General features: G+C 63.1%; 111 protein-coding genes, 1 tRNA gene and 1 pseudogene (1 of these 113 only partly in view). 43 read left to right on the top strand and 70 right to left on the bottom strand.

All coding sequences use genetic code 11. The features are described from left to right. The first annotated feature begins 422 nt into the window (after nucleotides 1-422). The gene (locus E5X88_RS12645; protein ID WP_292161635.1) at nucleotides 423-1,859 is read left to right on the top strand and encodes an MFS transporter; all 1,437 of its coding nucleotides are present in this window, start codon (nucleotides 423-425) and stop codon (nucleotides 1,857-1,859) included. 145 nt (nucleotides 1,860-2,004) lie between these two features. Here the strand turns inward: E5X88_RS12645 and E5X88_RS12650 are convergent, their stop codons facing one another. The 6 genes from E5X88_RS12650 to ubiE form a co-directional block, all read right to left on the bottom strand. Beyond that, complete coding sequence (locus tag E5X88_RS12650; RefSeq protein WP_292161636.1) at nucleotides 2,005-2,301, bottom strand: hypothetical protein; 297 nt, start codon at nucleotides 2,299-2,301, stop codon at nucleotides 2,005-2,007. Continuing rightward, nucleotides 2,294-2,830, bottom strand: coding sequence for a DUF6151 family protein (locus E5X88_RS12655; RefSeq protein ID WP_292161637.1), 537 nt, complete (start codon nucleotides 2,828-2,830; stop codon nucleotides 2,294-2,296). The genes E5X88_RS12650 and E5X88_RS12655 overlap by 8 nt, the downstream gene beginning before the upstream one ends. After that, nucleotides 2,814-3,461, bottom strand: coding sequence for a TetR/AcrR family transcriptional regulator (locus E5X88_RS12660; protein WP_292161638.1), 648 nt, complete (start codon nucleotides 3,459-3,461; stop codon nucleotides 2,814-2,816). The genes E5X88_RS12655 and E5X88_RS12660 overlap by 17 nt, the downstream gene beginning before the upstream one ends. A gap of 183 nt (nucleotides 3,462-3,644) precedes the next feature. Next, a complete protein-coding gene (gene coaBC / locus E5X88_RS12665; protein WP_292161639.1) occupies nucleotides 3,645-5,111 on the bottom strand; it encodes a bifunctional phosphopantothenoylcysteine decarboxylase/phosphopantothenate--cysteine ligase CoaBC in 1,467 nt (488 codons plus the stop codon). Between the two features lie 126 nt (nucleotides 5,112-5,237). Then, nucleotides 5,238-6,812, bottom strand: a complete 1,575-nt coding sequence (ubiB, locus tag E5X88_RS12670; protein WP_292161641.1) for a 2-polyprenylphenol 6-hydroxylase — start codon at nucleotides 6,810-6,812, stop codon at nucleotides 5,238-5,240. Between the two features lie 70 nt (nucleotides 6,813-6,882). Continuing rightward, a complete protein-coding gene (gene ubiE / locus E5X88_RS12675; protein ID WP_292161642.1) occupies nucleotides 6,883-7,659 on the bottom strand; it encodes a bifunctional demethylmenaquinone methyltransferase/2-methoxy-6-polyprenyl-1,4-benzoquinol methylase UbiE in 777 nt (258 codons plus the stop codon). A gap of 148 nt (nucleotides 7,660-7,807) precedes the next feature. Between ubiE and E5X88_RS12680 the strand changes: the two genes are divergently transcribed. The 3 genes from E5X88_RS12680 to E5X88_RS12690 all read left to right on the top strand — a co-directional run bounded on the left by E5X88_RS12680 (nucleotide 7,808) and on the right by E5X88_RS12690 (nucleotide 10,178). Continuing rightward, complete coding sequence (locus tag E5X88_RS12680; RefSeq protein WP_292161644.1) at nucleotides 7,808-8,782, top strand: adenosine deaminase; 975 nt, start codon at nucleotides 7,808-7,810, stop codon at nucleotides 8,780-8,782. 104 nt (nucleotides 8,783-8,886) lie between these two features. Next, nucleotides 8,887-9,516, top strand: coding sequence for a uracil phosphoribosyltransferase (gene upp / locus E5X88_RS12685; RefSeq protein WP_292161645.1), 630 nt, complete (start codon nucleotides 8,887-8,889; stop codon nucleotides 9,514-9,516). Between the two features lie 98 nt (nucleotides 9,517-9,614). Continuing rightward, nucleotides 9,615-10,178 (top strand): TIGR02281 family clan AA aspartic protease, encoded by a 564-nt coding sequence (locus tag E5X88_RS12690; RefSeq protein ID WP_292161647.1) that lies wholly within the window; start codon nucleotides 9,615-9,617, stop codon nucleotides 10,176-10,178. A 119-nt stretch (nucleotides 10,179-10,297) separates the two neighbouring features. On the opposite strand, the gene deoA is transcribed toward E5X88_RS12690, so the two are convergent. The 7 genes from deoA to E5X88_RS12725 are packed head-to-tail and all read right to left on the bottom strand — an operon-like array spanning nucleotide 10,298 to nucleotide 16,916. Then, nucleotides 10,298-11,617 carry a thymidine phosphorylase gene (deoA, locus tag E5X88_RS12695; protein WP_292161649.1) on the bottom strand — a complete coding sequence of 440 codons (1,320 nt, stop codon included), beginning with the start codon at nucleotides 11,615-11,617 and terminating at the stop codon, nucleotides 10,298-10,300. Next, nucleotides 11,617-12,435, bottom strand: coding sequence for a purine-nucleoside phosphorylase (locus tag E5X88_RS12700; RefSeq protein WP_292161651.1), 819 nt, complete (start codon nucleotides 12,433-12,435; stop codon nucleotides 11,617-11,619). The genes deoA and E5X88_RS12700 overlap by 1 nt, the downstream gene beginning before the upstream one ends. A 47-nt stretch (nucleotides 12,436-12,482) precedes the next feature. Next, the gene (cdd, locus tag E5X88_RS12705) at nucleotides 12,483-12,875 is read right to left on the bottom strand and encodes a cytidine deaminase (protein WP_292161652.1); all 393 of its coding nucleotides are present in this window, start codon (nucleotides 12,873-12,875) and stop codon (nucleotides 12,483-12,485) included. A gap of 55 nt (nucleotides 12,876-12,930) precedes the next feature. Then, nucleotides 12,931-13,902, bottom strand: a complete 972-nt coding sequence (locus E5X88_RS12710; protein WP_292161654.1) for an ABC transporter permease — start codon at nucleotides 13,900-13,902, stop codon at nucleotides 12,931-12,933. Nucleotide 13,903: 1 nt separating this feature from the next. Then, entirely contained in the window at nucleotides 13,904-15,043 is a 1,140-nt protein-coding gene (locus tag E5X88_RS12715; protein ID WP_292161655.1) for an ABC transporter permease, read from the bottom strand. Further along, on the bottom strand, nucleotides 15,040-16,572 hold the full coding sequence (locus tag E5X88_RS12720) for an ABC transporter ATP-binding protein (protein ID WP_292161656.1): 1,533 nt from the start codon (nucleotides 16,570-16,572) through the stop codon (nucleotides 15,040-15,042). The genes E5X88_RS12715 and E5X88_RS12720 overlap by 4 nt, the downstream gene beginning before the upstream one ends. A 44-nt stretch (nucleotides 16,573-16,616) precedes the next feature. Next, nucleotides 16,617-16,916: a hypothetical protein gene (locus tag E5X88_RS12725; protein WP_292161657.1), complete on the bottom strand. Its 300-nt coding sequence runs from the start codon at nucleotides 16,914-16,916 to the stop codon at nucleotides 16,617-16,619. On the opposite strand from E5X88_RS12725, the gene E5X88_RS12730 reads away from it, so the two are divergent. After that, nucleotides 16,909-17,118, top strand: coding sequence for a SlyX family protein (locus E5X88_RS12730; protein ID WP_292161659.1), 210 nt, complete (start codon nucleotides 16,909-16,911; stop codon nucleotides 17,116-17,118). The genes E5X88_RS12725 and E5X88_RS12730 overlap by 8 nt on opposite strands. A 70-nt stretch (nucleotides 17,119-17,188) precedes the next feature. Here the strand turns inward: E5X88_RS12730 and E5X88_RS12735 are convergent, their stop codons facing one another. The 3 genes from E5X88_RS12735 to E5X88_RS12745 all read right to left on the bottom strand — a co-directional run bounded on the left by E5X88_RS12735 (nucleotide 17,189) and on the right by E5X88_RS12745 (nucleotide 19,420). Beyond that, on the bottom strand, nucleotides 17,189-18,178 hold the full coding sequence (locus E5X88_RS12735; RefSeq protein ID WP_292161661.1) for a BMP family ABC transporter substrate-binding protein: 990 nt from the start codon (nucleotides 18,176-18,178) through the stop codon (nucleotides 17,189-17,191). 209 nt (nucleotides 18,179-18,387) lie between these two features. Next, a complete protein-coding gene (gene msrA, locus E5X88_RS12740; RefSeq protein ID WP_292161663.1) occupies nucleotides 18,388-19,053 on the bottom strand; it encodes a peptide-methionine (S)-S-oxide reductase MsrA in 666 nt (221 codons plus the stop codon). Nucleotides 19,054-19,096: 43 nt separating this feature from the next. Next, a complete protein-coding gene (locus tag E5X88_RS12745; protein WP_292161665.1) occupies nucleotides 19,097-19,420 on the bottom strand; it encodes a hypothetical protein in 324 nt (107 codons plus the stop codon). Between the two features lie 421 nt (nucleotides 19,421-19,841). Between E5X88_RS12745 and E5X88_RS12750 the strand changes: the two genes are divergently transcribed. Next, nucleotides 19,842-19,931, top strand: a tRNA-Ser gene (locus E5X88_RS12750). A 98-nt stretch (nucleotides 19,932-20,029) separates the two neighbouring features. Here E5X88_RS12750 and E5X88_RS12755 read toward each other — a convergent pair. Both E5X88_RS12755 and E5X88_RS12760 read right to left on the bottom strand, forming a co-directional pair. Then, on the bottom strand, nucleotides 20,030-21,802 hold the full coding sequence (locus tag E5X88_RS12755) for an SLC13 family permease (protein ID WP_292161866.1): 1,773 nt from the start codon (nucleotides 21,800-21,802) through the stop codon (nucleotides 20,030-20,032). 223 nt (nucleotides 21,803-22,025) lie between these two features. Beyond that, nucleotides 22,026-22,433, bottom strand: a complete 408-nt coding sequence (locus tag E5X88_RS12760; protein WP_292161667.1) for a hypothetical protein — start codon at nucleotides 22,431-22,433, stop codon at nucleotides 22,026-22,028. 776 nt (nucleotides 22,434-23,209) lie between these two features. Between E5X88_RS12760 and E5X88_RS12765 the strand changes: the two genes are divergently transcribed. Continuing rightward, on the top strand, nucleotides 23,210-23,917 hold the full coding sequence (locus E5X88_RS12765) for an outer membrane protein (RefSeq protein WP_292161669.1): 708 nt from the start codon (nucleotides 23,210-23,212) through the stop codon (nucleotides 23,915-23,917). Nucleotides 23,918-24,235: 318 nt separating this feature from the next. On the opposite strand, the gene E5X88_RS12770 is transcribed toward E5X88_RS12765, so the two are convergent. Continuing rightward, a complete protein-coding gene (locus E5X88_RS12770) occupies nucleotides 24,236-25,126 on the bottom strand; it encodes a LysR family transcriptional regulator (RefSeq protein WP_292161671.1) in 891 nt (296 codons plus the stop codon). 121 nt (nucleotides 25,127-25,247) lie between these two features. On the opposite strand from E5X88_RS12770, the gene E5X88_RS12775 reads away from it, so the two are divergent. The 3 genes from E5X88_RS12775 to E5X88_RS12785 are packed head-to-tail and all read left to right on the top strand — an operon-like array spanning nucleotide 25,248 to nucleotide 26,828. Then, a complete protein-coding gene (locus tag E5X88_RS12775) occupies nucleotides 25,248-25,973 on the top strand; it encodes an SDR family oxidoreductase (protein WP_292161672.1) in 726 nt (241 codons plus the stop codon). A gap of 10 nt (nucleotides 25,974-25,983) precedes the next feature. Beyond that, the gene (locus E5X88_RS12780; protein ID WP_292161674.1) at nucleotides 25,984-26,460 is read left to right on the top strand and encodes a carboxymuconolactone decarboxylase family protein; all 477 of its coding nucleotides are present in this window, start codon (nucleotides 25,984-25,986) and stop codon (nucleotides 26,458-26,460) included. An 11-nt stretch (nucleotides 26,461-26,471) separates the two neighbouring features. Then, nucleotides 26,472-26,828 carry an Atu4866 domain-containing protein gene (locus E5X88_RS12785; RefSeq protein WP_292161676.1) on the top strand — a complete coding sequence of 119 codons (357 nt, stop codon included), beginning with the start codon at nucleotides 26,472-26,474 and terminating at the stop codon, nucleotides 26,826-26,828. Between the two features lie 88 nt (nucleotides 26,829-26,916). Here the strand turns inward: E5X88_RS12785 and cml are convergent. After that, a pseudogene (cml, locus tag E5X88_RS12790) lies at nucleotides 26,917-28,121 on the bottom strand (CmlA/FloR family chloramphenicol efflux MFS transporter). 317 nt (nucleotides 28,122-28,438) lie between these two features. Between cml and E5X88_RS12795 the strand changes: the two are divergent. The 4 genes from E5X88_RS12795 (at nucleotide 28,439) to E5X88_RS12810 (ending at nucleotide 30,399) form a co-directional block, all read left to right on the top strand. Next, a complete protein-coding gene (locus E5X88_RS12795; protein WP_292161677.1) occupies nucleotides 28,439-29,200 on the top strand; it encodes an NYN domain-containing protein in 762 nt (253 codons plus the stop codon). Nucleotides 29,201-29,642: 442 nt separating this feature from the next. Beyond that, nucleotides 29,643-29,975, top strand: a complete 333-nt coding sequence (locus tag E5X88_RS12800; RefSeq protein ID WP_292161679.1) for a DUF982 domain-containing protein — start codon at nucleotides 29,643-29,645, stop codon at nucleotides 29,973-29,975. Between the two features lie 53 nt (nucleotides 29,976-30,028). Continuing rightward, nucleotides 30,029-30,217: a DUF3606 domain-containing protein gene (locus E5X88_RS12805; protein WP_292161681.1), complete on the top strand. Its 189-nt coding sequence runs from the start codon at nucleotides 30,029-30,031 to the stop codon at nucleotides 30,215-30,217. A 20-nt stretch (nucleotides 30,218-30,237) separates the two neighbouring features. Then, entirely contained in the window at nucleotides 30,238-30,399 is a 162-nt protein-coding gene (locus tag E5X88_RS12810; RefSeq protein WP_292161684.1) for a hypothetical protein, read from the top strand. Nucleotides 30,400-30,484: 85 nt separating this feature from the next. Here E5X88_RS12810 and E5X88_RS12815 read toward each other — a convergent pair whose 3' ends face one another. The 7 genes from E5X88_RS12815 to E5X88_RS12845 form a co-directional block, all read right to left on the bottom strand. Continuing rightward, on the bottom strand, nucleotides 30,485-30,940 hold the full coding sequence (locus E5X88_RS12815; protein WP_292161686.1) for a PTS sugar transporter subunit IIA: 456 nt from the start codon (nucleotides 30,938-30,940) through the stop codon (nucleotides 30,485-30,487). 109 nt (nucleotides 30,941-31,049) lie between these two features. Beyond that, nucleotides 31,050-31,739 (bottom strand): response regulator transcription factor, encoded by a 690-nt coding sequence (locus E5X88_RS12820; RefSeq protein ID WP_292161687.1) that lies wholly within the window; start codon nucleotides 31,737-31,739, stop codon nucleotides 31,050-31,052. Further along, the gene (locus tag E5X88_RS12825; RefSeq protein WP_292161689.1) at nucleotides 31,736-34,459 is read right to left on the bottom strand and encodes a sensor histidine kinase KdpD; all 2,724 of its coding nucleotides are present in this window, start codon (nucleotides 34,457-34,459) and stop codon (nucleotides 31,736-31,738) included. Before E5X88_RS12825 ends, E5X88_RS12820 begins: the two co-directional genes overlap by 4 nt. Nucleotides 34,460-34,541: 82 nt before the next feature. Further along, nucleotides 34,542-35,105 carry a potassium-transporting ATPase subunit C gene (locus E5X88_RS12830; protein WP_292161691.1) on the bottom strand — a complete coding sequence of 188 codons (564 nt, stop codon included), beginning with the start codon at nucleotides 35,103-35,105 and terminating at the stop codon, nucleotides 34,542-34,544. Nucleotides 35,106-35,124: 19 nt separating this feature from the next. After that, on the bottom strand, nucleotides 35,125-36,807 hold the full coding sequence (gene kdpA / locus E5X88_RS12835) for a potassium-transporting ATPase subunit KdpA (RefSeq protein WP_292161693.1): 1,683 nt from the start codon (nucleotides 36,805-36,807) through the stop codon (nucleotides 35,125-35,127). Nucleotides 36,808-36,928: 121 nt separating this feature from the next. Next, the gene (gene kdpB, locus E5X88_RS12840; protein ID WP_292161695.1) at nucleotides 36,929-39,043 is read right to left on the bottom strand and encodes a potassium-transporting ATPase subunit KdpB; all 2,115 of its coding nucleotides are present in this window, start codon (nucleotides 39,041-39,043) and stop codon (nucleotides 36,929-36,931) included. 146 nt (nucleotides 39,044-39,189) lie between these two features. After that, nucleotides 39,190-39,279 (bottom strand): K(+)-transporting ATPase subunit F, encoded by a 90-nt coding sequence (locus E5X88_RS12845; RefSeq protein ID WP_292161697.1) that lies wholly within the window; start codon nucleotides 39,277-39,279, stop codon nucleotides 39,190-39,192. Between the two features lie 421 nt (nucleotides 39,280-39,700). On the opposite strand from E5X88_RS12845, the gene E5X88_RS12850 reads away from it, so the two are divergent. After that, nucleotides 39,701-40,006, top strand: a complete 306-nt coding sequence (locus E5X88_RS12850) for a hypothetical protein (protein WP_292161699.1) — start codon at nucleotides 39,701-39,703, stop codon at nucleotides 40,004-40,006. A gap of 132 nt (nucleotides 40,007-40,138) precedes the next feature. Next, on the top strand, nucleotides 40,139-40,603 hold the full coding sequence (locus E5X88_RS12855; protein WP_292161701.1) for an NUDIX hydrolase: 465 nt from the start codon (nucleotides 40,139-40,141) through the stop codon (nucleotides 40,601-40,603). A gap of 18 nt (nucleotides 40,604-40,621) precedes the next feature. Here the strand turns inward: E5X88_RS12855 and E5X88_RS12860 are convergent, their stop codons facing one another. The 5 genes from E5X88_RS12860 to E5X88_RS12880 form a co-directional block, all read right to left on the bottom strand. Next, the gene (locus E5X88_RS12860; RefSeq protein WP_292161868.1) at nucleotides 40,622-41,473 is read right to left on the bottom strand and encodes a citryl-CoA lyase; all 852 of its coding nucleotides are present in this window, start codon (nucleotides 41,471-41,473) and stop codon (nucleotides 40,622-40,624) included. A gap of 14 nt (nucleotides 41,474-41,487) precedes the next feature. Then, on the bottom strand, nucleotides 41,488-42,672 hold the full coding sequence (locus E5X88_RS12865; protein ID WP_292161704.1) for a CoA transferase: 1,185 nt from the start codon (nucleotides 42,670-42,672) through the stop codon (nucleotides 41,488-41,490). A 15-nt stretch (nucleotides 42,673-42,687) separates the two neighbouring features. Then, nucleotides 42,688-44,211, bottom strand: a complete 1,524-nt coding sequence (locus E5X88_RS12870) for a tripartite tricarboxylate transporter permease (RefSeq protein WP_292161706.1) — start codon at nucleotides 44,209-44,211, stop codon at nucleotides 42,688-42,690. Between the two features lie 4 nt (nucleotides 44,212-44,215). Beyond that, on the bottom strand, nucleotides 44,216-44,752 hold the full coding sequence (locus E5X88_RS12875; protein WP_292161707.1) for a tripartite tricarboxylate transporter TctB family protein: 537 nt from the start codon (nucleotides 44,750-44,752) through the stop codon (nucleotides 44,216-44,218). A gap of 128 nt (nucleotides 44,753-44,880) precedes the next feature. Next, the gene (locus E5X88_RS12880) at nucleotides 44,881-45,858 is read right to left on the bottom strand and encodes a tripartite tricarboxylate transporter substrate-binding protein (RefSeq protein WP_292161708.1); all 978 of its coding nucleotides are present in this window, start codon (nucleotides 45,856-45,858) and stop codon (nucleotides 44,881-44,883) included. 206 nt (nucleotides 45,859-46,064) lie between these two features. Here E5X88_RS12880 and E5X88_RS12885 point away from each other — a divergent pair, with 206 nt between their 5' ends. Continuing rightward, entirely contained in the window at nucleotides 46,065-46,844 is a 780-nt protein-coding gene (locus E5X88_RS12885; protein ID WP_292161709.1) for an IclR family transcriptional regulator, read from the top strand. 30 nt (nucleotides 46,845-46,874) lie between these two features. Here the strand turns inward: E5X88_RS12885 and E5X88_RS12890 are convergent, their stop codons facing one another. Further along, nucleotides 46,875-47,414 (bottom strand): GNAT family N-acetyltransferase, encoded by a 540-nt coding sequence (locus E5X88_RS12890; RefSeq protein WP_292161711.1) that lies wholly within the window; start codon nucleotides 47,412-47,414, stop codon nucleotides 46,875-46,877. Nucleotides 47,415-47,663: 249 nt separating this feature from the next. Between E5X88_RS12890 and E5X88_RS12895 the strand changes: the two genes are divergently transcribed. Next, complete coding sequence (locus E5X88_RS12895) at nucleotides 47,664-48,119, top strand: DUF2214 family protein (protein WP_292161713.1); 456 nt, start codon at nucleotides 47,664-47,666, stop codon at nucleotides 48,117-48,119. On the opposite strand, the gene nth is transcribed toward E5X88_RS12895, so the two are convergent. Beyond that, the gene (gene nth, locus E5X88_RS12900; RefSeq protein ID WP_292161715.1) at nucleotides 48,113-48,916 is read right to left on the bottom strand and encodes an endonuclease III; all 804 of its coding nucleotides are present in this window, start codon (nucleotides 48,914-48,916) and stop codon (nucleotides 48,113-48,115) included. The genes E5X88_RS12895 and nth overlap by 7 nt on opposite strands. Nucleotides 48,917-48,938: 22 nt before the next feature. On the opposite strand from nth, the gene E5X88_RS12905 reads away from it, so the two are divergent. From E5X88_RS12905 to E5X88_RS12925, 5 genes are all read left to right on the top strand, one after another. Beyond that, entirely contained in the window at nucleotides 48,939-49,433 is a 495-nt protein-coding gene (locus E5X88_RS12905) for a DUF2244 domain-containing protein (protein ID WP_292161719.1), read from the top strand. A 220-nt stretch (nucleotides 49,434-49,653) separates the two neighbouring features. After that, on the top strand, nucleotides 49,654-50,532 hold the full coding sequence (locus E5X88_RS12910) for a methylated-DNA--[protein]-cysteine S-methyltransferase (RefSeq protein WP_292161721.1): 879 nt from the start codon (nucleotides 49,654-49,656) through the stop codon (nucleotides 50,530-50,532). A gap of 153 nt (nucleotides 50,533-50,685) precedes the next feature. Beyond that, nucleotides 50,686-51,594 carry a ribokinase gene (locus E5X88_RS12915; protein ID WP_292161722.1) on the top strand — a complete coding sequence of 303 codons (909 nt, stop codon included), beginning with the start codon at nucleotides 50,686-50,688 and terminating at the stop codon, nucleotides 51,592-51,594. A 9-nt stretch (nucleotides 51,595-51,603) separates the two neighbouring features. Then, nucleotides 51,604-53,052: an amidase gene (locus tag E5X88_RS12920; protein WP_292161723.1), complete on the top strand. Its 1,449-nt coding sequence runs from the start codon at nucleotides 51,604-51,606 to the stop codon at nucleotides 53,050-53,052. A gap of 127 nt (nucleotides 53,053-53,179) precedes the next feature. Continuing rightward, a complete protein-coding gene (locus E5X88_RS12925; RefSeq protein ID WP_145718394.1) occupies nucleotides 53,180-53,794 on the top strand; it encodes a LysE family translocator in 615 nt (204 codons plus the stop codon). Nucleotides 53,795-53,949: 155 nt separating this feature from the next. Here E5X88_RS12925 and E5X88_RS12930 read toward each other — a convergent pair whose 3' ends face one another. Beyond that, entirely contained in the window at nucleotides 53,950-54,891 is a 942-nt protein-coding gene (locus tag E5X88_RS12930; protein ID WP_292161726.1) for a nucleoside hydrolase, read from the bottom strand. 143 nt (nucleotides 54,892-55,034) lie between these two features. On the opposite strand from E5X88_RS12930, the gene E5X88_RS12935 reads away from it, so the two are divergent. After that, nucleotides 55,035-55,460 carry an Hsp20 family protein gene (locus E5X88_RS12935; RefSeq protein ID WP_145718386.1) on the top strand — a complete coding sequence of 142 codons (426 nt, stop codon included), beginning with the start codon at nucleotides 55,035-55,037 and terminating at the stop codon, nucleotides 55,458-55,460. A gap of 63 nt (nucleotides 55,461-55,523) precedes the next feature. Continuing rightward, complete coding sequence (locus E5X88_RS12940) at nucleotides 55,524-55,781, top strand: DUF1150 family protein (protein WP_126034689.1); 258 nt, start codon at nucleotides 55,524-55,526, stop codon at nucleotides 55,779-55,781. Between the two features lie 77 nt (nucleotides 55,782-55,858). On the opposite strand, the gene ptsN is transcribed toward E5X88_RS12940, so the two are convergent. From ptsN to lptC, 6 genes are all read right to left on the bottom strand, one after another. Continuing rightward, entirely contained in the window at nucleotides 55,859-56,323 is a 465-nt protein-coding gene (gene ptsN, locus E5X88_RS12945; RefSeq protein ID WP_095488401.1) for a PTS IIA-like nitrogen regulatory protein PtsN, read from the bottom strand. Between the two features lie 60 nt (nucleotides 56,324-56,383). Beyond that, on the bottom strand, nucleotides 56,384-56,968 hold the full coding sequence (raiA, locus tag E5X88_RS12950; RefSeq protein ID WP_292161730.1) for a ribosome-associated translation inhibitor RaiA: 585 nt from the start codon (nucleotides 56,966-56,968) through the stop codon (nucleotides 56,384-56,386). A gap of 267 nt (nucleotides 56,969-57,235) precedes the next feature. Then, entirely contained in the window at nucleotides 57,236-58,762 is a 1,527-nt protein-coding gene (gene rpoN / locus E5X88_RS12955) for an RNA polymerase factor sigma-54 (protein ID WP_292161732.1), read from the bottom strand. Between the two features lie 217 nt (nucleotides 58,763-58,979). Next, nucleotides 58,980-59,798 (bottom strand): LPS export ABC transporter ATP-binding protein, encoded by an 819-nt coding sequence (gene lptB, locus E5X88_RS12960; RefSeq protein ID WP_292161733.1) that lies wholly within the window; start codon nucleotides 59,796-59,798, stop codon nucleotides 58,980-58,982. Further along, complete coding sequence (locus E5X88_RS12965; protein WP_292161734.1) at nucleotides 59,798-60,397, bottom strand: LptA/OstA family protein; 600 nt, start codon at nucleotides 60,395-60,397, stop codon at nucleotides 59,798-59,800. The genes lptB and E5X88_RS12965 overlap by 1 nt, the downstream gene beginning before the upstream one ends. Beyond that, entirely contained in the window at nucleotides 60,384-61,097 is a 714-nt protein-coding gene (gene lptC / locus E5X88_RS12970; protein ID WP_292161736.1) for an LPS export ABC transporter periplasmic protein LptC, read from the bottom strand. The genes E5X88_RS12965 and lptC overlap by 14 nt, the downstream gene beginning before the upstream one ends. Nucleotides 61,098-61,416: 319 nt before the next feature. On the opposite strand from lptC, the gene sppA reads away from it, so the two are divergent. From sppA to E5X88_RS13020, 10 genes are all read left to right on the top strand, one after another. Continuing rightward, nucleotides 61,417-62,370 carry a signal peptide peptidase SppA gene (sppA, locus tag E5X88_RS12975; RefSeq protein WP_292161738.1) on the top strand — a complete coding sequence of 318 codons (954 nt, stop codon included), beginning with the start codon at nucleotides 61,417-61,419 and terminating at the stop codon, nucleotides 62,368-62,370. A gap of 70 nt (nucleotides 62,371-62,440) precedes the next feature. Beyond that, nucleotides 62,441-62,725 (top strand): integration host factor subunit beta, encoded by a 285-nt coding sequence (locus E5X88_RS12980; protein ID WP_006200394.1) that lies wholly within the window; start codon nucleotides 62,441-62,443, stop codon nucleotides 62,723-62,725. A 61-nt stretch (nucleotides 62,726-62,786) separates the two neighbouring features. Continuing rightward, nucleotides 62,787-63,119: a DUF1049 domain-containing protein gene (locus E5X88_RS12985; RefSeq protein ID WP_292161739.1), complete on the top strand. Its 333-nt coding sequence runs from the start codon at nucleotides 62,787-62,789 to the stop codon at nucleotides 63,117-63,119. 135 nt (nucleotides 63,120-63,254) lie between these two features. After that, the gene (locus E5X88_RS12990) at nucleotides 63,255-64,220 is read left to right on the top strand and encodes an ornithine cyclodeaminase family protein (RefSeq protein WP_292161740.1); all 966 of its coding nucleotides are present in this window, start codon (nucleotides 63,255-63,257) and stop codon (nucleotides 64,218-64,220) included. 150 nt (nucleotides 64,221-64,370) lie between these two features. Then, nucleotides 64,371-65,417, top strand: a complete 1,047-nt coding sequence (locus tag E5X88_RS12995; protein WP_292161742.1) for a class I SAM-dependent rRNA methyltransferase — start codon at nucleotides 64,371-64,373, stop codon at nucleotides 65,415-65,417. Then, nucleotides 65,418-66,275 (top strand): RNA methyltransferase, encoded by an 858-nt coding sequence (locus E5X88_RS13000; RefSeq protein WP_292161744.1) that lies wholly within the window; start codon nucleotides 65,418-65,420, stop codon nucleotides 66,273-66,275. 8 nt (nucleotides 66,276-66,283) lie between these two features. Next, complete coding sequence (lspA, locus tag E5X88_RS13005; protein WP_292161746.1) at nucleotides 66,284-66,784, top strand: signal peptidase II; 501 nt, start codon at nucleotides 66,284-66,286, stop codon at nucleotides 66,782-66,784. Nucleotides 66,785-66,835: 51 nt separating this feature from the next. Continuing rightward, nucleotides 66,836-67,825 (top strand): MDR family oxidoreductase, encoded by a 990-nt coding sequence (locus tag E5X88_RS13010; RefSeq protein WP_292161748.1) that lies wholly within the window; start codon nucleotides 66,836-66,838, stop codon nucleotides 67,823-67,825. A gap of 110 nt (nucleotides 67,826-67,935) precedes the next feature. Next, on the top strand, nucleotides 67,936-70,224 hold the full coding sequence (locus E5X88_RS13015) for a PAS domain-containing hybrid sensor histidine kinase/response regulator (protein WP_292161750.1): 2,289 nt from the start codon (nucleotides 67,936-67,938) through the stop codon (nucleotides 70,222-70,224). 172 nt (nucleotides 70,225-70,396) lie between these two features. Then, nucleotides 70,397-71,272, top strand: coding sequence for a GNAT family N-acetyltransferase (locus tag E5X88_RS13020; protein ID WP_292161871.1), 876 nt, complete (start codon nucleotides 70,397-70,399; stop codon nucleotides 71,270-71,272). Nucleotides 71,273-71,358: 86 nt separating this feature from the next. On the opposite strand, the gene grpE is transcribed toward E5X88_RS13020, so the two are convergent. After that, entirely contained in the window at nucleotides 71,359-71,994 is a 636-nt protein-coding gene (gene grpE / locus E5X88_RS13025) for a nucleotide exchange factor GrpE (protein ID WP_292161751.1), read from the bottom strand. 238 nt (nucleotides 71,995-72,232) lie between these two features. Here grpE and E5X88_RS13030 point away from each other — a divergent pair, with 238 nt between their 5' ends. Together E5X88_RS13030 and E5X88_RS13035 are read left to right on the top strand one after the other, a co-directional pair. After that, nucleotides 72,233-72,469: a hypothetical protein gene (locus tag E5X88_RS13030; protein WP_292161753.1), complete on the top strand. Its 237-nt coding sequence runs from the start codon at nucleotides 72,233-72,235 to the stop codon at nucleotides 72,467-72,469. A gap of 149 nt (nucleotides 72,470-72,618) precedes the next feature. Next, nucleotides 72,619-73,641 (top strand): fatty acid desaturase, encoded by a 1,023-nt coding sequence (locus E5X88_RS13035; RefSeq protein WP_292161756.1) that lies wholly within the window; start codon nucleotides 72,619-72,621, stop codon nucleotides 73,639-73,641. Nucleotides 73,642-73,687: 46 nt separating this feature from the next. Here E5X88_RS13035 and E5X88_RS13040 read toward each other — a convergent pair whose 3' ends face one another. From E5X88_RS13040 to cysG, 6 genes are all read right to left on the bottom strand, one after another. Further along, nucleotides 73,688-74,308 carry a DJ-1/PfpI family protein gene (locus E5X88_RS13040; RefSeq protein WP_292161757.1) on the bottom strand — a complete coding sequence of 207 codons (621 nt, stop codon included), beginning with the start codon at nucleotides 74,306-74,308 and terminating at the stop codon, nucleotides 73,688-73,690. A gap of 139 nt (nucleotides 74,309-74,447) precedes the next feature. After that, entirely contained in the window at nucleotides 74,448-74,984 is a 537-nt protein-coding gene (locus tag E5X88_RS13045; RefSeq protein ID WP_292161758.1) for a DUF934 domain-containing protein, read from the bottom strand. Between the two features lie 26 nt (nucleotides 74,985-75,010). Next, complete coding sequence (locus E5X88_RS13050) at nucleotides 75,011-75,775, bottom strand: phosphoadenylyl-sulfate reductase (protein ID WP_292161761.1); 765 nt, start codon at nucleotides 75,773-75,775, stop codon at nucleotides 75,011-75,013. Beyond that, nucleotides 75,750-77,420 (bottom strand): nitrite/sulfite reductase, encoded by a 1,671-nt coding sequence (locus E5X88_RS13055; protein ID WP_292161763.1) that lies wholly within the window; start codon nucleotides 77,418-77,420, stop codon nucleotides 75,750-75,752. The genes E5X88_RS13050 and E5X88_RS13055 overlap by 26 nt, the downstream gene beginning before the upstream one ends. A 47-nt stretch (nucleotides 77,421-77,467) precedes the next feature. Beyond that, nucleotides 77,468-77,773, bottom strand: a complete 306-nt coding sequence (locus tag E5X88_RS13060; protein ID WP_292161765.1) for a DUF2849 domain-containing protein — start codon at nucleotides 77,771-77,773, stop codon at nucleotides 77,468-77,470. Continuing rightward, nucleotides 77,770-79,221 (bottom strand): siroheme synthase CysG, encoded by a 1,452-nt coding sequence (cysG, locus tag E5X88_RS13065; protein ID WP_292161768.1) that lies wholly within the window; start codon nucleotides 79,219-79,221, stop codon nucleotides 77,770-77,772. Before cysG ends, E5X88_RS13060 begins: the two co-directional genes overlap by 4 nt. Before the next feature lie 441 nt (nucleotides 79,222-79,662). On the opposite strand from cysG, the gene E5X88_RS13070 reads away from it, so the two are divergent. Both E5X88_RS13070 and ybaL read left to right on the top strand, forming a co-directional pair. Continuing rightward, the gene (locus tag E5X88_RS13070) at nucleotides 79,663-80,112 is read left to right on the top strand and encodes a host attachment family protein (RefSeq protein WP_292161770.1); all 450 of its coding nucleotides are present in this window, start codon (nucleotides 79,663-79,665) and stop codon (nucleotides 80,110-80,112) included. A gap of 206 nt (nucleotides 80,113-80,318) precedes the next feature. Further along, nucleotides 80,319-82,097 carry a YbaL family putative K(+) efflux transporter gene (gene ybaL / locus E5X88_RS13075; protein WP_292161772.1) on the top strand — a complete coding sequence of 593 codons (1,779 nt, stop codon included), beginning with the start codon at nucleotides 80,319-80,321 and terminating at the stop codon, nucleotides 82,095-82,097. A gap of 15 nt (nucleotides 82,098-82,112) precedes the next feature. Here ybaL and E5X88_RS13080 read toward each other — a convergent pair whose 3' ends face one another. The 8 genes from E5X88_RS13080 to E5X88_RS13115 all read right to left on the bottom strand — a co-directional run bounded on the left by E5X88_RS13080 (nucleotide 82,113) and on the right by E5X88_RS13115 (nucleotide 89,257). Then, nucleotides 82,113-82,865 (bottom strand): SDR family oxidoreductase, encoded by a 753-nt coding sequence (locus E5X88_RS13080; RefSeq protein WP_292161774.1) that lies wholly within the window; start codon nucleotides 82,863-82,865, stop codon nucleotides 82,113-82,115. A gap of 53 nt (nucleotides 82,866-82,918) precedes the next feature. Next, entirely contained in the window at nucleotides 82,919-85,171 is a 2,253-nt protein-coding gene (locus E5X88_RS13085) for a transglycosylase domain-containing protein (RefSeq protein WP_292161776.1), read from the bottom strand. Nucleotides 85,172-85,230: 59 nt separating this feature from the next. After that, nucleotides 85,231-86,235, bottom strand: a complete 1,005-nt coding sequence (locus E5X88_RS13090; RefSeq protein WP_292161777.1) for a hypothetical protein — start codon at nucleotides 86,233-86,235, stop codon at nucleotides 85,231-85,233. A gap of 79 nt (nucleotides 86,236-86,314) precedes the next feature. After that, nucleotides 86,315-86,461, bottom strand: a complete 147-nt coding sequence (locus E5X88_RS13095; RefSeq protein WP_126034716.1) for a hypothetical protein — start codon at nucleotides 86,459-86,461, stop codon at nucleotides 86,315-86,317. 27 nt (nucleotides 86,462-86,488) lie between these two features. Further along, nucleotides 86,489-86,743, bottom strand: a complete 255-nt coding sequence (locus tag E5X88_RS13100) for a GlsB/YeaQ/YmgE family stress response membrane protein (protein ID WP_292161778.1) — start codon at nucleotides 86,741-86,743, stop codon at nucleotides 86,489-86,491. A 106-nt stretch (nucleotides 86,744-86,849) separates the two neighbouring features. Then, on the bottom strand, nucleotides 86,850-87,098 hold the full coding sequence (locus tag E5X88_RS13105; protein WP_292161780.1) for a hypothetical protein: 249 nt from the start codon (nucleotides 87,096-87,098) through the stop codon (nucleotides 86,850-86,852). Between the two features lie 51 nt (nucleotides 87,099-87,149). Next, nucleotides 87,150-87,770, bottom strand: a complete 621-nt coding sequence (locus tag E5X88_RS13110; RefSeq protein ID WP_292161781.1) for a ribonuclease D — start codon at nucleotides 87,768-87,770, stop codon at nucleotides 87,150-87,152. A 101-nt stretch (nucleotides 87,771-87,871) separates the two neighbouring features. Beyond that, on the bottom strand, nucleotides 87,872-89,257 hold the full coding sequence (locus E5X88_RS13115) for a M20/M25/M40 family metallo-hydrolase (RefSeq protein ID WP_292161782.1): 1,386 nt from the start codon (nucleotides 89,255-89,257) through the stop codon (nucleotides 87,872-87,874). Nucleotides 89,258-89,720: 463 nt separating this feature from the next. On the opposite strand from E5X88_RS13115, the gene polA reads away from it, so the two are divergent. Then, on the top strand, nucleotides 89,721-92,687 hold the full coding sequence (polA, locus tag E5X88_RS13120) for a DNA polymerase I (protein ID WP_292161783.1): 2,967 nt from the start codon (nucleotides 89,721-89,723) through the stop codon (nucleotides 92,685-92,687). Between the two features lie 108 nt (nucleotides 92,688-92,795). On the opposite strand, the gene E5X88_RS13125 is transcribed toward polA, so the two are convergent. The 8 genes from E5X88_RS13125 to E5X88_RS13160 form a co-directional block, all read right to left on the bottom strand. Beyond that, a complete protein-coding gene (locus E5X88_RS13125; RefSeq protein ID WP_292161784.1) occupies nucleotides 92,796-93,200 on the bottom strand; it encodes a Fur family transcriptional regulator in 405 nt (134 codons plus the stop codon). A gap of 169 nt (nucleotides 93,201-93,369) precedes the next feature. After that, the gene (gene mgrA / locus E5X88_RS13130; protein WP_292161785.1) at nucleotides 93,370-94,416 is read right to left on the bottom strand and encodes an L-glyceraldehyde 3-phosphate reductase; all 1,047 of its coding nucleotides are present in this window, start codon (nucleotides 94,414-94,416) and stop codon (nucleotides 93,370-93,372) included. Nucleotides 94,417-94,568: 152 nt separating this feature from the next. Next, nucleotides 94,569-95,711, bottom strand: a complete 1,143-nt coding sequence (locus E5X88_RS13135) for a Gfo/Idh/MocA family oxidoreductase (protein WP_292161786.1) — start codon at nucleotides 95,709-95,711, stop codon at nucleotides 94,569-94,571. A 12-nt stretch (nucleotides 95,712-95,723) separates the two neighbouring features. Beyond that, the gene (locus E5X88_RS13140) at nucleotides 95,724-96,470 is read right to left on the bottom strand and encodes a sugar phosphate isomerase/epimerase (protein ID WP_292161787.1); all 747 of its coding nucleotides are present in this window, start codon (nucleotides 96,468-96,470) and stop codon (nucleotides 95,724-95,726) included. A gap of 68 nt (nucleotides 96,471-96,538) precedes the next feature. Next, nucleotides 96,539-97,636, bottom strand: coding sequence for an ABC transporter ATP-binding protein (locus E5X88_RS13145; protein ID WP_292161797.1), 1,098 nt, complete (start codon nucleotides 97,634-97,636; stop codon nucleotides 96,539-96,541). Nucleotides 97,637-97,638: 2 nt separating this feature from the next. Beyond that, complete coding sequence (locus tag E5X88_RS13150; protein WP_292161799.1) at nucleotides 97,639-98,574, bottom strand: carbohydrate ABC transporter permease; 936 nt, start codon at nucleotides 98,572-98,574, stop codon at nucleotides 97,639-97,641. After that, nucleotides 98,567-99,460, bottom strand: coding sequence for a carbohydrate ABC transporter permease (locus tag E5X88_RS13155; protein WP_292161800.1), 894 nt, complete (start codon nucleotides 99,458-99,460; stop codon nucleotides 98,567-98,569). The genes E5X88_RS13150 and E5X88_RS13155 overlap by 8 nt, the downstream gene beginning before the upstream one ends. A gap of 103 nt (nucleotides 99,461-99,563) precedes the next feature. Continuing rightward, nucleotides 99,564-100,802, bottom strand: coding sequence for an ABC transporter substrate-binding protein (locus E5X88_RS13160; protein WP_292161802.1), 1,239 nt, complete (start codon nucleotides 100,800-100,802; stop codon nucleotides 99,564-99,566). 419 nt (nucleotides 100,803-101,221) lie between these two features. Here E5X88_RS13160 and E5X88_RS13165 point away from each other — a divergent pair, with 419 nt between their 5' ends. Further along, the gene (locus E5X88_RS13165) at nucleotides 101,222-102,277 is read left to right on the top strand and encodes a LacI family transcriptional regulator (RefSeq protein ID WP_292161803.1); all 1,056 of its coding nucleotides are present in this window, start codon (nucleotides 101,222-101,224) and stop codon (nucleotides 102,275-102,277) included. A 10-nt stretch (nucleotides 102,278-102,287) separates the two neighbouring features. Here E5X88_RS13165 and gndA read toward each other — a convergent pair whose 3' ends face one another. From gndA to E5X88_RS13195, 6 genes are all read right to left on the bottom strand, one after another. After that, complete coding sequence (gndA, locus tag E5X88_RS13170; RefSeq protein WP_292161805.1) at nucleotides 102,288-103,715, bottom strand: NADP-dependent phosphogluconate dehydrogenase; 1,428 nt, start codon at nucleotides 103,713-103,715, stop codon at nucleotides 102,288-102,290. A 155-nt stretch (nucleotides 103,716-103,870) separates the two neighbouring features. Then, complete coding sequence (locus tag E5X88_RS13175; RefSeq protein ID WP_292161807.1) at nucleotides 103,871-105,508, bottom strand: copper resistance CopC/CopD family protein; 1,638 nt, start codon at nucleotides 105,506-105,508, stop codon at nucleotides 103,871-103,873. Between the two features lie 55 nt (nucleotides 105,509-105,563). Beyond that, entirely contained in the window at nucleotides 105,564-106,079 is a 516-nt protein-coding gene (locus E5X88_RS13180) for a YcnI family protein (protein WP_292161810.1), read from the bottom strand. A gap of 40 nt (nucleotides 106,080-106,119) precedes the next feature. Next, nucleotides 106,120-106,659, bottom strand: coding sequence for a copper chaperone PCu(A)C (locus tag E5X88_RS13185; protein WP_292161813.1), 540 nt, complete (start codon nucleotides 106,657-106,659; stop codon nucleotides 106,120-106,122). Nucleotides 106,660-106,764: 105 nt separating this feature from the next. Beyond that, a complete protein-coding gene (locus E5X88_RS13190; protein ID WP_292161815.1) occupies nucleotides 106,765-107,121 on the bottom strand; it encodes a DUF2946 family protein in 357 nt (118 codons plus the stop codon). 243 nt (nucleotides 107,122-107,364) lie between these two features. After that, nucleotides 107,365-108,267 carry a GntR family transcriptional regulator gene (locus E5X88_RS13195; RefSeq protein WP_292161817.1) on the bottom strand — a complete coding sequence of 301 codons (903 nt, stop codon included), beginning with the start codon at nucleotides 108,265-108,267 and terminating at the stop codon, nucleotides 107,365-107,367. 270 nt (nucleotides 108,268-108,537) lie between these two features. On the opposite strand from E5X88_RS13195, the gene E5X88_RS13200 reads away from it, so the two are divergent. Next, on the top strand, nucleotides 108,538-110,043 hold the full coding sequence (locus E5X88_RS13200; protein WP_292161819.1) for a UxaA family hydrolase: 1,506 nt from the start codon (nucleotides 108,538-108,540) through the stop codon (nucleotides 110,041-110,043). Between the two features lie 62 nt (nucleotides 110,044-110,105). Then, nucleotides 110,106-110,825, top strand: partial view of an aldo/keto reductase gene (locus E5X88_RS13205; RefSeq protein WP_292161820.1) — the 5' portion only. It continues 279 nt past the right edge of the window; only the first 720 of its 999 coding nucleotides appear in the window; it begins with the start codon at nucleotides 110,106-110,108; its stop codon lies off the right edge, out of view.

The raw sequence follows: 110,825 nt of genomic DNA on the forward strand, positions 1-110,825 counted from the left end.
GCCGCAATGCCTAGCCTGCGCAAATCAGCAGCGCTCATTGTCGTGCTCCAGTGCGGCTGCAAGCAGGATAATATTTCCTATTGCTAATATATTAACCATATCTACGGAAGCTGGCAACAAGTATCTAGGACATACGCCGGTTGACGTGCCGCTAAATCGATTCAGTAAAGCGGCGCCAACATCGCCATCGGTGTCAGCCCGTTCCAGTTGCGCGGCACAGCGGATTGATAGTGGAGCCGGGATGCACGATCACCCTGGCTTCCCGCCTTGATCAGCATCCTCAGCGCACCCGAAAAAAAACCGCTTGAGCTCAACTGCGGTTGAGGTCTTACAAGCCGTTCCCGAAGCGCCGCGTGTCCATTTGGACGCGAAGAGCGTTACACCATTTTGAATCGGCGTATAAGAAAGTTCGGGAGGGCGGGGTGACCGAGACCAGCACAAACAAGGTCGACTGGCGGGCGCTGTGGGCGAGCGGCGATCTGGCGCGCTTCTGCTTCATCAGCCTTGGCATCCTGCTGCATGCCACCAACGAGACGATGGTGGCGACGGTGATGCCGGCCATGGTCGGCGAACTCGCCGGCGTGCAGTTGGTCGGCTGGTCGCTGGCGATCTACGAGCTCGGCGCCATCGTCGCCGGTGCCGCCGCCGGACGGCTGGTGAGTTATGTCGCGCTGCGCACCAACATGGTGGTGGCCGCCCTGCTCTACGCGGCCGGTGCCCTGGTCTGCGCCATCGCGCCCTCCATGCCGCTGTTCCTGGCCGGGCGCCTGATCGAGGGGCTTGGCGGCGGCGCGCTGGTCTCGCTGGCCTTCGTCTCGGTCGAGCGGCTGTTTCCACGCATCATCTGGCCGCAGCTGTTCGGCGTCATGTCGGCGATCTGGGGCGTTGCCGCCTTCAGCGGGCCGATTCTGGGTGCGTTGATGACCGAGCTGCTCTCCTGGCGCTGGGCTTTCGGCATCTTCACGCTCGGCGGCACGACCATGGCGCTGGCGAGCTTCATCGTGCTTAACACACCCGAGGCGACCGGGCCGCGCGCGATCGTTGGGGTGGCGCCGCCCTTCCCCTTTGCCGCGCTCGGCTGCCTTGCCGTCAGCGTCGTGCTGATCGCCACAGCCGGTGTCGACATTGCCCTGCTGCGCTCGTCCCTGCTGCTCACCCTCGGCCTGGCAGGCCTCGCGCTGTTCATCCGCATCGACGCGCTGAAGCCGGCCTCGCGACTGTTCCCGTCGCGGCTGTTCTCATGGCGTTCGCCGGTTGGCGCAGGCATGACCATGGTCGCCGCCTTTTCGGTGGCGACCTGTTCCTTCGCCGTCTACGGACCGCTGCTGCTGACCAGCCTGCACGGCATTCCGATCCTGACCACCGGCTATATCATCGCCGCCGAATCGATCGCCTGGTCGATCCTGTCGATCCTCGTCGCCAATGCCCCGCCGGAGCGCGAACGACTGATCATCACCGGCGGCGCGCTGATGATCGCGACGGGCATCGCCGGCTTCGCCTATGCGGTGCCGGCGGGTTCGATTCCGCTGATCCTGTTTTGCGCCTTGCTGCAAGGCGGCGGCTTCGGCATTGCCTGGCCCTTCGTCACGCGCGTGATCGTGGCATCGGCCAGGAACGACGAGCAGACGATCGCCTCCGCCGCCGTGCCGACGATGCAGCGCATCGGCTATGCGGTGGGTGCGGCACTGACCGGCATCGTCGCCAACGCCAGCGGTTTCTCCGAAGGCCTGAACCGTGAGGCCGCGGCAAATGTCGCTGCCTGGCTGTTCCTCGCCTTCGTGCCGCTCGGGATTGTCGGGTGCCTCGCCGCCCTCAGGATTTCGGGGCCGGCGGCCCGGCCACAGGAAGCACCGGGATAGGCGCCTAAAGCGCGTCGCATTTGAACGGATTCATGCGACGCGCTCTAAGCTCTTGTTTTGATGCCTGTCGTTATCGCAAAACCGCTGCACACTTTTGCGCGACATGCGTTAGGCGCCTTGAGATCAGGTCAGGCCGAGCCGATCATCAGTCTATCCTGTAGAGATGAACCGGCTTATGAGGCGCGCGTTTGATGACGCCTTTTGCCTCGAGGTCGAGCTGGACGGCTTTCAACCACCATCCAGCCGTCTTGCCTTGCGGAAAGAGGTCGTCGTCAAGCAGGGGCAGAAGCGCCTCTTTCGCGTCTGCGACTTTCAGTCCAGGCGACTCGCTCGGCAAGGCGGTCAGAAGCGCAGTGCGCATCGCCATGTATTTCGCGCGATCAACCCGTTCGGTCCGCCCGGGGATGTTGACGTTCTCGATTTCGATCTTGTCGTCAGGCATCGATCTTCCTCACCAATTCGACCTTCGGGTTCCGAAATCCCATGGCGGCCCACGCTCCCAGAAGCTTTGCATAGAAGGACACCGTATGGCTTTTCAGATTGGGAATGTCGTTCGGCAGGTTGGAAGCATCGGGCAGGTCGCCAGTCATCGTTCGCATTTCGGCTCTCGGCCGCGCCTCGTCCGGCCAGAGGTGCAGATAGATGCTCAGCCAGTGCGCGCCCTTCAGTTCCAGGAAAACCGGCGTATTGCAGCAGGTCGCGACGACACGGCGCGAACCCGCATCGGCCGACAGCCGGAACTCACTCAGATGCTTCGCGCCGGACAGGATCCGGACTCGATCCTTGCGATATTCTGCGCTAGGCGTTGCGCCATAGGATGTAAGGATGTTCCTTGCGCCGGGGAGCGTCGCAAGACGATCCGCGGCAGCCCTGCAGCTGTTGCATAGGCATTCGGACACGAGGATCGGTGCTCCCAGCACCTCGAAGCGTGTCCGTCCGCAGGCGCATCCGATCTCAGTGGCTCCACTCATCTGTGTCATCCTCCGCGACGTGAAACAGGTGCCGGATATACCGGTCGAGATGGTCGAGACTTTCTTGCGCAAGCGCGGGATCGTTCCCTGCCTTGGCGAGGATGAACCCGCCCTGGATGACGGCTTGCGTGTATCGTGCGAGGCTCTCGGCCGTCCAATCGTCCGTGATACCATGATCCCGCCGCGCGGCCTCGATGTCGGCCTCCAGCGTGGCCGTATGGCCGAAGATGCTGCGGCCACAGGCATCGCGAATGTCAGGGGCGCTTGCGTAGACCTCCTGCGCCATGGTTCCGACCAGACAGGTAAACTCGGCGAGGTCGCCCGCGATGATCGCCTTGCGGAAAGCGACATAGGCGAGAACGCGCTCCAGGGCATCGGCCGGATCGTGATACGGCGCGGCTGCAAAGAAACCGGACGTCGTCTCTGCCCAGAATTCGGCCGCCGCGATTCCCAGAGCATCCTTGCTGCCAAAGTTATGGAAGAACGCCCCTTTTGTGACAGCGGCCGTTCTGCAGAGGTCATCGACGGTGGTGGCGGCGAAGCCTTTTGCGCGGATGATATCCCGCGCCGCCTCGAGGAGCCTGATACGAGCGCTGCCGCGTTCGGGGGACTGTTTGGTTGGTCTGGGCATATCGGATACATACCATACAGTCGGTATATGTCAACGACCAGGCTTGCCGTGCTGCGCTACGGAACAGCTACACCGGCTCCACCTACGCTCAGCCTGATATCAGACGGGACGCAGCCATTCTCCGCATCGCGGCGAGAGCCCGGGGCTCGAAGCGGCCGTAACGCTTAACCGAATTGATGGGTCCTAGACGACGATCGTCTTCAGCCGCTCGGCAATCAAGGCGGCGAGCCGCGTCGCCACCTCGCCCTTGCTCATCTCGGGCCATTCGTCGATGCCGGCTTTCGAGACGATCCGCACCTTGTTGCGGTCGCCGCCCATCACGCCCGGAGATCCTGCGCCTTCGTGGGACACGTCATTGGCGACGATGAAGTCGGCGCCTTTCTTCCTGAGCTTGGCCTCGGCGTTCCTGACGAGATCCTGCGTCTCGGCGGCGAAGCCGACGACCAGGCTGGGCCGCTGCCTGTGATGACCGACACCGGCAAGAATATCGGGGTTTTCGACCATCTGCAGTGCCGGCGGCCCCTCGCCCGCCACCTTCTTGATCTTCTCCCCGGCCGAGGTCACGCTGCGCCAGTCAGCCACCGCCGCGACGAACACAGCCGCGTCAGCCGGCAGCAGCTGTTCGACCGCGTCCTTCATCTCATTCGCGGTTTCGACGTGGAGCGTGGTGACGCCCACCGGATCGGCAATGCCGACCGGACCGGAGACGAGGCGCACATCGGCGCCCAGCCTTGCCAGCGCCGCCGCGATGGCATGACCCTGCTTGCCGGACGAACGATTGGCGATGTAGCGCACCGGGTCGATCGGCTCATGCGTAGGTCCTGAGGTGACGATGATTTTTCTGCCTGCCAGTGGCTTCGGCCTGATATCGAGCAGCGCCTCGATCGCGGCGACGATCTCCAGCGGCTCGGCCATACGGCCCTCGCCCGCCTCGTTGCTCTCGGCCATCTCGCCCTTTGCCGGGCCGACGAATGCAATCCCGTCCTTCTGCAACGTCGCGCGGTTGCGCCGCGTCGCCGGATGCGACCACATTTTCGGGTTCATGGCGGGCGCCATCAAGACCGGCTTGTCGGTGGCGATGAGCACTGTGGAGCCGAGGTCGTTGGCATGGCCGTTGGCAAGCTTCGCCATCAGGTCGGCGGTGGCCGGCGCCACCACCACAAGATCGGCCTCGCGCGACAGCCTGATATGGCCGACATCGTGCTCGTCGTTGCGGTCGAACAGATCGGTGAAGACGCGGTCGGCGGACAACGCTCCGACCGACAGCGTAGTGACGAACTCCTGCGCGGCTGAGGTCATCACCACCCGCACCGCGGCGCCCCGCTCGCGCAGCCGACGGATCAGGTCCAGCGCCTTATAGGCGGCGATGCCGCCGCCGATGATCAGCAGGATGCGCTTGCCGGAGAGGCTGCCTCGCGGGGTCTGGTTGGATACCGCAGCAACTGGCGTGGCCGGACCGTGCGAGCCTGTCAATTCGCGGAGGGTTTTCTCGATCTGCTCGATGCGGCCGGCCGGACCGAGTTGTCCTTCGACCGCGGCCCGGATCATGATCCGCGCCTGTTCTTCCATCGACCGGTCATTCTCTGCCGCCAGCCGGCGCAGCAGGTCCTTGACCTCGTCATCGAGGTTGCGAATGGTGATGCTGGCCATATGATTGCACTTTTGCTAGCAACGTTGAATGCAATGATAGCAATGCTATCAATTCAGGGCAAGCCGCTAGCCATGATCCAGAATCGCGGTGGAGACGGGTTTTCAGAAAAGGCTATGGATCAGGCTCTAGAAAATCCGCCACGCAATGTAGACCAGCGTCAGCGCGATCACCCACAGCGCCAGCCGGCCGGATCTGCTATAGCGCGCCTCGGCCTTGCCGATGGCGCGCGCAGTCTTTTGGTCGAAGCGCAGGCCGTGCTCGGCCATCAAATCGATCTCGCACGACAGCCGCTCGGTGCGAGCGGCAAGGTCCGGCGCCTGGCGAGCCAGCGCCAGCAGCGCGTTGGCACCGTCGCGTGCGTCGGCCAGCAGAGCGCGCGGGCCGAGATTGCCCGATATCCAGCCGCCGACAACCGGTTCGGACGTCTTCCACATGTTGAAGGCCGGGTCGAGCGTGCGAGCAACACCCTCGACCACGACCATGGTCTTCTGCAGCAGCACCAGCTCGGATCGTGTCGCCATATCGAAGAGGTCGGTCACCTCGAACAGAAGCGTCAGCAGCTTGGCCATCGAAATGGTATCGGCCGGCTGGCCGTGGATCGGCTCGCCGATCGCCCGGATCGCCTGGGCGAAGGCCGCGACATTGTGCTGGCGCGGCACGTAGCCGGCCTCGAAATGCACTTCGGCGACGCGCAGATAGTCGCGGGTGATGAAGCCGTAGAGGATTTCGGCGAGGAACCGGCGCTCCTTCTTGCCGAGCCGCCCGGCAATGCCGAGATCGACGGCGACGATGGTGCCGTCGGCCTCGACGAACAGGTTTCCCGGATGCATGTCGGCGTGGAAGAAACCGTCGCGCAGCGTTTGGCGCAGGAACGACTGGATCAGATTGGCGGCGATCGCCTTCAGGTCGTGGCCCGCGGCAGCGAGGCCGGCAATGTCGTTCAACTTGATGCCGTCGACCCATTCCATGGTCAGCACGTCGCGGCCGGTGCGTTCCCAATCGACCGTCGGCACGCGAAAGCCGGGATCGTCCTTGGTGTTCTCGCCGAGCTCCGAAAGCGCTGCCGCCTCGAGCCTCAGATCCATTTCGATCTTGGTGGTCTGCGCCAGCGTCTCGGTCACTTCGACCGGCCGCAGCCGGCGCGACGACGGGATGTATTTCTCCTGGAGGCGGGCAGCGAGAAAATAGCTTTCGAGATCGCGAAAGAAACGGCGCCGCACGCCCGGCCGGATGACCTTCACCGCCACCCGCGAACCGACGCCGTTCTGCAGGGTTTCGGCGGTATGGACCTGCGCAATCGAGGCAGCGGCGACCGCTTCGCCGAAACTGGCGTAGAGCTCGCCGACCTTGCGCCCAAGCGAAGCCTCTATCGCCGCTATGGCCTCGGCCTGCGGAAATGTCTGCATCTTGTCCTGCAGCATGGCGAGGTCGAGCGCTATGTCGTTGCCGACGACATCGGGCCGCGTCGCCAGGAACTGGCCGAGCTTGACGTAGGATGGGCCGAGCCGGACGACCGCCTTGGCCAGCCGGTCGCCACGCTCATAGGCAAGCGCGCGGCGGCGGGTGAACAGCCGTGCCATCCGCCAGCCGAATTTCGGCAGGCCGGAGAGCTCGTCGCCCGGCAAGGCCGCCACGACGCCTTCGCGGACCAGCACCCAGCCGGCCCGTACGAGCCTGAAACCCGCGCCAAGCCTGCTCATGACTGCCCTTGCCCCGCCGATCTCCTAGACCGGCGAAGGGCACACCGAATATGAAAAATACGGGCCAGCCTCAAAGCTTCCAGCCCGAATGAAGCGCAGCGATGCCGCCGGAATAATTGCGGAAAGAGGCGCGGTCGAAGCCGGCCCGGGAAATCATCGCCGCAAAATTCTGCTGATTGGGGAATTTGCGGATCGATTCGACCAGATAGGAATAGGGCTCGTCGTCACCGGTGACCACCTTGCCGATCCTGGGGATGGCGTTGAACGACCACGCCTCATAGACCTTATCGAGCAGCGGCATGTCGACCTCGGAAAATTCGAGGCAGAGAAAGCGTCCGCCGGGCTTCAGCACGCGATAGGCTTCCGCAAGCGCCACATCGATGCGCGGCACATTGCGAATGCCGAAGGCGATCGTGTAGGCGTCGAATGTGGCGTCAGCGAAAGGCAGTTCCTCGGCATTGGCCTCGACGAAATCGGTATTTGCCGTCAGGCCCTTTTTCTCGGCCCGCTCGCGGCCGACGGCGAGCATAGAGCCGTTGATGTCGAGAACCGTGACATGGGCGTTCCTGCCGCTCGCCTCGACGATGCGAAAGGCGATGTCGCCGGTGCCGCCGGCAACGTCGAGAACGCTCCAGCCCGGTCGTTTCGGTGGATTGAGCCATGCTACCATCGCGTCCTTCCACAGCCGGTGCAGGCCGGCCGACATCAGGTCGTTCATCAGGTCGTAGCGGTTCGCCACCTTGTGGAAAACGTCGTTGACCAGGGACTGCTTCTCGCCCGCCCCCACACGCTTGAAACCATAGGAGGTCTCCATGCCGCCAACGGCCGTGGTTCTCTCAACCGACATTATTTTTGATCCGCCATAAAACCGGCGGGACCATAGCCGATCGATGGTGCGGACGCTATTGTTTAAGGCGCGGTGTTCGGCCGCGCTCCCGGGCCGTGGAAACATGCTTGTGGGTCCACGGCCCGGGCTGAACTGACGGGATGACTGCATGCCTTTGAAAGCGGAACTGCACTGCCATATCGAAGGGGCAGCGGCGCCCGAACTCGTCATCCGCCAGGCGCAGAAATATGGTAAGGACACTTCGCCCTACATTCAGAACGGCTCTTTCGTCTGGCACGATTTCACCTCCTTCCTTGCCGCCTATGACTTCTCCTCCGACCTGTTCCGCACCGAAGAGGATTATGCGCGGCTGGCCGACCATTACCTGACCAGCCTCGCCCGCGACGGCGCCATCTATTCCGAGATATTCACCTCGCCGGACCACGCCGGGAAGGCCGGCCTGTCGCCCAAGGCCTATACGGACGCGCTCGGCGAAGGCATTGCGCGCGCCAAGGCCAAGACCGGCATCGAAGGCCGCATGATCGTCACCGGCGTGCGCAACGCCGGCGTCGAATCGATCGAGCGGGCGGCACGCTTCGCGGCCCGCTGCGGACATCCGCTGGTCACCGGCTTCGGCGTCGCCGGCGACGAGCGGATAGGCGATCTGGAGGACTATGTCAGGGCCTTCGAAATCGCGCGCGAGGCCGGTCTCGGCATCACCGTCCATGCCGGCGAACTGATGGGCTGGGAGAGCGTCGCGGCCGCACTCGACCACATCCGCCCGTCCCGCATCGGCCATGGCGTGCGGGCCATCGAAAACCCCGACCTTGTCCGGCGCATCGCCGACGAAGGTGTCGTGCTCGAATGCTGCCCCGGCTCCAACATCGCGCTGAAGGTCTTCGACAGTTTCGCCGACCACCCTTTTCCGGCACTGCGGGCGGCGGGTTGCAAGGTGACGCTCAACTCCGACGATCCGCCCTATTTCTGGACGTCGCTGAAGCGCGAATACGACATCGCCGCCGAGCATTTCTCGATGAACGACAAGGCGCTCGCCGCCGTCACCAGAACCGCAATAGAGGCCGCCTTCGTCGACAAGAAGACCAGGACGGCGCTTCTCACCCGCCTCAACGGCACCACCCGCTAACGCTCTCCTCCTGCAAAAACTGTGGTCGGTGATCGCAAACAGTTCCTTGGCCGGCGCATTGCCGCTAGGGTTCGCCCAAGCAGCCGGAATTTCAGGAGAACACCATGAAGGGCGTCACAGTCGTCGACCACCCGCTTGTCCAGCACAAGCTGACCATCATGCGCAAGAAGGAAACCTCGACGGCCGGCTTCCGGCGGCTGCTGCGCGAGATCTCGCTGCTGCTCGGCTACGAGGTCACCCGCAACCTCGAACTGACGACGACCACGATCGAAACGCCGATCGAGACGATGGAAGCGCCGACGCTGGAGGGCAAGAAGCTGGTCTTCGCTTCGGTGCTGCGCGCCGGCAACGGCTTGCTCGAAGGCCTGCTCGATCTGGTGCCGGCGGCGCGCGTCGCCCATATCGGTCTTTACCGCGATCATGAGACGCTGGAAGCGGTCGAATATTTCTTCAAGGCGCCGAGCGATCTCGCCGACCGGCTGGTGATCGTCGTCGACCCGATGCTGGCGACCGCCAATTCGGCGATCGCGGCGATCGACAAGCTGAAAGGACGCGGCGCCACCAACATCCGCTTTCTCTGTCTCCTGGCGGCGCCCGAGGGCATCGAGCGCTTCACCGAGGCGCATCCCGATGTCCCGGTCTTCACCGCTTCCATCGACCGCCAGCTCAACGAGAAGGGCTACATCATGCCCGGCCTCGGCGACGCCGGCGACCGCATGTACGGCACCAAGTGATCGTTTACCGATCGTTTACGCAAATGCATGGTTTCGGCGCCGGTTAAAGCGGCAAACACCATGTCGCGATAAGCATGGGCCGTCACAAAGGCCGGTCCATGCTGCGCAAACTTCTCATCCTTGGCGTGCTCGCCGGAACGTCAGTGTCGTTCCCGATCCTCTATCAGTCGAACCCGCAGATGCTGGACGGTCTGCTGAAATCGGCGGTCGGAGACAGGCCGACTGTCGAAACGCAAACCGACCTGAACCTGGCCACGGTTCCCGAGAGACCGACGACGCCGCAGCCGCTCGGCCGCAAGGTCGTGGTCACGGCGGACGCGCGCGGGCATTTCACGTCGGCGTTCAAACTCAACGGCCGACAGGTCGACGGCATGATCGACACCGGCGCGACGCTGGTCGCCATCAACAGTTCGACGGCACGCAGGATCGGCATTTCACTGAACCCGTCGGACTTCCGCCACGAGGTCAACACCGCCAACGGCGCGATCGGGGCTGCCTTGGTGACGATCGACCGCCTGCAGATCGGCAAGATCACGGTCGACGGCGTCCAGGCGGTCGTGCTCGACGACAAGGCGCTACGCACCAACCTGATCGGCCTGAGTTTTCTCCAGCGGCTTGAGAAATATCAGGTCGAAAACGGCGCGCTGCTGCTCGTCCAGTAGACCATGATCCCGAACCGCAGGTCCGCGTCAGCGAAAAATGGAAACCGGTTTTTGCTTCGCTGACCTTCGGTTCGGAAAAGATCATGATCCAACAAGAAGGCACAGCCTTGCTGACTGGATCACCCGCGCGGCAGGATCCGCCGGATGACGGTCTTTTCGGCGGGCGGCTTCGAAGCGCCGACCGCATAGGCCGAAAGCACGGTGGCCGCGGCCGCCTCGGCATCCCCGGCATTGCGGGCATGGACCAGCGCCAGCGCCTCGCCGGCATGCACCTCCGCACCGACCGGCAATAGCCTGGTGATGCCGACCGCATGATCGATGCTGTCGTCCGGCCGTATGCGCCCGCCGCCAAGCCCGACCACCGCAAGCCCGATGTCGCGGGTCGCGATGCCGGTGACGAAGCCGTTTTCGGTCGCCTTGACCGCAAGCTCCGTCGCCGCCTTCGGCAGGTATTTTTCCGGCTTCTCGACGAAATCGGCCGGACCGCCAAGTGCCGCCACCATGCGCGCGAAGACGGCGGCGGCGCCGCCGCCGGCCAGGGTCTCGGCGGCGCGCCGCATGCCGTCCTGGTTGGACGAGACCAGCCCGGCCAACTGCAGCATGTCTGCGGCCAGCGCCAGCGTCACGTCCTCCAGCCGCCGGTCACGGAAGCGGCCGGTGAGGAAATCGACGGCATTGCGCACCTCGACCGCATTGCCGGCTGCCGACGCCAATGGTTCGTTCATGCCGGTGACCAGCGCCGAGGCCTTCAGGCCGGCACCGGTGGCGATTTCGACCAGGCTGTTCGCCAGAGCCGCTGCGTCGCGCGACTTCTCCATGAAGGCGCCGTTGCCGACCTTCACGTCGAGCACCAGCGACTGCAGGCCAGCGGCCAGTTTCTTCGACAGGATCGAGGCGGTGATCAGTGGCACCGATTCGACGGTTCCCGTCACGTCGCGGATCGCGTAGAGCCTGCGGTCGGCGGGCGCGAGATCGGCCGTCTGGCCGATGATGGCGCAGCCTGTTTCGAGCACCACCTTCCGGAACCGCGCAACGTCCGGCTGGCTGATGTAGCCGGGAATGGCATCCATCTTGTCCAGCGTGCCACCGGTATGGCCGAGGCCGCGACCGGAAATCATCGGCACATAGGCGCCGCAGGCGGCGACGATCGGTGCCACCATCAGCGAGGCATTGTCGCCGACGCCACCCGTCGAATGCTTGTCGGTGACCGGGCCCGGCAGGTCCGACCAGTCGAGCACGTCGCCGGAATCGCGCATGGCAAGCGTCAGCGCCACCGCCTCGTCGCGGCTCATGCCGTTGAAGAACACCGCCATGGCGAAGGCCCCGACCTGCCCGTCCGAGACGGTGCCTGCGGTCACGCCTTCGATGAAACTGGCGATCTCCTGCGCCGACAGCTTGTGGCCGTCGCGCTTGCTGCGGATGATTTCCTGGGGAAGCATCAGGCCGGGACCTTACTCTCCGGTAACCCGTCCTGGAACACACGCTGGAGAATGGTCGCCAGCCGCGCGCCGCCGACCGGCGCCATGTCCTTGGTCTCCTGGTGCGAAAGCTCCGCCCCGGTCATCCCGGCGGCTAGGTTGGTGATGACCGAACAGGCGGCGACGCGCAGACCGAGGAAACGGGCGAGGATGACCTCCGGCACGGTCGACATGCCGACGGCGTTGGCGCCCATGATGCGCGCCATGCGGATCTCGGCGGGCGTCTCGAAGCACGGCCCGGAGAACCACATATAGACGCCCTTGTGCAGCGCGGTAGCCGTCGCCTTGGCCGCCTTTTCGATCGACGAGCGGAGGCCGGCATCATAGGCCTCGGTCAGGCCGACGAAGCGGCGGTCGCTCGGCTCACCGATCAGCGGGTTGGAGCCCGAGAAATTGATGTGGTCGGTGATCAGCATCACCGAGCCCGGCCCCATCTCCGGATCGACCGAGCCGGCGGCATTGGTGAGGATCAGTTCCGAAATGCCGAGGCCGGCGAGCACCTCCAGCGCCGGCCGCATCGCGGCCGCGTTGCCGTGCTCGTAATAGTGGGCGCGGCCGGACAGCATCAGCACCGGCGTGCCGGCAAAACGTCCCGCCACCACCTCACCGGCATGGCCTGTGACGCCGCTTCTGGGAAAGCCCGGCAATTCGGCATAGGAAATGCGCACCGAATCCTCGACCTGGTCGACAAGCCCACCAAGGCCCGAACCCAGCACCAGCGCGGTGGCGGGCGCCAGCCCGTCCAGCCTTTCGACAAGATGGTCGAGCGCTTCCTTCATCTCAGCCAGCTCTTCATTTCAGCCAAATTTTCATTTCAACCAAATCTTCATTTCAAAGTGTCGCCCTGGAAGCCGTAGGGCAGCATATCGCCCATGGTCACGGTCTCGACCACACCGCCATTGTCGCACAGATAGACTTTGGTTTCCGGCCGGCAGAATTCGGCCAGCCGCTGCCGGCAGCCGCCGCAAGGCGAGCATTTCGCCATGCGCTTGGCGATCACGGCGATCTCCGTGATCCTGCCGCCGCCGCCCATGATGTAGTGGCCGAGCGCTGTGGTCTCGGCGCACCAGCCTTCCGGATAGGACGCGACCTCGACATTGGCGCCGGCAAAGACGCGGCCGTCCTCGGTGCGAAGTGCTGCCCCGACCGGGAATTTCGAATAGGGCGCATAGGCCTTGGCCATGGCGGCCTTGGCCGCTTCGAACAGATCATGAGCCATTTATTTTCCTTTCGCATGGTCCGGTCCGGAAACCGGCTGAGGTTCGGAGCCATGCTTAGCGCTCCTTCACATAAGGCACGCCGCCGGCACGCGGCGGGATCGCCTTGCCGATGAAGCCGGCGAGCAGGATAACGGTGAGGACATAGGGCAGCGCCTGCATGAATTGCACCGGCACCTTGCCGATCAGCGGCAGCGGCGTGCCTTGCAGGCGGATCGACAGCGCGTCGAGAAAGCCGAACAGCAGGCAGGCGAACATGGCGTTGACCGGTTTCCACTTGGCGAAGATCAGCGCGGCCAGTGCGATGTAGCCCTTGCCAGCGGTCATGTCCTTCACGAAGCCGCCGTTCTGCACCATCGACAGATAGGCGCCGGCAATGCCGGTGAGCACGCCGGTGCAGATCAGCGCCCGGTAGCGCAGCCAGGCGACCGAGATGCCGGCGGTGTCGACTGCGGCCGGGTTCTCGCCGACCGCGCGCAGGCGCAAACCGAAGCGGGTACGGAACAGCACCCACCAGGTGAACGGTACCGCGACGAACGCGAGATAGACCAGCACGGAATGGCCGGAGATCAGCTCCGAATATATCGGTCCGAGGATCGGCACGCCCCTGAGCGCGTCCGCACCGGGCCAGATGACCGCTCCGAACCGCTCGCCGCTGCCTAGCGCCGGGGTGCGTCCGCCTTGCTGGAACCAGGCCTGGCCGAGCATGATGGTCGACCCGGCGGCGATGAAATTGATCGCCACGCCGGAGACGATCTGGTTGCCGCGATGGGTGATCGAGGCAAAGCCGTGGATCAGCGCGAAGGCGACCGAGATGAGGATGGCCATGCCGAGGCCGAGATAGGCAGAATGGAAGACCGAGGCTGCGGCGGCACCAGCGAAGGCGCCGACCAGCATCTTGCCTTCGAGCCCGATGTCGAAGACGCCGGCCCGCTCCGAATAGAGACCGGCGAGGCAGGCGAGCAGAAGCGGCACCGACAGGCGGATGGTCGAGTCCAGAACCTGGACGATGGCGTTGAACAGATCCATCTCAGGCCCCCTTCCCCTTGACCGCTTCCATGCCGACCGTTCTCGGGCTGAGCGAGGCGAAGAGCGCCTGGACATAAGGCCGGAACATGTGCTCGAGCGCGCCGGCGAACAGGATGACCAGGCCCTGGATGATGACGATCATGTCGCGGCTGATCGCCGGCATCTCGAAGGCGAGCTCGGCGCCACCCTGGTAGAGCATGCCGAACAGGATTGCCGCCAGCACGATGCCGACCGGGTGCAGGCGCCCCATCAGCGCCACGGCGATACCGACGAAGCCGGCACCGGAGACGAAATCGAGCGCCACATTGTGCTGGTCGCCCATCGTCGGATTGAGCGCCATCATGCCGGCGAGCGCGCCCGAGATCATCATGGCCATGATGATGATGCGGGTTTCCGAAATGCCTGCATAGCGTGCCGCTTTCGGGCTGTGGCCGTAGGTGCGCATCTCGTAGCCGAACCTGGTGCGCCAGATCAGCACCCAGACCAGAAAGGCCATGGCCAGCGCCAGCAGGAAGGAGACGTTGAACGGCGCCGAGCGGATCTTGGCGCCGAACAGTTCGATGACCCAGTTGAGCTTCGGCAGTTGCGCGCCGTCGAGGAAGGTGCGCGTCTGCGGCGCCATGGAGCCGGCGGGCTTCAGCACGCCCACCAGCGCATAGACCATGACGCTGGCGGCGATGAAGTTGAACATGATGGTGGTGATGACGATGTGCGAACCGCGCTTGGCTTGCAGATAGGCAGGGATCAGCGCCCACAGCGCCCCCATCGCCGCGGCGGCGACGATCGCCAGCGGGAAGGTGAGCCACCATGGCAGCACACTGTCGAAGGCCAGGCAGACGATGCCGATGCCGAGACCGGCGATATAGCCTTGGCCCTCGCCACCGATGTTGAACAGGCCGCAATGCGCCGCAACCGCCACGGAAAGCCCGCTGAAGATGAAAGTGGTGGCGTAGAAAAGCGTGAACGCAATGCCTTGCCCACGGCCGAAGGCGCCCTCGACCAGGACGGCGGCGGCGCGCAATGGATTTTCTCCAACCAGAAGCACGACGAGGCCGGCGACGACGAAGGCAACGAACAGATTGATCACCGGGATCAGCCCATAATCGGCCCACGCCGGCAGCTTGGCGTAAGGAGTGCTCATTGCGCCGCCTCCTGGTGCTCGACGCCGGCCATCAGCAGGCCGAGCTCGCCTTCAGTCGCCTCCGGGCCGCGTTCGCCAACGATGCGGCCGGCAAACATCACCAGGATGCGGTCGGACAGCGAGCGTATCTCATCGAGCTCGACCGACACCACCAGCACCGCCTTGCCCTGGTCGCGCATGGCTATGAGGCGCTTGTGGATGAATTCGATGGCGCCGACATCGACGCCGCGCGTCGGCTGGCCGACGATCAGCACGCCCGGATCCTGTTCCATTTCCCGCGCCAGCACGATCTTCTGCTGGTTGCCGCCGGAGAAATTGGCGGTCTTGAGCCGGCAGTCCGCCGGGCGGATGTCGTATTTGGCTATTCTGTCCCTGGCGTCGTCGCGAATGGCATCGACGTTGAGGAACGGGCCTCTGAGATAGCGAGGGTGGTCGTGATAGCCGAGGATCGAATTCTCGTTCTCCTCGAAGGCCAGCACCAGGCCGACGTGATGGCGGTCCTCCGGCACATGGGCGAGACCGCGGTCGCGCAGCTCGCCGGGATCGGCCGCCCCGGTGAGGTCGATCGGCTTGCCGTCGAGCATGACGGAGCCCGAGACGGCGCGCCTGATGCCGGAAATCGCCTCGAGCATTTCAGATTGCCCATTGCCGGCGACGCCGGCGATGCCGACGATCTCGCCGGCGCGCACATCGAAGGAGATGTCGTCGACCACGGTGACGCCGCGAGAATCCTTCACCGTCAGGTTCTTGACCGCGAGCTTGACGCCGCCGGCTTCCGCTTCGCCCTTCTCGACCCTCAGAAGCACGCGCCGCCCGACCATCAGTTCGGCCAGCTCCCCGACCGTGGTCTTCTTGGTTTCGCGCGTCGCCACCATCGTGCCCTGGCGCATGACCGAGACCGTGTCGGTGATCGCCATGATCTCACGCAGCTTATGGGTGATCAGCACCACCGTCTTGCCCTGCTCCTTCAACTGCTTGAGGATGCGGAACAGGTGATCGGCCTCGGCAGGCGTCAGCACGCCCGTCGGCTCGTCGAGGATCAGGATCTCGGCGCCGCGATACAGCGCCTTGAGGATTTCGACACGCTGCTGCAGGCCGACCGGCAACTCCTCGATGATCGCATCGGGATCGACCTCCAGCCCGTATTCGCGCTCGAGCCGTTCCAGTTCGGATCGCGCCTTGGCGATGCTCTTCTTCAGCAATGCATCGCTTTCGGCGCCGAGAATGACGTTTTCCAGCACCGTGAAATTGTCGACCAGCATGAAATGCTGATGCACCATGCCGATGCCGAGCGCGATGGCGTCGTTTGGCGATTTGATCGACGCCGGCTGGCCGCCGACGTGGATTTCGCCGCTGTCGGCCTGATAGAAACCGTAGAGGATCGACATCAGCGTCGACTTGCCGGCACCGTTCTCGCCGACAATGCCGTGGATGGTGCCGCGCACGATCTCCAGATTGATATCTCGATTGGCGCGAACGGCGCCAAAACTCTTGTTGATGCCGATCAGCTCGATTGCGGCTTGCGCCATGCAGCCTGTCCCACTCTTATTTTTTTATCGCTTGGTCAAAACGCCTAGCATGACGCACCGCTTGTGCCAATTGGTCGGAGCAGCATCCACTCTCGACAAATCCCCGCGCGCTTGTCAATTTCGAACGTGGCCGCTGCCTTCACATTCGCTATCGCATCGGCCTGAAAACCGGATTCGATTTTGCTGCTGACCTTCGGTTCAGAAAGCACGATGCGAAGATTGTCGGTGCTTAAGCGCACTTTATGCGTCCAATTGGGCGCGCGTCGCTCTAATATGGCGAATCCCGAAATTCGCATCTCTTGGGAGTTGCGCAGCAGGAACCCGAGGTTTTTCACAATGACCATGCCCGCTGACCGGCTGACGACGCTGGAAATCCGCGCCGCCGAGCAGGAGAAGACCATCGAGGAACTGTCCGGCCAGATCGCCGAGCAGTGGAAGGTGATCGAGCGTATGCAGCGCAAGCTCGATGCGCTGACCGACCGGTTCCTGGCGCTGGAGGAACAGGCCGCACCCGACGTGCCGATAACCAAGCCGCCGCATTGGTGAGCCTACGGAGAAAGTCGAAGCCGCCGGATTTTCACCCGGCGGCTTCGATCGGATCCGCGATGTCGGTCGATCAATACGGGCAGGAATTGTCCGACATGTAGTCGTGCACCTTGACGGTACCGGCGATAATGTCGGCCTTGGCCTTTTCAACCGCCGCCTTCATTGCGTCGTCGACAAGGTCCTTGTTGTTGTCGTCCATGGCGTAATCGACGCCGCCTTCCTTAAGGCCGAGATCGTTGATGCCAGCGGTGAACTTGCCGTCCTTGGCGTCCATGAAGCTATTGTAGACGGCAACGTCGACACGCTTGACCATGGAGGTCAGCACCTTGCCTGGCTGCAGGCCGTTCTGGTTGGAATCGACGCCGATGCCGAGCTTGCCGGCATCCGCCGCTGCCTGCAGCACGCCGACACCGGTTCCGCCCGCCGCCGCGTATATCACGTCGGCGCCCTGGTCGATCTGCGTCTTGGCGATCTCGCCGCCCTTGGCCGGATCGTTCCAGGCTGCCGGCGTGTCGCCGGTCATGTTCTGGATGACGTCGGTCGCGCCGGCCGCCTTGGCGCCGCCGACATAGCCGCAGCCGAATCTGCGGATCAGCGGAATGTCCATGCCGCCGACGAAGCCGACCTTCTTGGACTTCGAGGCCATCGCCGCCATCACGCCGACAAGGTAGGACCCTTCCTGCTCCTTGTAGACGAGGGAGCGGACATTAGGCTTGTCGACGACCATGTCGATGATGGCGAATTGGGTTTCGGGAAACTCGACGGCGATCTTCTCCAGCGCGTCCGCCCAGGAAAAGCCCGCCATGACGATCGGGGTGCGGCCATCCTCGGCGAAACGGCGCAGCGCCTGCTCGCGCTGGGTCGCGTTACTGACCTCGAATTCCACATAGGCAATGCCGGTTTCGGTCTTGAATTTTTCGGCGCCATTGTAGGACGCCTCGTTGAACGACTTGTCGAACTTGCCGCCGAGGTCGTAGAGAAGCGCGGGCTGAATGTCCGCGGCGAAGGCCGGAAGAACCATTGCAGTTGCGGCCAGGAGGCCGAGAACGATACGTTTCATGTGATCCACACCCTGTCGGTTATTTTTTCCGTTACGCACCGCATGCCTGCCCGGTTCTCCGGCAGGCATGCGACATCAGACAGGAGTGTCTTCCTCCCGCTTCGGGCCAATCTGGCACGGCCCGAAACAAAATTCACGCGGAATTTTGACCTTTTGGAAAAGCGTGGCGCCGGGATGCGGCGCCACGACAAGCTCCCGTTGCCAAGGCCTCAAGCGGAGACGGCAGCAGGGATGGCGCAGGTGACGCCGGTGCCTTGCAGGCCGCAATAGCCGTAGGGATTCTTCGCCAGATATTGCTGGTGGTCTTCCTCGGCGAAGTAGAACTGCGGTGCCGGCGCGATCTCGGTGGTGATCTTGCCGCGGCCGGCGCCGCGCAACGAGGCCTCATAGGCGTCGCGCGAAGCGATCGCCGCCTGGTACTGTGCATCGCCAAACGTGTAGATCGTCGAGCGATAGGTGGTGCCGACATCGTTGCCCTGGCGCATGCCCTGCGTCGGGTCATGGCTTTCCCAGAACAGCTTCAGAAGCTCGCCATAGGAGACGATCTTCAGATCGTAGACGACGAGCACGACTTCGGCATGGCCGGTGAGACCGGTGCAGGTTTCCTGGTAGGTCGGATTGGGGGTGACACCGCCGGCATAGCCGACTGCCGTGACCCAGACACCTTCAAGCTGCCAGAACAGGCGCTCGGCGCCCCAAAAGCAGCCCAGTCCGAACATCGCCGTCTCCAGCCCTTCGGGATAAGGCCCCTTGAGCGGCCTTTTCGAGACAAAGTGCTTGGATGCCGTTGGGATAGGCTTGGCGCGGCCTGGCAGCGCCTCGGCAGGCTTCGGCAGATTGAGCTTCTTGTTCAGCATGTCGCTGAGAAAAAACATGCGCAGTCTCCCTTTCTCTTTTTGTTGGGGACGCTGGAAGTCGTCACGTCGAGGCGAACCGCCCGGTCGGCCGCTCTCGCCTGTAGCCGATCATGTAGAGAATGAAGGCAAGCACCGCGAACACCGCGAAACCGGGCTGGCTGAGCGCCCAGGCGAAGGTGCCATCCCATAGCAGCGAACCGACCTTGTCGCGGACGAAGCTTTCGAAGGCGCTCCGCGTATCCGGCGAGACGGCGAGCCAGCTTGTGTTGAGCGGGGTCATGACTAGCGCGGAGGCCGCCACCGAGCGTGTCGCGTCGAGCACCGCCATGATGACGGAAACCGAAAGCGCAACCATTGCCGCGAGGCGGAAAAGAAAGCGAAGCATGCAGACCCTTCCCCCTCCAGACTTTAGCAGACTTCCAACATCTGTTTCGAACACAGAGATAGTGCGCGCGCGCTTTGTTCGCAATCGCGACACGCGAATTTGAAGCTACGCCGGTCATCGACCGAGCGCGCACCTACGCCACCAGTCTCATGCTGCAGCCGTCGCCGCATCGAAAGCCTTGCGCCAGCAGCATCGCAAAACCGTTGGTGCCCGGCTTAACGATTAGAGCGCCGTTATGACTTGGCATTCGACGCCGGATCGACTAGATGAGCCCCGCGCCTGTTGCTTTGACGGCTCAGGTGGGGGGAAAGGGTGTCCGCTGGTTGACGGCGCCCACGGTGCGGAGTTCCGGGCCGGAATCCCAAGGGAGACGCATCTCCCCAACCCGCGCGGCAAACCGGCCGGCGCGAAATGCCAGGACGGAGAGGTGGCCGAGTGGTTGAAGGCGCACGCCTGGAAAGTGTGTTTACGGGAAACCGTAACGCGGGTTCGAATCCCGCTCTCTCCGCCAGCAAATCTCAATAAACCGCGCTGCCGTCTCGAATCGGTAGTGGGGTTGTCGCCGCCGGCCAGCGATAGCGCGAGCAGGTTTGATCCCTGTGTCGCACACTAATTCATTGGCCATACGATCATGAGCATCGGCACTGCAACAATGGCGACGAGGAACGATAGCGGCAGTCCCAGACGCGGATAATCGCTGAAGCGGTAGCCACCCGGCCCCATGACCAGCGTGTTGCACTGGTGTCCGATCGGAGTGAGAAAGTCGCAGCCGGCGCCAATGGCGACTGCCATCAGAAATGCTTCCGGCCTGTAGCCCAGATCGCTGGCGAATTCGGCGGCGATAGGCGCCATGACAAGAACGGTGGCGGCATTGTTGAGGAAGGGCGTAACGGCCATGGCGGCGACAAGAATGAGCATCAGTGCGCCGGGCGCCGGAAGAATGGTCCCCAGTTTGGCAAGCTCGCCGGCAATTACTCCCGTCGCCCCTGTACTGCGCAGCGAATCGCTGACTGGAATGAGAACGGCGAGCATGATGAGGATTGGGCCGTCCAGCGATTGGTAGACCTCGCGCAGCGGGATGACCTTGAAAAGCACCATCCCGACCGCGGCCGCAAAGAAAGCGACCGGCACAGGGAGCAGCCCCAACGCAGTCGCCACCATGGCGAGAGCCAAGATCGTTACCGGCACGATACCCTTGCGAACGCTGCCAAGCAGGATGGCCCTTTCCGCCAGCGGCAGGCAGCCGAGTTCCCGCAATATCTCCGGTATCGTCGCAGCATTGCCCTGCAACACGACGACGTCGCCGAGTCTTAGCTCGATTTTGGCCAGCCTGCGGTCGAGGCGCTCGCCGCGACGGCTGACAGCCAGGAGGTTGACGTTGAAGCGGTCGTAAAGGGCAAGGCGCTGGGCTGTCCAACCGACCAAAGGGGAACTCTCACCGATTACGGCTTCGATAGCTACCATCTCGCTGGTGGTGTCGTCACCGCCGACCCTATCGCCCGTGACGCTGAGCTTGCCCTGGGAGACAAGGCGATCCAGCGCCGCTGGGTCGCCTTCGAGCAGCAGAATGTCGTTCATCTTGAGGACAACATCAGGCAGTGGCGTCATCCGCAAAGTCCGATTGCGCAGGATCGAAGTCACGATAGCATCGCCGCCGGAAAGCTTTATGAGGTCTGCGACGGTTTTTCCGAGCACCGTGGAATCGCTGACAATTCGAGCCTCTGTCAGATAATTCTTGATGTCGATGGCTTCATTCAGCGACCCGCCGAGCTTTTCGCGCACCGGTAACAGCCAATAGAAGAACAGCAGGAAGATCGTTCCAGCGGCGGCTAGGGCAGCCCCAACAGGTGTAAAGTCGAACATTGTGAAGGCGGTTCCGGTCAGCTCCTCCCGCACACGCGACACAATGATATTGGGAGATGTTCCCACCTGCGTCATGAGTCCGCCGAGCAGTGACCCGAACGCCATAGGCATCAGGAATATCGAGGGTGAAATGTTCGACCGGCGCGCGAACTGGAAGGCGATCGGAATCATGATGGCGAGCGCACCGATATTCTTTACAAAGGCGGACAGGATCGTCACCACGACCACCAGCAGCGCCAGTTGCGGCCGAACTCCCGATAAGTTCGGAACAAAGCGCTTGATGGCGACTTCCATGATGCCCGAGCGTGCTATGCCTGCGCTCACCAGCAGGGCACTGCCGACAATGACCACGATATCGTCGCTGAACCCGCTGAAGGCTTCGTCAAAAGGCACAATGCCGACCGCGAGTGCAAGCAACAGTGCCGCAGCCGCGACCAGGTCATATCGATACCGACCCCATACGAACGCTGCCATCATCACGATGGTAACGGCGAACGACAGAATTTGCGGCGTAGTCATGTTTTCGAATGCCTCGCCGCTGATTCGGCTGACCACAACGGCCAAACCGCCCTTTTTGTTGCTTCGCTGATCAGGGCTTTGCTAGGCGATCATCACACCTCGTTATCATGTCCTGCGCCATACCTCCGGGTTCCTACTGTAGATCGGGCCGCAACCCGATCGGCCCGCGTCCTCCGCCAGAGGCGCGGGCTTTTGATTGGCTCAGAACTGCTCCGGACGCCGTTCAGCGTGGAACCGCGGGTATTCCCGAGACTGAGCGCGCCGTTTCGGCGGAGAAAACCACGAGGGCAAAGATAAGCACGCCGACAGCGACAATCATTGAGCCGGTGGCGACAATCGGCTCAAGGGCCGGATTTCCATGCAGCATCAGGTAGAGAGCCGCCAACATCACGACCAAGCCAAGATTGTAGACGCCGTAATGGACCATAGCGATCCTGCGGGCGGCTTTTTCCGGGTTCAGGGCGTAGTACCCACCGAATATTGCACTTGTGACCCACCCCAAGAGATTGATGTGTGCATGAGCTGGGTAAGCACCGTGATTGCCTGAAATTGCCATCTGCAGGCCGGCTGCGATTCCCAAAATAAGAAAGACGATCGCTGTCTTGAAAAAGAGTTCCGAGATTTTAGGCATGTCATTCCTCCCAAGCCGTTGCCGGCGGCCCGGCAGCCTATTGGGGGTGACCGGCCGGCCACCGGGCCTAACCGGCTTGCGCCGGCTGATCAAAACATGCACTCACGCTAATGTAATTGCAACATCGAGCTGCCGGCGCGCAGCGAGGTTGACGACCTGGATCCCAAAAAGATGGAGGGCTGGTGGCGGGCGACGAAAGGAGGTCGCTTGCGATGCGCAGCATGTGGCGTCCAGCGTGAGGCGGAATCGCGCCGGGAACGGAAGCAGGCGCTCCGAACCGATCGCGATAGCCGGCGCACAGACGGCGAGCTGCCGTTCGTCACCGTCAGCGTCGAAGCCCGCGCTGCTCCGCGCCTGAGGAGGCAGGTGTCGAATTCATCAACGGCACTGGCGTGAAGTTGCGGACGTAAAAGCGCGGGCCTATTATCCACGTTAGGGCGCACCCTGATGCCGAAGTATCGCCAATCGGCCGCGCAAGCCAGTCCGCCGATCTCGGCAGACCAATATCAATTTAGATCGTCAACGCCCAGCAACCCAGCGATCGCGTTTCTCTAAAGTCAGACCAATCGCCTTTCGCTTTCACTGCGCTGCGGCAATTCACGTACAGCGACTCATCGGAGGCCAGGACGTCGGCAAGAGTCATGCGAGAAAAATGGGAACAAGGATCACCGCCAAACGGTGCATTTTGCCTCCGTGTGTTGCGCCACAGTTACAGTTCAGCCACAATTTCTGTGTTACTTATCCGTGGTGAATTCCTTTAACGTAGGCATCGGTCCATGAAGAAAATCGTGTTTGCCACTACTTTCCTTTTCAGCGGTACGGCCTTGGCCTTGCTTGCGGTTCCGGCCTTCGCGGCCGATGCGGTTGTTTATGAGCCCGCTGCGGCACCCGCCGCTGTTGCCTACGACTGGAGCGGCTTTTATATCGGTGTTCAGGGCGGCTATCTCTGGGGGCAAGCAGATCACAGCTACTCCAACGGTGCGCCAAGTGACGCTTCCGATCCCGATGGCTTCATTGGTGGCGTCCATGTCGGGTACAATTGGCAATCCGGCTCTTTTGTCTACGGTGTCGAGGGCGATTTCGAAGGCGGTAGCGTGGACGGCAGCTTCGAAAACGTAACCGGAGCGACATCTGTTGGAACCAGCGAATTGAACTGGCAGGGCTCGATCCGCGCAAGGCTCGGCTACGCATACGACAAGGCACTTCTCTACGTTACTGGCGGCTGGGCGATTGGCGATTTCGACTTCGGTGGCGGCCCGGTCCCGCTTCCTGTCAGCGGGGGCTATTCGGATACGCTCAACGGCTGGACAATCGGTGCCGGCGGCGAGTGGGCCTTCAACGAACATTGGACCGCGCGACTGGCGTATCGGTATACAGACTTCGGAGAAGCCTCAGGCAACTTGGCTCCGGGATTCCCGGCGGTCGATATGCCGGTTGACCTAACCACGCACGCGGTGAGGGTCGGCGTCAGCTACAAATTCTGATCCGTTGGGGACGCAACGAAAACCCCGGCCTAGCGGCCGGGGTTTTCGTTTGGGCTCGATTGGTCATCACCGCTTCAACATCCGCACCGCCCTGGACTAATGTAATTGCAACATCGAGCTGCCGGCGCGCAGCGAGGTTGACGACCTGTATCCCAAAAAGATGGAGGGCTGGTGGCGGGCGACGAAAGGAGGTCGATTGCGATGCGCAGCATGTCGCGTCCAGCGCGAGGCAGAATCGCACCAGGCGCGAAAAGCAAGTTCGGTTCGCTCCCGCCAATCGAAAAGGATTGCAGAGCCGCGATCGTCCGCGCGGAAACGCTAACCGAAACGCCGTAGGTGGTCGACAAGGGCGCGCAGCTTCGGCGCTACGTTGCGGCGGCTCGGATAATAGAGGTAGAAGCCGGCAAAGCGCGGGCAATAATCCTCGAGAACCGGCACCAGATCGCCCCGATCGATCCACGGGCGAAAGCTCTCCTCCATGCCGAAGGTGATGCCGGCACCAGCGATAGCGAGCTTTATCATCAGCGCCATGTCGTTGGTCGTGATCTCCGGCGCGACGGCGACGCTGAACTCCTTGCCGTTCTCGGCGAATTCCCAACGATAGGGCGCGACCTTCGGCGCACGGCGCCAGCCAATGCAGCGATGACCCGCGAGTTCCCTCGGATGCGAAGGCGCCCCGAACCGATCGCGATAGGCCGGCGCGCAGACGGCGAGCTGCCGCTCGTCGCCGGCGACGGACACCGCGATCATGTCCTGCTCGATCACCTCACCGAGCCTGACGCCGGCGTCGTATCCCTCGGCAACGATATCGAATTCCTCATCCGTCACGGTGATGTCGATCTGAACCTCCGGATTGGCCTCGGCGAAGGTCGCCAGGAACGGCCCTGAAAGGAAACGCTCGGCGATCGACGAGACGGTGAGCCGCAATTGCCCGCGCGGACGCCCGCGCAGGTCCCCGGTGGTCTCCATTGCCGCGCGCATGTCGGCAATGGCGGGCGCTATCTCGGCGTAGAGGCGTTCGCCAGCCTCGGTCAGGCTGACGCTACGCGTCGTGCGCTGGACAAGCGCAATACCGAGCCTCTCCTCCAGCCGCTTCATCGTCTGACTCACCGCCGAGCGGGTGACGCCCATGCGGTCCGCAGCCGCGCGAAAGCTCCGCTCCTCGGCCACGAGGGCGAACACCGCAAGCGCGTTGAGATCCGGCTCCATTGGTTAGCTGTGCTTTCCACGATGGGGAGGAATGGTCGTCTTATCGCAACAGTGAAACAGATCCATCTTCGTGACAACCGCTGCATCGCGGTTCGCAAGATCAACAAGATGGAGACGAGACATGTCCCTCAACAAAATTGTGCTCATCACCGGAGCTTCGAGCGGCATTGGCGCCGCCATCGGACGGGAGCTTGCCGCTGCCGGAGCAAAGGTCATGCTCGGTGCGCGCCGCACCGATCGACTGGATACACTCGCTGAAGAGATCAAGGCAAAGGGCGGGGAGGCGATGACACACCGCCTGGACGTGACCGACCGCGCCGATGTCGCCGCCTTCGCCGAGGCGGCGCGCCAGGCCTGGGGACGCGTCGACGTGATCGTCAACAATGCCGGCGTCATGCCGTCGTCGCTGATGGCCTCGATGAAGGTCGATGAGTGGGACCGGATGGTCGACGTCAACATCAAGGGCGTGCTCTACGGCATCGCCGCGGTGCTGCCGGAGATGACGGCCCGAGGCTCCGGCCATATCGTCAACATAGCCTCCATCGGCGCGCTTTCGGTGTCGCCGACAGCCGCGGTCTATTGCGCAACCAAATACGCCGTCCGCGCCATCTCCGATGGCTTGCGGCAGGAGCACGACAGCATCCGCGTCACGTGCATCCATCCCGGCGTGGTCGAGAGCGAACTCGCCGACACGATCACCGATCCGGCGGCGGCGGAAGCGATGAAGACTTATCGCGCCATTGCGCTGCAACCCGACGCGATCGGCCGTGCCGTGCGCTTCGCCATAGAACAACCGGATGATGTCGACGTGAACGAGATCGTCATCCGGCCGGCAGCCGGCAAGTAGGGAGGCAACAATGGGTTTCCGTTTTCAGATCTCGCACAAAGCAATTGCTGCCGCGCTCGTGCTCTGCGGAGCTTCCACCGCAGCTCTCTCGCAAACGACGGAAGAGCGACTGCAGCGCGGCGACGCCGTCGTCAGGAGCCTGAACAATGGCGCTCCGCAGCCGACGCTGGAACGCATGAGGCAGGAGTTTCCGTTTCTGGCCGAAGCAACCCAGGGCTACGCGCTCGGCGACGTCTGGTCCCGTCCAGGGCTCGACAACCGCACACGCCAACTCGCTGCCGTCGCGGCATTCGCATCCATCGGCGAGCCCGCCTTCATGAAGATCCACGCCGGCTACGCGCTGAATATCGGCGTGTCCGAGAGTGAGCTGAAGGAAGTCATCTACATGGTGACGGTTCCGGCCGGCTTTCCTCGCGCGATCGCTGCATCGCAAGCGCTCTCCGAGCTGTTCGCCGAGCGTCGCGCCGCTCCCGGCAAACAACCCTGAGGCGCTTTCCCATGAAACAGATTTCGATGCTTGCCGCTGCCGTGCTTCTTGCCGGCGCGGCCGTCTTACCGGCACAGAAAGGTCTCACCCAGATGAACGTCGAGCAAAACACGACTACCCTACCTTCAGAAAGCCCCCACCCCTATGTCGGGATGTGGGTCACGGCCGATGGCTATATCCGCCACAACTTGCTTCCAAACGGCCGCTATGACGAAGCGCGCGGAAACCGTGGGAGCGCATACCAAGGGCGCTATACGATCCGAGGAGATCATATCGACTACTGGGATGACACCGGCTTTACCGCTGATGGAAGGTTCATTGACGGCGTGCTGCACCACGCCGGCATGATCTTGTATCGGGAGAAGTAGTGGCCGCTGATGCTCAGCAATTCGTTTGCGAGCCGGGGCTGGCGGCATAGTTGAGATACCGGGCGGCATGAAACGCCGCCCGCCGATCTCACCGCTCGTACGAGCGGCGGGTGCGCGACCGGAGCAGTGCCAGCCCAGTCCACACCAGCATCGCCATCGCAGCCGCATAGCTAATCAACGGCCATGCGCTATCCCCATTCGACAGCGTCACCGCCAACGTTCCGGCAGTGCCCACGACTAGGCTTTGAATGCAGAAATAGAATGCGAAGGCCGATCCGGCGATGTCGTTGAATCCCGCAAGCGCGCCATTGGCCGTGACCGATGCGGTAAGGACGATGCCAACCGCCATGACCCACATCGGCACGATGAAGCTGCCGAAGGACGGTGAGCCGAGTATCTGGCCGAGGCCGAGAACAACCGCGCCGCACAGGAGCAAGGCCATGCCGCGCGCTACGCTTCCAGCAATACCCCACCGGGCGACAAATGCCTTTGCGAAGCGGGTTACCACGATCATGACGACCGCAACGGTCGCGAAGGCGATGCTGAACCGGAGCTCCGAATAACCGGCCCGATCGATGAGGACACGCGGCGCCGTTGAGAAAAAGACGAAGAAGGTGCCCATGGCAGCGCTGAACGCCAATGTGTAAGTCCAGAACTGTAGGCTGGCGCAGACCGGCAGCACCGACCGGCGGGCGACAGCCTGGTCTTCGGGCAGGGTCTCATGCCATCTGAGTGCGGCATTCAGTATGGCTGGCACCGATAGCGCCGCCAGAACGATGGAGATGGCCCGCCACCCGAAATTGCCCGCAATCAGCGCTCCCGCGACAGGGCCGAGCGCCGGCACGAAGGCCAGCATCGAACTGAACAGGCCATAGATGACGACGCCTTCCGGGCGATCGGCATAGACGTCCCGAACCGTGGCGAAAGTTGCGACCAGCGCCGCCGAGGCGCCAACGGCCTGCAGCAGACGAAAAATGACGAAGGGGGCGGCAGTCGACGATGAAGCCGCCCCCAGCGAAGCGGCAGCAAAAAGCACGGCTCCGGCGAGCAGCACCGGGCGCCGCCCGATGCGATCCGAGATCGGCCCGAACACGACCTGCCCCACGCCAAGCATCACCATGTAGAGGCTCAGCGTAAGCTGGATCACGGGTGGCTCGTGCGCAGGATTGCGGGCATCGCCGGAACGACGGGGAGATAGATGTCCATCGCCAGGGAGGCGAGAACGTCAAAAGGCGCCATCAGCAGCAAGGCCGCCGACAGCGGATAGCCCCATAAGGGGCGTGTGGTGGTCATGATGATTATCCGCTCGAATAAGAGAAATCCGGCGGCGTCTGCTCGTCAGCGATCGGCTGGGGATGGGTTGGACAGAGCGCCGCAACAACAAAGCGAGTTGTTGCGGCTTACCTATCCGACGACTTTGCGGCTCCCATGCCGATGCTCCACACGATAAATGATTGACGAACGAGCCCCTTACCCGACCGCCCTCGGCTTGACAACGCCGTTGCATGGCTCTCGACAGAAGGCTTGCCCTGGAAATCCTGATAAAAAGGTTTCGCATGGTGCCGCTGCACCGTATGTCTTTGGTACGATGTCAAAAATAGGGGCCCACCTTGGCGACTGAACCACGTTCTCCACGGCTTGCAGTGCTGATCGATGCAGACAACGCTTCTGCCAAGATTGCCGACGGATTGTTCGAGGAAATCGCAAAGATCGGCGAAGCAAGCGTTCGTCGCATCTACGGCGACTTCTCCAACACCCGTTCGAAGGCATGGGCCGATGTGCTCTCAAAGCACGCGATCGTCCCGCAGCAGCAATTCGCCTACACCACCGGCAAGAACGCATCCGACATCACACTCGTCATCGACGCGATGGACCTCCTTCACAGTGGACGGTTCGAGGGCTTCTGCCTGGTGTCCTCCGACAGCGATTTCACCCGCCTCGCCGCTCGCATCAGGGAACAAGGGATCGACGTGTACGGATTTGGCGAGCAGAAGACACCCGAGAGTTTTCGGCAGGCATGCCGCCGGTTCGTGTACACCGAGAACCTGCTTCCGACCGCGCCGGCCAACGCTCAGGATACGGCGCCGACGAAATCGCTGCAGCCGCCCAGCGCCGCGACGCCGATCATCACCAAGGTCATTTCACAGATGGAAACCGAGGACGGCTGGGTGCCGCTCGGCATTGTAGGAAATCAACTCGCCAATCTGGCATCGGACTTCGATCCTAGAACCTTTGGCTTTCGCAAGCTGAGCGACCTCGTGCGGAAGACCAATGCCTTTGAGATCGATCATCCCGAGGGTGGAGCGGTGCGTATAAGGATCAAGCCGGCGGCTAGAAAGCAGGAGAGATCGAAATCGGCAGCGTCGCGCTGACCCTGCAGAGGAACCTTGGCCGATCCGGCCGGCCTCTGGTCGGACCACTATTTCGCTGGCGGAAACTGCCATTCGGCGTATCATCCTCATGAGAGGGAGTTCTTGGCGGGAGAAGCCAATGAACGTAGCGTCCAGACCGCCTGTCGTTGATTTGACAGTTCAGGAACTTGTTTCATCTGCGCTTTCAAGATTCCGCGCCGGCGACACCATATCGACCAGAGCCGCAATAGATGCCATCCGCCGGGCAGCTCCGGCTTGTGGGGACAGCGACGATCATCTGGTCGAGCTTATCGTCATGACCGCAATTGGTAGGACCATGGGGGTCGTGTTCGACCACCGGTCGCGCTAATGCATGTCGCCCTGCCCGCTACGAGCTTGCTCACCATCTGAACGACACCGGCGACATGAGCGACTCAGCAATCATGAATTTGCGATCCAATGGATGACGCCATTCGTCATCGGAACGAATACCCGGCTGCGTCGTTTATTTCGCTGGAGTCAAGGAGTGGCGTCAATGCGTGATGAACAATTCGACGTTCCCGTGATGATCGAGAGTGGACGGATCGGACGCTCCCTTTATGTGACGAGGACGGTCCAGGCGGCCTCGCTTCTGGTCGATAAATGGCCAGACGAAAAGCGTGGGTCGAAATACCGCGCGGCCTTGAAAGCCATGATGGATGCGATGGAGCAGCGGCGGGCGGTTGGCAGCGCGCGGCGGGCATTCACAGCCGCCGCCAAGGAAGCCAATGTGTTTGTGCGCGAAGGCCGGCACTAAGGAACCTCGCGAAAACTTCCTCGTTATGTCCTCGTGAAACGAGGAGAACTGCCATGGCCGACGACAAGACCAGGACCGACAGCCGCGATCGTTCACGAGTGGCCGGCGACGAAGACTATGAGGTGAGGCATTTCGCTGAGGAGGCTGGCATCACTCCGGACCAGGCTCGCACGCTCATCAAGCGCCACGGCACCGACCGCAAGGTGCTGAATGAGATCGCCGAGAGCATAAAGGCGTTGTAATGCCTGACGAGAAAGCCGCAATGGCGGATCGGAAGAAACGCGTACGGGACGACAAGGAAGCCCTGCGCCTGGCCGAGACCACCGACGTTTCGCCCAATCAAGCGAAGGATCTGATGCGCAAGCACGGCAAGGGCAGCGCCAAGGTCGAGAAGGAAGCAAAGAACTTCAAGGCCGAAGGCTGAGCCGCCGATCTGGCGATTGCGGTGAGGCCGATTGTGACGCCTGCCGCCAAGTGACGACAGGTGATCGATGCGTCAGACAGCCCTGTCAGCTGCTCAACTGCTCATAGAATGCACGTTCGTTGGTTTGGCGTCGCAACCGATCCGCGAACGCGCGGTCGCGCAAGCATCGCGCCGTGCTGGCGAGAAGGTTGAGCTGATCGCCGCTTGGTACCTCTGGAAACAGGAGCAGAACGACGAGATCGACTGGCTGCTCATCGATTGCGTCGAAGTCCAGAGGCCGATCGAGCCTGGCAAAGATACCGAAAGGCTTTTGGACTTCGGAGAGACGTGCATGCGGGATTGCGACTCCGTCACCTAAACCTGTCGAGCCCAGCGCTTCGCGTGCCATCAAGGCGTTCAGGAGTATCTGGCTATCGAGACCAAGCGTCTTTGCGGCGCGGTTTGCCAGCACGTGAAGACATTCGCTTTTGCTCGATACGGAGAGATCGAGAACGATATTCTCGAACGGAATGAAGTCGCCGATCTTCTTGCCAGATTCCATTGATGATGCCCTCTTTTGCCCCACTTTCCACCTTGAGCAGATCGGGCCACCTTGAGCAGGTCGGGGTGTTGAAACTCGTTCGGCTCGATCTTCCGGCGCACTGCCGCCTTCAGTTCGGCGCACGCAGCCGATAGCCGATCCCGGTCTCCGTGAGGATATATTGGGGGCGTTCAGGATTCTTTTCGATCTTCTGCCTGATCTGCCGGACATAGACGCGCAGGTATTGGGTGTCGGTCAGACCGTCCCAGATTTCGCTCAACAAGAACCTGTGCGTCAGCACCTTGCCGGCATGCTGAACCATCAGGCGCAGCAGATCATACTCCTTGGGTGAGAGCTTTATTTCTTGTTCGCCCATCTTCACGATGCGACGCACCAGGTCGACGGAAAGATCGCCGACATGGAAAATCGGTCGCTCGCCCTGCACCTGGAGCTGGTGCCGAAGTGCGGCTCGCATTCGTGCGAGAAGCTCATCCATGCCAAAGGGTTTCGTGACGTAATCGTCGGCGCCGAAATCGAGCGCCTGGACCTTGCCAGCCTCGTCGCCCCGGCTTGACAGAACCACGATTGGGACGCCTTCGTTGCGCTCGCGGATCATCCTCAGCAATTCGAGGCCGTCGATGTCGGGAAGACCGAGATCGAGAATGACCAGGTCGGGATTCTGGGCCAGCAACTCCAGACCGGCCTTTCCGTTCGGCGCTTCGAGAACGTCATAGCCGTGAGTCCCCAAACCCATACGCAGCAGCTTGCGGATGGGCGGCTCGTCGTCGACGACCAAAACCCGGGGCGTGGAAGCAGTCATGCGGCAGTGTCCAATTGCTTGGAGTTCGCGGGAACGGGCATCCTGATCGTGAACACCGCTCCAGGGCGGTCCGAGCGGTTCGCCGCGGTGATTGTCCCGTTCATCGCTTCGATGAACCCCTGCGAAATCGCGAGCCCCAGGCCGGTGCCGGCCCGAACTTGATCGCCCTTTCGCGCCCGGTAGAACTTGTCGAAAATGTGCTCCAAGTCGCCAATCGGAATACCATCGCCCTCATCGAACACCTCCAGGCAGACCGAATTTTCATCACGCCAGCCCTCTATGCGGATGGTTGTTCCGGCCGGGGAGTACTTGGCCGCATTGTCCAGGAGATTGAACAGTGCCTGTTCGAACAGAACAGCATCGAGCATCAGCATCGGCAGGTCGGGGGCGAACTCCAGCTCGACCTCATGCTGAGCAAGAATTCGGGCAGCGCGATCAAGCGCGCTTCCCACGATTTCTCCGACGTCGTGTAGAGATGTGTTCGCAATGATCGCGCCCGATTCGAGCTTGGTCATGTCGAGCAGGTTGGCGATGAACCGGTTGAGCCGCTCGGCCTCGTCGATGATCGTCGCAAGCAGATCGGCTCTTTGCGCATCCGCAAGGTCGGGCCACATGTTCCGCATCGCTTCCGCCGATCCGAGCACCGCCGAGAGAGGAGTCTTTAGGTCATGCGAGATCGATGTCAGGAGAGCCGACCGTAGCTGCTCGGTTTCAACGGTATGTTTGACCCGTTCCATGTCCTCGACCAGATGGACCCGCTCGATCGCCAGCGCCGCCTGATCGGCCAAGGCGTCGAGCAGGCGACGCCCGTCTGGTGTGAGAAGCGGCCCCGGCTTGTCGCTGTCGATGCCGACAACACCCACTGCCCCGCGTCCGGTTCGCATGGGCAGGAACAAGCGCTTGGCGCCGGGCAGGTTCTCGGAGCCGCGCCCGGCGGGGCGATTGCTTTGCCAGGTCCACTTGGCCGCCGCCAAATCGGCTTCGTCCAGAGTGTCTTCGGGTGGATAGCCAGCTTTGACGGCAATCGAACCATTTTCCGGCAGGAGCAGAACCACCCGTACTTTCAGCATCAATGCTGCCTGGTAAGCAGTTGCCCAGAGAACATCGTCAAGAATACCGACGCTGGCGAGTTTTCGAGTGAAGGAATAAAGCAGCTCCGTGGTGCGGGCGCGGGCCATCGCAACGAGGGAGTGTGCGCGCGCGCGCGCCGCAACATTCGAAACGACGATGGCGACGACCGTGAAGAACAGGACAGCTATGACGTTCGTTGGATCGGAAATGAAGAACGTGTAGTAAGGGTTGGTAAAAAAGAAATTGTAGCAAAGGGCCGATACGACGCTGGCAAAAAGCGAAGGCCACAAGCCGAAGCGCACGGCGATGCCGACGACAGCGGTGAGGAAGACGAGGTCGGTATTCGTGGTGCCGATCAACGGCCATAACGCTATGCTCATTGCGACCGCCACAGCGACCCCGAGCGCCGCGTAGGCGTAGGGTAAAAAGTCGAAGGGCTGCGGCCGTTCGGCCGTCGTCACCGTCTTCCTGGGGATGAGATCGCTCTTCAGCTCCTCGCCGGCAATGACGTGAACGCTGATGTTGCCGGCTCCACGCACAAGGTCATGCACGACGGAGCCGTGCAGAATCTCGAACCATCGCGAACGGGTCGACTTGCCGATGACGATATGCGTGATGTTGTTCGCCTGTGCATAGGCGATCAGGTCATCGGCGACACGGCGCGCGCCCCCCGGGATGGTGATGGCCTCGCCCTCGAGGCTCTGCGCCATGCGAAGCGTATCTGCCACGCGGTCACGCTGCTCTTCATTCAGCTGCAGGCTGCGCCGCGTTTCGATGGAGAGTGCCGTCCAGGGAGCGTGCAGACGGTCCGCGAGGCGTTTGGTGTAGCGCACCAGCCCCACGGCGCGTGGATCCTCGCTGATGCAGACCAGAATGCGTTCACCGGCCGGCCATGGTCCCGCGATGGCGCGTGCCTGCATCTGCGTCAGCAATTGCTCGTCGACGCGGTCAGCCGTGCGGCGCAGGGCAAGCTCACGCAACGCCGTCAGATTGGCTGGCGAGAAGAAGTGCTCCAGCGCCCGCTCTGCCTGCTTGGGAATATAGACCTTCCCTTCCTTGAGGCGCCCGATGAGGTCTTCTGGGGTGAGATCGATCAGCTCGACGGAATCCGCTCGGTCGAAGATCGAATCCGGAACCGTCTCTCGAACGCGGATTCGTGTGATCTGCGCGACGACGTCGTTCAGGCTTTCAATGTGCTGGATGTTGACTGTGGTATAGACGTCGATGCCGCTATTCAGAATTTCCTGCACATCGAGGTAGCGCTTGGGGTGACGGCTGCCAGGTGCATTGGTGTGGGCGAGCTCGTCGACGAGAACGATCTGTGGACGGCGCGCCAGGATGGCGTCGAGGTCCATTTCATCGAGCCATCGGCCCCTGTACTCGATGCTTCGGCGAGGAATGACTTCGAGCCCTTCCAGCAGAGCCTCGGTCTCTTTCCTGCGATGGGTTTCCACAACCCCCACGACGACATCATGGCCGTCCTTCTTCCGGGCACGGGCGGTCTGCAGCATTTCGTAGGTCTTGCCGACGCCAGGTGCGGCTCCGACAAAAATGCGAAGCTTGCCGACTCGGCCCTCCTCCATCCGGGCCGCCTCGAGCAGGGCCTCGGGTGAGGGTCGCTTGTCATGGTCTCGTCGTTCTTCCGGCATCACGCCTCGATACTATCCGGATGTTGGCGAGAAAGCACCGCGTTTCGGCTCGCCCATCGAGCCGAATGCGACGCCCGACCGCTCATTGCGCCGTCCCGACCTGGTCGAGTGCGAGATTGAGTTCCAGCACATTCACCAGCCGGCCCGGCGTAAGGAATCCTCCCGGCGCGAAAGCATTGTCCTTGACCAAGGTCTCGACTTGCGACTGCGAAAGACTGCGCGCCGTCGCGATCCGCGGCGCCTGATAGAGAGCGGCCTCTTCACTGATATGGGGGTCGAGGCCGCCGCCCGACGCTGCGGCCAATTCGGGCGGCAACGGGTTCTCGGCGGTAGCTCCGTATTGCGCGACGATCTCGCGGGCCCGATCCGTAAGATCTGTGCTTGTGGGCGACTTGTTGCTGCCTCCTGCGCCGGCGCCATTATAGTCCACCGCCGAAGGCCGTGGCCAAAAATACTTCGGTTGGGTGAATTTCTGCGCGATCAGCCGGCTGCCAACCACTGTTCCGTCCGGGCGAGTTATCAGCGAACCTGCCGCGGCCTCGGGGTTGATGACCTGTCCGACACCCCAGATCACAGTCGCGTAGCCGACAACGCAGATGAGGATGCTGGCCACGACCAGGCGGATGCTAGCGATGAAAAGTTCCATGTGCCTGTTCTCCAGCCTTCTAGTTCATGTAGATGAGATGCTCTGCAACCGGTCCCAGCGTGGCAGCCGGGAAGAAGGTCAGAGCGCCGACGACGAGGATCGTCGCCACAAGCATGCCTGCGAAGGTTCCATCCTCCACACCGAGCGTTCCCGCCGATTCCGCGGTCCGCCGCTTCGTCATCAGGGATCCGACGATCGCCAGCGGCAGGATGATGGGGATGAACCTGGCGAGCAGCATGACGATGCCGGTCGCCACGTTCCAGGGCACCGTGTTGTCGCCCAATCCTTCGAAGCCAGATCCGTTGTTCGCACTCGCCGAGCTGAACTCGTACAGCATCTCGCTGAACCCGTGCGGACCGATATTGTTCAGCGTGTCCTGGCCCCACGGCGTGGCCGCGAAGATGGCGGTGCCGCCAAGAATGAAGAGCCCGTGGGTCAGAAGCGCGAGAAGGGCGAGTTTGACTTCGCGGGCCTCTACGCGCCAGCCGAGGTATTCCGGCGTTCGTCCCACCATCATGCCGGCGATGAACACGCCGACGAGGATGTAGAGGAACATGTTGATCATGCCGACGCCGACGCCGCCGAAATCCTCGTTCAGCCACATGCCGATCATCGGCATGAGACCTGCAAGCGGGTTCAGGCTGTCATGCATGGCGCCAACCGAGCCGTTGCTGGTCGAAGTGGTCAGCACGGCCCAGGTCGGCCCGGACGTCGTGCCAAAGCGCAGCTCCTTGCCTTCCAGGTTGCCGACAGTCTGTTCGATCGGAAGCTGGGCAAAGGCCTGCGTGGGAGCCGTTTCGAAATAGACGGCAAAGGCGGTTCTGGTCAGCACCAGCGCCAACATCACGCCGAACACAACTGTTGCGTGACGCATGCGTCCGATAATCCGGCCGAACATCCACACGCACGCCATCGGAATGATGATGATGGAAATCAACTCGATTGCATTGGTCCAGAAATTCGGGTTCTCGAACGGGTGCGTGCTGTTTGGTCCGAAGAAGCCGCCGCCATTGGTGCCGAGCTGCTTGATCGCCACGAACGCAGCGACCGGCCCGCGTGCAATTGTCTGCTGGACACCTTCCAAGGTCGTCGCGACCGCCGAGCCTTGGAACGTCATCGGCATGCCACCAATCACCATAGCCGACGCGACAACGAGCGCTACGGGCAGCAGCACGAGAAACGAGGCACGCTGCACGTCGACGAAGAAGTTGCCCATGCCCTTGCCCGCAAGACCACGCGCGAGCGCTGTCAAGGCGGCAATGCCGGTCGCCGCCGACACGAACTGCAGCCACATCAGGGCGCCGAGCTGCGACATGTAGCTCCAGGTCGATTCGCCCGAATAATGCTGGAGATTGGTGTTGGAGGTGAAGGAAGTCGCGGTGTTGAAGATCAGGCTCCCTTCGGCAGCTCCCATGCCGTCCGGGTTGAGCGGCAGGTATTGCTGCAGGGCCATAATGCCGAAGCTCACCACGAACATCATCAGGTTGAAAATGAGCATGGCGATCAGGTACCGCTGCCAGTCCTGCTGCGCGCGCGTGATCGAGCCGCCGAAGGCTTGGAAGATCACGTTGAACCGGCCGGCTGCGCCGACGTCGGGTGCGTCCGGGTCCATCGCCCACTTCATATAGCGGCCGAGCGGCCAGGACAGAAGGGCAGTGCCGCCAACGATGAAAACGACGAATAGAATGGAATATGCAAACATGGGTCAGCTCCAGCGTCCCTGGCTTCAGGCTCGATCGACCGACAAGGTCATCCAATAAAGAAGGGCGAAGATTGCGATTCCGAGCAGCAGATAGATCAGCACCATTGGAATATCCTTCCGATCACGCGAGATGTAATGCGGTTACGAGCATGTCGATGAGCTTGATCCCGATGAACGGTATGATCAGCCCGCCCAATCCGTAGATCAGCAGGTTTCGGCGCAGCACGGCTGGCGCGCCGATGGCTCGGTATGTAACGCCCCTCAGCGCCAGCGGGACGAGCGCGATGATAATCACCGCATTGAAAATGATGGCCGAAAGGATTGCGCTCTGCGGCGTCGCCAGGCCCATGATGTTCAGCGCTCCCAGCTGTGGATACAGAGCTACGAACATCGCCGGGATGATCGCGAAATACTTCGCCACGTCGTTGGAGATCGAGAAGGTCGTCAGCGCCCCGCGGGTCATGAGAAGCTGCTTGCCGATCTCGACGATCTCGATCAGCTTCGTCGGGTTGGAGTCGAGGTCGACCATGTTGCCAGCTTCGCGTGCAGCCTGAGTGCCCGTGTTCATGGCGACACCGACATCCGACTGCGCGAGCGCCGGGGCATCGTTGGTGCCGTCGCCGCACATCGCGACGAGCTTGCCCTTGGCCTGTTCATCCCGGATGAGCTTGAGCTTGTCCTCGGGTGTGGCCTGGGCGAGAAAATCGTCGACACCGGCCTCCGCCGCGATCGCCGCGGCCGTCATCGCATTGTCGCCGGTGATCATGATGGTGCGGATGCCCATAAGCCGCAGTTGCTGGAAGCGCTCGCGAATGCCGCCCTTGACGATGTCCTTCAGGTGCACGATGCCGAGCAATTTGCCGTCCCGGGCGACAGCAAGCGGTGTGCCACCCGATTTGGCGACCTCATCGGCGATGGCGTTGAGCTCGCGTACCGCGTCAGGGCTCGGCGCCGAGCGTGCGGAACGGGATGTGCTTGCGGCCGCAGCCGTGCCCGGTGAAACATTGAGGAAGCGCAGGACAGCATCCACCGCGCCCTTGCGCACCCACGAGTCGCCGATCTCGACACCACTCATGCGGCTCTGGGCCGTGAATGGAATGAAGTTGGCACGGCTCTCGCCGACGTCACGCCCGCGAATCCCGTATTTCTCCTTGGCCAGCACGACGATCGACCGGCCTTCCGGAGTCTCGTCGGCAAGCGAGGCAAGCTGCGCCGCATCCGCGAGCTCTTGTTCGGACACGCCGCGGATCGGCCGGAATTCAGTCGCCTGCCGATTGCCCAGCGTGATCGTTCCGGTCTTGTCGAGCAGCAGCGTATCGACGTCGCCCGCAGCTTCCACGGCACGACCGGACATGGCCAGCACATTGAAGCGCACGAGGCGATCCATGCCAGCGATGCCGATGGCCGACAGCAGCGCGCCGATGGTCGTCGGGATCAAGGCAACAAACAGCGCGACGAGAACCGGGATCGCGATGCTGCCGCCCGCATAGCTCGCGAAGCTGGGGATCGTCGCCACTGCCAGAACAAAGATGATGGTCAAGCCTGCGAGCAGGACATTGAGGGCGATCTCGTTCGGCGTCTTCTGGCGTTCGGCACCTTCGACCAGCTTGATCATGCGATCGAGGAAGGTAGAGCCAGGCGCGGCTGTGATTCGCACCCGAATCCAGTCGGATAGCACCTGCGTGCCGCCGGTCACCGCCGAGCGGTCACCGCCTGATTCCCGAATGACCGGCGCCGACTCGCCGGTGATCGCCGCTTCGTTGACGGAGGCAACACCCTCGATAACCTCGCCATCCGACGGGATCGTATCGCCCGGTTCGACCAGGACGACATCGCCGACCTTCAAGCTGGTGCCCGGGACGGTCTTGTAGTTGGAACCCTCGGATTCCGTCAGCAGCTTGGCCTGCGTTTCCGTCCGTGTCCTTCTCAGCGTATCGGCCTGCGCCTTGCCGCGCCCCTCCGCCACCGCTTCGGCGAAGTTCGCGAACAGTACCGTGAACCAGAGCCAGAGGATGATCTGGAATGTGAAACCGAGACCCTCTGCACCCACCGCGAGATCGCGCAGAAAGAGGACCGTGGTCAGCGCCGCGACAACCTCGACCACGAACATGACGGGATTCTTCGCAAGGACCCGCGGGTCGAGCTTGGTGAAGGCAGAGCCGATCGCCGGTCCAATGATCTTTGGATCGGCCAATGCCGAAACCGGCATCCGCTTGCGCAGGTTCGAAGTGTCCATCAACGTAACTCCGTCGGTCAAAAATGGTGTCTTAGCTTGCGTGCCAGAGGATCGGCGATCCGCCCCTCAAATGGCTCAGTCGGTCGACCATGAATGGACCGTCGTCGCCGGTCCGGATCAAATCGGCAAAGATTATGACCCGCTGCTTAGAATCGATCGGGCCGCAGCAGGGCATAGGTGAGATAGATCAGCAGGGCCACCGTCACGACACCTGCAAGCGCGTAGTCGAAAATCATCACAGCCTCCTCAGGCATGCTCCATGCGACCTACGTCAGGAGGTAGTGAGACGCCTCCTTGGTGGGTACGCTTTTGGAGCGCATCCAGGGGCATGCGAAGGTCACCGCCCCATGTTGCGGTTAGTTGCCAGTCAACGCATATGTTTTCGAGAGGGAAGCAAAGTCGAGATTATAGGAATCTCATATAGATGCCGTGCAACATCCCGCAGGGCAGATCACGCGTCAGGGTTCGCGAAACGGTTCCAGACTCCGCAATCGACCAGGTCGACGACATCCTTCGCACAATGCTTCGGTCGGATGCCCGCGCATGAGGGTCGATGGGCTTTAGCCCCACCAATTCCGCCCCAGCGAGGCTTTAACCATGGCATCACCGGGCAACTGCCCTATATGTTTGGGGGTTCTTTTTGCAGGAATGAATGGAATGTCGCGACTTCGCCTATCGACGATCTTCGTGTCGGCAATGCTGGCAACGGCGACTTTGCCGGGCGCAAGTCCGGCCGCCTCGGCGCAGGTTCTCAATCCTGCCAATCGCAATACCCTGGCCCAGCAAAACGAATTGCTGCTGCTGGAGAACAGGCTGCGGCGGCAGCAATTTCAGCAGCAGCAGCAGCAGTTCCGTGCCCAGGATCGCGAGATCGCGCCGCAGCAACGGCCCGATGTGCCGCAGATGGAGCCTACTTGCCAGCTGCAGCGGTCGGGCAACGGCTTCGTCAGCACTTGCCGTTGATGAGCCGGCGCTTTTCATTTATTTAGCCGACTTATGTACTTGAACGCCGCTGTGCTTGAAGTAGCATCAAAGGCGGTTTTGATTTCGCAGCGTGCCTTGTGCTTGGGCACTGCCCTGATTGGATCATCGGGAATGGCAGCCACCAAGAAGAAGGTCGTACGCAAGGCGAGGAAGGGTGAGCGGGTCCGTCAAGTCGCTGCGATTCCCTTTCGGCTAAGCGAGCGTGGCGAAGTCGAGGTGATGCTGGTCACCTCGGTATCGACAAGGCGCTTTATCGTGCCCAAGGGTTGGCCGATGAAAGGCAAGAGCGGGCGCAAGGCAGCCACCATCGAAGCGCAGGAGGAAGCCGGCGTCCTCGGCAAAACGCTGAAGGAGCCGGCCGGCACCTATTCCTACTGGAAGCGGCTGACCAACCGCTTCGTCCGCGTCGATGTCACCGTCTATCTGCTGGCGGTGACCGAGGAGCTGGCCAATTGGCAGGAGGCCAAAAGGCGGCAGCGGGCATGGCTGGCGCCGGAAGACGCGGCGATGCTTATCGACGAGCCCGATTTGTCGACGCTGCTGAAGAACTTGAAGGTTCCCCAGGCGCCCGCTTAACCACGTCGAACCAAAGCCTCATTTGGAGCCGTCATCCCCCTCGGGAAAAGGCCGCACCGGCGTGCCGGTATAGGCCCAAAGCCACTCGCGCGGCAGTGGCCCCTTGTTGCGGTCGGTCGCCTGCGACTGTTCCCACGCATGCGCCAATATGCCGACCGAGCGCGAGAGCACGAAAAGACCGCGCGTCAGCGGCGGCGGAAAGCCGAGTTCGCCATAGATGACGGCGGTGGCGCCGTCGATGTTGAGCGGGATTTTCTTGCCCTTGCGCCGCGCGACCTCGGCCTCGATAGCCTCGGCGATGTCGGCGAAACGTCCGCTGACGACGCCGCGCGCGGCAAAATCGCGGGTCAGCTCGATGAGGCGCGGCGCTCGTGGGTCGACTGGATGGAAGCGATGGCCGAGCCCCGGCACATAGGGTCCTTCCTCGGCGAAGAAACGATCGAGCCGCACCGTGACGGCATCGGCAAGCGTCGACCCTGTATCCAAAGCCGCGGCGATGTCGCCGTAGAAGGCAAGCGCCTGCTCGCCGGCGCCACCATGCACGTCGCCAAGCACATTGATGGCCGAGGCCATGGCACTGTTGATGCCGACGCCGCAGGTGGCCGCCATGCGAGCAATTGCGATCGACGGCGCCTGCGGCCCATGGTCGACGGCTGCACCCAGGGCGATGCCGAGCAGCGCCGCCTGTTCCTCACCAGGCAGTTCGCCGCGCAGCATCAGCCAGATCATCGCCGGAAAGCTGACGCGGCCGATCAGATCCTGGATCTCGTAGCCGCGCAGCCGGATCACGCCAGGGCGCATTTCGATGATGCCCGTCTGCCACCATTCCTCCCCGCGCTCGCGCCCGGTCTTTTTCCCAGCGTTGCTCATGTTCCCAGCGCCGCTCATGCCTTCACTCTCGTTTTTGCCCGGGGCGGCAAGCCGGCAAACACCTCGTCCATATGCTCGCCCAGCGTCGGTGGCGGCTTGGTCGGCAAGGGTGCCGCGCCATCGACCATGAACCCGCCGCGCACGACGGTCAGGGGCCGGTCCATCTTCGACACGCCGTCGAAACGTGTGGTCATGTCGCGCCCGATCACTTGCTGCTCGGCCAGCACCTGCGGAATCGTCAGCACCCTGCCCGCCGGCACGCCTGCGCGATTGAGCGTCTCCTCCCAGGCCGCGGCCGAGCGGCTCGCCAAGGCGTCCTCGATCAATTCCTTCAAGGCGATGCGGTTGCGCTTGCGCGTCTCGCGCTCGGCAAAGCGCGGATCCGATGCCAGATCCGGCAGCCCGACCAGCCGGCAGAGCGTGACGAACTGCTCCTGCTTGTTTGCGGCGATGTTGAGCAGGCCGTCGCCGGTGCGAAACGTGCCGGAAGGTGCCGCCGTCATATTCTCGTTGCCCATCGGCCGCGGTTCGACATCAGCCGTCAGATAGTTGGAGACCGGCCAGCCCAGCGCGGAGAGCGTGCATTCGAGCATCGACACGTCGAGGAAGGCGCCCTCGCCTGTCGTCTTCTGCCTCACAAGTGCAGCAGTGATGGCGAACGCTCCGACCAACCCGCCCAACGTATCGGCGACGGGATAGCCGACGCGCAGCGGCGCGGTCTCCGGCGTGCCGGTGATGCTCATGATGCCGGAGAGTCCCTGGATGATCTGGTCATAGGCAGGATTGTCGCGCATCGGCCCCGTCTGGCCGAAGCCCGAAATCGCGCAATAGACAAGGCTGGGGCGGACCTCTTTCAGCCTTGCATAGCCGAGCCCCAGCCGGTCCATCACGCCGGGGCGGAAATTCTCGACCAGCGCGTCGGCGGAGGCGACCAGATCGAGGAAGCGTTCGCGATCGGCCTCTTTCTTGAGATCGAGCACCACCGATCGTTTGCCGGCGTTCTGCGCCAGGAACGAAGCGCCCATGCCGGTGCTGTTGAGTTCCGGCGAGCCGCCGAGCTGGCGCGCAAGATCGCCGCCCTGCGGCGCCTCGACCTTGATCACATCGGCCCCGAGCAGCGCCAGCTGATAGGCGCAATAAGGGCCAGCCAGAACGTTGGTCAGGTCGAGGACGCGGATGCCGGACAACAGATCGGTCATGATGTCACAAAGAGCTCAGGCATCGCCCGGAACATGCTCCGGTCCGCGCCTGCGCCTGCGTTCGACGTATGCCCAAATATGCGGTCCGACCAGCCCGATGAACGCCAGCGTCAGCAGCGTCAGCGACAGCGGATGCTTGTAGAACACCGACCAGTCGCCGTTCGAGATGGTCATCGCCCGGCGGAACTGCGCTTCGGCGAGCGGCCAAAGGATCATGCCGATGATGACCGGCGCCGTCGGAAAATCGAAGCGCCGCATCAGGAAGCCGGCCCCGCCAAGCAGGTAAAGGATGACGAGGTCGGTCGGCGACTGCGAAATGCCGTAGGTGCCGACCGTGGCGAACACCAGGATGCCAGCATAGAGCTGCGGCGCCGGGATTTTCAGCAGCCGCACCCACAACCCGATCAGCGGCAGGTTGAGGATGACGAGGATGATATTGGCGATGAACAGGCTGGCGATCAGCCCCCAGACCAGATTGGCCTGCGTCATGAACAGCATCGGCCCGGGGTTGATGCCATAGCTCTGGAAAGCTGACAGCATGATCGCGGCCGTCGCCGAGGTCGGCAGGCCGAGCGTCAGCATCGGCACCAGAACACCGGCGGCCGATGCGTTGTTGGCGGCTTCCGGGCCGGCAACGCCTTCGATGGCGCCGACCGTGCCGAACTCCTCCTTGTGGTTGGAGAGCTTCTTCTCGATCGCATAGGATAGAAAGGTCGGGATCTCGGCGCCGCCGGCCGGCAGGGCACCGATCGGGAAGCCGAGCAGGGCGCCGCGCAGCCAAGCCTTCCACGAGCGTGCCCATTCGGCCGCTGTCATGTAGAGCGATCCCCTCAGCGGCACGATCTCGTCCTTGCCGGCATAGCGGCGCGAGGCCATGTAGAGCGTCTCGCCGACCGCAAAGAGGCCGACGGCGACGACGATCACGTCGACGCCGTCGAGCAATTGGCTCATGCCGAAGGTGAAGCGCGGCTGGCCGGTCTGCAGGTCGACGCCGATCATGCCGATGACGAAGCCAACGAACAGGCTGGTCAGTCCGCGCACCGACGATGAGCCGAGCACCGCCGAAACCGTGATGAAGGCCAGCACCATCAGCGAAAAATATTCGGCCGGACCGAAAGACAGCGCAAATTTGACCACGACCGGCGCCAGGAACGCGACCCCCAGCGTGCCGAGCGTGCCGGCGACGAAGGAGCCGATCGCCGAGGTGGCAAGTGCAGCGCCGCCGCGGCCGGAACGAGCCATCCTGTTGCCTTCTAGCGCAGTGACGATGGTCGCGCTTTCACCCGGCGTGTTGAGCAGGATCGATGTCGTCGAGCCGCCATACATGGCGCCGTAATAGATGCCGGCAAACAGGATGAAGGACGCTTCCGGCGCCACCTGATAGGTGATCGGCAAAAGCAGGGCGATCGTCAGCGCCGGTCCGAGACCGGGCAGCACGCCGATCGCCGTCCCCAGCGTCGTGCCGATCAGGCACCACATGAGATTGACCGGCGTGAAAGCGACCGAAAATCCGTGCGCGAGATGGCCAAGCGTTTCCATGGCATCAGGCCCTCAACATACGGATGATCGAATCGAGGACCGTGTTCAGCTGGTTCTCGATGAAGCCGGCGCCGATATTGACGCCGAGCGCCCTGGCGAAGCCGAAATAGGCGGCAAGCGCCAGGATCAGGCCGAGCAGCACGTCACGTAGCGGATGTCTGCTGCCGAACCCGTGACAGATGAGAACGAACATGATCACCGAAGCCGCGGTGAAGCCTAGCGGTTGGATCAGCACAAGGTTCGCGACCAGTCCAACGGCGACGATGCCCATTGCCTTCCAGTCGGTCGGCGTTTCCTTTTCTTCCTCCGGTTGCCAGCCACCCCGCAAGGCGGCGACGATCAGCAGGAGGGAGAGGATCGTCATGCCGAACATGGTGATGTAGGGGAAGACCGTCGGCCCGACCTTGGAGTAGAGCGGCGACACCGGAATCGCCAGCGTCTGCCAGGCTACGGCGCCGGCGCAGGCGAGAAGCCCGATACCGATCAGCAATTCGGGCACGGCAAGGCGCGGCCGCGCCGCCTGCTGATCGCTGGTGCTCATGATCGTCCTCCCTGGATAGCCGGTCTCCCACAGCCGACCTCACCGCAGTTTCACTCGCTCTGGATCGTATGTCCATGCGGCTGGCGAACATCGGAAAAGGGCGGCGCAGGCCGCCCTTTCCAACAACATCAGGCAAGGCCGAGATCCTTGAGGATGGCCTCGATCCGGGTCGTGTCTTCGGCGAGGAATTTCGCGTAGTCGTCGCCGGTGAGCAGGATTTGCGTCCAGTTGCGGTTCTTGCATTCGGTGGCCCAGGCATCGCTTTTGGCCATAGTCTCGACCAGCGTGATCATCGCCGCCTTGTCGGCGTCGGAAACGCCCGGCGGTGCGAAGACGCCGCGCCAGTTGAACAGCTCGACATCGATACCGACTTCCTTCAGCGTCGGTGCGTCGATGCCTTCCTGGCGCTTGTCCGCGGAAATGGCGAGCAGCCGAAGCGCACCTGCCTTGACCTGTTCGGAGAACTCGCCAAAGCCGGAGATGCCGGCCGCGACCTGGTTGCCGAGAAGCGCCGACAACGCCTCGCCGCCGCCGGCGAACGGCACGTAGGAGAGGTTGGCTGCCGGAACACCCGCCGTCTTCGCGATAAGGCCGAACAATATGTGGTCTGAACCGCCGGCCGAACCGCCAGCCACCGGAACCTTGGTCGGGTCAGCCTTGAGGGCGGCGACGAAATCGGCAGCAGTCTTGAACGGTGAGGCAGCCGGCACCACAAGCGCCTCGAACTCGCCGGTGAGGCGGGCAATCGGCGTGACTTCGGTGAGATTATTGGCCGATTTGTTGGCGATGATGGCGCCAACCATGACCATGCCGGCAACCATCAGCGAATTACCCTTGCCGTTCCACTGGCTGATGAACTGCGGCAGGCCGACCGTGCCGCCGGCGCCACCGACATTGGTGATCTGCGAACCGGAGATCAACTTCTCACTGCGCAGCACCTGGTCCATCGTGCGCGCCGTCTGGTCCCAGCCGCCGCCGGGCGCTGCCGGCACGAAGATCTGGATCTGCGGTGCATCCTGCGCGAAAGCGGGCGAGAGATGCAACGCCGCGAAACCGGCGGCGCCGGCAGCGGCCGTGCTCATTAAAAATCTGCGTCTGTTCAGCATGGGATTCCTCCAATCACGACACCTCCTCTGGTGCCTGCCCAGCAACGTAGCCTGAATTCAGACCCGTCCGGCAAAAATTCATGCAGTCTTTGTCTCATTCTGTCAACAGGAACGCTATTCTACTGGACAGAACGGTTCCGTATGCGGCACAATTGTCTTGATGGCCCCTTCTGTCCAACTGGGAACGGAACGACGTGGTCAAGCAGATGACCGTAACACACCCCAAGCCCGCCTCGGCCGACGGCGTTGCGGCGCTCGACCGCGCGATCGCCATACTCGATGCTTTCACCACCGCCGACCGGTCGCTCAGCCTCGCCGAAATCGCGGCGCGAACCGGCCTCTACAAGAGTACGATCCTGAGGTTGGCGAACTCGTTGCTGCGCGGGCAGTTGCTGGAGCGTCTCGACGACGGCCGCTATCGCGTCGGCCCTGCCACCTTCCGGCTGGGCGCGCTATACCAGCGTTCGGTCGCGGCGGTCGACATCCTGTTGCCGATCATGCGCGATCTTGGCGACAGAAGCTGGGAAAGCGTCGCTTTCTATGTCCGTTCGGGTGACGTGCGAACCTGTCTCTACCGCGTCGAGTCCAAGCATCCGATCCGCTACACGATCCGGGAAGGCGACGTGCTGCCCTTGCTGGCCGGCTCCGGCGGCCGCGTGCTTGCGGCGTTTTCAGGTCAGCAGGGCGAGCCCTACGAGACGATCCGCAAAACCTATCATTGTCTGTCGGTCGGCGATCGCGACCCCGAGACGGCGGGCGTCTCGGCACCGGTGTTCGGACCGGGACGCACCTTGCTCGGCGCATTGACGTTGTCCGGCCCGAGCACGCGCGTCAACGCGGCCCTTCTTAAGCGCATGAAAAATCCGCTGATCGAGGCCGCCGCCCGCGCCACCCGCGCTTTCGGCGAAGACGCCTCGATGCTCGAACAGGCGGCCCGCCAAGCCGGTGCCGAAGCGGAAAGCGTAGAAAGCCTCGGTTCGGCCTGACCGGAAACCACAGGATGGCAGGCAGCACACTCAAGGCTGCCGTTCCAGTAGGATCGTCGCATTGTCGTGATAGGTGGTCCACAACACTTCCCTATAGCCGCATTTTGCCGCGACGTTCAGCGAAGCGGTGTTTTCCGGATCGATGATGCAGACGGTCCTTGCGCGCTCGAATGCCTCGTCGCCCCAGGCGAGAACCCGTCCGACGACTTCGCTGGCGAACCCCTGGCCATGTGCGGTCGGTACGAGTGCCCAACCGGCTTCCGGAACGCCTTCGATCGACGGTACCATGTCACGCTTCAGATCGTGAAAGCCGGCCTCGCCGATGAAGCGGCCGGATGCCTTGTCCTCGATCGCCCAGAAGCCGTAGCCCAGCAGCGACCACAGGCCGGCATGGCGCAGGAAGCGCATCCAGCTTTCCTCCCGCGTGCGCGGCTTGCCGCCGATGAAGCGGGTGACGGCCGGATCTGCCCACATGGCGACATAGGCGTCGAAATCATCCAGTCGGTGCGGCCGCAGCACGGCGCGCGGCGTTTCGATGACGGGAGCGGCGACCGCCTTTGGATTGTCCATGGATCATGCCTCGGTTGCGTTTGTGCCCGTACCCATGTCGCCCAAACAGGTGAACGTTCGGCATAACGACAGGTGAACGACAGAGATCCAAATCGCCTGCACCAAACAAGAGCCAAAGGCTGTGCAGATCATCTTCCAGTCCAATGTGAATCCCGCCCAGCGGTGCTACTTTCGCCCAGTGGCTGATTCAACTCGCCCAGTGGCTCATTCAGCGTGTCCGCTGTGCCGTCCGACGAAGGGAAAAGGGGCATGGATACCACCGATCTCGTGCTTGCCGTCTTTCATCATCTGCTGGTGTTTTCACTGGCAGGCATCATCGGCGCCGAATTTGTCCTGATCCGCGGCGATCTGCCCGCCGCGACGCTCCGGCGACTTGTCGGCATCGACCGCCATTACGGCATCATCGCCATTCTGATCATCATCGTCGGCATCGGTCGCGTGATCTATGGCCTGAAGGGCTGGGAATTCTACGTCTACAATTGGATGTTCTGGGCAAAGATCGCGTCCTTCGCCATCGTCGGCCTGCTGTCGATCATCCCGACTGTCCGCTTCGTGTCCTGGAACAGGCAGGCCACCGCCAGCCCCGGCTTCCAGGTGCCGGCGGCGGAACTCGCTTCCGTTCGAACCTATGTCCGCGCCGAAGCGTTCATCTTCCTGCTGATCCCGGTCTTCGCGGCGGCGATGGCGCGCGGCTACGGCTACTGAATTTCGTCCACCGGCCCGAGCGGCGCGATCTCGACCAGCGGCGCCGGCACATCGGTCGTTTTTTCGTCAGCCTTGCAGATATCGGCGATGACGCAGGCCGGACAATCCGGCTTGCGCGCCTTGCAGACATAGCGCCCATGCAGGATCAGCCAATGATGCGCGTGGCGCATATATTCGTCCGGAATAATCCTCAACAGCCCCTGCTCGACCTGTTCCGGCATCTTTCCGGGCGCCAGCCCTAGCCGATTGCCAATGCGCAAGATATGCGTGTCGACCGCCATCGTGTGCTGGCCGAAGGCCATGTTGAGCACGACATTGGCGGTCTTGCGCCCGACGCCCGGCAGCTTGACCAGTTGATCGCGGTCGTCAGGCACTTCGCCGTCATGGTCGCGAATCAGCGCTTCCGACAGCGCGATGACGTTCTTGGCCTTGTTGCGCCAGAGCCCGATGGTGCGGATATAATCGCCGACCTTGGCCTCGCCGAGCGCCAGCATCTTTTGCGGCGTGTCGGCGACCTTGAACAGCGCCCGCGTCGCCTTGTTGACGCCGGCATCGGTCGCCTGTGCCGAAAGCACCACCGCCACCAGCAGCGTGAAGGGATTGACATGTTCGAGCTCGCCTTTCGGCTCGGGCCGCTGAACGGAAAAGCGCCGGAAAATCTCGTGCACCTCGGCCGGGCTGTAGAGCGAATGGGATCGCACCGGCCGAAGGCGCGGCTTGGCGTTCGACCCGTCGCGTTGGCCGGGAGACAGTTGATTTTCGAGCGAGGAGGAATTTTTGGACTTGGGCTTCGTCATCCCCTTCCTATAATATCCCGCCATGAGCGACACAAACGCCTCATTTCAGGCCGACGAGCCATTCTTCCAGGCGTTGCTGACACCGCATCGGTCGCTGGGCAAGACCGGCTTTGCCATCCTGATGGGCGCTCTGCTGTTCGGCTGGTTGGTCACCGGAGCGTTTTTCCTGTCGCGCGGTGCCTGGCCGGTATTCGGCTTCTTCGGCCTCGACGTAATTGCCGTCTACATTGCCTTCCGCGCCAATTATCGCGCCGCCCGTGCCCGTGAGGAGGTGACGGTCTCGCGCACCAGCCTCGACATCCGCAAGACAGCTCCTTCAGGCAAATCGGAAGCGCATCGCTTCAATCCGTTCTGGGCACGTTTTTCGGTCGCCCGCCACGCCGAGATCGGCATCACCAGGATGGCGGTGGTAGCACAAGGCCAGAATGTGCCGATCGGCGGCTTCCTCAATCCCGACGACCGCGAGAGCTTTGCGTCAGCCTTTTCGCGTGCCTTGGCGACCGCGAAGACGCGTTAAAGCCGATACACCCCCGCGAATCAGCCCATTCGGCGTCCGCCGGTGCCGCCTCATCCGCAAATGGTCTTTCTCTCCTTCCGGTGAGATGCACCCTTTCGCCAGCCACGGTCGGCTCTTTTCCCAAAGCCGACCTCTATCCGGGTATGTGCACCGGAAAGGCAAGTTTCGGGTGGTGACCGGCGCCATGAAGGACGATATTCACGGTCAAGGAGATAGTCCTATGAACGCACAGACAGCCATTCTGGAAAAAGACATCACGCCCGAAGGCGGTGACTACGAAGTCGTACGCCGCGCCATCGAGAAGATCAGCCTCGATTACCGCGACCAGCCGTCGCTTGAAATATTGGCCGAGGAAGTCGGCGAGACGCCGACCGGCTTGCAGAAGCTCTTCACCCGATGGGCCGGCCTGTCGCCCAAGGCCTTCCTCCAGGCGGTCACGCTCGACCATGCGCGCAAACTGCTCGATTCCGGGATGCCGCTGCTCGAGGCTTCTTTCGAAGTTGGCATGTCGGGCCCCGGCCGGTTGCACGACCTTTTCGTCACCCACGAGGCGATGTCGCCGGGCGACTACAAGACGCGCGGCGCCGGGCTGACCATCCGCTATGGCTATCATATTTCGCCCTTCGGCATCGCCCTGATCATGGCCACCGACCGTGGCCTTGCCGGTCTCGCCTTCAGCGATGCCGGCGGCGAGCGTGCGGCCTTCGCCGACATGTCCAGCCGTTGGCCGAACGCAACCTATGTCGAGGACATGGCGGCGACGGCGCCCTATGCCGCGCGCATCTTCGATCCGACGCTGTGGCGCGCCGACCAGCCGCTGCGCGTCGTCATGATCGGCACCGACTTCCAGGTCCGCGTCTGGGAAGCTTTGCTGCGCATCCCGATGGGCAAGGCCTGCACTTATTCCTCGATCGCCGCCCGCATCGGCGCACCGAGCGCCAGCCGGGCGGTGGGTGCCGCGGTCGGCGCCAATCCGATGTCCTTCGTGGTGCCCTGCCACCGGGCTCTCGGTAAGTCCGGCGCGCTCACCGGCTACCACTGGGGCCTGACCCGCAAACGCGCCATCCTTGGCTGGGAAGCGGGACAAGTCGCGCCTTGAAATAGTACACAGCCTCGTGCGGTGATACCCAACGGACCCTGCAACACCGGCGAGACCCTTTCGCCGGTGTTTTTCGTCCCGCGAAATGACCGCCCGGTCTGGCAAGCAGCCGCCTTCCGGGCTAGCTTCCCGCCCATCAGCAGGAGGCATTCCTTGATTATCGTTATCGGCTCGATCAACCTCGACCTTATCGCCAATGTCGACCGCTTGCCCGCACCGGGCGAGACGGTTCGGGGCTCCAGCTTCACCACCGCACCCGGCGGTAAGGGCGCCAACCAGGCGCTGGCCGCCGCGCGCGCCGGCGCCAAGGTGCGCATGGTCGGCGCCGTCGGCAAGGACAACTTCGCCACTGAAGCGCTGGCCCTGTTAAGAGAGGGCAAGATCGACCTGTCCGGTGTCGGTGAAACCTTCGCCTCGACCGGCACGGCGTTGATCATGGTCGCCGACGACGGCGAGAACGTCATTGCCGTGGTGCCGGGCGCCAATGATTCGGTCGTGACAGGCGACCTCTCCAAGGCTTTCATGAAAAAGGGCGATGTCGTGCTCTTGCAGCAGGAGATTCCGCTGCACACCGTCGATGCTGCACTGGACGCGGCCCGGGCTGCCGGCGCGGTCACCGTGCTCAACACGGCACCGTTCCGCGGCGAGGCGGCCGCCTTCCTCGGCAAGGCCGATTATGTCGTCGCCAACGAAACCGAATTCGACCTCTATGGCGAGGCGCTGTCGCTGAGCGGCCGCGATCGCCCGGCGCGGATGCGCGACTACGCCGGGAAGACCGGCCGCACAATCGTCGTCACGCTCGGCGGTGACGGCGTTCTGGCCGCCACGCCAGCCGATCTTCTGATGGTTCCGGCGCTGAAGATCACTCCTGTCGACACGGTCGGCGCCGGCGACACGTTTTGCGGCTATTTCGCCGCCGGGTTGTCATCCGGTCTGCCGCTCGAACAGGCGCTCGCCCGTGCTGCAGCCGCCGGTTCGCTCGCTTGCCTGAAGCCCGGCGCCCAGCCGGCGATTCCGCTGGCGAAAGAAGTCGACGCGGCGCTACAAGAATCCGCCAGCTAGGTGAAAGCCATGCGCCCTGCCACGAAACACGCCGTGCCGCCCGCCGGCGATATCTGCCGTCTGTCCGCCGTGGATCTTGCCGACGCGGTCCGGCGCCGTCAGCTTTCCGTGCGCGAGGTGGTGACGGCATTCCTCGACCGGATCGACTCAGTGAACCCGCTGGTCAACGCCATCGTCTCGCTGCGCGACCGTGCCGACATCCTGCACGACGCCGACAAGGCAGACACCCATCTGGCGCATGCGGGGCACGGCGGACCCCTGTTCGGCCTGCCTATCGCCATCAAGGATCTTGCCCAGACCAAGGGCCTCAGGACCAGCTTCGGCTCGCCGATCTTCGCCGATTTCGTGCCCCAAGAGGATGACTTCTTCGTCGAACGCATCCGCAAGGCCGGCGCCATCATCATCGGCAAGACCAACGTTCCCGAATTCGGGCTTGGCTCCAACACCTACAACACTGTGTTCGGCCCGACGCTCAACGCGTTCGACCCCGCCTTGACCGCCGGCGGTTCGAGCGGCGGCGCGGCGGTCGCACTGGCGCTCGACATGGTGCCGGTCGCCGATGGCAGCGACTTTGGCGGCTCGCTGCGCAACCCGGCCGCCTACAACAATGTCTATGGCTTCCGTCCGTCGCAGGGACTCGTCCCGGCCGGCCCCGACCTTGACGTCTTTCACGCACAGATGGGCGTCGAAGGGCCGATGGGCCGCAGCGTGCGCGACATGGCGCTGCTGCTCGACGAGCAAGCCGGCTACGATCCCCGCGCGCCACTGTCGCATCACAAGCAAGGCTCGTTCCTCCAAGGGCTGGAAACGATGGCGGCCGGCGGCCGCATCGCCTGGTTCGGCGATCTTGGTGGTCATCTGCCGGTTGAAACAGGTGTCCTTGATCTTTGCGAGGCCGCTCTCGGCCGGTTTGCGGACGCATCCTTTCAGACCGAAGCGCTGGTGCCGGACTTCGACTTCGAAGCGCTGTGGCAGGCCTTCGTGACGCTGCGCCAGGCAAGCAGCGGTTGTGCGCTCAAGGCGCATTACGACGATCCCTTGAAACGCAGTCTTCTGAAGCCGGAGGCCGTGTGGGAGGTGGAACATGCGCTGCGCCTCACGGCGCCGCAGATCCACGCCGCCACGGTGAGGCGCTCGTCGTGGCATCGAATGCTGCTGTCGCTCTTCGAGCGTTTCGATCTCGTCGCGCTGCCGACCGCGCAGGTCTTTCCCTTCGATGTCTTCACCCACTGGCCAAGGGAAGTGGCGGGCCGGACCATGGACAGCTATCACCGCTGGATGCAGGTTTCAGCGCTCGCCACGCTGGGCGGCTGCCCAGCGGTCAACGTACCGGTTGGCTTCGACGCCGAGGGCCGGCCGATGGGCATGCAGCTGGTCGGGCGGCCGCGCGGCGACATGGCCGTGCTGAGAGCAGCCGCGGCCTATGAGGCGACGTTGCCGTGGCAGGCCGGAGCCTAGGCCGGGTCGAGGCTGCCAGCGACATATCCTGCCAGCTTGCGCCAACGCCGCCGGCATGCATTGATCGCGCTCAGTCGCGTCGCAAAGCGGCACTCTATCGAGGAAGACCCATCTATCGAGGAAGACCATGTCGCTGGAACTCTACGCCACCTATCTTGTCGCCTGCCTCGTCATCATCCTGGTGCCCGGACCGACGGTCACGCTGATCATCGCCAACAGCATCCGCCATGGCTCCCGCGCCGGCCTCGCCAACGTCGCCGGCACGCAAGCCGGGCTGGCGATCATGATCGCCATCGTCGGCATCGGATTGACCTCACTCATCGCGGGAATGGGCCATTGGTTCGAGTGGGTCAGGCTGATCGGCGCCGCCTATCTGATCTGGATGGGCGTGCAGATGTTCCGCTCCAAGGGCAAGCTGAACGCCGACGGATCGGCGAAGACGCCGCGCGGCGGCTTTTTCCTGCAGGGCCTGCTGGTAGCGATCAGCAATCCAAAGACCCTGGTGTTCTTCGGCGCCTTCTTTCCACAGTTCATCGCCCCTGAAGGCAACTACGCGCTGCAGATCGGCGTCATGGGTCTCACCGCCATGATCTTCGCCGCCGTATCGGATTCGACTTACGCACTCGCCGCCGGCCGCGCCGGACGCCTGCTGTCGGCCGGCCGCGTCAAGCTCCTGTCGCGGATCAGCGGCAGTTTCCTGGTCGGCGGCGGCCTGTGGCTGGCGTTTTCAAAGGCGAAGTGAGCGCGCCTTTCCCTCGCCCCGTTTACGGGGAGAGGGTGGTCGCGAAGCGACCGGGTGAGGGGTAGCTCCGGGTTCGCAGGCAAAACGTCAACGTTTGCGCCGCCCCTCATCCCCTGCCGGGACCTTCTCCCCGTGAACGGGGAGAAGGAAGAACCCTAAAGCCGCCCCAGCCTTTCCAGCAGCAGCGCGAAAAACGCATCGTGGTCGATGTCGCGCATCACCATGGCGTTCTTCGGCCGCTTGGTCACGCCCCACCAGTCGATCACCGTCATGCCCATGGTGAGCTCCGAGGCGGTTTCCACGGTGACATTGCAGTTGCGGCCCTTGAACAATTCCGGCTTCAACAGATAGGCGATCACGCAAGGGTCGTGCAGCGGACCGCCGTCGGTGCCGTATTTCTCCTCGTCGAAGCGTTCGAAGAATTCCAGCATCTCCGCCGTGGCCGTGCCGACCCTGGTGCCGAGCTTGCGGAAGGCTTGGGTGCGCTTGGCCGTGGTCAGCGCCTTGTGGGTGACGTCGAGCGGCATCATGACGATCGGGATGCCGGATTTGAACACGACATTGGCGGCATGCGGGTCGACATAGATGTTGAATTCGGCGGTCGGCGTGACATTGCCGCCTTCGAAGAAGCCGCCGCCCATCAGCACGATTTCCTTGATGCGCGGCGCGATCTTCGGCTCGCGGATGAGCGCCAGCGCGATGTTGGTGAGCGGCCCGAGCGCGCAGAGCGTGATCGTGCCGCTCTCTTCCTTCATCAGCGTCTCGACGATGAAATCGACCGCATACTGGTCCTGCAGCTTCATTGTCGGTTCGGGCAATTGCGGTCCGTTGAGGCCGGTCTCGCCATGCACCTCCTCGGCGGTGACGAGTTCACGCGCCAGCGGCCGGATGGCGCCGGCATAGACCTTCACCTCAGGCCTGCCGGCCAGTTCGCAGATCTTGCGTGCATTCTTTTCGGTAAGCTTCAGCGGCACGTTGCCGGCAACTGCGGTCATGCCGACGATCTCCAGCTCGGCGCTGCCGAGCGCCAGCAATATGGCGACGGCATCGTCCTGGCCGGGATCCGTGTCGATGATGATCTTGCGGGATTGGGGCATTTCAATTCCTTGTCTGGGGAGTCTTTTTGGGCGGGGCTTTTGACGGCTTGAACTTGACCGCGGGGCGGACCATATCAAGGCCATCGGGAAAAATGCCATCCGGGTTTTTCCACTTTATGTCGCTCTTGAGAGGACAGTGTAACATGAGCCGAATGACGCCTTTTTCCAGCCCGCTTCTCCTGGGCTTCGACGCCATGGAAAAGACCCTGGAGCGTCTGGCGAAGTCGGGTGACAGCTACCCTCCCTATAACATCGAGCGCCTCAGCGGTGCCGACGGCAAGACCGAAAGGCTGCGAATCACGCTCGCTGTCGCCGGTTTCGCGGAAAACGATCTCGATGTGACCACGGAGGAGAATCAGTTGGTCGTGCGCGGCCGTCAGAACGACGACACCGAGCGCGAATTTCTTCATCGCGGCATCGCCGCGCGCCAGTTCCAGCGCTGTTTCGTGCTGGCCGACGGCATGCGGGTGATCGCGGCGGAGCTGAAGAACGGCCTTTTGTCGATCGATCTCGATCGGCCCGAGTCCGAACGGCTGGTACGGAAAATAAACATATCGGTGAAAGACTGATCTTACCGATGGCTCTCATGCGAGGCGGCCTTGAGCGGCGTCCTCGCGCCAAGGAGGCTTGAAATGACCAGAACTGACGAAAATCTCATCATGACCAGTGGCGAATTCGCCCATCTCGGCGAAGGCTCGGTCGCCTATCTCAGGAAAGTGTCGAGCGACGATCTGCGCGGCCGGTTCCCGGGCCTCGGCGAAATCGCGCCCGGCCTGGAACTGTGGGCGCTGTTTGCCGCCAATGGCCAGCCGATCCTGCTTTCGGACGCCCGTGACCGGGCGCTGGCCGGCGCCATGGAAAACGACCTGACCACCGTCGCCATCCACTAACAGAACGGCACAACGATCTGGTTGGAAACGGACAGGGGCCGCTCACGGCGGCCCATCAATGGATCTAATCAAGAAGCTCAGGCCGCGTGCGAGGCCTGCGTGTCCGATAAAAGCGCGTGGATCGCGGCGGCGTCGCGGGTGCCCCTGATCTTGGCCACCGTGTCGGCGTCGCGCAGCACCCGCGCAATGCGCGACAGCGCCTTGAGGTGGTCGGCGCCGGCGCCTTCGGGCGCCAAAAGCAGGAACACCAGATCGACCGGCTGGTCGTCCAGCGCCTCGAAATCGACCGGCGTCTCCAGCCGGGCGAAAACCCCGGCGATCCGCTTGACCCCGGCCAGCTTGCCGTGCGGGATGGCAATGCCGTTGCCGACACCGGTCGAGCCCAGCCGCTCGCGCTGCAGGATGGTGTCGAACACCTCCCGTTCCGGAATGCCGGAAATCGCCGCCGCCCTTTCGGACAGCATTTGCAGCAGCTGCTTTTTGGAGTTCGCTTTCAACGCCGGCAAAATCGCCGGAACGTTGATAAGATCGCTCAGATCCATACTTGAAATCCCTTGTTCGCCTGCCGTCGCCAGCCCTCGCTCTCGCGTGCGGCTGGTTCGTTATCCCTGCGCGACCTTGGTCGTAGACGGGTCGATCCAGCCGATATTTCCGTCCGGCCGGCGATAGACGATGTTGAGGTGCTCGTTTCCGGCGTTGCGGAAGACGAGGACCGGGCTGTCCTTGGCATCGAGCTCGATCACGGCTGACGCCACTGACATGGTCCGCAGCGTCATGGTTGATTCGGCGACGATGGCCGGCGCGAAATTCTCCGGTATGTCCTCATCATCGTCGGCAAGCGGCGCCATCACCGTATAGGCGACGTCGGTGGGTTCGCCGTTGGCATTGCCTGAATTATGCGACTTCAGCCGACGCTTGTAGCGCCGAAGGCGGGTTTCGAGGCGATCCGCCGCGGCCTCGAAAGCTAGCGTCGGGTCCTGGGCTTCACCGGTCGCCTGCAACGAAGCGCCGGAATCCAGCCGGATCATGCAATCGGCCGTGTAGCGCGACCCCGATTTGACGACTACGATCTGGCCCGAAAAGCCCCGATCGAAATATTTCCCGATCACTTCCCCGACACGGTCGTTGATGCGCGTACGGAACGCATCGCCGATGTCCATGTGTTTTCCCGATATGCGCAGTGTCATCTGAAAACTGACCTTCCTTGCTCAGGCTTCAAACTGTCCCGAGTTTATACCCGTGGTCTGTGCGCACAAGCTTTGCGGCGTCACTTGCGCCGATTTTAAATCCGAACTTTCCGGTTGATCACAAGCCGCCTTTTTGACCGTCCCGTGGCCAACATCGTGGCGGACCATCCGCATGCGGGCAGTAGCCCGTCTCATGCGGGCGGGCTTCTAGCCACTTCGTTACGGCTTGTCAATGAAGCGCGAAAGCTGTGGAAATTTTCGCGGGGATCAACGCCCGGCGCTGGCCAAAGCGCGTTTTTCACGCCGCCGCTGCACCGACGAGGGAATATTCATGCTCTCCCGGTACTTGGCGACCGTGCGCCTGGCGATATCGACGCCGTTTTCCCGCAACATGTCCACAATCGCGTCGTCGGAAAGCACGTCGACAGGCTTCTCCTCGTCGATCAACTGCTTGATGCGATCGCGCACCGCTTCCGACGAATGCGCATCGCCGCCACCCGACGAAGCGATCGAGGCGGTGAAGAAATAGCGCAGTTCGAATACGCCGCGTGGCGTCAGCATGTATTTGTTCGCGGTGACCCGACTGACGGTCGATTCGTGCATGCCGATGGCGTCGGCCACCATGCGCAGGTTGAGCGGCTTCAGGTGACGCACGCCATGGACGAGGAAAGCATCCTGCTGGCGCACGATTTCCGAGGCAACCTTTAGGATGGTCTTCGCCCGCTGGTCGAGACTGCGCGTCAGCCAGTTGGCGTTCTGCAGGCATTCCGCCAGGAAGTCCTTTTCCGTCTGGTTCTTCGCATGCGGTGAAACCTGGGCGAAATAGATATGATCGACCAGCACGCGCGGCAGCGTTTCGGCGTTGAGTTCGACCACCCAGCTCCCGTCATTGGCCGCCCGCACTTCGACATCGGCGATGATGGCATCGCTGGCGCCGCCCGAAAACGCCATCCCCGGGCGCGGATCGAGCGCACGTATCTCGGCCAGCATGTCGAGCAAATCCTCCTCGTCGACCCCACAAATCCGTTTCAGGGTCTGGAAGTCGCGCCGCGCCAGGAGTTCGAGATTGGCGATCAAAGCCTTCATTGCCGGATCGAGCCGGTCGCGGACGGCAAGCTGCAGCGACAGACATTCGGCGAGGTCGCGGGCAAAGATGCCGGCGGGCTCGAATGTCTGGCAGACCGCGAGCGCATTCGTCACCGCCGTTCTGTCGGTACCGAGACGGGCGGCGATTTCCGCCATGTCGGCGCGCATATAGCCGGCCTCGTCGAGGCCATCGGCAAGTTCGCTGGCGATCAGGCGTGCCGCCGGGTCGGTGAAGGCAAGCGCGACCTGTTCGCCGACATGCTCGCGCAGCGTGATGGCGGCGGCCGCCATGTCTCCGACGTCGAAACCGTCGGACGAGGACATGGAACTGCCGCCGGAGGCCGATTTCCACTGGGCCGTCAGGTCGGGACCGAGCCGCTCGCTCGTGCCCGGATCGTCGGGGAACAGATTTTCCAGCGAAGCATCGAGCTTTTCCGAGATCGCCTCGGCGCTCCACGCTGTTTCCGTCTCGAACCAGTCGCCGCCGGTCGCCGTTTCCGGCGGGGCTTCGATCTTCTGTGCCTGGTCGCTGGCGGCATCGTCCTGCGGCTCGGCGCGTTCAAGCAGTGGATTGCGCTCGATCTCGTCGTCGATGAAGCGTTCCAGCTCGACATGGGTGAACTGCAGCAGCCGGATCGACTGCATGAGCTGAGGTGTCATCACCAGCGACTGGGACTGTCGTAGCTGTAGTTTTGCCGCCAATGCCATGGTTCGGTTTCAAACGCCCTGTCTACGCATCCGGAGTCTGCCACGCACCCAGACCGCCGGAAGGATTTTCCCAGCGGAGCATAAGAACTGGCCCGGCTTTTGCTTGTCAAGGCGACGGCGATCAAAACTCGCCTGTCGGCGCGTTATTCGGGCGAGAAATCGAAGAAAAAAGACCTGTCCCGCGCTAAAAATCGCTCTCCAACAGGAATTCTCAACCTCAGAGTGTAAAGCCCTCACCGAGATAAAGCCGCCGCACATCCGGGTTTGCGACAATTTCGTCGGCCCGGCCATGGGTCAGCACCTGGCCGGCATGGATGATGTAGGCGCGATCGATCAGTCCGAGTGTTTCACGGACATTGTGATCGGTGATGAGCACGCCGATGCCCCGCGCCGTCAGATGGCGCACAAGTTGCTGGATATCGGCGACGGCGATCGGGTCGATGCCGGCGAAAGGCTCGTCGAGCAGCATGTATGCGGGGCGGGTCGCCAGTGCGCGTGCGATTTCAAGACGCCGCCGCTCGCCGCCGGAAAGCGACAGCGACGGGGCCTTGCGCAGATGGCTGATGTGGAACTCCTCGAGCAGTTCGTCGAGATTGCGCTCGCGCTCCTTGCGGCTCTTTTCGACCACTTCGAGCACGGCACGGATGTTTTGCTCGACGCTCAGGCCGCGAAAGATCGACGCTTCCTGCGGAAGGTAGCCGATGCCGAGGCGGGCGCGACGGTACATCGGCATCGAGGTGACGTCGAAGCCATCGATTTCGATTGTGCCTTCATCGACCGGCACAAGGCCGGTGACCATATAGAAGCAGGTCGTCTTGCCGGCGCCGTTGGGACCGAGCAGCCCGACCGCCTCGCCGGCACGCACGCCGATCGTCACGCCGCTGACGACTTTGCGGCCCTTGTAGCTCTTGGTCAGGCCCTTCGCGATCAGGGTTCCCTTGAACTTTGCCGTATCGACGGTGACCGTGGCCGGTGCCGCAAGTTTGCTGGCGGCGCGTCCTGGAAGAAGCGCCATCAGCGATGCTACGTCGACCATCAGGGCTTCGCCGTTCTCGACTTCGGTGGCGTGATCGACATCATGACGCGCCCACCCCCGCAGGGATCGACCTGCGCCAGGCCGCTCTTCATCTGCACGGTGAGCTTGCAACCGACCAGCACATTGTCGCCTTGCGAGAGCACGACCTTGCTGCCTGAAAGCACCAGCACTTCCGTCTTCATGTCGAAGCTGCCGCGGTCGCCGGTGGCGACCTGATCGTCCGATTTTATATAGACCTTGTTGTCGACCTCCAGACGGTCGATGTTGGCCGAGCCGGTCATCGCGGCACCTGCGGCCTCCGCGCCCTTGGCGGCAGCGCCGGCATCCCTGACGTAGTAGACCGTCATCTTGCCGGACTTGAGCAGGGTTGGTCCCTGGACGACACTTACATTGCCTGTGAACACGGCGATGCTGTCCGCCTGGCGGACCTCGAGCTTGTCGCTTTCGATCTGGATGGGCTTGTCGCCGGACAGTTTGAGGCCAGACAATTGGCTGGTGGTGTTGGACTGCGCCAGGGACGGTTCTATCCCCAGGAACAGCCCCAGGCCCAGCAAGGCCGAAGCCGCGGCTACGAGCTGTATCGAACTACTGACCCGCATGGGATTCTCCGCTCTTTGCCTCTGCCGCTTTCAAGCTGGCGGGGTCGATGTTGACGCGCACTCTGTTCTCGAAAACCACGATCTTGCCGTTATCCTGGACCGACATCGAATCTGCGGTGATCCGCGACCCGCCGCGGCTGACGTCGACCGGGTCATCCGTCTTCATAGTGCCTTTGGCTATGTCGAGAAAGACCGATTTGAACTTTGCCTGCAAGCCATCGGTGGTGGTTATGGTGACATCGCTGGTCAGGCTCATCGTGTTGCCGTCGCGATTGTAGACGCCGTGCGAGGCATTGACCGCCGCCACATTGTCGGCCGAGATCGGGAGCTTGGCGTCGATGCCCTCCAGATCGATGATGCCTTGCTTGCTCACGTCCTGTATGGCGCGCAAGGCTGTCATGGAGTAGGGCAGTTTCTGCTTGGTGAACCCGTTGAGCTTGGGGTTGGCCATTACCAGCTTGCCATTGGCGAAGGCGCTGCCATCGGCCTGGACCTGGACCGAGACAGGCGCCGCGAGATACGAATAGACCGGGAAAGCGACCGCGATCACGGCAGCGACCAGCGGCACCGCCAGCTTCAAGACACGGACGCGGCGCGAATGGCGCTGGGCAATGCCGAAGGCGTCGGCCCGCGCCGGGCCTACGGCCGGGGGTGCCAACTCCGTCTCGGTGTTGGTCGGTTCGATCGGTCGCGCTAACATGACTGCTTTCTTTTAAACCCCTGCCGCCAAGCACCCTATAGGTGGGATGCCGACGCCCTCAAGCAAGCACAAGCGGAGGAAAACCGCAAAAATGTGACGATTGCTGTTGTACAAACGAAAATGAAACCGGCACAACTTGTGCATCATACCAGATACGGGCGGACAGCGTTAGGGCCTGTGGATTGGTCTGGACGTCTCCTGAAATGCCGGCCCGCGAACGTTGAAGACGTCGTCTTTGGCGCAAGCGCGTCAGGAATCGGTAGCCGGGCGCGGATGGTTGCTTTAAAAGCATCTCTCCCACCGACTATGAGGCTGGACCATGGCACTGAGAGCCGACGACCTGATCGACCGCCGCCGCTTGCGCCGCAAGCTGACATTTTGGCGCGTTGCAGCGCTTGTTGTCGCAGCGGCCGGGTTGGTTGTCCTTTCGACCTGGATTTATGGTGATGACCTCACTGGCACGGCGGTCGACCATATCGCCAAGGTCAAGATCGAGGGCACCATCACCGAAGACGACGAACTGATCAAACGGCTGGACACCATCCGTCAATCCTCGAGGGTGAAAGCAGTGATCCTGTCGATCGATTCACCGGGCGGCACCACCGTCGGAGGTGAATCGATCTACGAGGCAGTGCGCAAGCTGGCCGCCGACAAGCCGGTGGTGGCCGAGGTCGGGACGTTGGCCGCATCGGCGGGCTATATGATCGCCACCGCGGCCGATCATATCGTCGCGCGCAAGTCCTCGATCGTCGGCTCGATAGGCGTGCTGATCCAGTATCCGGACGTCAGCGGCCTTATGGACAAGCTCGGCATTAAGCTCGAGGAAGTGAAATCCTCGCCGTTGAAAGCCTCGCCGTCGCCCTTCAAGCCGGCCAATGACAACGAACGCGCCATGGTCCGCAAGCTCATCCTCGACAGCTACGACTGGTTCGTCGGCATCGTCGCCGAGCGCCGCAACATGACCAAGCCGGAGGCACTGGCGCTGGCCGATGGGTCGATCTTCACCGGCAGGCAGGCTGTCGCCAACAAATTGATCGACGCGGTCGGCGGTGAGACCGAAGCGATCGACTGGCTCGCAACCAAGGGCGTCGACGCCAAGCTCGAGGTGGTGGAGTGGAAGGATACGGAAGGCGGCAGCTTCCTGTTCTCGAAGGCGATGGCGCGAACCATCGGCAGTGCACTCGGCCTGCCCGACTATGGCGGCGACATCATTCACGAACTTGGTGGCGACCGCTTGTTTCTTGACGGTCTCGTTTCCGTCTGGCACCCTTGAGACGAGTGAAAAAAGCAAATAAAATCATCCTCATAATTTTCACGGTAGTGTTTTCACGGGGAGCCTTCTCATGATCAAATCCGAGCTTGTGCAGATCATCGCCACACGTAACCCGCACCTCTTCCTGCGCGACGTCGAGAACATAGTCGGCGCGATTTTCGACGAGATCACCGACGCGCTTGCCGAAGGCAACCGGGTCGAGCTGCGCGGTTTCGGCGCTTTCTCGGTGAAAAACCGCCCCGCCCGCACCGGCCGCAATCCGCGCACCGGCGAATCCGTCGAGGTCGAGGAGAAATGGGTGCCGTTCTTCAAGACCGGCAAGGAATTGCGCGAAAGGCTGAACGGCGGGAAATAAGCGCCGCGCGGGCTCATGCGCCATGCCGGCCCTCGGTAGCCCGCTTTCGACAGGAAATCCCATGTTCAATCGTTTCTTGCTCATCGTGGTCTTCGTGCCGCTGGCCGTCATCCTGATTGCGCTGGCCGTCGCCAACCGCGATCCGGTTGCCTTCACCCTGGACCCGTTCAACCCCGGCAACCCGGTGTTGACGATGACGCTGCCGCTTTTCATCTTCCTGTTCCTGGCTCTCGCCATCGGCATGGTCGTCGGCAGCCTGGCGACATGGGTCAAGCAGGGCCGCTATCGCAAGCTGGCGCGCCAGCGCGGCGTCGAGGCCGAGAACCTGCGCCAGGCGGTCAGCCGCGCTCCGGTCGCGCCACAAGGCCCGGCGCTGCCGAAGCCGACGAACTGAACTAATACAGCGCCGCGCGTCCTTTTGGACGCGCAAAGGACGCTGTACCATTTTTGATTTACGCATGATCCTTTCCGAAAATCGGTTCCGATTTTCGGGGTCATGCGTTTTCCGGTTCTCTCTGCGGAGCTTCTCATGCTGACCATTTCGGCCGCCGAGGTCGACCATGCACTGACCTTTCCCGGACTGGTCGAGACACTGCGCGCGGCTTTTCGCGATGGAGCGGTACAACCGGTCAGGCACCACCATACGGTCGAACGGCCTGACGGCGCGGCCTCGACCCTGCTCTTGATGCCGGCCTGGACCGACTTCAATGCGGCCGGCACGTCGGCCGGCGGCCATATCGGCGTCAAGATCGTCACGGTGTCGCCCGACAACAACGCGTTAAGCAAACCCGCGGTGATGGGGCTTTACCTCCTGCTCGACGGCGCCACCGGCGAGCCCGAAGCCATGATCGACGGCCAGCGGCTGACGCAGTGGCGCACGGCCTGTGCCTCGGCGCTGGCCGCTTCCTATCTGGCCCGTGAGGACGCTTCGCGGCTGCTGGTGGTCGGCGCCGGCGCTCTGTCGCCGTTCCTGGCCAAGGCGCATTCGGCGGTGCGGCCGATCAAAACCATCCGCATCTGGAACCGCACGCCGGCCAATGCCGAAAAGGTTGCGGCGGAATTGCGTGCCGAGGGATTTGCCGCCACCGCCGCGAGCGATCTCGACGCCGAGCTCGGCCAGGCCGATATCGTGTCGTCGGCAACCATCACGACCACGCCGCTGATCAAGGGCGCACTCTTGCAGCCGGGGACCCATGTCGATCTGGTCGGTGGCTTCACGCCGGCCATGCGCGAAAGCGACGACGATGCGATTGCGCGTGCCCGTGTCTATGTCGACACCCGCGCCGGCGCCACCAAGGAGGCGGGCGACATCGTCCAGCCGCTGGCCTCGGGCGTGCTCAAGGCGCAAGCCATCGTCGCCGACCTGCATGAACTGGCGCGCGGCCAGAAGAAGGGCCGGCAAAGCCCCGGTGAGATCACGCTGTTCAAATCGGTCGGCGCGGCCCTGGAGGACCTCGCCGCCGGCATTGCCGTTTACAAGGTACTCAAGAGCTAGGGGAGTAGGAGCCGTACCAATCGTGTGGCTTCGTGCCAATCATACTTTCCCTATTCAGTTACTCCCCTACTTCCCTATTCCCGTTCGGTTTGTTGCACCGGTGAATGTGCTGTGGCAGAAGCGGCCCAAGTCGCCCCGGAGATGCTCTTCTTGAAACCTTTTCGCGACAAGCGCCGTGACAGCCGCTCGCATCAATTCGCAAAGGGCGGGGCGGAACAGGCGTCGCGCGGAACCGGCACAGCATCGGGCAACCGCTCCGAACCGAAAGCCGCGCCGCGTGTCCTTTCCCGCCGTGATGGCGCCCTGCCCGTCGAACACCTGCCATTGATCCTCGAAGTGGCGCCCAACGCCGACTATGCGCTGCTCGACAGCGGCGCCGGGCAGAAGCTCGAACAGTACGGTCCCTATCGCATCGTCCGGCCCGAGGGCCAGGCAATCTGGCAAAAGGCGTTGCCGGCCAAGGACTGGGACCGCGCCGATGCCATTTTCACCGGCGACACCGACGAGGAAGGCATCGGCCGCTGGCGCTTTCCAAGGACCCCGCTCGGCGAGACCTGGCCGATGAAGCATGACGGCATCGACTATCTCGGCCGCTTCACCTCGTTTCGCCATGTCGGCGTCTTTCCCGAGCAGGCCTCGCACTGGGATCACATGGCCGGGCTGATCGCGGCGGCGAAGCGGCCGGTCAAGGTGCTGAACCTGTTCGGCTATACCGGCCTTGCCTCGCTGGTGGCAGCGCGCGCCGGCGCCGAGGTCACTCATGTCGACGCGTCCAAGAAGGCGATCGGCTGGGCCAGGGAAAACCAGGAGATGGCGGGCCTGTCGCAAAAGCCGATCCGCTGGATCGTCGACGACGCCATGAAATTCACCGAGCGCGAGGAGCGCCGCGGCAGCCGCTACGACATCGTCCTGTTCGATCCGCCCGCCTATGGCCGTGGCCCCAAGGGCGAGGTCTGGCAGTTGTTCGAGGACCTGCCCGCGCTGACCGACCTCTGCCGCTCGATCCTGACGCCGAAGCCGCTTGCCGTGGTGCTGACCGCCTATTCGATCCGCGCCTCCTTCTTCGCCATCCATGCCTTGATGCGCGACACGTTCGCCGGCATGGGCGGCACGGTCGAGTCCGGCGAACTGATCATCCGCGAGAAATCCGCCGGCCGGGCGCTGTCCACGTCGCTGTTCTCGCGCTGGGTGGCCTGAATGAGCGAGCGGCACGCAGGCGCGCCCGGGCAGGTGAAAGAGGTCACCAGCCTTGCCAACCCGCTGGTCAAGGACATCAAGGCGCTCGCCCTGAAGAAATTCCGCGACCAGCAGAACGCCTTTATGGCCGAAGGGCTGAAGCTGGTGATCGACGCCCTCGATCTCGGCTGGTCGATCAGGACACTGGTCTTCGCCAAGGCCGGACGCGGCAACGCGGCGGTCGAAAAAGTCGCGGCGCGCACGGTTGCCGCCGGCGGCACCGTGCTCGAAGTTTCGGAAAAAGTGCTGGTCGCCATCACCCGTCGCGACAACCCGCAAATGGTGGTTGGCGTCTTTTCGCAGAAGTTCCTGCCGCTGAAGGACATCCGGGCCCAAGAAGGCGATGTCTGGGTGGCGCTCGACCGTGTGCGCGACCCAGGCAATCTCGGCACCGTCATCCGCACCGTCGATGCGGTGGGCGCCAAGGGCGTCATCCTGGTCGGCGAGACCACCGATCCTTTTTCCGTCGAGACCGTGCGCGCCACCATGGGCTCGATCTTCGCCGTGCCGGTCGCCAGGGCGACGCCGGACGCCTTCCTCGCATGGCGAAAGAGCTTTCCCGGCCTCGTCGCCGGCACGCATCTGAGGGGTGCGGTCGACTACCGGTCGGTCGATTTTTCCAAAGGCCCTGTGCTGCTGATGATGGGCAACGAACAGCAGGGCCTGCCCGACAGCCTGGCCGAAAGCTGCGACAGGTTGCTGCGGATTCCGCAGGCTGGCCGGGCCGATTCGCTCAATCTCGCGGTGGCCACCGGCATCATGCTGTTCGAGATCCGGCGCGGTGCGCTGAAACTTGCCCCGGAGGACGCCAAACCGTGACATCCCAAATGGTGAAATCCCAAACGGCGAAATCATGGTTCCCTTACGCCCTGCTGGTCGCAGCGGCGATAGCGCTCGACCAGTGGGTAAAACACCTGGTCGAGACCGGCCTCGCCTTTCAGGAAAAGGTCGATCTCGTGCCGTTCCTGGCACTGTATCGCACCTACAACACCGGCATCGCCTTCTCGATGTTTTCGTCGTTTGGCGACACCGGCCTGGTGGTCATCGCCGCTAGCGTCGTCGCGTTCGTGCTCTATCTCGCGGCCCGCACGCCGCCCGGCCACGTGCTTACCCGCATCGGCTTTGCGCTGATCGTCGGCGGCGCGCTCGGCAATCTGCTCGACCGCGCGACCTATGGCCACGTGATCGACTACATCCTGTTCCACACCCCGGTGTGGTCCTTCGCCATCTTCAACCTCGCCGACGCCTTCATCGCGGTCGGCGCGGTGCTGGTCGTCTTCGACGAACTCATCGGTTGGCGGCGCGGGGCCAAGCCCTCAAGCGATTGACCTGACCTTCCACCGCCATACAGTGCCCATTCGAAAGCCCGAGGAGAAGACATGCCCGAAACCTTCAAAGCCATCCTCGTTTCGCGCGACGCCGAGAAGAAGCAGTCGATCGCGGTGACCGACCTTACCGAAGCCGATCTGATGGAAGGCGATGTCACCGTCGCCGTCGAGGCGACGACGGTGAACTACAAGGACGGCCTCGCCATATCAGGCAAGGCGCCGGTGATCCGCCGCTGGCCGCTGGTGCCGGGCATCGATTTCGCCGGCACGGTCGTCTCGTCGTCCCATGCCGACTGGCGCAAGGGGGACAAGGTCATTCTGAACGGCTGGGGTGTCGGCGAGACGCATTTTGGCGCCTATGCCGAGCGTGCCCGCGTCAAGGGCGACTGGCTGGTGCCGCTGCCCCAGGGCATGAGCCCGCATGATGCCATGGCGATCGGCACCGCCGGCTACACCGCCATGCTTTGCGTCATCGCGCTGGAACGGCATGGCATCGTGCCCGATCGCGGCCCGGTGGTGGTGACGGGGGCGGCCGGCGGCGTCGGCTCGGTCGCGGTCTCGATCCTGTCCAGCCTCGGCTACCATGTCATCGCCTCGACCGGCCGCAGCGCCGAGAGCCCCTATCTGATCGACCTGGGCGCCGCGGAGGTGATTGCGCGTGACGAGCTTGCCCAGCCGGCAAAGCCGCTCGCCAAGGAACGCTGGGCCGGCGGCGTCGATGCGGTTGGCAGCCATACGCTGGCCAACGTCCTTTCGATGACCTCCTATGGCGGCGCCGTCGCCGCCTGCGGCCTGGCCGGCGGCATGGATCTGCCGGCAAGCGTCGCCCCGTTCATCCTGCGCGGCGTTTCGCTGCTCGGCATCGATTCGGTGATGGCGCCGAAGGCGGTCCGCATGGAAGCGTGGCGCCGCATCGGCACGGACCTTGATCTCCGGAAGCTTGCCAGCCTGTCCACGACCATCGGTTTCGACGGCATCATCGACGCCGCGCACGACATCGTCGACGGCAAGATCCGCGGTCGCGTGGTGGTGGACATGTGAGCTCCGTCGTCTGCCGTTTTTGCACGAAGGGAAGGCAAAAACCGCGCGACCGCTAAAATTCGAACGATCAGCCGCAATTTTCCATAATCTCTGTCTGGCAAGGATTTCGCATGATCGCGGAATCCGGCCTCAAAGAAACGGAAAGCGCCGAAGGCGTCGGCGGGACAGGCCTTGATGCGCCAAAGCGGCAGCTTGTCGCCGCGCCACCGCTGGCGCCGGAACTGCCCGCCGCCAATCGTGAAGGCCTGCCGTTCCTGACGCTCGTCGCCGTCGTCGTGCTGGCAGGCCTGTCGCATCTGACCGGAGCGCCGATCTTCATCACCGTTGGCCTTCTGGCGACCGGCATGGCCGGTCTTGCCATGCATCTGCGCGCGAAGCGCACTGAGCACCGCACAGCCGCTCTGCTCGATGAGACCGCGGCTCGCAGCCGCGCCCAGATCGAGACACTGGCCGACCGCATGTGGGAGATGCAGGAGAGCGAGGAACGCTTTCGCGGGCTGATCGACGCGCTCGGCGATCTCGTCATCCACCGCGATCGTGACGGCCACATCGTCTACGCCAACAGGGTTTTCGCCGATCTTGTCGAAACCGAACAGCGCAACCTTGCCGGCAGGACCCTGGCCGAACTCGGCATCGACGTTGGCGTCGTTCCCGATGCCGCTTTTTCCGACCACGAATGCCTAAGCTCCACCGACGTCGCCATTAGCACGCCAAGCGGTCCGCGCTGGTTCTCATGGATCGAACTGTCCGTGCGCGACAAGGAGAGCGGCGCTGTCTCGCATCGCGCCATTGCCCGCGACATTACCGCCCGCAAGCACGCCGAATCGTCGCTGATCACCGCCCGTGAGCGAGCCGAATATGCAAGCCAGGCCAAATCGCGCTTCCTCGCCACTGTCAGCCACGAGATCCGCACGCCGATGAACGGCATCATGGGCATGGCCAGGCTGCTGGCCGATACCAATCTCTCGCCTGAACAACGGACCTATGTCGGCGCCGTCTCGACCTCGGCCAGCGCGCTGCTGGCGCTGATCGAGGATCTGCTCGACTATTCAAAGATCGAGGCCGGCCGCTTCGATCCCGAGCCGCAGCCGATGTCCGTGCGCGAGATCGCCGACAACGTCATCGAACTCCTGGCGGCGCGCGCCTTCGCCAAGGCTATCGGCCTTGGCTGCCATGTCGACCCCGACGTGCCGCAGATGATCACCGCCGATCCGGGAAAGGTCAGGCAGGTTCTGCTCAACCTCATCGGCAACGCCATCAAGTTCACCGACAGTGGCGGCGTGCTGGTGAGCATCGCTCGTGCCCGCACCGAAACCACCGACCACACATGCTTCACCGTCACCGACACCGGCCCCGGCCTGAGCGAGGACGACATGGAGCGCATTTTCGAGGAATTCGAACAGGCTGACGGCACCTCGACCCGTGTGCATGGTGGCGCCGGTCTCGGCCTTGCCATCTCCAAGCGCCTGGCGATTGCCATGGGTGGTGCGATTTCGGTGTCGAGCCGGCTCGGCCAGGGTTCCGAATTCGTCTTCGAAATTCCCGCAATATCGGCCATCGAAGCGCCGCAGAACCGTCAGAGCGCCCTGTCGGATCGGCGCGCGGTGATCCTGTCGAAGAACGCCATCGAGGCGGATGCCATTGCTCGCACCATCCGCGCTAATGGCGGTATGGTCGATCTGGCCGCGACCGCAGCCCAGGCAGCCCCCTTCGCCAAAGGCTGCGACGTGCTTCTGGTCGACGCAGCCATGGAGGACAGCGACGGCAGGTTGCTCAAGCGCCTTCGTCAGAGCGGCTTTGCCGATTGCGAGGCGATCACGCTGATCGCACCGACCGACCGCGGCATGCTGGGCGAGTTCCGCGCCAGCGGCTACGCCACCTTCCTGGCAAGGCCGGTGCGCGGCGAGACGTTGCTGCGCGTGCTTTTGACCAGCAGCGTACCCGCCCTCACCCAACCGCAGCCGGAAAAGCCCGGCGCGCCGTCCGTTCGCGCCATTGGCAGCCGCCAGCAGGGCCTGTCCGTGCTGATTGCCGAGGACAACGACATCAACGCCATGCTTGCCCGCGCCACGCTGCTGAAGGCCGGGCATCGGGTGAAAGTGGTCGGCAACGGCAGGGCCGCCGTCGAGGCCGTCACCGGAACCGGCCACAAGCATCGCTTCGACGTGGTGCTGATGGACCTGCACATGCCGGTGATGGACGGGCTGGACGCCATCGCCGCCATCCGCCGGCACGAGGAGGAAACCGCCATACCGCCGGTTCCGATCATGGTGCTGTCGGCGGACAGTCAGGAAAAGACCCGTCACGCCGTGCTCGCCCATGGCGCCAGCGGCTTCGTCACCAAGCCGCTCGACCCGGACGCGCTTGTCCATGCGGTCGAGGGCCAGGTGGCGGCCTGAGCCGCGAGTCGCGCCCTTTCCTCACATAGCATAGCCGGTTGCAGGCATTACCCAGCCGGCGAAGTATTGCCCGTAACGCCGTATCACGGTACTGTCACAATCCTGTTGCACCTACACCGTATCCCCGTGCCAAGAGGGATGGCTCGAAGGAGAATCACTCGTGCATACAGTTATGCCGGAATGTGACACTCGGCCGAACGCCAGCAGCGCATTGCTTGTCGGGCGGAACGTCGATGCTGTCATAAAAGGCGCATCGCTCGGTCGCATCGGCAACCTCGAAGTGCGGCTCGCCCTCAACGAGGCTGAGATCGCCGCGGCCCAGGAAGTGCGTTATCGGGTATTCTACGACGAGCTTGGCGCCAGGAAGGACCTCTTCCAGGCGCAGAACTGCCGCGACGCCGACCGCTTCGATCCGCTCTGCGATCATTTGCTCGTCTTCGACACCTCGCTGTCCGGTCCCGAGCATCGCCGCATTGTCGGCACCTACCGCCTGCTACGGCAGGAAATCGCGGCTGCGGCCGGTGGCTTCTATTCCGAGGGCGAATTCGAACTGACCAAGCTCATTGCCCGTCATCCTGGCCAGCGCTTCCTCGAGCTCGGCCGCTCCTGCGTCTTACCGGAATACCGCTCGAAGCGCACCATCGAGGCGCTCTGGCAAGGTATTTGGGCCTATATCAACCATTACGGGATCGGCGTGATGACCGGTTGCGCCTCGTTCCAAGGCACCGTGCCGGCGGCGCATGCCGAAGCGCTAACCTATCTCGCCCATCACTGCCGCACGAACTCGGCCTGGGACGTGTGCGCGGTCGCCGGGCGCTACTGTTCCATGGATTTGATGCCGATCGAGGCGGTCAACGCCAAGGCCGCGATCGCGGCGATGCCACCGCTGGTCAAGGGCTATCTGCGCGTCGGCGCGCGCATCGGCGACGGCTGCGTCATCGATCGCGAATTCTCGACGGTCGACGTGTTCGTGGTGATGCCGGTCAAGGAGATCGGCGCCCGCTACGTCAACTATTATGGCGGGGAAGCCCAGCGTTTCGCTGCCTGAGATCACAGTAGCGAATAGCGAGTAGCGAATAACACGAAGCGCCACGTGGCTGCTATTGGCTATTCCCTATTCGCTACTCGCTTATTTCACGCATCCTTCTCAGCTTGCTCGTTCACCGGTCCTGGCTCGACCGGCGCTTCACCAGCCACATGCTTGGGGCCACCCTTGGCGACGCCGACCATGGCCGGCCGCAACACCCGCTCGCCGATCGAATAGCCCGGCTGCACGACCTGCACCACCGTGTTGGCCGGCACCTCCGGATTGGGCACCTCGAACATCGCCTGGTGGAAATTCGGGTCGAACTTCTCGCCTTCCGGCTCGAGCTTCTTCACCCCATGCCGCTCCAGCGCCGATAGCATGGCGCGCTCGGTGAGCTCGACGCCCTCGATCAGCGCCTTGAAGCCGGCATCGCCCGACGCCTTGGCCTCCGCCGGGATCGCATCCAGCGCGCGGCGCAGATTGTCCGACACCGACAGCATGTCGCGGGCGAAATTGGCAACCGCATAGGCACGCGCGTCGTGCACGTCGCGCGCGGTGCGGCGGCGCAGGTTCTCCATCTCGGCAGCGACGCGGAGCGCGCGGTCCTTCAACTCGTCATTTTCCTTCAGCAACCGCACAAGCGCTTCGTAATCGCCGTCGACGCCGCGTTCCGTGCGCTCGATGGCGTCCTCGGCCGTCTCGGCTTCATCGGGCGCGCGTTCGTCTTTTGCCTGGTCGCTCATCGCCATTTCCCGTCATTTCGAATGATGTGGATTTGTGCCCGATATCGAGGTTTGGCGGCCAAAAATCAAGGGGCAAGCGATACCGGAGATGTCGCTCGCGCTTTTGACGGCGCATCATGAAGACCTTTCGATATTAATTCAAACTTTACTGTAACCGCTGGCTTTGCTTGCCAAGATGCTACGATGCGGGAACCATTCGCCTACTGGGGGAGTTTCGAAGCCGACACAGGATTTTGAGATGACGACCCGCAACAACGGCGACCGCAACAACAATGGCGCCCGCAACAATGACGAAAGACGTGAAAGGCTCGCAACCGGCGTCAGGCGCCAGTTCGGCACCGAGGCAACGATGCGCTTTCTGCGCGCGTTGCCGGCATTCCGGACAGAGAACGACATTCCCGATCGCTTCAGGGATTTGCTCGACCGCCTGGACGGCATCGAGAGCAGCCTAGCCGCCAATAGCCGCCGGCGGTAGAGGGACGCACGCCCCAGTCGTTGCGTGCCACCGGAACCCAGGCATGCTTTTCCACTTCGCAGCATCTTGCGCATCGCGCGACAATTACGCGCAGTAACCTTGAGTGATATCCGCCTTGCGGCAGCGGTAGGGCCCGTCTATGCTTTCTAATGAACATGATTTCCCCCGAAGCTGTGGCGAACAGCAAACGTGCCTGGTTGAAGATTCTGGCGCGCTACAAGACGCCGGACAGGCGACGCAGCGCCGTTGAACTTGCCATCACCCTCATCCCTTTTGCCACGCTGTGGGCACTATCCTCGGCTGCCTATGCCTACGGCCATTGGTGGGGTCTGATCCTCATCCTTCCGGCCGCCGGCTTTCTGGTGCGGATCTTCATGATCCAGCACGATTGCGGCCATGGCTCCTTCTTCGCTAATCGCACCGTCGACGACTGGATTGGCCGTAGCCTCGGCATCCTGACGCTGACGCCCTACGACTGCTGGCGGCGCGCCCACGCAACCCATCATGCCAGCGCCGGCAACCTCGACCAACGCGGCATGGGCGACATCACGACGCTGACCGTTGCCGAATACCGGCAGATGCCCTGGCAAGGCCGCCTTGCTTATCGTCTCTATCGTCATCCCTTGGTCATGTTCGGCCTTGGCCCCATATGGCTCTTCATTTTCGAGCAGAGGCTGCCGGTCGGCATGATGCGGGGCGGCCTGACACCTTGGGTGTCATCCATGGCCACCAATCTCGCCATCGCCCTTATCGCCGCGATCCTCATCTGGTTCGTCGGCCTCGGCGCCTTCCTGGTCGTGCACTTGCCGATCGTCATCCTCGCCGGTTCGGCCGGCATCTGGCTGTTCTACGTCCAGCACCAGTTCGAGGAGACCGAGTGGGCAAAGGATTCCGAGTGGGAATTCCAGCATGCGGCGCTGCACGGTTCCTCATATTATGACCTGCCGCCGGTGCTGAACTGGTTCACCGGCAATATCGGCGTCCACCACGTGCACCATCTCTCCGCCAAGGTGCCATGCTACCGGCTGCAGGAAGTGCTGAGGGATTACCCGGAACTGCGCGAAATCGGCCGCATTACACTTGTCGAGAGCCTGCGCTGCGTCAAGCTGGCGCTGTGGGACGAGAACCGCAGGAAACTGGTGTCGTTCCGCGAAGCCCGGATGGCTGCGTAAAAAACACCGCCGCACCACAGGTGCGGCGGCGCTTGCAAGGCCTGGCTCAAGCCGCCTTGCGTTCGTCGCGCATCAGCATCTCGCCGTGCTGGATTTCGGTGCCGAGCACTTTCAGGCATTCGCGCATGAAGGCGGCAAGGCCCGGCCAGCCCTTGGCCGACACCAGATTGCCGTCGACATGGGCGCCGGTCGGTGAGACATCGATGTAGGTGCCGCCGGCGAGCGTGACTTCCGGCTCGCAATACTGGAGCGCCGCGACTTCCCTACCACGCACGACGCCGTCGACCGCGATCAGGATCTGCGCACCGTGGCAGATGGTGAAGATCGGCTTGCCGGTCTCGTGGAAATGCCGCACCAGCGCCTGCACGCGTTTGTCGATACGGATGTATTCCGGCCCACGTCCGCCTGCAGCGTAGACGGCATCGTATTCGGCCGGGTTCACCTCGGAAAAGGTCTTGTTGAGGATATAGTCGTGGCCAAGCTTTTCCGTGTAGGTTTGGTGGCCCTCGAAGTCGTGAAGCGACGTCTTCAGGATGTCGCCCGCCTTCTTGTCGGGACACACGACATGGACGGTGTGGCCGACCGCGTGCATGGCCTGTTCAAAGACGAAAATCTCGTATTCCTCGCTGAACTCGCCAACGAGCATCAATATCTTCTTACCAGCCATTCCCGGTTCCTCCCTTGGTGGCGATATTTATTTCGGGTCACGAAATAATACGCCTATCCTAAGGGCGGGACGGTGAAAATAAAAGACTGAATCTGCAAATTGGTCCGACCAGATTCGGCGATCTGCTCCAAGGAGGCGATCAGCCGGCGCGCACCCGCCGCCAGGAATATTTGGGACCTTTGGCCTCCGGCTTCACGGTCGGCTGATAGGAGAGCGGCAGACCGCCGGTGCGGCCTGCCTCGAGCCGTTTCAGCAGCACCGGATGCGACACTTCGAACTCGTCGAAGCCGAGGCGCAGCATATGCGGCAACTGGTCGACCAGAACCTGCCCGGTGGCGCGAACTGCCCCCTCGAAATGATAGCGGCTGCGCAGCAGTTCTCCCTTGGAGAAGGAGCGGCCGTCGCTGAAAGCCGGGAAGGCCAACGCCACCAGCGATACCTGGTCGAGCAGGTCTGCGATCTTTTCGAGCTGATCGCCGGGCTGAAGCAGCACGCCAAGGCGTTCCTTCGCCGACCGGCGCACCGCCGGGTCGAGGTCGAGAAATACCTGCAGCGGCAGGATGAAACGGCCATTGCCGGACAGCGCATCGGCACTTTCGGCATGGGTCCACTCGTCCTCGCGAAAGCCCGTCGGGGTCCAGAGGCGGGTGGCGATCTCCGGCGTCGGTTCGGTCATCAAAAAATTCCTAAAACCCAAAGATCCTAAAGCGATGCGTCGGTCAGCGACTTCTCCAGCCCCGACAGATGGATGCCGCACTCGGTCTTGGCGTGCCCAGCCCAGCGGCCGCTGCGTGCGTCCTCGCCCGGCTGCACCGGCTGCGTGCACGGAAAGCAGCCGATCGACAGATAGCCGTAGGCGACCAAAGGATTTTCACGCAGCGCATGCGCGCGCATATAGCTGGCCTGGTCGGCGGTCGTCCAATGCGCCAGCGGATTGATACGGATGCGCGAGCCGACCGCCTCGAACACCGGAAGCGCTGCCCGCGTTGAGGCCTGGAAGCGCTTACGGCCGGTAAACCAGGCGCGAAACGGCTCGACGCCGCGCGCCAGCGGCTCGACCTTGCGGACATCGCAGCAGGCGTCGGTGTCGGTCTCGTTCAGATTGCCGGTCGGATCGACCCGTTCGAGCGCCGCCTCGTCGGGCGTGATCACTCGGATATCGGTCAGCCCGAAATCGGCAACGAGCGCGTCACGATAGTCGAGCGTCTCCTCGAAATGCTTGCCGGTGTCGAGGAAGATCACCGGCAGCGTCCGGTCGATCTTGGCGATCATGTGCAGCAGCACCGCCGAATCCGCGCCGAAGGACGAAACCGCGGCGATTTCATCGTAAAAGAATTCCCGGGCCGACCGTTCGATGATCTCCAGCGGCTTCAGATGACCATAGAGCGCATCGAGCCCCGCCGCTTCGGCGGCGACGCCGGCCTCGACGTCGACGATACGGTCAAGCGGCCTTGGTTTCGCCAGCATAGAGCGCCTCCTTGAACGGCGTGGGACCGACACGGCGGTAGGCGTCGATGAACTTTTCGTTTCTGTCGAGCCGAAGGCCGAGATAGGTCTCGACAATCTGCTCGATGGCATCGGTGATCTCTTCCGAGCTGAAGCCGCGGCCGATGATCTCGCCGACCGAGGTGTTCTCGTCGGCCGAGCCGCCAAGCGTGACCTGATAGAGTTCGGCGCCCTTCTTCTCGACGCCGAGGATACCGATATGGCCGACGTGGTGATGGCCGCAGGCGTTGATGCAGCCGGAGATCTTCAGCTTCAGCTCTCCGATCTCGCGCTGGCGCTCGAGCGAAGCGAAGCGGCTCGAGATTTCCTGCGCCACCGGAATGGAGCGCGCCGTGGCCAGCGCGCAATAATCGAGGCCAGGGCACGAGATGATGTCGGTGATCAGATTTGAATTGGCCGTCGCCAGTCCGATGTCGACCAGAACGTCATAGACCGCCTTGAGGTCGGCGCGCGCGACGTGCGGCAGGATCAGATTCTGCTCATGGCTGACGCGCAGCTCGTCGAAGGCATATTTTTCGGCAAGGTCGGCGACCGCTTCCATCTGGCTGTCGGAGGCATCGCCCGGCGCTTCGCCGATGCCCTTGAGCGAGATGGTCACGGCGGCATAATCGGGATGGCGGTGGGTCACCACGTTCTGGTCGAGCCATTCCGAAAAGCTCTTCGAATCGAGGCGGGCAAGCTTGACCGCTTCGTCGCCTTCCGGCCGATCGACCAGCGCCGGCGGCGCGAAATAGGCATCGATGGCGCGGATATCGGCTTCCGGCAGCTTCAGATCCGCATCCTTCAACTCCTGCCATTCGGCCTCGACCTGGCGGGTGATCTCCTCGACGCCGGTCTCGTGGACGAGGATCTTGATGCGCGCCTTGTACTTGTTGTCGCGGCGGCCGTAGAGGTTGTAAACGCGCAGGATCGCCGTGCAGTAGGACAGAAGGTCCGCCTCGGGCAGGAAGTCGCGTATCTTCTTGGCGATCATCGGCGTACGGCCCTGGCCGCCGCCGACATAGACGGCGAAACCGAGTTCGCCGGCCGCATTTTTCTTCAAATGCAGGCCGATGTCATGCGTCTGGATGGCGGCGCGGTCGCGCTCGGCGCCGGTCACCGCGATCTTGAATTTCCTCGGCAGGAACGAGAATTCCGGATGCACCGACGACCATTGGCGCAGGATTTCCGCATAGGGGCGCGGGTCGGCAACCTCGTCGGCGGCGGCACCGGCGAAGTGGTCGGCAGTGACGTTGCGGATGCAGTTGCCGCTGGTCTGGATGGCGTGCATTTCCACACTTGCCAGGTCGGCCAGGATCGCCGGGATGTCCGACAGCGCCGGCCAGTTGAACTGGATGTTCTGGCGCGTCGTGAAATGGCCATAGCCCTTGTCGTATTTGCGGGCGATGTGGCCGAGCATGCGCAGCTGCTTGCTGTTCAGCGTGCCGTAAGGCACCGCGATGCGCAGCATATAGGCATGGAGCTGCAGGTAGACGCCGTTCATCAGCCTCAGCGGCCGGAACTGATCCTCGGTGATCTCACCGGCAAGCCGCCGCGCGACCTGATCGCTGAACTCGGCGACGCGGGCCTGGACAAAATCGTGATCGAACTCATCGTAACGGTACATGTCTGGTCTTTCCGGGCGCGTCCGCCCGCCTGAATCAATGTCGCGATCTACGCCGCCCGGGCAGCTTCCGGGCGGGCCTGCTTGCCCAGATCGTTGCGGTTGGTGGGGCCGGCGGCGCGGATTTTTTCACGCAGACGAACCGGAACGACCACACCATTGGCGACGGTCACGTCGATCAGATTGACGTCGACGACTTCATTGTTGGCAAGGGCCGTGGCGCCGATCGCCTCCAGCCGGTCTTCGGTCGCCTTGTCGTCGGCGAGATCGGCATTGTCGATGATCTCGGCCCAGCCCCCATTGGCGTACCAGACGGCTTCGCCGTCGGCGAGGCGGTTTGCGGTCAGAACTTTCATCGTTTGGCTCCTTCGGCGGCTGTTTGGGCCGCGCCTTCATGCCTGTGTGCCGCGAGCGGCTCGGAACGTTCAAAGTTGGCGCCGGCGACTGCATCGCCGATGATCGTCATGACCGGGCCGGTAAGATCGGCACGGACCTCCAGCGACGGCAGGTCGGCGAGCGTGCCGTGGAAACGGCGGCGGTTGGTAAGGCTGGCATTCTCGACCACGGCGACCGCTGTATCCGGCGACAGGCCTGCCTCGATCAGCCGGCCGGCGACCTCGGCCGCGACCGAGCGGCCCATATAGACGGCGACCGTGGCGCCGGAAATCGCGAGCTTGGCCCAGTCGGGCAGCGAATTTCCCTTGAGGTCATGCCCGGTGGTGAACACCATCGACGACGACACGCCGCGCAGCGTCAGCGGCAGCTCGAAATCGGCGGCGGCGGCGAAGGCCGCGGTGACGCCCGGAACCACCTCATAAGCGATGCCGGCATCGCGAAGTGCTGCCATTTCCTCGCCCGCGCGGCCGAACACCAGCGGATCGCCGGACTTCAGTCGCACGACGCGCTTGCCGTCGCGGCCGAGTTCGATCAGCAGCGCGTTGATCTCGGCCTGGCTCTTGGTGTGGCAGCCCTTGCGCTTGCCCACCGGCAAACGCTCGGCGTCGCGGCGGCCCATGGCGACGATCGCCTCTGGCACCAGCGCGTCATGGACGATGACATCGGCTTCCATCAGCAGGCGATGGGCGCGCAACGTCAGCAGGTCCTCGGCGCCCGGGCCCGCCCCCACCAGGGCAATGTGGCCCGACGACGGCGCATTCGAGAGCAACAGGTCAACGGCGGCATCATGCGCCTGCGAAAGCTGGCCGGCCTCCATGGCCCGGGCCGGTGCGCCGCCGAAGAAGTCGCTCCAGAAGCGTCGCCGGGCATTGCCTTTCGGCAGCAATCTCTCGGCGGCACCACGCAACGAGGCGGCAAGCGAAGCAAGCGGCCCGAGCGACGGCGACAGCATACGGTCGATCTTGCTGCGCAGCATCTGGGCAAGCACCGGGCCGGCCCCTTCCGTGCCGACGGCAATGGCGACCGGCGCGCGGTTGACCAGCGCAGGCGTGAAGAAATCGCACAGATCCGGCCGGTCGACGGCATTGACCGGAATACCCAGCCGACGCGCGTCCTCGGCAACGCGGCAATCGAGCGCCTCATCGCCGCTGGCGGCAAACACCATCACCGCGCCTTCGAGATGCGCGGCATCGTAAGCGGCAGCGATGTGGACGGCGCCATTCGTGGCGACAAAGGTCAGCAACTCGGCCTCGGCGGCATCGGTGATGATGCGCAGCACGGCACTCGACTGGCCGATCAGCCGCGCCTTGGCCAGAGCTTCCTGGCCGCCGCCGACGATGGCCACGGCTTCGCCCTCGACCCGCATGAAGACGGGAAAGGCGTTGAGCTTGGGGGTGGCCTGCGGCATGGCGAGCGGAATCCTGAATACGCTGTCGGTTCTACGCGCAAGCGCGAAAAAGCAGAAGGAACGCACTCGCGCATCGCTTCGTGCGAAGCAATCGCTTTTCCGCAAGCACCAGAGGCTGGAGAAAAAAATTCCACACCACGGGTGGAGCGGATCCAAGCCGCTGTTGCGGGCCTTGATCTGCGGCCGTTCTAGCGGCAATCGAGGTGCATCACAAAACACTTTTTTCTAAATTCTACTAATCTAGTAGATTAAAGCCCCATGCACTGAACACCGTTATCCCCGGTTGGTTGGTTGGTTCGCTCGCTGTTCTTGTCGTCACCGGAACATTCCTGCCTCGGCGCGCGTTTGCCATGCGAACCCGAGCTTGGCTGTTCGGCTGCGGCAACGGCTCCTGGGATAGGCCCGGAAACCATGAAGAAAATCAGGAAAAAGGAGCGCTCCGTGAACAACCTCAAGCTGAAACGCGGACTGTGGATCGTGGTGGCCGACGGCGAGAAGGCGCTGTTCCTCGAAAACCGTGGTGACACGCAATATCCCGACCTTCAGGTCGTGCAGGAGATGGAGCAGGCAAATCCAGCGACGCGAGAGCAAGGCTCGGACCGCCCCGGCCGCTACAGCGACGGCCCTTCCATCCACCGCAGCGCAGTCGAGGACACTGACTGGCATCGTCTCGGTAAGGAGCGTTTCGCCGACGAAATTGCCGAGCGGCTGTACAAGCTCGCGCATCGCGGCGCCTTCAAGGAGATGGTGCTGATCGCGCCACCGCAAGTGCTTGGCGATATCCGCAGAAAACTGCACAAGGAAGTTGCCGAGAAAATCACCGTGGAAATTCCGAAGACCCTGACCAACCACACCATCGCCGACATCGAAAACCTGCTGCAGGCGGCCTGATAGCGGGCACCAGGCGCGCAAACCGCTTCTTGCTTGCAGCAACAACCCTTGCCAGCCCCGAGGCGGCTCGCCTTCTGCATCTTTGTCGTCGATTTCATGGCATCGCGGTTGCCTCGCGGCCACCTGAGCCCCCATATTGGCCAACGCGGCGGCTCTTTTGGCGGCGCATACCCGACATCGTGATTTCGAAAGGCGCTCCATAGACCATGCCGCACGACACGCCCCTTATCGCCACCATCGTCGCCGGTTTGGGGCTGGCTTTCGTCTTCGGCGCAATTGCCAATCGCTTCCGCATCCCGCCGCTGGTCGGTTACCTCATCGCCGGCGTTCTGGTCGGGCCGAACACGCCGGGCTTCGTCGCCGATGCCGGCCTCGCCACTGAACTGGCCGAGATCGGCGTGATACTGCTGATGTTCGGCGTCGGCCTGCATTTCTCGTTGAAGGATTTGTTGTCGGTCCGCGCCATCGCCGTGCCCGGCGCGATCGCGCAGATCGGCTTCGCAACGGCGCTCGGCGCCGGCCTTGCCTGGATGCTCGGCTGGTCGATGGGCGCGGGGCTGGTGTTCGGGCTGGCACTTTCCGTCGCCTCGACCGTAGTGCTGTTGCGCGCGCTGCAGGAGCGGCGGCTGATCGAAACCGAACGCGGCCGCATCGCCGTCGGCTGGTTGATCGTCGAGGATCTGGCCATGGTGCTGGCGCTGGTATTGCTGCCGGCGCTGGCCGGTGTGCTGGGCGGTCAGGAGCAGCTGGAGGCCCACTCCAGCGGCCTGTTGTCGCTGCCGGCGAGCTACGGCGTTTGGGGTGTCGTCGGCATCACGCTGGCCAAGGTCGCGGCCTTTGTCGTCGTCATGCTGGTGGTCGGTCGCCGTGTCATCCCCTGGATCTTGCACTACGTCGCCCACACCGGATCGCGCGAACTGTTCCGGCTGGCTGTGCTCGCCATCGCACTCGGCGTCGCCTTCGGCGCGGCCAAGCTGTTTGGCGTCTCGCTGGCGCTGGGCGCTTTCTTCGCCGGCATGATCATGAGCGAATCCGAACTCAGCCACCGGGCGGCCGAGGAATCGCTGCCGCTGCGCGACGCCTTTTCCGTGCTGTTCTTCGTCTCGGTCGGCATGCTGTTCGACCCGTTCAGCCTGATCAGCAATGGCTGGCCGGTCCTGGCGACGCTGGCCATCATCGTCATCGGCAAGTCGCTGGCGGCCTTCGTCATCGTCGTCGCCTTCGGTTATCCCCTCGCCACGGCACTGATGATCTCGGCAAGCCTCGCTCAGATCGGCGAATTCTCGTTCATCCTGGCCGAACTCGGTGTCGGGCTGAAGCTGCTGCCCGAACAAGGACGCGACCTCATCCTCGCCGGCGCTATCCTGTCGATCGTCCTCAACCCGCTGATATTCCTTGCCGTTGACTGGATGAAACCGCGGCTGGAAAGGCGCGCGGGCAAGACGGCGTCGCTCGACGAGGCAAAGCCGATTGGCCCCGCGACGGAGCCAGGTCGGCTGGCTTCGGTCGCGACACCAGTGCAAGAGGACGGCCCACTTCCCAGGACAACGCTCACCAGCCACACCATCCTGATCGGCTACGGCCGTGTCGGCAGCCTCGTCGGCGCGTCATTGAAGGAGGCCGCCCTGCCCTTCCTCGTCATCGAGGATGCCGACAAGACGCTGGCGAAGCTCAAGGCCGACGGCATCGAAACCGTGTTCGGCAACGCCGCGAACAGCGAGGTGTTCGCCGCGGCCAATCCCGAGGGCGCCAAGCGGCTGATCCTGGCCATTCCCAACGCCTTCGAGGCGGGGCAGATCGTGCTGCGCGCACGCACCGCCAACCCGAAGATCAACGTCATCGCCCGCGCCCATTCCGATGCCGAGGTCGAGCATCTCAAGGGGCTCGGCGCCGACACGGTGATCATGGGTGAGCGCGAGATCGCGCGTGGGATCGTGGCAGAGGTGATGGAAGGCGGGGCAGAGCCGAATGCGCCGGTTACTTAACTCGCCAGCGGTCGCTCACACGTGCTGGCCGCCATTGATGTGGATTTCCGAACCCGTCACATAGGACGCCTGCTGCGAGCACAGGAAGAAGATGATGTCGGCGACTTCGGCCGTAGTGCCCAGCCGCCGCAGCGGAATCGTCTCGACGATCTTTTCCGTGCCCGGCGACAGGATCGCCGTGTCGATCTCGCCGGGTGCGATGGCGTTGACGCGGATGCCGTGCGGGCCGAAATCATGCGCCATTTCGCGCGTCAGCGAGCCGAGTGCCGCCTTCGACGTCGCATAGGCCGTGCCGGCGAAGGGATGCACGCGGGTGCCGGCGATCGAGGTGACGTTGACGATCGAGCCTTTGGCCGACGCCAATTCCCAGAACAATCCCCGCGCCAGCATGATCGGCGCGAAGAAATTCACCTGGAACACGTCGCGCCAGACATGCATCGGCGTGTCGATCGAATTCATGCGGCTGTTGTCGCCCTCGAGCTTCGGCGAAATGCCTGCATTGTTCACCAGCGCATGAAGCTGGCCGCCGTGCGCCTCCAGCCGATGGCGAATTTCCGAGATCGCGATGCCGACATCCTCCTGGTCGGCGAGATCGACCTTGATATGGTCCTCTGGACCGGCCGGCCACGGGCAGTCCTCGGCAAAGGCCTGGCGCGAGCAGGTGATGACGCGCCAGCCCTCGCGCGAGAAGCGCTTGACCGTGGCATGGCCGATGCCGCGGCTTGCGCCGGTCAGCACGATGGTCTTTCTGGTGTCGGTCTCGGCCATGTCGCGGTCTCCAAACTGGAGATGTAGCGGAACACCGTCGCGATGGCGAGGGCTCAGCCGCCGGTGAGGATGTCGAGGATCGAGGTCTGCCGCTTCTTGACAGGCCCGCCGACATCGCCGGGCGGCACCGGGTGCTTGATCGATGCGGTGGTTCCATCACCGCCCGGCATGCCGAAGCCACCGGCATCGACCGTTTCGGCGGGACGCGCGGCGCGAGCCGGCGACGCTTTTTGGGCGGACGGCGCGGATTGGCCAACCGAAGCGGACGGCACAGGGGCCGGCTGCGCCGTATTGGACGGAATTTCGTCCTGCACGATCGTATCCGCTGGCGTTGACCTCCATGTCCCGGGCAGCGGCCGCACCGGCACGCCTTCATGCGCGGCGACCATGAACTCATGCCAGGCCTGCGCCGGCAGCGCACCGCCGGTGACCTTCTTCATCGGACTGCCATCATCATTGCCGAACCAGACACCGGTGGTGAGATTGGCCGTATAGCCGATGAACCAGGCGTCGCGCGAATTCTGGCTGGTGCCGGTCTTGCCGGCGGCCGGCCAGGCAAAAGCCGCCTTCCTGGCAGTGCCGATTTCGACCGTGCCGGTCATCATCGAGTTCATCATGCCGACGACTTCGGGTTTGACGACACGCGGGGCGCCGCCGCCATTGTTGGCGTAGAGCACCTTGCCGCCGGCTGTCGTCACGCGGCGGATGAAATGGACTTCCGGCCGGTAGCCGCCATTGGCGAAGGGGACATAGGCCGACGTCAATTCCAGCGGCGTCACTTCAGAGGTGCCGAGCGCGATCGAGGTGTTGGCCGTGAGGTCGGTCTGGATGCCCATGCGATGTGCCGCCTCGATGACGGCGTCAGGTCCGACTTCCATGGTCAGTTGGGCGGCCACCGAGTTCAGCGACTTCGCCAGCGCCGTCGCCAGCGTCACCTTGCCGAAATACTTGCCGCCGTAATTGGTTGGCGTCCATTTGCCTATTTTGATCGGCGCGTCATTGCGCACGCTGTCGGGCGTGCGGCCGGCTTCTAGTGCAGCCATGTAAACAAAAGGCTTGAACGCCGAGCCCGGCTGGCGGCGCGCCTCCGAGGCACGGTCGAACTGGCTGGTCGAATAATCATAACCGCCGACCATGGCACGTACCGCGCCGGAATTGTCAATCGACACTAGCACGCCCTGGCTGGCATTGAGCTTCTTGCCGCTCCCGTCGATCAGCCGGCGGATCGATTGTTCGGCGAGCTTCTGCAGCGTGAGGTCGACGGTGGTGTCGACGATGATGTCGCCGCGCACGTCCCCGATCAATTCGGGCAGTTCTTCCATGATTGTGTCGGCGACATAATTTTCCGAGCCCGTCCAGTAGGATGCCACCCGCGTCGCCGGCGCGCTCATCGCCGTGGTCAGGTCCTTGGCGCTGATCTTGCCTTCGTCGCGCATGGCGGCGAGGACAAGCTGCGAGCGCCGTTCGGCCGCCTTCGGGTCGCGTGCCGGAGACAATCGCGACGGCGCCTTCAGCAGGCCAGCGAGGAGTGCGGCCTCCGGCAGTGTGACATCGCGCGCGCTCTTGCCGAAATAGCGGCGCGAGGCCGCCTCGACACCATAGGCACCGGAGCCGAAATAGACCCGGTTGAGATACATTTCGAGGATCTGGTCCTTGGTGTGCTTGTGCTCGAGCCACAGCGCCAAAAGCACTTCCTGCACCTTGCGCTCCAGCGTGCGATCGGGCGTCAGGAACAGGTTTTTCGCCAATTGCTGGGTCAGCGTCGAGCCGCCCTGCGAAAAACGGCCGCCGAGAACGTTGGCCACCATGGCCCTGGACAGACCGATCGGATCGATGCCCAGATGCGAATAGAAACGGCGATCCTCGATGGCGATGACGGCCTCGGGAATATAGGCCGACATTTCATGCAGGCCGACGGCTTCGCCGCCGCTCATGCCGCGATTGGCGAGCAGCTGTCCGTCGACGGAGACGATCCTGATGTTGGGCGCGCGGTCGGGGATGGCCCAGGTGGTGGCCGCCGGCATTTTCGCGCCGTAATAGACGACGATGCCGGCGGTGGCGATGCCGCCCCATATTGCCAGCACGAAGCACCAGTAGACCAGCCGGCCGAGCACGCCAAACAGGCCGCGCCGGCTTTTGCCGCGTCCGCGGCGCGACGATTTCTTGGCCGATTGGCGCTTGGCAGAGGTCTTACGGCTGCTCGGCACGACGCGATCCTCCTCGCTTACCGAAAAACCGGCCGAGGATTTCGCCCGTGGCGGTCCCTCGAAGCTGGGTTCGATACGGCTGTCTCTGCGGTTCGCCATGCGCTGTGCTGTCTGTCCCGATGCCTATGGCGTTCGGGGTGAAGAGTAGATGCGGCGGTTTAAAGGCGAGTTAAGTCTCGCTCGAGCGCCGCAGCCGGGCGATCGGTTATCGATGCCAGCGAGAAGAAGGCTAGCGTCTGCTCTTCGCAGGTCACCGCCACAACGCTGTTCGAACGATCGATATCTAGCCCCTTCGGACCGCCTTCTTCGACGCTGGCCCTGCCGCGCCCGAAAGTTTCGTCGTCAAGGACGGCAACAGAGCGAGAGGGCATACGGCTGCCGCTCCAGCCCGCGTCGCGCTCGTAGACGTGAAGCAGTGGACTGCCTGCATCGGCGACGAGGATCTGCCGGTCATCGCCTGTAAAACGCAGGCCATGCGGATAATTGGCATTCTGCAGGATTCCAGCGGGTTCGGTATCCGGTTCCAGCGGCGCGGACATGCTGTAGATCTTCACATCGTTCGTGCCGTGGCTGCTGACGGCGATCCATTGGCCATCATGGCTGACCGCTATGCCGTCGGGTATGTTCAGGCCGCGCTTCAGAAGGACCTGGTTTTTCCACGCGCGGTAGCCCCACCGGTCGACGACGTGGCGCGTGACACTGTCCCTGTAGTTGTTGCAGACCAGGAGGCTGACTCGGCCACGCGTCTCCTGCCTGGCCGCGACGGAACCTGGCGTCTTCAGCTTGCAGAACAGTCCGCCCTTGATCTCGCGAATAGGCGCAATGTCGCACTGGCGGCCGGCCGGTTCGCCCGAGGGCAGGGCAAATATCGCAACCAGCCCATCACGATTGGCGATCACCAGGGTTCGGTCATCGATGAAATCGAGACCGTGGACCTCACCCATGCTTCCCGACGTCAATTCCATGAAGTCATGGACGATGACTTGCGGACCACTCGGCGCCGCATCGACGTCGATCCGCAGGATCAGACAGCGCCTTCGCGCATATCCCGCAATTGCCAGCAGCCGATTGTCCGGCGAAAAGCGCACATCTTCCGTGCGACCGATGGCCGAGAGCGCGGCTCGTACGGCATCGCTGGCTTTGAAGTCGATCCGGGCTATCACCTGAGAGCGTGACCTGAAGGGCTCGAATAGTCGATATGGGTGGTCATCGGCACCTTTTGCCGCGCCAGACCCTGCGCGCTCAGTTTTCCTGGATCGAAATACCCTTGTCGTCGATCTTAAGTTCGACGCCCTTCGGCTTGGTTTGCTCGCGATAGACGTAGGTGCCGAGCGCGATGACCACGACGACGAGCGCGCCGATGATGAGATAGAGCATATTCTGTTTCATAGCGCGCCCTTGATGTCCTTCGATGGATCAGGCCTGCTTCACCAGCTTGATCAGCACGAGCAGGATGACCGCGCCGATCGTGGCGTGGATAATGGAGGCAAATATGCCACCGCCTATGGCGAACCCAAGCCTTGGGAAGAGCCAGCCGGCGATCAAGGCCCCGACGATGCCGACGACGATATTGCCGACCAGGCCGAAGCCAAAACCCTTGACGATCAGGCCGGCGAGCCAGCCGGCGATGGCACCGATGATGATGAAGACAAGCAGACTCTCAACACCCATTTGCAAATCCCTCCTGAGCGGATGGTCGCGGAGCAGGAAGCCCCGAATCGATCTCCGGTTGCAACGGGCTCAAGCTATTGGAAAGTAGCCGGCCCCGCCAGCGGCGTCATTCGTCCTCGTCATCCCCGGATGCGGGCCGCCAGCCGATCGGCTCGATTTTCTTTTGCGTATGGCCGTCCGTATAGGCCCACCATCCGGTGTCGTTCTCGTCCCAGTCGCCGCCGGCCGCCCTCAGCCGGTCGAGCGACCGGTACTGCGCGATGGATTCGTTGATCACGCCGTCGCTGTCCTTCCAGATGACGGTGACCTTGGAGCCGTCCTTCGGGGCTGTTTCGATGGGTTTTCTGGCAGCCATTTCATCCCTCCATGGACCGACAGAACGTCGCGGCGAACAGCTGGTTCCAACTTAGCTGTGGGCGAAGATGTCTGCCTCATCCCAGCCCATCAGGTCGAGTTTCGCACGCGTCGGCAGGAAGCGGAAGCAGGCCTCTGCCTCCTTGGTCCGCTTCTCGCGCGCCAGCCGCGCCGTCAGCACATCGCGCAGCTGGTGCAGATAGAGCACGTCGGAGGCGGCATATTCGAGTTGTTCGGGCGACAGCGTCTCCGCTGCCCAGTCCGACGATTGCTGCACCTTCGACAGGCTGACGCCAAGAAGTTCAAGGCAGATGTCCTTCAACCCGTGCCGGTCGGTGTAGGTTCGGGTCAGCCGCGAGGCGATCTTGGTGCAAAACACCGGCTCCGGCATGACGCCGAAGGCGTTATAGAGCACGGCGAGATCGAAGCGGCCGAAATGGAAGAGCTTGGTTATGCTGCGGTTCCTGAGCAGGCTGACGAGGTTCGGCGCCTTCTTCTGGCCGGGCGCGATCTGGATGACGTCGGCGGTACCGTCACCCGGCGATATCTGCACCACGCAAAGCCGGTCGCGATGCGGATTGAGGCCCAGCGTCTCCGTGTCGATGGCGACCGCCCCGACGTCGTAATGCAACAGCCCGGGCAGGTCGTTCTTGTGGAAGCGGATATCGCTCATCGTCTTCTCCGGTCGCGGCCCATGCGGTGATGCTCAACAGGGATGGCCCGTCCTCGCCGCGATCCGATGAAAAATCAACAGAAAGTTGAATTCTTTCCCTGTCAGCGTGTCAGCGCATCGAGAATGCGCGCCCAGGAGCGCTGTCCCTTGTGGAAGGAACTCAGCTCGTATTTCTCGTTCGGCGAATGGATGCGGTCATCGTCGAGGCCGAACCCGACCAGCAAGGATTCGATGCCGAGATAGGTCTGGAAATCGCCGACCACCGGGATCGAGCCGCCGCTTCCCGTCGTCACCGCCGGCTTCGGCCACTCGTCGGACAGCGCGTCCTTAGCCTTGGCGAGAAACGGCGAGTCGTAGGAAAGCTGGATCGCCGGCGAGCCGCCATGCGGATGGAAATCGACTGAGCAATCGGCCGGGATGCGCTCCCTGACGAAGGTCTGGAAAGCGGCACGGATCTTTTCCGGATTCTGCTTGTGGACGAGGCGGAAGGACACTTTTGCCGTGGCTTCCGCCGCGATCACCGTCTTGAACCCCTTGCCGGTATAGCCGCCAATAATACCGTTGAACTCGGCCGTGGGCCGCGCCCAGGTGAGTTCGAGCACCGAGCGGCCCCTTTCACCTGATGGAATCGACAGGCCGACAGGCCCAAGGAACGTCTCGGCGGTCTCGCCGAGCGTCTCCCACGATTTCAGGACCTGCGAGGGGGTCTCCTCGACACCGTCATAGAAACCCGGAATGGTGACATGGCCGTCCTTGTCGTGGATGTCAGCCAGGACCCCGGCCAGGATGCGGATTGGATTGGCGGCGGCCCCACCATAAAGACCGGAATGCAGGTCGCGGTCAGCGGCTTTGACCGTGATCTCCTCGCCGACCAGCCCGCGCAGCGCGACACAGATCGACGGCGTATCGCGGTCCCACATACCGGTGTCGCAGACAAGCGCGAAGTCGGCCTTGAGTTCGGCCGCGTTTGCCTCGAGGAACGGCTTCAGCGATGGCGAGCCGGACTCCTCCTCGCCCTCGAACAGGATCGTGATGCGGCACGGCAGCCCGCCATGCACCTGCTTCCAGGCGCGGCAAGCCTCGACAAAGGTCATCAGCTGCCCCTTGTCGTCGGCCGAACCACGTCCTGTGATCACCTGATGGCCGGGCTCGATCTCCTTGACCGAAGGTGCGAACGGGTCGCTGTCCCAGAGCTCGATCGGGTCGACCGGCTGCACGTCGTAATGGCCGTAGAACAAGACATGCGGCGCGTCCGCCGGCCCGTCATGATGCGCGACCACCATCGGATGGCCTGGTGTGTCACGCACGCTGGCGTCGAACCCGATCAGCTTGAGCTCCGCCACCAGCCATTCCGCCGCCTTGCGGCAATCCGCGGCATAGGCCGGATCGGTCGAGATCGACTTGATCCTGAGCAGCCCGAACAGGCGCTCCAGGCTCTCGTCGAGATTCTTGTCGAGGCGGTCGAGGACGGGGGAGACTGCGGACATTTTTATCAGGCCTTTCGATTCTGAGCGGCAACCCTAAGCCTGCAAGGCAGAAACGAAAAGCCGGCGGTCGTTGGACCAGGAAACCTGTCGGCAAAAAAATGCCGCCGTGGTGGAGGGGGAACCACGGCGGCCTTTACTCGAAACGATGCGGCAGCCCGGAGAGGGGGGATAGGCTGCCGCAAGTGTCCGGGATAGGCGGGGGACGGGCCTTACTCCGGACCTCGGCGAAAAATGCCGATGACGTTTATCTGTGTCTTCGAACATGGCGATTCAAGGGCGTCAAAATTACACTTTTGTAACATACGCGTGAGCGGCCAGTTCCATGTCGGCCGATTCTATGGTGGCCGATTCTATGGTGGCCAAGTCATCAGGACATCGGCTCTGTCAGGGTGTTGCCGGAACCGGTGGCTGAAGCCGCCTTTGGCATGGACCGCAGCGCTGCGCCGCGCTATCCCTTCGTCCCATGAAAAAAGGCGATCATCTCTTCCTTGTCGACGGCTCCGGCTACATCTTCCGCGCCTATCACGCGCTGCCGCCACTGACCCGCAAATCCGACGGCCTGCCGGTCAGTGCCGTGCTCGGCTTCTGCAACATGGTTTGGAAGCTGACGCAGGACGCCCGCAACACCGATGTCGGCGTGGTGCCGACGCATTTCGCCGTGATCTTCGACTATTCGTCGAAAACCTTCCGCAACGATCTCTACCCCGAATACAAAGCCAACCGCTCGGCGCCGCCGGAGGATTTGATCCCGCAATTCGGCCTGATTCGCCAGGCGACCAAGGCCTTCAACCTGCCCTGCATCGAGATGGAAGGGTTTGAGGCCGACGATCTGATCGCCACCTATTGCCGGCTTGCCTGCGAAGCCGGCGGCGACACCACCATCATCTCCTCCGACAAGGATCTGATGCAGTTGGTCGGCGCAACCGTCGGCATGTACGATCCGATGAAGGACCGCCAGATCGGCGTTCCCGAAGTCGTCGAGAAATGGGGCGTGCCGCCGGAGAAGATGATCGACCTGCAGGCGCTGACCGGCGATTCGGTCGACAACGTGCCGGGTGTGCCCGGCATCGGGCCGAAGACGGCGGCGCAACTGCTCGAACAGTTCGGCGACCTCGATGGGCTGCTTGCGCGCGCCGGCGAGATCAAGCAGGAGAAGCGCCGCGAATCGATCATCGCCAATGCCGACAAGGCGCGCATTTCGCGTGAGCTGGTGACGCTGAAGAACGACGTGCCGGTGATCGAAGGGCTCGACGATTTCACGTTGCACGAGCCCGACGGGCCAAAGCTGATCGGCTTCCTCAAGACCATGGAGTTCTCCTCGCTGACCCGCCGCGTAGCGGAAGCGACCGGAACGGAGCCGGCTGATGTCCAGGCCGTCGCCGTTACGATCGAGCGCGCCGACACCGCGCATGGTCCCGATGTCGGGTTTGGAGTGCCGGCAGCCGCCGAAGGCGCGGTGGGCGCGGTGACAGACGAAGCCGGGAGAACGGCGCCGACCGGCCCCAGCAGAGAAAGCAAGGAAGGCGACACCCCTTCCCTTCTTTCGGCGCTTCGCTTCGAGGACGCCACTGCCAGAAAGATCGACACCAGCACCTACGTCTCCATCCGCGACACGGCGGTGCTGAAGGCGTGGGTGGCCGAGGCGATGGAGACCGGCATCGTCGCCTTCGACACCGAGACCACCTCAACTGATCCGATGCAGGCCGAGTTGATCGGCTTTTCCATGGCCACCGCGCCCGGCCGCGCCGCCTATGTGCCGCTCGCTCATAAAAGCGGCAACGGCGACCTGCTCGGCGGCGGAATGGTCGAAAACCAGATCCCGATCCGTGAGGCGCTTGGCGTCCTGAAGCCCTTGCTGGAGGACAAGTCTGTTCTCAAGATCGTGCAGGAGCTGAAATACGACCTCGTCGTCATGAGCCGCCACGGCATCGATGTCGCCCCCTTCGACGACACCATGCTGATTTCCTACGTGCTCGACGCTGGCACATCCGGCGGCCACGGCATGGCGGCTCTGTCGGAAAAGTGGCTCGGCCACACGACCATTTCCCTCAAGGAGCTGGCCGGCTCGGGAAAAAGCTTCGTCGGCTTCGACCAGGTCGATATCGACAAGGCAACGGCCTACGCCGCCGAGCACGCCGATGTGACGCTGAGGCTCTGGCGGGTGCTGAAGCCAAGGCTTGCCGCCAAGGGCCTCGTCTCGGTCTACGAGCGGCTGGAACGGCCGCTGGTGCCGGTGCTGGCAAGGATGGAGCAGCGCGGCATCTCCGTCGACCGGCAGATCCTGTCGCGGCTCTCCGGCGAACTGGCACAGGGCGCAGCACGGCTGGAGGATGAAATCTATCAGCTCATCGGCGAGCGCATCAACATCGGCTCGCCAAAACAGCTCGGCGACATCCTGTTCGGCAGGATGGGCCTGCCCGGCGGTTCCAAAACCAAGACCGGCCAGTGGTCGACCTCGGCGCAACTTCTGGAAGACCTCGCCGCCGAAGGCCACGAACTGCCGCGCAAGATCGTCGACTGGCGCCAGCTGACCAAATTGAAATCGACCTATACCGATGCGCTGCCCGGCTTCATCCATCCCGATACGAAGCGCGTCCACACTTCATACGCCCTTGCCGCGACGACGACGGGACGGCTGTCGTCCTCCGATCCCAATCTGCAGAACATTCCGGTGCGCACCGTCGAGGGGCGAAAGATCAGGACGGCCTTCATCGCCGACAAGGGCAACAAGCTGGTTTCCGCCGATTACAGCCAGATCGAGCTGCGCGTGCTCGCCCATGTCGCCGAGATCCCGCAGTTGACGCAGGCCTTCGCCGACGGCGCCGACATCCACGCCATCACCGCGTCGGAAATGTTCAACGTACCGGTCGAGGGCATGCCGGCGGAGATACGCCGCCGCGCCAAGGCGATCAATTTCGGCATCATCTACGGCATTTCCGCCTTTGGCCTCGCCAACCAGCTGTCGATCCCGCGCGAGGAGGCCGGCGCCTACATCAAGAAATATTTCGAACGCTTCCCGGGCATCCGCGACTATATCGACGCGACCAAGGCCTATGCCCGCGAATACGGCTATGTCGAAACGATCTTCGGCCGCCGCATCCACTATCCTGAGATACGGTCGTCGAACCCCTCGGTCCGCGCCTTCAACGAGCGCGCCTCGATCAACGCCCGCCTGCAAGGCACCGCCGCCGACATCATCCGCCGCGCCATGATCCGCATGGACCAGGCGCTGGAAAAGGCGAAGCTTTCCGCCCGCATGCTGCTGCAAGTGCATGACGAGCTGGTCTTCGAGACCGCCGAAGCGGAGGTCGAGGCGACGATCCCCGTCGTGCGCCAGGTGATGGAGAACGCCGCGATGCCGGCGGTGTCGATGTCGGTGCCGCTGCATGTCGACGCCCGTGCCGCCAACAACTGGGAAGAGGCGCATTAGCACCTCATACGGACGTCCACGGCCGACCAGATGCGATCTGTAGCGATCCTTCGCCCGCCCTCCAGCATCAAAAGGGTCACCACCGCTATGTCGCGGCCTAACAGGCCTTCAGGCCGCCTCCGCCCGGCACTTCGCACAGGTACCGCGGAATTCGATCACCGCCTTCTTGGCGGCGAAACCGGTCGAGCGTACCCATTCGTCGAGCCGATGGCCGACATCGTGATCGGAGAACTCGGTCACTTGCCCGCATGTGTCGCAGATGGCAAAGGCGGCCATCGAATGGCTGTGGTCGTGCGGCTCGGCGCAGGCGACGAAGGAATTGAGGCTTTCAAGCCTGTGCACGAAACCGGACTTCACCAGCGTATCGAGCGCGCGATAAACTTGCAGCGGCGCGCGAAAGCCGCGCTCGCGAAGCTGGTCGAGCAATGTGTAGGCGCTGAGCGGCCCGCTGGCGGCCTCGAGCTTCTCGAGCACGCACAACTGGTTCTTCGTCAGCACATCCCTTGCCGCCATGATCCTGTTTCCACCCCGTTTCGCGCCGCTTGCATGTCGTTTCCGCATGCAAGCGGTTCCAATCCCATCCAGATAGCGACGATCGGGCATTTTTGCTACTGTTTCCACACCGGCGCGGCCCAGAAGCCGGCCAAGCCGCGAGCAGGCGGCCAGTCACATCCGGGGCGGATCACTTCCGTGGCGGCCCTTTGCGCTCCGCCGAGGCGGCCCACAGATTGATGTCGGCTTCGCGCGCGTAAGTATCGATCTCGGCGAGTTCGGCATCGCTGAAGTCGAGCGCCTTCAGCGCGCCGACACAATCCTCGACCTGTTCCGGCCGGCTGGCGCCGATCAGCGCCGAGGTCACCCGCCCCTTGCGCAGCACCCAAGCCAGCGCCATCTGCGCCAGCGTCTGGCCGCGTTGGCCGGCAATCGCGTTCAGCGCCTTGATGTTGGCGATGGTCTTGTCATTGATGAAGGCCGCCTTCAGCGACTTGCCCTGGCTGGCGCGGCTGCCCTCAGGGATGCCACGGAGGTATTTGTCGGTCAGCATGCCTTGCGCCAGGGGCGTGAACACGATCGAGCCGACGCCGAGCCCCTCCAGCGTATCGAGCAGACCGTCCTCCTCGACCCAGCGGTTGAGCATCGAATAGCTCGGCTGGTGGATGACGCATGGCGTGCCGAGTTGCTTCAATATGTCGGCGGCCTCGCGCGTGCGCTGCGAATTGTAGGAGGAGATGCCGGCATAAAGCGCCTTGCCGGAGCGTACCGCGTGATCGAGCGCGCCCATCGTTTCTTCCAGCGGCGTGTCGGGATCGAAGCGGTGCGAATAGAAGATGTCGACATAGTCGAGCCCCATCCGCTTCAGGCTCTGGTCGAGGCTGGCCAGCACATATTTGCGCCCGCCCCATTCGCCATAGGGTCCGGCCCACATCTCGTAACCGGCCTTGGTCGAGATGATCAGCTCGTCGCGATAACTGGAGAAATCCGTCCGCAGGATTTCGCCAAAAGCCGTCTCGGCCGAACCGGCCGGCGGGCCGTAATTGTTGGCGAGGTCGAAATGCGTGATGCCGAGATCGAAGGCTTTGCGCGCGATCGCCTGCTTGGTCCGGTGCGGCGTGTCGCCGCCGAAATTGTGCCAGAGCCCGAGCGAGATCGCCGGCAATTTCAGGCCGGATCGCCCGCAGCGATTGTAGATCATTTTCTCGTAGCGGTTTTCGGCGGGGACATAGGGCATGGGAAATCCTCTAGATCAAAGCGAGCCCGGCAGTTGCCACCGCGAAAAAAGGGTGAGTCGGCTCTGCCTCTCACCCTTAGCCTCTCCCCGCCGAAACGGGGAGAGGGGTCGACGGCAAACTACACGTGTCGCAATCACTTAAAGCGCGCACCCTACTTCTTCTTCGCCAACAGCCCTTTCGCATCCTTGACGCCCAGTGCAGCGGGCCGTTCGCAGGTGGTCTGCATGGCAACGAACTTTCCGCTCGCGCCCGACCGCAACATGCCGGTCATCACATCGACGGCATGCAGCGCCAGTTCCATCGAGCACCGATGCGGCCGGCCTTCCGCGATCGCCAGCGCCATGTCGGCGAGACCGGCGGCACGGTAGTTGGCCATCATGCCGTGCGAATGCATCTGGTTGGCGACGCTGAACGGATGCTTCCATTTCGGCAGCTTCTTGACCGGCTTGGCACCGTCGGTGAAGCGAACGTCGCCGCCGAAGAAATTCGGATCCGGCAAGAACACCGTGCCCAACTCGCCGTAGAGTTCCATCGGCGCATGGCCATGGCTCCACACGTCCCAGCTGGTATTGAGCGTCACCACCGCGCCATTCTCGAACTCCATCACGCCGTGGATCGTCGTCGGCGTGGCGACCAGGATCTTTTCGCCCGCGCGAGGCTTGGACGAGATCGTACGTTCCGTCTTCGGGATCGAAGCGAAGGCCGCGACCTGTTTCACCGGCCCGATCAGCTGGATCAGATTGGTGATGTAATAGGGTCCGATATCGAGCACCGGGCCAGCGCCAGGCTGGAAGAAGAAGTCAGGATTGGGGTGCCAGTGCTCCATCCCATGGCTCATCACATGGCATGTGCCGCTGGTGATCTTGCCGAGCTTGCCGGTGTCGATCAGGTTGCGGACAAGCTGGTGCGCGCCACCGAGGAAAGTGTCGGGCGCCGAGCCGATGCGCAGTCCCTCTCTCTCGGCCAGCTTCTTCAGATCGAGCCCTTCCTTGACCGACAGCACGAACGGCTTTTCCGAATAGACGTGCTTGCCGGCATCGAGAATCTGTTTCGACACCTCGTAGTGCACCGCCGGAACGGTGAGGTTGACGATGATGTCGATGTCGCCGGCCTTGAGCAGTCCTTCGACGGTCTCGGCGCGCAGCTTGAACTCCTTCGCCCGTGCCTTGGCCGCATCCATGTTGATATCCGCGCAGGCGCGCATCTCGATGCCGCGAAACAGCGGCGCAAACGAGAGATACGCGTTCGAGATGTTACCGCAGCCGATGACGCCGATCCCAAGCTTCCTTGCCATGCTGATTTGCTCCTAATAGGTCTTGGCGGCTGCGATCGAGCGGCGGGCGAAGCGCTCGATGTCGTTGGGGTTGTCCTGTTCCATGACATAGTATTTGGCGGCGCTCCTGGCGCGCAGCGTCTTGATCAGGCCGGCCCAGTCGATCGTGCCGTGGCCGACATCCGACCAGCCGTCCTCGTCGAGACCCTCGCCGGGCTTGGCGATGTCCTTGACATGGACGGCGGCGATGCGTTTGCCATGCTTTTCGATCCAGGGCAGCGGATCGCCGCCGCCGCGCACCACCCAGGCCACGTCCATCTCCCAGCCGATATCGGGCGCTGCCGCCAGTATGTGGTCCTGCGGCACCGAGCCGTCGGCAAGCGTCCTGAACTCGAAATCATGGTTGTGCCAGGCAAAACCGTAGCCAGCCTTGTCAGCCGTCTCGCCGACCTTGGCCAGGCGCTCGCCGAAACCGCGCCAACCGGCCGTGTCGGTCGGCCTGAGTTCGGCGACCAGATAGGGGCAGATGAGCAGTGTGATGCCGAGTGCGTCGGCGATCTTGCGCACGCCATCGAAATCCTTTTCGAGCGTATCGATCGAGAAATGCCCGGTCGGCATTGTGAGCCCGTTCTTGTCGAGTTCGGCGCGGAATGCCTTAGGGTCGTCATAGACGCCGCCGAACCCTTCGACTTCCTTGTAGCCGAGCTCGCCCAGCATCTTGAGCACGCCTTCCCAAGGTTGGAAATTGCGGGCGCTGTAAAGTTGGAATGACCAGTTCATCGTCTCTGTCCGTTCTCTGGGGATGGATGTGCTTGAGGTGAAATTCTTGGGAATGAGATTCTGGGGAGTTACAGGCGGTTGCCGGTTGCGGCGTCGAACAGCGAAGCGCGCATCGGGTCAAAACCGATGCTCACGGTGTCGGCGTTGTTTGGCGTGCGCTCGGAAGTCACCCGCACCGTGAAATTCTGATTTCCGAGCTTCAGCCAGACCAGCGTGTCGGAACCCATGGGTTCGACGACCACGACATTTGCCGTAGCTGTGAACGGCCACCCGGCGCCGCTGTTGAATGCAACATGCTCGGGCCGGATACCGAAGACGGCCGGTCCCGGCACGGGCTCCTTTTCGAAAACGTAGGTGGCAAGCGGGATCTTCACATCCTCGGCGACGAAGTGCCAGTTGCCGTCGTCGTTCTCCAGCCTGCCGTCGAGGAAGTTCATAGCCGGCGAGCCGAGGAAGCCGGCGACGAAACGGTTGACCGGGCGATTGTAGATCGTCTGCGGCGCGTCGAGCTGCTGGATCACGCCGCCCTTCATCACCGCGATACGGTCGGCCAGCGTCATCGCCTCGATCTGGTCGTGGGTGACGTAGATCATCGTATTCTGCAATTTGCTGTGCAGCAGTTTGATTTCGACACGCAGTTCCGCGCGCAGCTTGGCGTCGAGATTGGAAAGCGGCTCGTCGAACAGGAAGACGTCGACGTCGCGCACGAGCGCCCGCCCGATCGCCACGCGCTGGCGCTGGCCGCCCGAAAGCGCCGACGGCTTGCGTTGCAGCAATGGCTCGATCTGCAGGATTTCGGCGGCGCGAGCAATGCGCCTGGCGATCTCGTCCCTGGCGATGCCGGCGACGCGCAGCCCGAAGGACAGGTTCTTCTCCACCGTCATCTGTGGATAAAGCGCATAGGACTGGAACACCATGCCGATGCCACGGTCCTTGGGTTCCTCCCAGGTGACGTTCTTGCCCTTGATGAAGATGCGGCCGTCCGAAACGTCGAGCAGGCCGGCGATGCAGTTGAGCAAGGTCGACTTGCCGCAGCCGGACGGGCCGAGCAGGACGATGAACTCACCCTCGGCGACGTCGATATTGAGCGTCTCCAGCACCGACACCGCGCCGAAATTCAGCGACAGGTCCTGGATCGAAACACTGGGATTTTCGATTCTTGTCATCATCATCCTTTCACCGCGCCGGCGGCGATGCCACGCACGAAGAGCTTGCCGGAAATGAAGTAGACGACGAGCGGTACGAGGCCGGTCAGGATGGTGGCGGCCATGTTGACGTTGTATTCTTTCACGCCTTGCACCGAGTTGACGATATTGTTGAGCTGCACCGTCATCGGATAGGTGTCGGGGCGGGTGTAGACGACGCCGAACAGGAAGTCGTTCCAGATGCCGGTCACCTGCAGGATGATGGCGACGACGAAGATCGGCAGCGACATCGGCAGCATGATACGGAAATAGATGCCCCAGAAGCCGGCGCCGTCGACGCGCGCCGCCCGGAACAGCTCCTCCGGCATCGAAGAGAAATAGTTGCGGAACAACAGTGTCAGGATCGGCATGCCGAAAATGGAATGGACGATCACCAGACCGCTGAGGCTGCCGTAGAGGCCGATTTCGCGCAGGATGATGACGATCGGATAGATCATCACCTGATAGGGGATGAAGGCGCCGACGATCAGGATCACGAAGAAAGTGTCGGCCCCCTTGAAGCGCCAGTTGGCAAGCGCGTAGCCGTTCACGGAAGCGATCGCGATCGACAGGATGACCGACGGAATGGTGATGCGCACCGAATTCCAGAAACCGCGCGAGAGCCCGTCGCAGTTGAGACCGGTGCAGGCACTGGACCAGGCCTTTACCCAAGGCTCAAAGGTGATCTCGAGTGGCGGTGAGAAGATGTTGCCGAGGCGTATCTCCGGCATGCCCTTGAGCGATGTCACCACCATCACGTAGAGCGGCAGGAGATAATACAGCGCCACCACGATGAGCGTGCCATAGAGGAAGATGTTGCGGCGCGAGAACACATGCCGCGGCTTCGGCCCCCGCGGCCCGGATGCCTCAAGCCTGATAGCGCCCGTAGCGGCAGGCAGGGAAACGGCATGGTCAGACACGCTTCTTGCCTCCGAATTCAAGATAGGCCCACGGCACGATGACGACCACCACCGACAGCAGCATCATGGTCGAGGCGGCGAAGCCCTGGCCGAGGTTCTGGGCGAAGAACATGTAGTCGTAGACATATTTGGCCGGCACTTCAGAGGCGATGCCGGGACCGCCGCTGGTCTGGGCGACGACTAGGTCGTAGACCTTGACGATACCGGCAGCGATGATGACAAGCGCGGTGATGAAGACCGGTCGCATCATCGGGATGATGATGAAGAGATAGGTCTTCCACATGGGTATCCCATCCACCCGCGCGGCCTTCCAGATATCCTCGTCGATGCCGCGCAGGCCCGCCAGCATCAGGCACATGATGAGCCCGGTGCCTTGCCAGAGCGCGGCGATCAATATGCCGTAGATGACGATGCTGGAATTGTAGAGCGGATCGAAGTTGAAGCTTTCCCAGCCGAGACCGCGCACCACCCCCTGGATTCCGAACTCCGGGTTGAGCAGCCACTGCCAGACAAGACCGGTGACAATGAAGGAGAGCGCGAACGGATAGAGGAAGATCGTGCGGAACGTGTCCTCGAAGCGGATCTTCTGGTCGAGCAGCGCCGCCAGCATGAAGCCGATCACGAGAGAGAACACCAGCGACAGCACGCCGTAGACCAGGAGGTTCTCAATGGAAATCAGCCAGCGCGGCGTCGACCAGAGCCGATAATACTGGTCGAGCCCGACGAAGTTCAGCCGCGGCAGGAGCTTCGAATTGGTGAAGGAATAGAGCACCGTCCACGCGCTGCCGCCGACGAAGATCACCAGTGCGGTGAGGATCATCGGAATCGAGGCGACCTTGGCATTAAGGTTGCGGAAGAGTTGGTTGGGGCGTTCGCTCTTGCTCATCTGCTCAGCCGGGCTGGATCGGGTAAGGGCGGAAGGGTCAGGACCCTGACCCTGAGCTCCCGGCCCCGCGGTCGCGGGCCGGGAGCGAGCGGTTCGTCGATCGTCAGTCCGCCGAAGCGACGATATCGGCGAAGCGCTTCTGCGCCTCTTCCACGGTCATGTCCGGCTTGGCGAAGAACTCGGAGAAAAGGTCCTCCTTCTGCTTTTGCGTGTCCTGCGACAGCAACTGGTCCGTCCAGGGCATGACGCTGCCCTTGGCCAGGATGTCGAGCCCTTTCTTCATGCAGTCATTCGCCGCTTCGAGGTCGACATCGCCGCGCACCGGCAGCGAACCCTTCTTGAGATTGAAGGCGACCTGCGTCTTGGGATCGAGCAGCGTTTCGGCCAGCGCTTCCTGCGCCTTGGACTTTTCAGCGTCCTGCAGCAGCGGGAAGTAGAAGGCGTCGCCGCCGGTGGCGATGACCTCGTTCAGGCCAAGGCCGGGAAGGCACGTATAGTCCTTGCCTGCGGTCTGGCCGGCAACCTGGAACTCGCCCTGTGCCCAGTCGCCCATGATCTGGCCGCCGGCCTTGCCGGCGATGACGAGATTGGTGGCCTGGTTCCAGTCCTGCACATTGGTGTTCTTCGCCATCTTGCGGGCATCGTCCGCGGCCTTGAACACCTTGGCGACCTCGGGCCCGGCGGCGAATTCAGCGTCCTTGTCGCGATAGACCTTCAAGAAGGTGTCCGTGCCGCCGACCGCCGTAAGCAGCACGTCGAAGGCGCCCGAGGACTGCCAGGGCTGCCCGCCGACCGCAAGCGGTATGATGCCTGCCTTTTCCAGCGCAGGGGCGGCTGCGACATATTCATTCCAATTCTTCGGCACCGGGACACCGGCCTTTTCAAAGGCCGCGTTCGACAGCCACAGCCACTGCCAGGAGTGAATGTTGACCGGCACGCAATAGATCTTGCCGTCGAGGGTACAGCCGTCGAGCAGGCTCTTCGGCTGCACGATTTCCGTCCACTTGTCCCTGGTGGCGAGATCGGTCAAGTCGCGCATCAGACCGGCCTGCACCAATTCTTCCGCTTGCCGGCCATGGTTGAACTGGGTGGCGCCCATGGGGTCGCCGCCAGTGATGCGGCTGATCATGATCGGCCGCGCCGTGCCGCCGGAGCCGGCAATAGCGCCGTCGATCCAATGATTACCCGTCGCGTCGAACGCCTTGGCGAATTCGGCGACCGCCGCCGCCTCGCCGCCCGAAGTCCACCAATGGGTGACTTCCAGGTCCGTCGCTGCCGCCGGGCCGGCAAATGGCAGCGCGGTTGTCACTGCCAGCGCAGCAGTCAAGAATTGGTATCGCATTTCGGCTCCTCCCAGAATCTGAAACGTTACAGATTTTCGATAAGGCAATTACGAAGGGTACGCAACCCCCGAATGGGAGCCGCTCAAGATTTTTTCGAGCCACAAACAAATTCGCCCACGCAATTGCCTTCTGTTGCAGCGCAACAAGACAGGTCGCATTGCAAGAACGACGCTGCAATGCGTGGAATTCGGCGAAATCTTGTTCTTCGGACAAGCCTTTGCCGGCGCTCCAACGACTGGCATCGAATGAAGCTTCGCTGGCGCGGAAGTAAGCTTTCCATCAGCCGCTGCGCGATGACAAGTGACAATCTGTAACGTTTCAGGATATAGGGTGTTCATCAGGCGGGGTCGCGGACGAGCCGCGATCCGCCGATTGCCGGCCTGCACGGCAACTGCTATGCGCCTGACGAGCGGGATGAATGGATAGACAGCAGACGGAAAAGGACGACGAGGCGTCGGAACAGGGCCGGCCGACATTGAAGACGCTTGCCTTCATGACCGGGCTGGGCGTCACCACCGTGTCGCGGGCGCTGAAGGACGCGCCCGAAATCGGCGCCGAGACCAGGCGGCGCGTCCAGCTCGTCGCCAAGCAGATCGGCTACCGGCCCAACCGTGCCGGCGTGCGCCTGCGAACCGGCAAGACCAACGTCATCAGCCTCGTGCTCAAAACCGAGCACGAGATCATGAGCTTTGTCTCGGACATCATCTACGGCGTCTCGGAAGTCATCGCCGGCACGCCCTATCACCTGATCGTCACGCCCTATTCACGCTCGCAGGATCCCCTGGACCCGATACGTTACCTGGTGGAAACCGGCTCCGCCGACGGCGTCATCATCTCGCGCACCCAGCCGAATGACCCCAGGGCCCGCTACATGCTGGAGCGAGGCATCCCCTTTGCCACGCACGGCCGCACCGATATGGGGCTGATCCACCCCTATCATGATTTCGACAACTACGCGTTCGCGGCCGAGGCTGTACGCCACCTGGCCGGCATCGGCCGCCGCAGGCTGGCTCTGCTGGCGCCGCCAGTCGCACTGACCTATCACCGCCATGCGCTGAACGGCTTCACCGATGCGCTGAGCGAGGTCGGCGCCAGCGAGATCCCGTTCAACACCGTTTCGATCGACCACTCGATCGAGCAGATCAGGATGAGGACCGCGCAGGTGATGCGCCGCGACGTCAGGCCAGACGGCTTCGTCAGCAGTGCCGCCGCCGCGACGCTCGCCATCGTCGCCGGCATCGAGGACGCCGGCCTCAAGCTCGGCCGGGACGTCGACGTGGTGTCCAAGCAGTCGTCGGACCTGCTGCATCTGTTCCGCAGGGAACTGCTGGTCGTCAACGAGGACTTCCGGCTAGCCGGCGCCGAGCTCGCCCGCTCCGTGCTGGGCTGGATCGGCGGCGCGGCACCCGGCTCACTGCAGAGCCTGAGCGTGCCGACCGAGGTCCTGGCCTATCGCCGCTCTACACCCGATTGACCCAAACCAGTCAGCCGGCAGCACCGCTTCCCCAAGGGCCATGGAACGCGCCCGGCCCGTCGATGCGCTCGAAGCCGTGCGCGCCGAAGAAATCGCGTTGTGCCTGGATCAGGTTCGAGGTGCCGCGGCCCTGGCGGTAGCTGTCGAAATAGGCGAGCGCGGACGACAGCGCCGGCACCGGCGAACCGGCCTCCGACGCTCTTGCCACGATGCGTCGGAGCGACGGATGCGCCTCCTGCATCATTGCAATGAAAGCCGGCGCCATCAGCAGATTGGTGGCCGCCCCGCCCTTGCCGAAGGCTTCCGCCATCGTGTCCAGCAATTGCGAGCGGATGATGCAGCCGGCCCGCCAGATCTTGGCGATGACCGGCATCGGCAGGTCCCAATTGAATTCCTTCGACGCGCCGCTCATCACCGCGAAGCCTTGCGCATAGGCTGATATCTTGCCGGCGAACAGCGCCAGTTCGAGATCGTTGAGAAGCGCGTCCCTATCTCCGGAAATCTTGGTCACGCCGCCATTGCCATAGGCCTTTTCGGCGGCCAGGCGCTCGTCCTTGATCGACGACAGGACGCGCGCCGCCACCGCGGCCTCGATCGCGGTGGCCGGAATGCCGAGCTGCTGCGCCTCGATGACCGACCATTTGCCGGTGCCCTTCTGGCCGGCGCGGTCGAGGATGATGTCGACCACCGGCTTGCCGGTCTTCGGATCGTCGGCGGCCAGCACCTTGGCGGTGATCTCGATCAGATAGGAGTTGAGCCGGCCCTTGTTCCAGCCGGCAAACACCTGTGCGATCTCCTTCGGCCCCATGCCCAGGCCGTCGCGCAAGATGCCGTAGATCTCGGCGATCATCTGCATGTCGGCATATTCGATGCCGTTGTGGATGGTCTTGACGAAATGCCCCGCGCCATCGGTGCCGAGCCATGCCGCACAGGGCTCATCCCTGAATTTGGCCGAAATGGCAGTCAGTACCTTTTCGACACGTTTCCAGGACTCTTCCGTGCCGCCGACCATGATCGACGGTCCATGGCGCGCGCCCTCCTCGCCCCCGGACACGCCCATGCCGATGAAGGTGAGACCCGAACCGGCAAGCTCGGAGAAGCGCCGCATGGTGTCGCGGAAATTGGCGTTACCGGCATCGATGACGATGTCGTTGGCCGACAGCACGCCGCGCAGTGCCGCGATCTGGTCGTCGACCGGCTTGCCGGCCAGCACCATGATGATGATCGGCCGCGGCGGCCGGATGGCGGCGGCGAGTTCCTCCAGGCTGTAGCAGGGCACAACCATGTCCTTCAGCGCCCCGGCATTTTCGACGAAGGCGTCGGTGCGCGCGGCAGTGCGGTTGAAGACGGCGATGCGGTGGCCCTTCTCGGCGATGTTGAGCGCCAGGTTGGAGCCCATCGTGCCAAGGCCGATCAGGCCGATTTCGGCTTTTTCCATCGTTTCTTCCCTGCTTTCGGATCTTTTGTTGAGGCGGTGATTTGTGGCGATGCCCATTCTTCCCGGGATGCCCTTCTTGCCGAGATGATTGACGGGCCTTCAAGGCCGCGTCAACCGCCTCGCCGAATTGTGTTGCGCAGACCGCTGGCTGGTCCTTATGGCCTGATGTCGATGGGCGCCTCTATCTTCACGATCTCGAAATCCGAGACGAGGATATCGAGCCGCACCGTCCATCGGCCGGGAACCGGGATGACGAGATCGTCGACGCGCCAGGTCCCGTCGCCTGGCTTTATCGCCGCGCGCTTGATCGGCTCGATGCCGGAGTCGGGTTTTGACAGCACCAGCGTCACTTGGCTTGCGTCGAGCGGGCCGAAATCTCCGGTCATGATGATCATCGAGGCGGCAACCGGCCCAACATGGCCGGGCGTGATGCTGAGGTCGGCCATCGCCTTCGGCGTGTGGATATGGATCGATGCCGGCTGCGCTGCCGCGATCGCCAGGGCGCGTGGCGGCGGCGTGAAGCGCCAGCCGGCAGCAACGCCGAAGATCGCCAGAACGATCAGCATTTCAATGCCGATCGAGCGGACCAGCCTCCGCTGCACTTCCGTCTCTCCCGCTTCGGCCGGACGGGTGAGTTTCCAGCGGTTGGTCGCGGCGAGCGTGAACAGAAAGAACAGCAGCGCCAGCTTGACCAGCAGCAGCCGGCCATAGGCGGTCCCGAGCAACGCTGCGGGCGCCTGCACCTGGATGATAGCCAGCACGATGCCGGTGGCCGCGAGCACGGCCACGACAGGCAGGATCGTGTGGGAAAACCGGCGCAGGAAAGCCGCGGCCTCGGCTGGTTTCCGCCTTATGGCGAGACCGAGCGGCGCCAGCGCCCCGGCCCAGAAGGCGATGCCGGCGCCGTGCAGGAACACCATCGGACGCGTCAGCCATTGCGGTTCGGCGGCACTTGCGTGCCCACTGGCGGCAAGGGCGGCACCGACACCGGTCAAGCCGGCAAGGGCAAACAGTTTTGCGCCCCCGCGCGGCCCGACCAGCGACAGCAGGCCAAGCCCGAGCGCCACCACCGCGATCAGCGCCGTCCAGCCGAAGCTGGTGGCGAGCCCGGCCTGCCAGACGCCGGGCTGAGCCAGTCGGGTAAGCGGCGCACCGAGCGCGTCCAACCCTTGCAAACCGAGCGACAAGGGCGCAGCAGCGAGGCCGCACAGGATCGCGGCGATGACGAAGCGCCGGCCGGTACGCCCGCCTTGCGCCAGCCAGGCTATGGCAAAGGCGCCGCCGACGCCGAGAAAGAGGCCGGCATAGAGAAAGACCTTGGCGACCCAGATCGCCGACCGCAGATCTAGGTCGACAGCTTCGGAGACGGCCGGCGCGGCACTCGGCGCGCCGATGGAAAACAGCACCGAGCCGCCGACCGGATGGCCGTCGGCGGAAATCACCCGCCAGCTCAGCACATGCGTGCCGGATCCGAGCATTTGCGAATTGTCGATCTCGACCGTCTGGCCATTGAGCCGAAAGGACGTCAGCGGAACCGCCGTCCCGTCCGGCCGCACCAAGGTCAGGACCAGCGGCGAAGCCGGCTCACTGAAAGTCAGCGAGAAGTGCGCGGGGCTTTGTCCCAGTACCGCGCCATCGGCCGGATCGGCTGTGACCAGCGCCGCATGCGCAAAGGCCTGATTTGGCGCGGCAATCGCTGCAAGCAGCATGATCGCAGCCAGCAGGCCAGCGGCAAGCCGACTGGCGCCTTTACAGGCCGTGCAGACCGCCCGTTGTAAGGATGCAGCACTCATGTCACCGCCACAAAGGCAGCGGCGCGCTCTTTCGAACAAGGCGCGCCGCCAAAGATCATTCCCGAGGTACAAGCTTGATGCCAGGCGCCGGAGACTCCAGCGAATCCTCATCCTGGCCGGACGCCGGAATCTCGATCCAGCGTTCGGCAACGCCGTCGCATTCCTGCACCACCGGGAAGTAGAGCGTTTGGCCGGCAGGCAGATCCGCCGCCAGTGTCGCGCGGAAGATGAATTCTTCGTAGAATTCGTCCGGCAGGCTGCCGCCGCTCCAGTCCACTTCCTTGACGCCTGATGTCACCGCTTGACCATGGAGCTGGTAGGATTTCTCGTATTTGCCTTTCTTGACCTGCAGCGTCCAGCCCGGCTTCGGCATCGGCTTCACCGAAATCACCCCTTCCGGGATCTGCACGCGCACAGCGGTCGTCGCCTTGCCGTCGCAGCCATGCGGCACGCGCAGGACCGCCTTGTAGGTCGAACCGACCGCCGCCTCCTGCGTTTCGAACGTGACGTGGGCGAAGGCCGAGCCCGTCCCCAGGACGAGTGCGCCGGCCGACAAAAGATACCTGTTCATGATGGTCCCTCAAATTTCGAATTGTGCGGATCTGGCCGAGTCAGTTGGCGTGATCGTCCATGCCACCCGTTGCGCCGATGCCTTCCACGGCGAAGTCGACGGTGACGGTGCCGGCCTTCTCGAAGGTCAGCGCGGCGGAAAATTTTTCGCCTTGCTTCGGTTGCCGTTTCAGCCCGACGAACATCAGATGATAGCCGCCGGGCGCCAGCGCGACCTTGCCGCCGGCCGGAATTTCAAGGCCACCGGTGACCGGCCGCATGGTCATGACGCCATCGCTCACGCCCATCTCATGCAGTTCGGCCTTGGCCGAAATGTCGGAGGAGATCGACAGCAAGCGATCCGGCGAACTGCCGGTGTTGGTGACGGTGAAATAGCCGCCGGCCACTTTGGCGCCGGGCGGCGTAGCGCGCGACCAGGGATGAACGACCTCGAGGTCGCCGACCTTGAATTCATGCGCGAAGACGGCCTGGACGCTGACGAACAGGAGGGCGAGGACGAACACGGTGATGCCGAGACGCTCCTCGAAGTGGCGCAGGAAGGGGCTGTTGCGGCCGAACCGCGCGCGGAAAGAGTGAGACATGATAGCTCCAAGAACTGAGAGATCGCGCCGGTGGCCGGTCGCGAACAGTTTCGATTGTGAATGAACGCGCCCGCGAAAGGTCTCCGCAAGGCGGGCTGGAACGAATCAGGCCGTCGCCGGCGGCGCGCGCGGATTCGACGGAGAGCGGTCGCGGGTGAAATCGAGGTGCCGGAACACCGGGAGCACAAAGGTGACGGCTTCGACGGAAAAAATGCCGGACACCGTGCCGGCAGCGGGCGGCGGCGCGTAAGCAGCGGAGGCCACGCCGCAGCCAAGCACGCAGCAAGCCGGCATGTGCTGCCGGTGCGGATCGCCGTCGGGAAGCTGGCCCGCGCCCTCCTGGGCGCAGATGACATTGCCGAAAGCGTCGAGTTGCGAAACATTCGGGCTCAAGCCGAAGGCGAATGCGCCGAGTGCCGATTGAAGCAGCAGCAAACAGGCCGCGGCAAACGCGGCCGGCATGCTCCATCGTCTCCGCCGGATGCTCAAAGACCTGCCTCTTCACGCAGCAACGCTCAGATATCTAGCACGGGCCCGGCGCGTGGAAAATCGCCAAATCGCTGCTGCGGCAACGCGGCACTGTCAATGCATGTCACCCAAAAGCATGCCCTCGGTCTTGAACCGAGGGTGCGCAGCGGTTTTCGAACAACGACATGCACAAGAACAGGAACTTAAGGCGCCTCGCATGTTCAGACGCGACGCGCTTTAAGTCCGTTGCGGCTGTAAACCCTCGGGGATCGAGGTCAACAGCGTATGGCGCGCCGATTTCAGATGCTTGCGGCAGGCGGCGTCGACTTTGCCGAGATCGCGCGATTTGAGCGCAGCGATATAGGCCAGGTGTTCCGTGACCGCGACTTCATTGCGCTCGCGCTCCTGCGCCTTGTTCCATTGGTAGTGGTAGTGGAAGATCATGGCGATCACGTCGTAGAAATCGACGATGAAGCGATTGTGCGACGCGCGGTGGATCAGCCGGTGAAAGCGCTCGTCGAGCTCGGAGAATTCGTTGAAGCGCGTAGCGATCTCGCGCGCCAGCAGGCGATGCTCGTCCTCCAGGACGTCGAGGTCGGCCCAGACCGGGCTGTCTTCCGGCAAGGCGGCGAAGGCGGCGGCCGAGCGCAGTTCGAACATCTCGCGGATTTCAGTCAATTCCAGCGCGAAAGCGCGGGTAAAACCCTTCAGCACCCAGTGGCTGTTGCGGCGTTTCTCGATCAGCCCGAAGCGGGAGAAGCGGATCAGGAACTCGCGCACGCTGGTGGTGCCGACGCCGATCTCGCGCGCCAGTTCGAGCTCGTTGATCTGCATGCCGGGCTCGGCGCCACCCGCGAGCAGCCGCCGCATGAAGGAGCGCTCGATGATCTGCGACAGCGTGTCCGTCTCTTCCTCGGGGAAGAAATCGTCCTGCCGCGGTGCGCGCAAAACCGTCTTGCTGCGTTTGTTCCAGGCGATCAGCCCCGTCTCTTCCATGCGCGCAAGGATGGTACGGATGGTCGTGCGGCTGACGCCGAGCAGCGCGCCCAGCTCTGGCTCCGACGGCAGGCTGTTCGTTTCGTCGAGCAGCCGCAGACCGCGATTGTAGGCGTCCTTGTAGACGTTGTTGCTCTTCGACATCCCCTGCCTCGTTGCGCGCCGGCGCTTGCGGCGGCCGGTTTAAAGCGCGATATGACAGATGCTCCTAGCGCATGCCCCCAAGAAGCGGAATCGCTTTTCGAAGTCAGGCTTGGTTCCAGTGTCCAGTCGTCTGCGCATCCATAAGAACGCGCGGCGTCGTCATGAAAAAACAATTGACGCAAAACTGTTTTTTCACGATAAAAGACATTAACTGTTAACAGACGCGTGTCAATCCGCTCGCGTATCCCAGGAACACCCAGGAAACTGCCCGTGAACGCCGCAAACAGCATTCTTCTGTCTCCCGCCGACAATGTCGCGGTCGCCAATGGCCGCATCGAGATCGGGACGGTGCTGCCAGGCGGCGCCGTTGCCAAGGCGCTGATCGAACCCGGCCACAAGGTGGCGATCAAGCCGATCCCTGCCGGCGAGGCTGTGGTCAAATACGCCCAGGCGATCGGTCGGGCCACGCAGGACATCGCGCCCGGCGAACATGTCCATTCGCACAATCTGGTCTTCGAGTCCGGGCGCTTGCCGGTGGTGCCGCCAAGCGAGGCCGAGCATGCGACGGAGGCAGACCGCGCCCGCACCTTCATGGGCTACCGTCGCGCCGACGGCCGTGCCGGCACGCGCAACTTCATCGGCATTCTCGCCAGCGTCAATTGCTCGGCCACCGTTTGTCATGCCATCGCCGACGAGGCGAACCGCACGCTTCTGCCCAAATATCCGGGCATCGACGGCTTCGTTCCCATCGTCCACGGCCAGGGCTGCGGCATGAGCGCAACCGGCGACGGCATGATGGTGCTGCACCGCACGCTTGCCGGCTATGCCCGCCATCCGAATTTCGGCGGCGTGCTGATGGTCGGGCTCGGCTGCGAGGTCAACCAGCTTACCCTCTACGGCCAGAAGGGCGTCGCAGCGGGAAAACGCCACTTCAACATCCAGGAAGCCGGCGGCTCGCGCAAATCGGTGGAGAAGGCCATGCTGGTGCTGGCCGAGATTGCCGAGGAGGTCGGCAAGCTTGAGCGAGAGCCGATCCCGGTCAGCGAGATCGTCGTCGGCCTGCAATGCGGCGGCTCCGACGGCATGTCCGGCATAACAGCCAATCCGGCGCTGGGCGCCGCCGTCGACATCCTGGCCGGCGTCGGCGGCATCGGCATCCTCTCCGAGACGACGGAAATCTACGGCGCCGAGCATCTGCTCGCCTATCGCGCGGCGACCCCGGAGATCGCCGCCAAGCTGGACGGCTATGTGAAGTGGTGGGAGGATCATGTCGCCAAGCATGGCGCCTCCATCGACAACAATCCGTCGCCCGGCAACAAGCGCGGCGGCCTGACCACCATCCTGGAGAAATCGCTTGGCGCGGTCGCCAAGGGCGGCCAGACGCCGCTCAACGGCGTCTTCGGCTACGCCGAGAAGGTCACCGGCCACGGGCTGGTGTTCATGGACACGCCCGGCTACGACCCGGTCTCCGCCACCGGCCAGGTGGCCGGCGGCGCCAACGTCATCGTCTTCACCACCGGCCGTGGCTCCTGCTTCGGCTGCCGACCGACGCCTTCGATCAAGGTCGCCACCAACTCGACCATGTATCACGCCATGGAAGAGGACATGGACGTGAATTGCGGCGTCATCGCCTCGGGCGAAAAGACCATCGCCGGCATGGGCCGCGAGATCTTCGAACTGATCATCGAGACGGCTTCCGGCCGCAAGACCAAGAGCGAGGAATTCGGCTACGGCGACAACGAGTTCGTGCCCTGGCACCTCGGAGCGACCCTCTAGAGCCGACCACTAGCCGACAAGGACAATAGACAGGCCGGACAATGGCCGGTGGGAGGCTTCGTATGAAGAAACGCCGTATCGGTGCAACTGCGCTCGACGTCACCGAGGTCAGCTTCGGCGGCGCGGCGGTCGGCGGCCTCTATCGGGCCTGCTCGCGCGAAGCGGCGATGGAGACGCTGCAGGTCGCCTGGGAAGCCGGCCTGCGCTATTTCGATACCGCGCCCTTCTACGGCTTCGGCCTTTCGGAGCGTCGCTTCGGCGATTTCCTGCGCTACAAGCCGCGCTCATCCTACGTGCTGTCCACCAAGGTCGGGCGCCTGTTCCGGCCGGTGCCGGAAGACCAGGTTCCGGACCACTCCTATGTCGATCCGCTGCCCTTCGCGCTGGACTACGACTATTCCTATGACGGCATCATGCGCTCGGTCGAATTCAGCTATGCGCGGCTTGGCCTCAATCGGATCGATATCCTGTTCGTCCACGACATCGGCGTCTACACGCATGGGGTCGAGAAGACGAAGCTGCATTTCCGCCAGTTTATGGATGGCGGGCTGAAGGCGCTGGAAGAGCTGAAGTCGTCCAAGGTCATTTCCGCCTACGGCCTTGGTGTCAACGAGGTTCAGATCTGCCTCGATGTGCTGCGTCGAGCGCCGCTCGACTGCATCCTGCTGGCCAGCCGCTACTCACTGCTCGACCGCACCGCCGAAGCCGAACTGCTGCCGCTTTGCCGGCAACGCCAGACCTCGCTGATTATCGGCGGCGTCTTCAATTCCGGCATTCTGGCA

This window comes from Mesorhizobium sp. (assembly GCF_004962245.1).
Classification (GTDB): Bacteria; Pseudomonadota; Alphaproteobacteria; order Rhizobiales; family Rhizobiaceae; genus Mesorhizobium.

What these genes read in the sequence shown, in the direction of transcription:
- E5X88_RS12650 (WP_292161636.1), bottom strand. Translation starts at nt 2,301, where the DNA reads ATGCCTGACGACAAGATCGAAATCGAGAACGTCAACATCCCCGGGCGG.
- E5X88_RS12655 (WP_292161637.1), bottom strand. Translation starts at nt 2,830, where the DNA reads ATGAGTGGAGCCACTGAGATCGGATGCGCCTGCGGACGGACACGCTTC.
- E5X88_RS12660 (WP_292161638.1), bottom strand. Translation starts at nt 3,461, where the DNA reads ATGCCCAGACCAACCAAACAGTCCCCCGAACGCGGCAGCGCTCGTATC.
- coaBC (WP_292161639.1), bottom strand. Translation starts at nt 5,111, where the DNA reads ATGGCCAGCATCACCATTCGCAACCTCGATGACGAGGTCAAGGACCTG.
- ubiB (WP_292161641.1), bottom strand. Translation starts at nt 6,812, where the DNA reads ATGAGCAGGCTTGGCGCGGGTTTCAGGCTCGTACGGGCCGGCTGGGTG.
- ubiE (WP_292161642.1), bottom strand. Translation starts at nt 7,659, where the DNA reads ATGTCGGTTGAGAGAACCACGGCCGTTGGCGGCATGGAGACCTCCTAT.
- E5X88_RS12680 (WP_292161644.1), top strand. Translation starts at nt 7,808, where the DNA reads ATGCCTTTGAAAGCGGAACTGCACTGCCATATCGAAGGGGCAGCGGCG.
- upp (WP_292161645.1), top strand. Translation starts at nt 8,887, where the DNA reads ATGAAGGGCGTCACAGTCGTCGACCACCCGCTTGTCCAGCACAAGCTG.
- E5X88_RS12690 (WP_292161647.1), top strand. Translation starts at nt 9,615, where the DNA reads ATGCTGCGCAAACTTCTCATCCTTGGCGTGCTCGCCGGAACGTCAGTG.
- deoA (WP_292161649.1), bottom strand. Translation starts at nt 11,617, where the DNA reads ATGCTTCCCCAGGAAATCATCCGCAGCAAGCGCGACGGCCACAAGCTG.
- E5X88_RS12700 (WP_292161651.1), bottom strand. Translation starts at nt 12,435, where the DNA reads ATGAAGGAAGCGCTCGACCATCTTGTCGAAAGGCTGGACGGGCTGGCG.
- cdd (WP_292161652.1), bottom strand. Translation starts at nt 12,875, where the DNA reads ATGGCTCATGATCTGTTCGAAGCGGCCAAGGCCGCCATGGCCAAGGCC.
- E5X88_RS12710 (WP_292161654.1), bottom strand. Translation starts at nt 13,902, where the DNA reads ATGGATCTGTTCAACGCCATCGTCCAGGTTCTGGACTCGACCATCCGC.
- E5X88_RS12715 (WP_292161655.1), bottom strand. Translation starts at nt 15,043, where the DNA reads ATGAGCACTCCTTACGCCAAGCTGCCGGCGTGGGCCGATTATGGGCTG.
- E5X88_RS12720 (WP_292161656.1), bottom strand. Translation starts at nt 16,572, where the DNA reads ATGGCGCAAGCCGCAATCGAGCTGATCGGCATCAACAAGAGTTTTGGC.
- E5X88_RS12730 (WP_292161659.1), top strand. Translation starts at nt 16,909, where the DNA reads ATGACCATGCCCGCTGACCGGCTGACGACGCTGGAAATCCGCGCCGCC.
- E5X88_RS12725 (WP_292161657.1), bottom strand. Translation starts at nt 16,916, where the DNA reads ATGGTCATTGTGAAAAACCTCGGGTTCCTGCTGCGCAACTCCCAAGAG.
- E5X88_RS12735 (WP_292161661.1), bottom strand. Translation starts at nt 18,178, where the DNA reads ATGAAACGTATCGTTCTCGGCCTCCTGGCCGCAACTGCAATGGTTCTT.
- msrA (WP_292161663.1), bottom strand. Translation starts at nt 19,053, where the DNA reads ATGTTTTTTCTCAGCGACATGCTGAACAAGAAGCTCAATCTGCCGAAG.
- E5X88_RS12745 (WP_292161665.1), bottom strand. Translation starts at nt 19,420, where the DNA reads ATGCTTCGCTTTCTTTTCCGCCTCGCGGCAATGGTTGCGCTTTCGGTT.
- E5X88_RS12755 (WP_292161866.1), bottom strand. Translation starts at nt 21,802, where the DNA reads ATGACTACGCCGCAAATTCTGTCGTTCGCCGTTACCATCGTGATGATG.
- E5X88_RS12760 (WP_292161667.1), bottom strand. Translation starts at nt 22,433, where the DNA reads ATGCCTAAAATCTCGGAACTCTTTTTCAAGACAGCGATCGTCTTTCTT.
- E5X88_RS12765 (WP_292161669.1), top strand. Translation starts at nt 23,210, where the DNA reads ATGAAGAAAATCGTGTTTGCCACTACTTTCCTTTTCAGCGGTACGGCC.
- E5X88_RS12770 (WP_292161671.1), bottom strand. Translation starts at nt 25,126, where the DNA reads ATGGAGCCGGATCTCAACGCGCTTGCGGTGTTCGCCCTCGTGGCCGAG.
- E5X88_RS12775 (WP_292161672.1), top strand. Translation starts at nt 25,248, where the DNA reads ATGTCCCTCAACAAAATTGTGCTCATCACCGGAGCTTCGAGCGGCATT.
- E5X88_RS12780 (WP_292161674.1), top strand. Translation starts at nt 25,984, where the DNA reads ATGGGTTTCCGTTTTCAGATCTCGCACAAAGCAATTGCTGCCGCGCTC.
- E5X88_RS12785 (WP_292161676.1), top strand. Translation starts at nt 26,472, where the DNA reads ATGAAACAGATTTCGATGCTTGCCGCTGCCGTGCTTCTTGCCGGCGCG.
- E5X88_RS12800 (WP_292161679.1), top strand. Translation starts at nt 29,643, where the DNA reads ATGACGCCATTCGTCATCGGAACGAATACCCGGCTGCGTCGTTTATTT.
- E5X88_RS12805 (WP_292161681.1), top strand. Translation starts at nt 30,029, where the DNA reads ATGGCCGACGACAAGACCAGGACCGACAGCCGCGATCGTTCACGAGTG.
- E5X88_RS12810 (WP_292161684.1), top strand. Translation starts at nt 30,238, where the DNA reads ATGGCGGATCGGAAGAAACGCGTACGGGACGACAAGGAAGCCCTGCGC.
- E5X88_RS12815 (WP_292161686.1), bottom strand. Translation starts at nt 30,940, where the DNA reads ATGGAATCTGGCAAGAAGATCGGCGACTTCATTCCGTTCGAGAATATC.
- E5X88_RS12820 (WP_292161687.1), bottom strand. Translation starts at nt 31,739, where the DNA reads ATGACTGCTTCCACGCCCCGGGTTTTGGTCGTCGACGACGAGCCGCCC.
- E5X88_RS12825 (WP_292161689.1), bottom strand. Translation starts at nt 34,459, where the DNA reads ATGCCGGAAGAACGACGAGACCATGACAAGCGACCCTCACCCGAGGCC.
- E5X88_RS12830 (WP_292161691.1), bottom strand. Translation starts at nt 35,105, where the DNA reads ATGGAACTTTTCATCGCTAGCATCCGCCTGGTCGTGGCCAGCATCCTC.
- kdpA (WP_292161693.1), bottom strand. Translation starts at nt 36,807, where the DNA reads ATGTTTGCATATTCCATTCTATTCGTCGTTTTCATCGTTGGCGGCACT.
- kdpB (WP_292161695.1), bottom strand. Translation starts at nt 39,043, where the DNA reads ATGGACACTTCGAACCTGCGCAAGCGGATGCCGGTTTCGGCATTGGCC.
- E5X88_RS12845 (WP_292161697.1), bottom strand. Translation starts at nt 39,279, where the DNA reads ATGATTTTCGACTACGCGCTTGCAGGTGTCGTGACGGTGGCCCTGCTG.
- E5X88_RS12850 (WP_292161699.1), top strand. Translation starts at nt 39,701, where the DNA reads ATGTCGCGACTTCGCCTATCGACGATCTTCGTGTCGGCAATGCTGGCA.
- E5X88_RS12855 (WP_292161701.1), top strand. Translation starts at nt 40,139, where the DNA reads ATGGCAGCCACCAAGAAGAAGGTCGTACGCAAGGCGAGGAAGGGTGAG.
- E5X88_RS12860 (WP_292161868.1), bottom strand. Translation starts at nt 41,473, where the DNA reads ATGAGCAACGCTGGGAAAAAGACCGGGCGCGAGCGCGGGGAGGAATGG.
- E5X88_RS12865 (WP_292161704.1), bottom strand. Translation starts at nt 42,672, where the DNA reads ATGACCGATCTGTTGTCCGGCATCCGCGTCCTCGACCTGACCAACGTT.
- E5X88_RS12870 (WP_292161706.1), bottom strand. Translation starts at nt 44,211, where the DNA reads ATGGAAACGCTTGGCCATCTCGCGCACGGATTTTCGGTCGCTTTCACG.
- E5X88_RS12875 (WP_292161707.1), bottom strand. Translation starts at nt 44,752, where the DNA reads ATGAGCACCAGCGATCAGCAGGCGGCGCGGCCGCGCCTTGCCGTGCCC.
- E5X88_RS12880 (WP_292161708.1), bottom strand. Translation starts at nt 45,858, where the DNA reads ATGCTGAACAGACGCAGATTTTTAATGAGCACGGCCGCTGCCGGCGCC.
- E5X88_RS12885 (WP_292161709.1), top strand. Translation starts at nt 46,065, where the DNA reads ATGACCGTAACACACCCCAAGCCCGCCTCGGCCGACGGCGTTGCGGCG.
- E5X88_RS12890 (WP_292161711.1), bottom strand. Translation starts at nt 47,414, where the DNA reads ATGGACAATCCAAAGGCGGTCGCCGCTCCCGTCATCGAAACGCCGCGC.
- E5X88_RS12895 (WP_292161713.1), top strand. Translation starts at nt 47,664, where the DNA reads ATGGATACCACCGATCTCGTGCTTGCCGTCTTTCATCATCTGCTGGTG.
- nth (WP_292161715.1), bottom strand. Translation starts at nt 48,916, where the DNA reads ATGACGAAGCCCAAGTCCAAAAATTCCTCCTCGCTCGAAAATCAACTG.
- E5X88_RS12905 (WP_292161719.1), top strand. Translation starts at nt 48,939, where the DNA reads ATGAGCGACACAAACGCCTCATTTCAGGCCGACGAGCCATTCTTCCAG.
- E5X88_RS12910 (WP_292161721.1), top strand. Translation starts at nt 49,654, where the DNA reads ATGAACGCACAGACAGCCATTCTGGAAAAAGACATCACGCCCGAAGGC.
- E5X88_RS12920 (WP_292161723.1), top strand. Translation starts at nt 51,604, where the DNA reads ATGCGCCCTGCCACGAAACACGCCGTGCCGCCCGCCGGCGATATCTGC.
- E5X88_RS12925 (WP_145718394.1), top strand. Translation starts at nt 53,180, where the DNA reads ATGTCGCTGGAACTCTACGCCACCTATCTTGTCGCCTGCCTCGTCATC.
- E5X88_RS12930 (WP_292161726.1), bottom strand. Translation starts at nt 54,891, where the DNA reads ATGCCCCAATCCCGCAAGATCATCATCGACACGGATCCCGGCCAGGAC.
- E5X88_RS12935 (WP_145718386.1), top strand. Translation starts at nt 55,035, where the DNA reads ATGAGCCGAATGACGCCTTTTTCCAGCCCGCTTCTCCTGGGCTTCGAC.
- E5X88_RS12940 (WP_126034689.1), top strand. Translation starts at nt 55,524, where the DNA reads ATGACCAGAACTGACGAAAATCTCATCATGACCAGTGGCGAATTCGCC.
- ptsN (WP_095488401.1), bottom strand. Translation starts at nt 56,323, where the DNA reads ATGGATCTGAGCGATCTTATCAACGTTCCGGCGATTTTGCCGGCGTTG.
- raiA (WP_292161730.1), bottom strand. Translation starts at nt 56,968, where the DNA reads ATGACACTGCGCATATCGGGAAAACACATGGACATCGGCGATGCGTTC.
- rpoN (WP_292161732.1), bottom strand. Translation starts at nt 58,762, where the DNA reads ATGGCATTGGCGGCAAAACTACAGCTACGACAGTCCCAGTCGCTGGTG.
- lptB (WP_292161733.1), bottom strand. Translation starts at nt 59,798, where the DNA reads ATGGTCGACGTAGCATCGCTGATGGCGCTTCTTCCAGGACGCGCCGCC.
- E5X88_RS12965 (WP_292161734.1), bottom strand. Translation starts at nt 60,397, where the DNA reads ATGCGGGTCAGTAGTTCGATACAGCTCGTAGCCGCGGCTTCGGCCTTG.
- lptC (WP_292161736.1), bottom strand. Translation starts at nt 61,097, where the DNA reads ATGTTAGCGCGACCGATCGAACCGACCAACACCGAGACGGAGTTGGCA.
- sppA (WP_292161738.1), top strand. Translation starts at nt 61,417, where the DNA reads ATGGCACTGAGAGCCGACGACCTGATCGACCGCCGCCGCTTGCGCCGC.
- E5X88_RS12980 (WP_006200394.1), top strand. Translation starts at nt 62,441, where the DNA reads ATGATCAAATCCGAGCTTGTGCAGATCATCGCCACACGTAACCCGCAC.
- E5X88_RS12985 (WP_292161739.1), top strand. Translation starts at nt 62,787, where the DNA reads ATGTTCAATCGTTTCTTGCTCATCGTGGTCTTCGTGCCGCTGGCCGTC.
- E5X88_RS12990 (WP_292161740.1), top strand. Translation starts at nt 63,255, where the DNA reads ATGCTGACCATTTCGGCCGCCGAGGTCGACCATGCACTGACCTTTCCC.
- E5X88_RS13000 (WP_292161744.1), top strand. Translation starts at nt 65,418, where the DNA reads ATGAGCGAGCGGCACGCAGGCGCGCCCGGGCAGGTGAAAGAGGTCACC.
- lspA (WP_292161746.1), top strand. Translation starts at nt 66,284, where the DNA reads ATGGTGAAATCCCAAACGGCGAAATCATGGTTCCCTTACGCCCTGCTG.
- E5X88_RS13010 (WP_292161748.1), top strand. Translation starts at nt 66,836, where the DNA reads ATGCCCGAAACCTTCAAAGCCATCCTCGTTTCGCGCGACGCCGAGAAG.
- E5X88_RS13015 (WP_292161750.1), top strand. Translation starts at nt 67,936, where the DNA reads ATGATCGCGGAATCCGGCCTCAAAGAAACGGAAAGCGCCGAAGGCGTC.
- E5X88_RS13020 (WP_292161871.1), top strand. Translation starts at nt 70,397, where the DNA reads ATGCCGGAATGTGACACTCGGCCGAACGCCAGCAGCGCATTGCTTGTC.
- grpE (WP_292161751.1), bottom strand. Translation starts at nt 71,994, where the DNA reads ATGAGCGACCAGGCAAAAGACGAACGCGCGCCCGATGAAGCCGAGACG.
- E5X88_RS13030 (WP_292161753.1), top strand. Translation starts at nt 72,233, where the DNA reads ATGACGACCCGCAACAACGGCGACCGCAACAACAATGGCGCCCGCAAC.
- E5X88_RS13035 (WP_292161756.1), top strand. Translation starts at nt 72,619, where the DNA reads ATGAACATGATTTCCCCCGAAGCTGTGGCGAACAGCAAACGTGCCTGG.
- E5X88_RS13040 (WP_292161757.1), bottom strand. Translation starts at nt 74,308, where the DNA reads ATGGCTGGTAAGAAGATATTGATGCTCGTTGGCGAGTTCAGCGAGGAA.
- E5X88_RS13045 (WP_292161758.1), bottom strand. Translation starts at nt 74,984, where the DNA reads ATGACCGAACCGACGCCGGAGATCGCCACCCGCCTCTGGACCCCGACG.
- E5X88_RS13050 (WP_292161761.1), bottom strand. Translation starts at nt 75,775, where the DNA reads ATGCTGGCGAAACCAAGGCCGCTTGACCGTATCGTCGACGTCGAGGCC.
- E5X88_RS13055 (WP_292161763.1), bottom strand. Translation starts at nt 77,420, where the DNA reads ATGTACCGTTACGATGAGTTCGATCACGATTTTGTCCAGGCCCGCGTC.
- E5X88_RS13060 (WP_292161765.1), bottom strand. Translation starts at nt 77,773, where the DNA reads ATGAAAGTTCTGACCGCAAACCGCCTCGCCGACGGCGAAGCCGTCTGG.
- cysG (WP_292161768.1), bottom strand. Translation starts at nt 79,221, where the DNA reads ATGCCGCAGGCCACCCCCAAGCTCAACGCCTTTCCCGTCTTCATGCGG.
- ybaL (WP_292161772.1), top strand. Translation starts at nt 80,319, where the DNA reads ATGCCGCACGACACGCCCCTTATCGCCACCATCGTCGCCGGTTTGGGG.
- E5X88_RS13080 (WP_292161774.1), bottom strand. Translation starts at nt 82,865, where the DNA reads ATGGCCGAGACCGACACCAGAAAGACCATCGTGCTGACCGGCGCAAGC.
- E5X88_RS13085 (WP_292161776.1), bottom strand. Translation starts at nt 85,171, where the DNA reads ATGGCGAACCGCAGAGACAGCCGTATCGAACCCAGCTTCGAGGGACCG.
- E5X88_RS13095 (WP_126034716.1), bottom strand. Translation starts at nt 86,461, where the DNA reads ATGAAACAGAATATGCTCTATCTCATCATCGGCGCGCTCGTCGTCGTG.
- E5X88_RS13100 (WP_292161778.1), bottom strand. Translation starts at nt 86,743, where the DNA reads ATGGGTGTTGAGAGTCTGCTTGTCTTCATCATCATCGGTGCCATCGCC.
- E5X88_RS13105 (WP_292161780.1), bottom strand. Translation starts at nt 87,098, where the DNA reads ATGGCTGCCAGAAAACCCATCGAAACAGCCCCGAAGGACGGCTCCAAG.
- E5X88_RS13110 (WP_292161781.1), bottom strand. Translation starts at nt 87,770, where the DNA reads ATGAGCGATATCCGCTTCCACAAGAACGACCTGCCCGGGCTGTTGCAT.
- E5X88_RS13115 (WP_292161782.1), bottom strand. Translation starts at nt 89,257, where the DNA reads ATGTCCGCAGTCTCCCCCGTCCTCGACCGCCTCGACAAGAATCTCGAC.
- polA (WP_292161783.1), top strand. Translation starts at nt 89,721, where the DNA reads ATGAAAAAAGGCGATCATCTCTTCCTTGTCGACGGCTCCGGCTACATC.
- E5X88_RS13125 (WP_292161784.1), bottom strand. Translation starts at nt 93,200, where the DNA reads ATGGCGGCAAGGGATGTGCTGACGAAGAACCAGTTGTGCGTGCTCGAG.
- mgrA (WP_292161785.1), bottom strand. Translation starts at nt 94,416, where the DNA reads ATGCCCTATGTCCCCGCCGAAAACCGCTACGAGAAAATGATCTACAAT.
- E5X88_RS13135 (WP_292161786.1), bottom strand. Translation starts at nt 95,711, where the DNA reads ATGGCAAGGAAGCTTGGGATCGGCGTCATCGGCTGCGGTAACATCTCG.
- E5X88_RS13140 (WP_292161787.1), bottom strand. Translation starts at nt 96,470, where the DNA reads ATGAACTGGTCATTCCAACTTTACAGCGCCCGCAATTTCCAACCTTGG.
- E5X88_RS13145 (WP_292161797.1), bottom strand. Translation starts at nt 97,636, where the DNA reads ATGACAAGAATCGAAAATCCCAGTGTTTCGATCCAGGACCTGTCGCTG.
- E5X88_RS13155 (WP_292161800.1), bottom strand. Translation starts at nt 99,460, where the DNA reads ATGAGCAAGAGCGAACGCCCCAACCAACTCTTCCGCAACCTTAATGCC.
- E5X88_RS13160 (WP_292161802.1), bottom strand. Translation starts at nt 100,802, where the DNA reads ATGCGATACCAATTCTTGACTGCTGCGCTGGCAGTGACAACCGCGCTG.
- E5X88_RS13165 (WP_292161803.1), top strand. Translation starts at nt 101,222, where the DNA reads ATGGATAGACAGCAGACGGAAAAGGACGACGAGGCGTCGGAACAGGGC.
- gndA (WP_292161805.1), bottom strand. Translation starts at nt 103,715, where the DNA reads ATGGAAAAAGCCGAAATCGGCCTGATCGGCCTTGGCACGATGGGCTCC.
- E5X88_RS13175 (WP_292161807.1), bottom strand. Translation starts at nt 105,508, where the DNA reads ATGAGTGCTGCATCCTTACAACGGGCGGTCTGCACGGCCTGTAAAGGC.
- E5X88_RS13180 (WP_292161810.1), bottom strand. Translation starts at nt 106,079, where the DNA reads ATGAACAGGTATCTTTTGTCGGCCGGCGCACTCGTCCTGGGGACGGGC.
- E5X88_RS13185 (WP_292161813.1), bottom strand. Translation starts at nt 106,659, where the DNA reads ATGTCTCACTCTTTCCGCGCGCGGTTCGGCCGCAACAGCCCCTTCCTG.
- E5X88_RS13190 (WP_292161815.1), bottom strand. Translation starts at nt 107,121, where the DNA reads ATGCCGGCCGCGTTTGCCGCGGCCTGTTTGCTGCTGCTTCAATCGGCA.
- E5X88_RS13195 (WP_292161817.1), bottom strand. Translation starts at nt 108,267, where the DNA reads ATGTCGAAGAGCAACAACGTCTACAAGGACGCCTACAATCGCGGTCTG.